Genomic DNA, 81,386 nt, shown 5'->3' on the forward strand with positions numbered 1-81,386 from the left:
GAGCGCCGAGCGCCGAGCGCCGAGCGCCGAGCGCCGAGCGCCGAGCGCCGAGCGCCGAGCGCCGAGCGCCGAGCGCCGAGCGCCGAGCGCCGAGCGCCGAGCAGCAGCCTGTCGGATCCCTCCGGGACAACCGACCCAAAGGCCTTCAGCCCAGCTGTGCGTGCAGGAATGCCACCGTGCTCTGCCAGGCCTGCGCGGCCGACTCGGGGTCGTACACCTCGGGGCGGCCGTCGTTGAAGAAGGCGTGATGGGCGGGGTAGAGGCGCAGGTCCGCGGTGATGCCGGACTGCTGCTGGATCGCCTGGCTCAGCTTCTCCAACTGCTCCACCGGAATGGTCGTGTCGAGTTCGCCGTAGTGGCCCTGGATCTGTGCCTTGAGGCCGGAGAAGTCGGGCAGCTCGCCCTGGATCACGCCGTAGAACGGCGCCGCGGCCGTCACGCGGGCGTCAGCGGCGGCCAGGTAGATCACGAAGCCGCCACCCATGCAGAAGCCGACGGAGCCCACCGTCTCGGAGGTGACCTCGGGCAGCCCGAGGAGGTGGTCGACCGCTCCGGAGAGGAGTTCGACGCCGCGTGCGACCGGCAGTTCCCCCATCATGCGCAGGGCCTCGGCACTGTCGTGGGCGACATTGCCGCCGTAGAGGTCCGGCGCCAACGCCACGAAGCCCTCCTGGGCCAGACGGTCGGCGACATCGGCGATGTGGTCGGTCAGGCCCCACCACTCCTGGATGACGATCACGCCGGGTCCCTGTCCGGAGGGCGGCAGCGCCAGATAGCCGTGCGCGGTGGCCCCGGCGCTGGGGAAGGTCACGTTCTGGTGCGCGGGGGCGCCCGTCGACTTCGGCTTCTCTGACATGGCACTCAACTCCTGTAGGGGAAGCGCGTGATGAGGTGTGCCGAAGCGGGGCCCCGGCATGATCCCCACGATGCCATGCGTGTGCGCGGCGCCTGCGGGCGGCTCGCAGGAGGCCGATGCGGGGCGCCCGCGGACCACGCACCCGGGGCGCCGTGCGGTCGAGTACGCCCTCGGATCATGACGTGGTCCGAAGATGCCGTACCCTACGTGTTACGTATAACCTTCCGAGAGGCCCTGATGAGTCGCATCGCCCTGGTCACCCTCGTCGTCGACGACTACGACGAGGCGATCCGCTTCTACACCGAGGCCCTCGGTTTCCGGCTCGCCGAGGACGAACCCAGGCCGGACGGCTCCCGCTGGGTGGTCGTCGAACCCGGCGCGGCGGGCCACGGCACCGGCCTCCTGCTGGCCCGGGCCAAGAACGAGGCCCAGCACGGCAGGGTCGGCGACCAGACCGGCGGCCGCGTGGGGTTCTTCCTGCACACCGACGACTTCGCCCGCGACCACGCCCGGATGCGCGACGCGGGCGTGACCTTCCTGGAGGAGCCGCGCCACGAGCCGTACGGCTCGGTCGCCGTCTTCCAGGACCTGTACGGAAACCGCTGGGACCTGCTCCAGCCCGCCCAGTAACCAGACCTCCCCAAGACGACCTGCCGAGGAAAGACACGCATGACCGCGCCCCGCATCGACATCGACACCCTTCGCCGCCTCCCCAAGGCCGTACTGCACGACCACCTCGACGGCGGTCTGCGCCCGGCCACCCTGGTGGAACTCGCCGAGACGGTGGGCCACACGCTGCCCACCACCGACCCCCAGGAACTGGCAGCCTGGTTCTACGACGCCGCCAACTCCGGTGACCTGGTGCGCTACATAGCCACCTTCGAGCACACCCTCGCCGTGATGCAGACCCGCGAGGGCCTGCTGCGCACCGCCGAGGAGTACGTGCTCGACCTCGCCGAGGACGGTGTCGTCTACGGCGAGGTCCGCTACGCGCCCGAGCTGAACACCAACGGCGGGCTGACCCTCGCCGAGGTCGTCGAAACGGTCCAGGAGGGCCTCGCCGCCGGTATGGCGAAGGCCGCGGCCGCGGGCACCCCCGTCCGCGTCGGCACCCTGCTGTGCGGAATGCGGATGTTCGACCGTGTGCGTGAGGCCGCCGACCTGGCGGTGGCGTTCCGGGACGCGGGCGTCGTCGGCTTCGACATCGCCGGCGCCGAGGACGGCTTCCCGCCCGCCGACCACCTGGGCGCCTTCGAGCACCTGCGCCGGGAGAACGTCCCCTTCACCATCCACGCCGGTGAGGCCCACGGCCTGCCCAGCATCCACCAGGCACTCCAGGTCTGCGGTGCCCAGCGCATCGGCCACGGCGTCCGTATCACCGAGGACATCGTGGACGGCAAGCTCGGCCGCGTCGCGGGCTGGGTGCGCGACCGCCGTGTCGCCCTGGAGATGTGCCCCACCTCAAACCTTCAGACCGGCGCCGCCACCTCGATCGCCGAGCACCCCATCACCGCCCTGAAGGACCTGGGCTTCCGGGTCACCCTCAACACCGACAACCGTCTGGTGTCGGGCACGACGATGACCCGCGAGATGTCCCTGCTGGTCGAGGAGGCCGGCTGGGGCGTCGAGGACCTCCGTACCGTCACGGTGAACGCCCTCAAGAGCGCGTTCATCCCGTTCGACGAGCGCAACGCCCTGATCGAGGACGTCGTCCTGCCGGGCTACGCGGCCGCGCTCTGAACCAGCCCCCGTAGGTAGGCGGCCTGTCCGACGTGCTGCAGATCGTCGGACAGGACGCTCACCAGCCGGACGCCGAGGGTGACCGGCGGGTCCCAGCGCTCGTCCACGACACGCTCGAAGTCCTTGGCGGCGAGCCCGCGCACGAACTCCAGGGTCTGTTCGTGGACGGCGTCGTAGTACCCGGTCAGCAGGTCGCCCGACTCGACCCGCACCTTGGTGACCTGGGTGGAGCTGTGGCCGTAGCCCGTGTCCCTGCGTGGCAGGTCGAGCCCGAAGCGTTTCTCCCAGCCCTGTGACAGCCACACCTGGTCGAGTCCGGCGGCGTCGGCGACATGGTCGTCCTGGACGCGGGTGAGGTGCCAGACGAGCCAGGCAAGGGAGTTGGCGTCGACGGCCGGACGGCTGTGCAGCTCGTCCGTCGAGAGACCGTCGACCGCGGCGTGGACTTCTTCCTGGATGCGGCCGTACGCGTCGATGAGGATGTCCTTTGCATGCATGCTTCCACCATCGCGCATCACGGCGCGTCATGCGTCGGGAATCCAGCTCCCGTGGAATCCCAGCGGCACCCGGCCCGGCAGATGGATCCGGGCGACCGGTTCGCCCGTGAAGTCCTGTGCCGCGAGAATCACCAGGTCGGCGGCACAGCGGTCGGGATTGTGCACATACGCGATCGCATAGCCGTCGTCCTCGGCAGCCTTCGGGTCGGTGGGGTCGCACGGCACGAACACGGCCTCGCCCGCCGCCGCGCCGCGTGGCAGCCGGTGCACCTGGGAAGTGCCGCGCAGCAGGTCGTGCTTGATCAGCGCGTTGCTGAAGGCGCGGTCGGGCGGATTGCCGTCGGGCGTCAGGTACGCCAGCGTCATCTCGGCGGATGCCGCCGAGTAGCCGTAGCGGTGGCGGCGGGAGACCAGCGCCTCGTTCACGCGCGGGAACTCCTGCGGGCGGTCGTCGATCGTCCTCTGCCGGACACGCCCGTGGCGCAGGTCGACCGTCCAGCGTTCGAGCTTCGCCGTGCCCACCGCGGTGGGCCCGTCCGAGCCGCGGCCGGCGGCGTAGAAGGGCGCCGGATAGGTCGTGAGGTCGATGACCACCGAGTCGCCGTCGTCGTACGCGTTGAGGGTGTGCGAGTAGAAGACCGGATCGACGGTGAACCAGCGGACGGTGCCGCCCGACCGGGGCATGACGCCGACACGGAAGGGGTGTTCGGTGTTCCAGATGTACGGCACCAGGTCGCCGCGTTCGGCCGCCGCGGGGTCGAAGGTGATCGGCATGTCGAAGACGACCACATGCTTCTCGGTGAGCGCGAAGTCGTGCATCATCGGCCCCTCGGTCACCGGGATCCGCGTCGTGCGCGAGATGCGGCCTGTGGGGCCCACGACCAGGTGCCGGATGTGGTCCCAGGTCGGGTAGTAGGTGATCGCGTGCAGTTCACCGGCTTGCGCGTCGAACTTGGTGTGCGCGGTGAACGCCCCTTCCAGAGTGCCGCGGAAGTCGTACGTGCCCACCGTGTTGAGCTCGTGGTCGAGTTCGTAGGGCAGCGGACCGCTCTCCTGGAGCGCGAGGATCCGTCCCCGGTAGGGGATGACATGGGTGTTGCAGGGGAAGTCGTCCGGCGGCACGGGACCGGGGTAGGGCTCGCCGAGCTTCTTCGTCACCTGCGACGAGCGCACCCAGCGGTTGCGGTACCACTCGGCGCGGCCGTCGCGCAGCCGGACGCCGTGCACCATGCCGTCGCCGAGCATCCAGTGGTGGGCGCGCGGGTCCTCAAGTCCGAGGACATTGGGGCCGTTTCGCAGATAGCGGCCGTTCAACTCGCGCGGGATGCGCCCGGTGACCGCCAGGTCGAACGCCGTCAGTTCCTCGGTGACCGGCTTGAACGCCCCTTCGAGGAAGGGGTAGTGGCGGCTCGCGGTCTCCTGGGGCACCGCGGACGCCGGCCGGGCGCTCGCGGCGACTCCCGTACCGGCCAGCCCGCCGGCCGCCGCGATCGCCGCCGCACCGCGCAGCACACCTCGTCGTGTGTGTTCCGTCATTTCCCTTGCTCCTGACCGATGTTGTCGTGAAGAACGCTCACGAGTCTGGGTCAGGAGAAGGGCCGGGTCAGGAGGGGTGGGCCCCGTCCGGGGGTGTTGCCAGGCCCCCTGTTTCGAGCAGATCCATCAGTGCCCGGGCGGCCGGACTGGTCGCCTCCGGCGGTGGCAGCAGCGCCACGGTCTCGTACACCGTCTCGCCGGTGCCTTTCAGGGGCAGCGAGGTCAGCGCCCGGCGCTTGTGCCGGAAATGCCGGGGTACGACGGCGATGCCGAGGTTCTCGTCGACCAGGTCGAGGAGGCTGTGCACATCGTTGACCTCCAGCGCGACCGTCCGCCGGACACCCGCGGCGGCGAAGGCCGTGTCGGTGGTGCGGCGCGGCCCCCAGTCCGGATGGAAGTCGACGAACGCCTCGCCGCCCAGCTCCTCCGGTGTGAGCGCCGCGTCGGCGGCAGCGAGGCGGTGCGTGGGATGGCACAGCACGGTCATGGGTTCGCTGGTCAGCGACACCGACCGCAGTTGCTCGGTGTCCGCCTGCGTCCGCACCGCGAACGCCAGGTCCAGGCGCCCCGCCGCGACCTCCTCCGCAAGCGCACCGGAGCCCGCCTGCCGCAGCCGGATCTCCACGTCCGGATGGCGCCGCCGGAACGCGGCGAGCAGCCCGGCCACATGCACCCCGGCGATGCACTGCTCGGTGCCCAGCGCGAGCGTGCCGCGCAGCACGCCCTGCACCGCGGCCACCGCCTCGTGCGCGGCCCGCACCTGTGCGAGGATCCGCTCGGCCTCACCCAGCAGCGCGCGCCCGGCCTCCGTGAGCGTCACCCGGCGGGTCGTCCGTACGAACAGCGCGCTGCCCAGCTCCCGTTCCAGCGCCCGGATCGACGCCGACAGGCCCGACTGGGACACCATCAGCCGCTCGGCGGCCCGGGTGAAGTGCTGGTCCTCGGCGACCGCGACGAAGTGCTGGAGATGGCGGAGTTCCATGATTGAGAAGCGTAGTCGCTGAATACCATCGGATTCTTCTGTTGGACCGCTGCCCGCACCTCGCGAAAGAGTGGATACCGGTTCTTCCGCACCGGTCCGTGCTTCCCCGTCGCCGGTGTTTCCGTGCCAACCCCTCTGGAGTCGCGTTGTACACCGCACACCCCGACCGCTACGCGGACATGCCCTACCGGCGCACCGGACGCAGCGGCCTGAAGCTCCCCGCGCTGTCGCTCGGGCTGTGGCACAACTTCGGCCCCGACCGGCCGGTCGAGACCCAGCGCCAGATCCTGCGCCGCGCCTTCGACCTCGGCGTCACCCACTTCGACCTGGCGAACAACTACGGCCCGCCGCCCGGCGCCGCCGAGTCCGCCCTCGGCGCCGCGCTGAAGGCCGACTTCGGGTCCTACCGCGATGAGCTGATCATCTCCACCAAGGCCGGCTACCTGATGTGGCCGGGCCCGTACGGCGAATGGGGATCGCGGAAGTACCTGCTGTCCTCGCTCGACCAGAGCCTGGGCCGCATGGGTCTCGACCACGTCGACATCTTCTACTCGCACCGTCCCGACCCGGAGACTCCGCTGGAGGAGACGATGGGCGCCCTGCACTCGGCGGTGCAGCAGGGCAAGGCGCTGTACGTCGGTGTCTCCAACTACTCGCCGGAGCAGACCCGCGAGGCCGCCCGCATCCTGGGTGAGCTGGGCACCCCGCTGCTCATCCACCAGCCGCGCTACTCGATGCTCGACCGCCGCCCTGAAGAGGGCCTCCTGGACGCCCTCGACGAGCTCCAGGTCGGCTCGATCGCCTACTCGCCGCTGGAGCAGGGGCTGCTGACCAGCCGCTACCTCGACGGCATCCCGGAGGGCTCGCGGGCGGCGAGCGACAGCCCCTTCCTGAACTCCGACGCGGTCACCGAGGACCTCGTCCAGCAGCTGCGCGCACTCGACGACATCGCGAAGTCCCGCGGCCAGTCGCTGGCCCAGCTGGCGCTGGCCTGGGTGCTGCGCGGCGGCCGGGTGACCTCCGCGCTCATCGGCGCGAGCAGCGTCCAGCAGCTGGAGGACAGCGTGGCGGCCACGCGCGCCCTGGACTTCGACTCGGACGAGCTGGCCCGGATCGACGCGATCGTGGGCGCCGCCGGATAGCGCTCGGCGGACACCTCGGAGCGGCCCTCGTGCGACCTGCGTCGCACGAGGGTCAGCCGCCGTTGTCGACGCGTTCCTCCAGCAGGACCGTCACCGTGTCCCCCTCCTCCTTCCCGATCGCCTTGCGCAGGTCGGACTTCACGGGCAGTTTGTGGGTGCCGTCGCCCAGCGCCATGAAGGAACTGCGGAAGGGGCGGCCGTCGATGGTCCCGCTGACCTTGACCAGTCCGCGGGTTCCGAAGAACGCGACGGACTCCGGCCATACGAGATAGGTCCAGCCGCCCTTGCCCGGGCTTTTCCGCAGTACTGCCGTGAACTGCTTGTCCAGCTTGCCTGTCGTGGTCATCGCTTCCTCCGCTTCCGGTGGTGCTCGTAGTCAGGAGACCCGCGGGAGAAGCAGAACTCATCGCGATCCGCGACGGCAGTTCCGTGTCGCTCGACCGGAGCCGTGATCGGTGCCCCCGGAGGGCTCTCAGGCGGCCGCAGTGGGCACTCGGTCCAGGAAGCCGAGCACGGTCCGGATACGGCCGTCCTCGTCCAGGGTGATCACGTCGAATCCGGCGACGGGCGCGGATCCGTCGGCGTCGCTGACCAGCTCCCAGCCGAAGCGAGCCGTGTCGTGGTGGCCGTCGACGGTGCCCGCGAGCTTGAAGGAGAAGCCCGGGAACTGCTCGTGCGCCGCCGTCATCACGGCAGCGATCTGCTCGTGCCCTCGGACGTCCACCAGCGGGTCGGTGTAGCTGCCGTCCGCGGTCCAGGCGGCAGCGACCGCCTTGGCGAGCGCCTCCGGCTCGCCCGCGTTCCAGGCCTCCAGGTAACGGGCGGCGGCGGTCTCGTAGCGGTCGTGGTTTCCGGACATGGTCGATCATCCTCCGTCTGGGTCATACCTGCTGGTCAGGGGCCGGACTCCGACTCTTGGTGCCCCGTCGGGATCCGGTAGGAACACCATGCCGGGCTGCGCGGAGGGCGTCGATTACCCCTCGGGTAATGCGCCGGCAGGAGATGCGAAGAGATCAGCGAACTGACGGGTTCCGCGGATCCGTGTACGCGCGCCGGACGGGCGGGGTGGGGTCACGCGTGCCGTTTCGGCCAACGGAGGCCATGAATATGCCAGGAGACTGGCTGGAATGGCGTGGTGACAGAGTGTCAGGAGTGGCGATACTCGAAGACAAGGGAAATCCAGCCACACCCACGCAACACCATCGCGCACAACAGAGTCGCAGGAACAGCACGGAGCCGCAGGGAAAGCGAGGCCGGGCCGGCAGCGAACGACGCAATGGGGGTGCGATCGTGCACGACGAATTCCTGTGCCATGTCACCGCGTACGGCATATGCGACGGCAGGCGTGTCGGCGTACCGCTGGGAACCTATCGCGCGCCCACGCTGGCGCTCGCCCTGTGGTGGATGCGGGATCGCGCCGCCTGGATGGCCGACCGGCTGGACCCCCAGCCCGACGACCCGCACATCCCGCCCAACGCGATCGCGCCGATGGCCGACAGCGCTCCGGACGTGCCGGGCGTCCTGCGGTCGTGGTGCGGCGACACTGCTCAACAGCAGCTGGTGGCCGAGGAGTTGGCGGCCGGGAAACTCGTCCGGATCGCCACCAGCGACGACACCACCGAGTACGAGCTGATGGCGGAATCCGTGGACGCGCTGCGCATGCAGCGGACCCTCCCCGCGCTCGCCACGCCCGCGGCCTGATGTGCTGCTCGGCCGGTGGTGCCCGGCTCGCGCACCATCGGCCAGGCGCAAATTGGGCTGAATGGCTAGAATTCTGGCATGGCAGAGCGGCTGGGTACGCCGACTGCGCCCGAACTCGTCATCGAGACGGAGACGGGCTCCACGGTGATGACTCCGAGCCACGACTATCACGTCGGGCGCGACCCGCTGAGCGACATCGTCCTGGACGACGTCCGGGTCTCGTGGCATCACGCGGTGCTGCGGCCCGAGGCCGACCACTGGACCCTTGAGGACGAGAACAGCACGAACGGCACCTACGCCGACGGCCGCCGCGTCCACGAGTGGGGCGTCGGAGCGGGCAGTGTCATCCGCTTCGGCAGCGCTGCCGACGGCCCGCGCGCCGTCCTCGTCGAACGCCCGCCACCGGCTCCCGAACGGCCCTCCGCCGTCTCCGTGCCCGCCGCCACGGGCACCTTCAGACAGCCGACCACCGTACGGCCGCTGCCCGCCCGCACGGTCCGCATCGGCCGCGGCGGCGACAACGACCTCGTCGTCGACGACCTGATCGTCTCCCGCCACCACGCCGAGCTGCGGGCGCTGCCGGACGCGACGTACGAGATCGTCGACCTCGGCAGCCACAACGGCACCTTCTTCAACGGCCGGCCCGTGGCCCGGGCCCCGATCACGCCCGGTGACATCGTCGGCATCGGCCACTCCGCGTTCTGCCTGGTCGGCGACCAGCTTCAGGAGTACGTCGACACGGGCGAGGTGTCGCTCGACGTCCAGGGCCTCACGGTCGCCGTCGACCACGGCCGCAAAACCCTCCTCGACCAGGTGTCCTTCCCGGTGGGGGAGAAGTGCCTGCTCGCCGTCGTGGGGCCGAGCGGCGCCGGAAAGTCGACCCTGCTGAACGCCCTGACCGGGCAGCGCCCCGCTGACCGCGGCACCGTCCTGTACGACGGCCGCGACCTCTACCGCGACTACGCCGAGCTGCGCCAGCGCATCGGCCTCGTACCGCAGGACGACATCCTGCACGCCCAGCTCACCGTGCACAGGGCCCTGTCCTACGCCGCAGAACTGCGCTTCCCCCAGGACACCGCGAAAACGGAGCGCCAGGCGCGCGTCGAGGAGGTGGTCCGCGAGCTGGGCCTGGAACAGCGCGCGGGGCAGCCCATCCACAGCCTCTCCGGCGGCCAGCGCAAACGCGTGAGCGTGGCCCTGGAACTGTTGACCAAACCGTCACTGCTGTTCCTCGACGAACCGACCTCCGGCCTCGACCCGGGCATGGACCGCTCCGTGATGCACATGCTGCGCGGCCTCGCCGACGACGGCCGCACGGTCATCGTCGTCACCCACAGCGTGCTCAGCCTCGACGTCTGCGACCGCCTCCTGGTACTCGCACCCGGCGGCAAAGTCGCCTACTACGGACCGCCCGACGAGACGCTCGCCTACTTCGGTTACGAGCAGTGGCCGGAAGCCTTCGAAGCCTTCGAACGCGACCACGAACGCGACTGGGCGGGCCAGTACCGCAGCTCACCGCTGCACAAGCAGTACGTCGACAACTCGACGGCGCAGCCCCATCTGCCGCAGCCCGCCCGCGCCGCCGCCGTGGGGCCGCCCCACAAGGCGCAGAGCTGGGGCTCCCAGCTCGGCACGCTGGTGCGCCGGTACGCGGCGGCGCTCAGCGCCGACAGAACCTTCCTCGCCATCATGATCGCGCTGCCGTTCGTGATGGGTGCGATGGCCCGGGCCCTGGCGGGAAGCAAGCTGACGCAGGAGACGGCGATGAACGCGCTGCTCATCCTGTGCGTCGGTGGCGTTCTGACGGGTGCCGCGAACGCTGTACGCGAACTCGTGAAGGAACGGGTGATCTACCAGCGTGAACGGGCGGTGGGGCTGTCCAGATCGGCGTACCTGATGTCCAAGGTCGTCGTCCTCGGGAGCGTCACCGTGCTCCAGGCCGTCGTCCTGAGCCTCGTCGCCCTGCTCGGCGTCGACCTCAACGCGCCCGGCGGCAAAGGGGTGCTCTTGCCGCCGCTCGTGGAGATCACCGCGGCCGTCGCCCTGCTCGCCTTCACCGCGATGATGCTGGGTCTCCTCGTCTCCGCCCTGGTGCGCAAGGAGGAGGTCACGATGCCGCTGCTGGTGCTGCTCGCCATCGTCCAAGTGGTCTTCTGCGGCGCCCTGTTGAAACTGGACGGAGTGCCCGGCATCGAGCAGCTGTCCTGGCTGGTGCCCTCGCGCTGGGCGCTGGGCGCGATGGCGGGCACCATCGGGCTGGCCCGGATCGTGCCGGGAGACCTGACCGGTGACCCGCTGTTCCGGCACTCCGCGGGAGTCTGGCTGCTCAACATGGGCATGCTGGTCGTGCTCTGCGTCGTCTTCGGCTACGCGGTGGCACGCCTGCTGCGGCGGCACGAGCCCGCGGTCATGCGGAAGTAGGCGCGATGACGACTCCCGGCTTCCGCCCCACGCACGTCGTGCCCCAGGACGGCATGGCCGCCTGGGAGAGTCCGGACCCCTCGCGGCCCACGGTGCCGCTCGACGCACTGCTGCCCGTGCGGCTGCTCGACCGGCTCGGCGACTGGGCCCGGATCGCCTGTGCCAACGGCTGGTCGGCCTGGGTCGACGGCCGCCTGCTGGTCGCCGTACCGCAGGCGCCGCCCGCCGCGGGCAGCCCGCTCGCCCGCACCGCGGACCCGCGCCCGCTGCTGGCCCGCGTGGAGCAGGCACTCACCGGCTACCGAGGCGCGGCCGAGGACCTCGCCGCCGGACGGCTCGACGGGGAGTCCTTCCGGGCCCGCACCCGCGGGCAGCGGGTCGGGGTGATCGTCGACGGGGAGTCGCTCTGGCTGTACGACGCCGACCACGAGCGCTGGGTGTACTGCGACGGCACCCGGCTGAGCACGTACGCCTCCACCGGGGACCCGGCGGCGGGTACGCCGGAACCGGGCGGCGACGAGCCCGAGCCCCCACCCGAACGTCACGAACCCCAGCACTTCGCGGAGGAGCCGGCGCCAGGCGGTCACGACCCGACACGTGTCGTGCAGGAGGCGGAGGTCGCCCCCGGTGGTCATGGCCCGGAGCGCCTCGTGCAGGAAGCGGCTCCCGGTGATCATGAGGCGACGCAGCTCGTCCAAGAGGCCGACCCGGACGGTCAGGATCCGACACGGCTCGTCCCGCGCGTGCCGGACGAGCCGGGGGACCGGTGATGGACGGCGGGGAGCGGCACGACACGAGCCTGTACTCGGGACGCCCCTCCGACCTTGTCGGCCGGCAGATCGCGAGCTACCGGATCGAGCGCGAGATCGGCCGCGGCGGGATGGCGGTCGTCTACCGGGCCAGGGACCTGCGCCTGGATCGGGCCGTCGCGCTCAAGCTGCTCGCCCCGGAACTCGCACGCAACGACACCTTCCGGCGCCGCTTCACCCATGAGTCACGGGTGGCCGCGGCGATCGACCACCCCCACATCGTGCCGGTCTTCGAGGCGGGCGAGACCGACGGCGTCCTGTACATCGCCATGCGGTACGTCGCCGGGCTCGACCTGCGGCACCTTCTGGACCGCGAGGGCCCGATGCCGGTCAAGGTCGCCGCCCGTATCGCCCTCCAGGTCGCCTCCGCACTCGACGCGGCGCACGACCACGGCCTGGTGCACCGGGACGTGAAACCCGGCAACATCCTGGTGGCGGAGGGAACCGACAGCGACCACCCCGAGCACGTCTACCTCACGGACTTCGGTCTGACGAAGAAGTCGCTGTCGCTGACCGGGTTCACCAGCGTCGGCCAGTTCGTCGGCACGCTCGACTACGTGGCTCCGGAACAGATCTCGGGCAAGCCGGTGGACGGCCGGTGCGACGTCTACAGCCTCGCGTGCGTCGTCTACGAGTCGATGGCCGGGAAGCCGCCCTTCCAGCGCGAGGACGACATGGCGCTGCTGTGGGCCCACCAGTACGACGACCCGCCGCCGCTGAGCGCCAAGCGCCGTGACATCGCCGCCCCCGTCGACGCCGTACTGGCGAAGGCGCTGTCCAAGAGCCCCGACGACCGCTACGACTCGTGTCTCGCGTTCGTGACCGCACTGCGGGCCGCCGCGAGCGGCGCGAAGGACGCCGGGCACGAGCGGACCCAGGTGGATCCGGGGGCCGCCGGAACACCGGAGTACCCGGGGCCCCCACCCCAACCGCCCGGTTGGGCCCACCCGGTCTTCCCGCGTTAGACGGCGGCGGCCACCTCGCCCCGGCGGTGGACCCTGCTCGCCAGTGCGCCGCCGAGGAATCCGGTGACCAGTCCCCACAGCGCGGCGAGGCCGATCGCGGTCCACATCTCGGGTCGCAGGAGCAGCGATCCGGACAGGCCGCCGCCGAGGTCGCCGATGCCGAGCACGGACAGGCCGTAGTGCGCCGAGATCCGGCCGACGAGACAGATCATGAGCACCGTGAGCGCCAGCGCGATCGCCATGTGCAGGGCGTGCTGCCAGACACGCATCCGGGCGGGTGAACGGACGGCCATGAGGAACGCGGCGGCCAGCAGCAGGACCGCGTTGACGACCACCAGCCACCACACCCTGCCGTCGAAGTCGGCGAGGGTGCGCAGATTGAGCGTGGAGATGTCCGGGGTGCGCAGCACCTGGTCGAGGAGGTGCGGCATGGGCAGTCCGAAGGGTCCGTCCACGCGGCCGTTCCAGGTGGCGCCGAGTCCGAGTGTGAAGGTGAGCCAGACGAGGTTCGGCAGGCCGAGCAGGATCACGGCGAACGTCTCCGGGACGTGTCCGCGCGTCGCGGCCACCGCCAGCCCGGCGGCCAGCCCCAGCCCGACGTAGGTGAGCAGCAGCGCCACCATCGCGAAGGCGGCCGGTCGCACCGACTCCTGGAAGCGCAGTAGCCGGGCCGGCAGGGGCGCCCCGCGCGCGACCAGCAGGGCCAGGACCAGCACGCCCGCCAGCCACAGGACGCCGAAGGCCAGCGTCGGCGGCATGTCGGTCTCGAAGCCCACCTTCGGCGTGGCGCCGAGCAGGCCGCCGATGTCGCCGAGGGTTCCGTCGCCGAGCGACACCGTGAAGGTCTGGCGTGCCAGGAGTGCGACGGCGACGAGCGCCGCCAGCCACAACAGGGCGATCCGGGCGGCCCAGCCCGCCAGTTCGGCGGCGCCCGCCACGGCCCGGTGCCGCAGCGGGCGCAGGAACGCGGCGGCGATCACCAGGGATCCGACGAGCGTGACCGACAGCGGAATCACCGTCAGGCCCGCCTTGGTGCCGGCGACCGCCCCGGCATCGCCGGAGAGCTTCACGGTGCCGCCGACCGCCGTCACCACGGTGGCTGCGACGACGTGCGGGAAGGCGTTGTCCGGTAGGTCCGCGGCTCCGGCGGCCCACAGCCCGAGCCCGGCGACCACCCCCATGGCGATCACCCCGGCCAGTACGGCCGCGAGGGCCTGGACCCAGCCGTGGCGGGCAACTCCCTGGTCGGACGGTGTCTGGAGGCTCACGCTGCCACGCTAAGCACCGGTGAGGCGGTCCGCGCGCCGGGAGGGCCGACCGCGTCGGCTTGCGGGCGGCATGGGGCCGGAGCACACAATGGGTGCGTTGTGGAAGAAAGCGGCACAAAGCATCTGAAGTGCCGTGGGACCCTACACCGGGAAGAAGAACTCGTGAGCGTCGAACCGCCGTCATCAGGCCGCCCCACAGGACCGCCGTCGGGCCCCTTGTCAGGTCCGACCCAGCCCAGTCCCACACCGCCCAGCCCCACCCAGCCGAGCGGCCGAGCCCCGCTGGGCCCCCCGGACGGCGCGTCCGGCGCGGGCGACGACGGTGGCGCGGGCGGATCGGGCGGATCAGGCTCCGGACCCAGCGGTCCCCTCGGGCCGGGCGAACCGGGACAGGGTGCCGGCAAGGGGCCGGACCGCCCCTGGTGGAAATCGGCGCCGCGCGTCGCCCTGATCACCGCGGGCCTGGTCGCCGCGGTGACCATCGGCGTAGTCCTGACCAGCTCCGACGACAGCGGCACGAGCGCCAAGGGCGGCGAGGTGTTCCTGCAGTCCGCGAGCAAGTCGGGGCCCGACCCGTTCACGGAGTCGACGGCACGCGACAGTTCCACCGCCCCCCAGACCCCCACGGCCACCCACACCTCGGAGTCCGCCAACGTGACACGCGGCGTGGACGGTTCCGCGCCCGGCCTCTACGGCGGCACCCGCAAGGTCGCCAGCTGCGACGTCGAGAAGCAGATCAACGCGCTCAAGGCGGACCCGGCGAAGAACAGGGCGTTCGCGTCGGTCGAGGGAATCCAGCCCTCCTCCGTGCCCGCCTATCTGCGCTCGCTGACCCCCGTCCAGCTGCGCATGGACACCCGCGTCACCAACCACGGTTACCGCAACGGCGCCCCCACCAGCTACCAGGCGGTCCTGCAGACAGGCACCGCCGTGCTCGTCGACGACCGCGGTGTGCCCCGGGTGCGCTGTGCCTGCGGCAACCCGCTGCTGCCGCCGGTCGCGCAGCAGAGCACCCCCAAGCGGACGGGTGACTCGTGGCCGTCGTACCGGCCGCAGAACGTCGTGGTCGTCTCGCCCGCGGTCACGGTCATCAACGTGTTCGTGATCTACGACCCCGACCACGACGACTGGTTCACCCGCCACCACGGCGACACCGGCAAACACGACCAGAAGACGGACCCCCCGGCGAAGCCGTCCCCGTCGGTGAGCGTCTCCTCCCCGACCCCGAGCTCTGCGACCCCCAGCTCTCCGTCGCCGAACTCCCCCTCGCCGTGCGTGTCCGCACCCACCGGTACGCCGTCGAAGGCACCGCCGAGCGGTTCCCCGAGCGGCGCCCCGAGCACGTGCCCGCCGGCCCCGTCCTCCTCGTCGCCGACCCCGTCGCCGTCCCAGTCGACGTCGCAGCCCCCGACGACAGGACCGGCATACCCGCCGTCACCACCCGACAACGTCTCCTCCGGTACGACGGCGCAGTCGGCGTCGACCGGCTCCGGGCCGGAGTCGTCCGATACGAACCCTGGACTGTGACGACTGTGACAGCGGGACCGTGACGCAGAGTTCCACAGGATGCGGTTCGCGACCGTCGGTGCTTGCGGTCGCGGCCACTCGGCGGAGGGCCCAAACGTGGACGAGAGCCGACTCACCGAACAGGAATGCCTCGACGTACTGGCCTGCGCTTCGGCCGCACGGCTGGCGGTCACCCGGCGCGGCTACCCGTACATCGAACTCGTCGGCCTCGTCGACCTGGACGGCGAACCGGTCGTGCTGCTCCCCGAGACCAGTGTGATCAAGCACCTGCTGTCCGCCGTGGTCTCCCCACGGCGCCTCGTGGTGCTCCAGACCGACGACCTTGCCGACTCCCGCCAGTCGGTCCGCAGCGTCACCGCCCTCGCCCGCCCCCGCTGGGTCGTCGACCCCGGGGGCGTGAGCGCATGCCACCGTGCGGCCGCCATCCGGGGGATCGCCGTCACCGCCGACACATGGTTCCTCGCCCTCACCCACCCCACACTGGTCGGTCGCCGGGTTCCCCTGCGCGAGGTCCGGCTCAGGGGCGCTCCCGTGGCCGTGCGCCCGGTGGCAGGCCAAGTCCTCGGCGAGGGAGAGCAGTAGACCGGAAGCGGTGCAAACCTACGGTTGCCCGAGGGGGAGTTGTCCCGCCGGAGCGGAGTACGGTCGAGGCCTGGAGCGGGACGGCCGCCTGGTCGTGGTTGTCGGAGAGGCAGGGCCGTCCCGGCGCGCGAGGAGTGGTGCTCCCCTCCTCACTTCTCGCGCGGTTGTCCTCCTCGGTGGCGAGGAGCGGGAGTTCTCGCCACGCTCCCGGAGGGCGAGGTTGGAGCCGCGCGGTCGGCGGTGCGGCTCCAACTGCCTTCCGTACTTCACCGAGAGCGGAACGCCGATGCCTTCCGCTGCGGCCCGGTGCTTCTAGGCTGAGGGGGTGAGCAACCAAGCGCCGAACGAAGCCCGCGTCATTCCACTGCGCCCGGCGTCCGCGCCGAGTCCGGCCACCGCTCCGGCACGCGCGCCGCAGCGTCCTCGGCCGCTGCTCGCACCGCGGCAGATGCCACCGGCCCCCGCGGAGAAGGAGCCCCTGTGGCGGGACCTCGTGGGTGACGTCCTTCGACGCGAGCGGCTGGCCCAGGAGCGCACGCTCAAGGACGTGGCCGAGGAGGCCCGGATCTCGATGCCCTACCTGTCGGAGCTGGAGCGCGGCCGCAAGGAGGCCTCCTCGGAAGTCCTCGCGGCCGCCGCGCGCGCTCTCGGCCTCGGGCTCCCCGACCTGCTGTCGCTGGCCCAGGACGAGCTCACGCGACTCGCCCGGCTGCGGCGTCCGGACCGTGGGCGCGCCGCGTCCACTCCGCGGTACGACGGGATGTGCCTGGCGGCCTGAGCGGCCCGCGGCCGGTCCCGCCCGGGCGCCGTCGGGCGCCTCGGGGGGATCAGGCCGTCACGAGCCGTCGGCTGACCACCTCGTCGGCCAGCCCGTAGGCCACGGCCTCCTGCGCGGTGAAGATCTTGTCGCGGTCCATGTCCGCGCGCAGGGTGCCCACGTCATGGTGCGTGTGCCGGGAGAGAACCTCCTCGACCTGCGTGCGGATCCGCAGCATCTCCTTGGCCTGGAGGGTGAGGTCCGAGACCGTGCCCTGCCGACCGCCGCTGGCCGGCTGGCCGAGCAGCACCCGCGCGTGCTCCAGCACGAACCGTCGCCCGGGATCGCCCCCGGCCAGCAGTACCGCCGCCGTGGAGGCCGCCTGTCCGACGCAGAACGTGGAGATCGGCGCTTGGACGTACGTCATCGTGTCGTAGATCGCCATGAGTGAAGTGAACGAGCCACCGGGCGAGTTGATGTAGATCGCGATCTCGCTCTCCGGACTCGACGACTCCAGATGGAGGAGTTGCGCGATGACGACATTGGCGACCCCGTCGTCGATCTCCGTGCCGAGGAAGATGATGCGCTCGGACAGCAGCCGGCTGAAGACGTCGTAGGACCGCTCGCCCTGGGGAGTCCGCTCGACGACGTTCGGAATCGTGTACGTACCCATGTCAGAGCCCCATCCGTCGTCGTGACGCGGCCGGGCGGACGTCGTCGAGCGACTCCACGACCCGGTCCACCATGCCGTACTCCATGGCCTGTTCGGCCGTGAACCAGCGGTCGCGGTCGCCGTCCTGGGAGATCGTCTCCTCGCTCTGGCCGGTGTGTTCCGCGGTGATCCGCTCGATGGCCCTCTTGGTGAACTCCAGGTTCTCCGCCTGGATCTCGATGTCGGCGGTCGTCCCGCCGATCCCCGCCGACGGCTGGTGCATCATGATCCGCGCGTTCGGCAGCGCGAAGCGCTTGCCATGCGTGCCCACACTCAGCAGGAACTGGCCCATGCTCGCCGCGAACCCCATGGCGAGCGTCGAGACGTCGTTGGGGATCAGTCGCATCGTGTCGTAGATCGCGAGACCCGCGGTCACCGATCCGCCCGGACTGTTGATGTACAGGCTGATGTCCGTCCGCGAGTCCTCCGCCGACAGCAGGAGCAGCTGGGCACAGACCCGGTTGGCGGAGACCTCGTCGACCTGGGTGCCGAGCAGGACGATCCGCTGTGCGAGCAGTTGTGCGGCCAGATGGTCGTCGAAGCGGGTCGCGGCGGTGTCGCCCTCTTCGGCCCGCGGGGCGCGGCCCGGATCCCAGCCTGTGATGAGTGGAGTCATCGGTCCTCCTCGTGGTGGTGCGGCCGGCTCGCCGCGTTCTCCACTCTCGACCCGAACGCGCCTGTGCCCGGGCTTTCTCGGCCCGCAGCAGATTCGCCACGGGCAGACGTTGTCCTGGCATGAAACCCCGGCTCCGACGGGCACAGGGCGAGGCGGCCCCGGCCGCCCGTTCTGCGCCGATCCGGGGTGATCGGTACTGTCGGAACTGATCGCCGCGAGCATCCCCCGGCCACGGAATCCGGGCGGCCGAGCGGAGGGAGGCAGGCTGCCATGACCGCGATCTCCCTGAAATCCGCGCCGGCGCGGGAAGGGCTCACCCTCCCGTACGCCGAAGCGGGCGACCCCGTGGGCACACCGGTCGTCTTCGTGCACGGACTCGCGGACTCCTGGTGGTCCTTCGAGCCCCTGCTGAGGCGGCTCCCCGCGTCCCTGCACGGCTATGCGCCCACCCAGCGGGGCCACGGCGACGCCGACCGCCCTGCCGACGGCTACACGCCCGACGACTTCGCCGCCGATCTCGTCGCCTTCCTCGACGCCGTCGGCATCCACCGCACGATCCTGGTGGGTTCCTCCAGCGGCGGCGTGAGCGCCCGGATCGTCGCGGGCAGCCACCCGGACCGGATCTCCGGGCTGGTGCTGGTCGGGGTCCCCGCCACCCTCGCGGACAAGCCGGCGGTGACCGCTGTGCGCGAGAGCGTCGAAGGCCTCTCGGACCCCGTGCCGCGCGAGTTCGTCGAGGAGTTCCTCGCGGGCATGGTCGACCGGCCGATCGCCCGCGGATTCGTCGAGACGCTGGTCGAGGAAGGCCTCAAGCTTCCCGCGTACGTCTGGCAGGAGACCGTCCGCGGACTGCTGGAAGCCGACCTCCGCGCCACACTCGCGGGCATCCTGGTGCCGACCCTCGTCATCTGGGGCGACCAGGACGGTTTCCTGCCCAGAGACGACCAGCAGACCATTCTGGACGCCGTCCACGGAGCGCGACTGCTCACCTACGAAGGCGTCGGGCACGTCGTCCACTGGGAACAGCCCGAACGCGTCCTCGCCGACATCGCCGCCTTCGCGGCCCGAGGCGCCGAGAACACATGACGCGCCACCGATGAGTTTCGGGTCGACGACCGGTCGACAGAGATGACGACGTACCCCACCCGAGGAGGAATCGATGCCCGCCGACGGATTTACCACATGCCTGTGGTTCGACGGACAGGCAGAGGAAGCCGCCCACTACTACGTGTCGATCTTCAAGAACTCCGAGCTCGGCCAGGTCGGCCGCTACACCGACGCCGGCCCCGGCCCGGCCGGCTCCGTGGTGGCCGTGGAGTTCGTGGCCAACGGGCAGAAGTTCGTGGCCCTGAACGGCGGCCCGCAGTTCACGTTCGACGAGGCCATCTCCTTCCAGATCTACTGCGCGGACCAGGAAGAAGTCGACTTCTACTGGAACAAGCTCACCGAGGACGGCGGCAACCCCGGCCCGTGCGGCTGGCTGAAGGACAAGTTCGGCCTCTCCTGGCAGGTCATCCCGGCCAGGCTCCTGGAGATGATCGCCGACCCGGACCCGGAGAAGGCGACCCGCGCCAGCCGGGCGATGCTCCAGATGTCCAAGCTGGACCTCGCCGCCCTGGAGAAGGCGTACGCGGGCGAGTGACGTGCCGGCACGGCGGGCCTGCCTGCCCCCACCCCAGCCGGGGTCAGGGCAGGCGGGCCGCTGCGCAGCGCCGCGTACGCGTGCTGTGCGTCACGTTGCGGACAGCGAAGACTGCCGCGCCGGCGGCGTTCGTCCGGTGCATAGGGTGTGCGCATGATCGAGGTACCAGACGCGTTCGCGCGGAGCACCGTCGAGCGCGAAGGGGAACCCGGGGCGCAGTGGCTTGCCGAACTGCCCGGGATCGTGGACGAGTTGCTGGAGCGTTGGGGGTGCGTGCCGGACGGCGCGGTCATGCACGGGGGAGTCGGGGTCATCGTCCCGGCGCGGCGGCAGGGCGATGGGCCCGCCGTGCTGAAGGTGTCGTTTCCGCATCCCGGCAACGTCCATGAGCCGGACGCGTTCGCAGCGTGGGGCGGGCGTGGGGCCGTGTTCCTGCACGAGCGGGACGACCGGCGCTTCGCGATACTCCTGGAGCGGGTCCGGACGTCGACCCTGGCGGAGGTCGACGACAGCGACGCGGTGGCACGGGTCGCCGGGCGGATCAACCGCCGACTGGCCGTCCCGGCGCCGGCCGACCTGCCCCGGTTGTGCGCACAGGCCGACGCCTGGGAGGAGCAACTGCACGAGAACGCGGAGGAACTGACGCACACGATGTCGCGTCGCGCGGTGGACGCCGCCGTCGCGACCGTCCGCGAACTGGGCCGCACCCAGCCGGACACTCTCGTCCACGGCGACCTGCACGCCCGCAACATCCTGCGCGCCGACCGGGAGCCGTGGCTGGCCGTCGACCCCAAGGGCTACGTGGGAGATCCCGCGTACGACGGCGGCACGCTGCTCAAGTCGCGCGCGCTGACGCTCCTTGAGGCGGACGACCTGAGCAAGGCGGTTCACCGCGTCATCGACGTCTTCGCCGAGGCGGCGGAGGTCGAGCGCGAACGCGTCCGGCGTTGGGCTCAGTTGCACGCCGTCGAGGCGGCGGTCTGGGGCCGCCGACACGGATTCCGGGTGGCTCGCGGCGGAGCACGCCTGGACTGGCTCATCACGTTCGTCGACCAACTGGCAGACCTGCTGACGGAGTGAACGCTCAGAGCCTCCGGCAGCCCGTGGCAAAAGAAAAAGGGCACAGAAGTAACTCCTCCGTTCCCTCTTCAACGTATAGCGCACCGGGGGGCTTGCGGCAAGACCCCCGTTGTGCCGCAGAATCATCGGCCGAGGCCAGAACCTGCGGGAATGAGGGGTTTGCGATATGCGTGTGGTGTTGTCGGTGTGGGGATCGCGCGGGGACGTCGAACCACTGGTGGGACTCGCGGTGCGATTGCGCGAACTCGGCGCGGAAGCGGTGGTGTGCGCTCCGCCGGACGAGGAGTTCGCGGCGCTGCTTGCCGGTGCCGGCGTGGAACTGGTGCCGCTCGGCCCGTCGGTGCACTCGATCGTCGCCGGCCCGAAGCCACCGACGGCTCAGGACGCGTTTCGCCTCGCGCCCGAGTTGGTCGCTGCGCGGTTCGAGACGCTCACCGCGGCGGCCGCGGGATGCGACATGCTGCTGGCGACCGGCCTGATGCCGGCCGGCGCGCGGGACGTGGCCGAGAAACTGGGCATCCCCTACGTGTTCGCGTGCTTCCACCCGATCGGACTGCCCTCGCGGAACTTCCCTCCCGGGGCGCGGCCGGGCACACCGTCCCCACAGGACGAGACGGACCTCAAGGTGCTGTGGGAGCAGGACGCCCAGCGCGTGAACGCCCTGTACGGGGAGGCGCTCAACCGTCACCGGGCGGCGATCGGGCTGCATGCGGTGGACAACGTCCGTGACCATGTCTTCACCGGCCGGGGGTTGCTGGCGGCGGACCCGGTCCTGGGCCCGTGGCAGGAGCTGACCGATCTCGAGCTCGTGCAGACCGGCGCGTGGATCCTGCCGGACGAGCGCCCGCTCCCGGCCGAGCTGGTGGAGTTCCTGGATGCCGGCGCCCCGCCGGTGTACGTGGGCTTCGGCAGCATGGCCTCGCACACCCCGAAGGACATCGCCCGGGTGGCCATTGAGGCGAGCCGTGCGCAGGGTCGCCGCGTCCTCCTCGCCCGTGGCTGGGCCGGCCTGGCCCCGATCGACGACCGCGAAGACTGCTTCGTCGTCGGCGAGGTCAACCAGCAGGCACTGTTCCGCCGGGTGGCCGCCGTCGTTCACCATGGCGGCGCGGGCACCACCACGACGGCTGCCCGCGCAGGCGCGCCCCAGGTGGTGGTGCCCCAGATCGCGGACCAGCCGCACTGGGCCGCGCGGGTGGCCGAGCTGGGCATCGGCGCGGCACACGACGGTCCGAGCCCGACCCTCGACTCCCTGTCGGCCGCGCTCACAACGGCGCTGGGCCCCGCGACCCGGGCACGGGCGAAGGCGGTGGCCGGCACGATCTGCACGGATGGTGCGACGGTGGCCGCGCAACTGCTGCTCGACATGGCCGGCAAGGGGCGGGCGCCAGGGGCCGCGTGAACCATCCGCGATCGTCGCGCCGTGGGCGGGCGCCCTGTCCTCGGACGGCCCGTCAGCGGATGTGGTCGGCGATGGTCTTGGTGATCGCCCGGGTGATGCGCAGGATTCCGGGGGAGCGGACCGGGCACGGCCTGGGCGTCGAAATGGTGGGCGCCAGACAGAAGTGCAGGTAGTCGTCGTCGCGGTGCAGGGTGGTGCGGTCACGGCTCGGCTGGGTGCAGTACGCGGGATGATCGTGCTCGTACGCGGTGCACGGCAGGTACTGCGCCCAGGTGTAGCGAGCCGAGGTGGGGCTGACCGCCTTGCCCGCGTCGGCCAGCAGGTCTCCGGAGGCGCCGGCCTGCAGCTCGTAGAGCGCGTTCACTTCGCGCACGCGTTCAGGGGTGATCGGGTCCGGCCCCTGCAGCACCCACACGATCCGTGGCCGTTTCGCACCGCCCGCCTGCCCGATCTGCTCGGTCAGCTTCTTCATGTCGGCGGTGTACCGGGTGAAGTAGTGGTGCCGGTCGGCGTTGTACGTGATTCCGTCCATGCAGGGCGTGTAGCCCCAGGAGTTGCCCCAGAACTGCAGCACCACGAAGTCCGGCCGCAGCGAGCGCACCAGGGCGGCCGCCTTGTCCGCGGGCGGGACCAGTGACTTCGTCGCCGTGCCCTCCAGGTAGTCGCACAGGGTGGTGCCCGAGTACGGCGCACTGGTGTACCGCGCGTGGACCTTGTCCCGCAGCGACTTCCCGAGGACCTTCTGGTTCTCCATGGCGAGAGAGTCCCCGAGGTAGAGCACGGTGGGCGCGTTGGCGGAGACGTCCGTGGCGCCCGCGGAGGCGGCCGGTCGCTGGTGCGTGGTCGTCGACGGGGACCCCGAAGCCCCGGGTACCGCCGGAGCGGGCGGCGAGGCCTCGGGCCCCGACGCCGGGTCACCGCACGCGCCGAGCAGCAGCCCGGCCAACAACAACCCCACGATCCACGGCTTCCGCATGCCGCAACTCCCGCCCCGCCCGCCGAAAGGGCTCCCCAGGCAAGCACAGCGCGGTACAAGGGGGAAGACCTGTGTCGGCCACACACCCCCTAGGCAGGAGCAGACCCTCGGCCGAGCTGGGCGCCGTCCCCCTCCAGCAACTCCAAGAGGTCCGCCAAGGGCAGCGGCTTCGCGAGATGGGCGTCGAAGCCGGCCGCGCGCGACTGGCCCTGGTCGCTGCCGCGGCTGAAGCCGGAGACCGCGATGAGGCGGAGCTCGGCGCCGTGCGGGCGGGACCGGATCTCGCGGGCGACCGCATAGCCGTCGAGGTCCGGCAGGCCGAGGTCGCACAGGACGACGTCGAAGAGGTGGGACTCGGTCGCGGTGAGGGCGTCGGCGCCGGTGTGGACGGCCGTGACGTGGTGGCCCTGTCGCTCCAGGAGGGTGCGGTAGGTGGTCGCCAGGTCCGTGTTGTCCTCGACGATGAGGATGGCGAGGCGGCGTGGGGCGCGGCGGGCGGCGCGCGGCAGCCTGGGAGGCGGTGAGTCGGCCGCGGCCAGGGGGAGCAGGACGGTGAACAAGGCGCCGGTTCCCGGACCGCGGCTGTGCGCGCTGATGCGCCCGCCGTGGAGTTCGACGACGGTCCGGACGACGGACAGGCCGAGACCCAGACCCTCGGGGGTGCTGGGACCCGCCGGAGCCGCCCGCATGAAGACGCCGAACAACTCGTCGGCCTGCCCCGGTTCGAAACCGATGCCGTCGTCCTCGACGGTGAGCCGGGCCTGTCCGCGGGCCGTCGAAAGACGGGCCGTCGCGTGGCCGCCCGGCAGCGTGTACTTGAGCGCGTTGGACAGCAGGTTCGTCAGCACCTGGGCCAGCCTGAGCCGGTCACCGTCCACGAGCACCGGCTCGGCGGGCAGTTCGACGACGAGCGTCCGGTCCTCCTGCCCGAACAGACGGCTCAGGTCGGTACAGGCACTGTCGACGACGGTCCGCAGGTCGGCCCGCTCCCGCACCAGCTCCAGGCGGCCGGTCAGGGCCCGGGTACCGTCCAGCAGGTCGTTGCTCATCCGCACCAGCGTGCCCAGCTGCCGTTCCAGGACGGACAGTGCCGGGTGCCCGTCCGGCAGGTCGAGGGCGAGCAGTTCGGTGGCCGCTGTGGCGGCGGCGAGCGGATTGCGCAGCTCGTGCGAGAGCGTGGCGATGAACCGGTCCTTGGCCTGCTGCTCCTCCCTCAACTGCCGCCCCGCCTCGTCGAGTTCCGTGTTGGCGCGACTGAGCTGCTCGTTGACCTCGCGGATCTCCCGGGCGCGCACGAAAAGATCGATCTCCATGCCGTCCGCGCGGGTCTGCGCCTCGGCGACCGCTCGCTCCTGCTCCCGCTCCGCCCGGTGCAGCCGTACGAAGTCGGTGACGTCCTCGACACGGTGGATGATGTGCGACACCCGACCGTCGCCGTCCAGCACCGGCGAGTTGACGGGACTCCAGTAGCGCTCGGCGAAGCCGCCCCCCTCGCCCGTGGGGATGTCGTAGCGCTGGAGCGCCATCGTGTCCGCGCGGCCGGTGGCGACCACGGTCTCCAGGGAGCGGCGCAGATTGCGCACTCCGTCGGCCGCGGGGTCGTCCGGGTTGTCGGGGAACACCTCGAAGATGCGGCGCCCGACGATGCCCCGCTGTGTGCGTGTGGCCGTGAGGTAGGCGCGGTTGACCTCCACGATGGTGAAGTCGGGTGCCAGGATCAGCAGCGGGGAGGCCGTCGAGTCGAACAGGCGCCGGAAGTCCGGGGTGGGGTGGTGAGTGTTCGCGGACATGGCGGCCCTCAGGGATCGAGTCGGTAGCCGTAGCCGCGCACCGTGGTGATGCGCGGTGCGGGTGTGGGCAGGCCGGTGAGTTTGCCGCGCAGCCGGTAGACGTGTTCGACGACGGTCGCCGGCTGCTGCCAGGACACGCCCCAGATCTGCTCCAGGAGCTGTTCGGAGGAGAAGACCCGGCCGGGGGCGCGGGCCAGCAGCTCCAGCAGCGCGTACTCCTTGGGGCGCAGGGTCAGCAGGGCGCCCGCGACATCGGCCCGGCGGGCCGCGGTGTCGACGCGCAGTGCGCCCACGGCGAGAATCTCCGTGCTCTCCGGCGGCTGGGAACGGCGCAGCACGGCACGGATCCGCGCTACGAGCTCCCGCTGCGAGAAGGGCTTGACGAGATAGTCGTCCGCTCCGATCTCCAGCCCCGCGACCCGGTCCGCCTCCTCGCCGCGCCCGGTGACGACGATCACCGGCAGTCGGCTGATCGAGCGCAGCGCCCGCAGCAGGTCCAGGCCGCTGCCGTCCGGCAGCCCCAGATCGAGTACGGCCAGATCGATGCCGCCCTCGTGCATCACGGCCTTCCCGGCGCGCGCGTCGATCGCCCAGGTGACGGCGAAGCCCGCACGCTCCAGATAGGAACGGCACATCAGTGCGAAGTCGGGGTCGTCCTCGATCAACGCGAGGTGAGTCCGCATCGCTCACCGCCCGGTCCCGGTGCCGCTCCCACGTTGTTGCGCTGGTGAGCGGGCGTTGATCTCCCGACCATGTGGCGAAGGTAGAACAGAAGCAGCCCACGGTTCAAGGGGGAGCCGCGCAGGGGGAGTTCCGGAGCGGGCTCGTGCGGTGCGGGGACACAGATCACCGCACGAGCCCGCTGCGGGACTGGCTGCCCGGCACTTCCGGGCCGACGGTGACCGCACCGCGTACGGCCGGCACGCCTGCGCGCCGCTCACGGACGGGACGGATCACCAGTTTGAGCGAGCACGCTTTGGCGCCGGTCACGGGGACGACCTGGCCTCCGCCCGGCGGCCGCGCTCGGCTGTACGCGGCGGACGCGGTGCTGGTCGTGGCGCTGCAGGGCGATGTCGACCTTGCGGCCACCCTCTCCGTACGCCCCTGGCTGGACTCGGTCGCCGCGCTGCGCGCGCCCGGCTACGTCGTAGACCTTCGGGCGGTCACCTTCATCGACAGCACCGGTCTGAGCATGGTGCTGGGCTTGCGCCGCCGCGTCACCGAGGCACGCGTGCCGTTCGGCCTGGTGTGCGCGACGCGCATGCGCCGACTGCTGGTCGCGCACGGCACCTTGGAACTGCTCCGCCCTTCAACCACACTGGACGAAGCCTTGGCGGACGTCACCCGCACGGGGGAGAACCGCCACGCATGAGAGCGGCACCCCGTCCTCGCCCGGCCGAGGCGCAGGTCCCGCCGGGAGGAGCGCAAGGTGGACCCGACAGAACGAGCGCTCGACGCGGCCATGACGATCGACGGTGCGCTCGGCGCGGCCGTAGTGGACTATCTCAGCCGCGTGACCCTGGGGGTACGCGGCGGAATGAGCGGCTTCGACCTGCACAAGGCGGGAGAGGTGGATACCGATGTCGTACGGGCCAAACTGCACGCCCTGACCGTCCTCGGCTATCCCGTCGACAGCCTGGAGGACATCCTGGTGACGCTGACCGACGAGTACCACATCATCCGCCCCGTCTCCCTGCGCAAGCTGCAGGGCATCTACCTTTATCTGATCCTGGACCGCCACCGAGCATCGCCGGCCGAGGCGCAGCGCCGGCTGCGCCGGATCGAGTCCTTCTGGGAGCTGTGAGCCCCCGGGCGCCTCACCCTTCGGGACGCGGGCGGATGCGGGCCGCGAGCACCGCGACGTCGTCCTCCGCACGGTGGGCGTCGAGCCGGACCAGGAGCCCGTCGAGCAGCTCGTCGACGCTCGCCTCCGGTGGCAGCCGCAGACCGGCCAGCCGCGCCAGCGAGACGTCGATGTCCTCGCCGCGCCGCTCCACGAGACCGTCGGTGAACATCACCAGCGTGTCGTCGGGTGCGAGCGTGAGGGCGGTCGAGGTGTAGCCGCCCACCCCGGTGCCCAGCGGGGGCCCGACCGGCATGTCCAGCAGTTCGCCGGTGCCGTCCCCGGCGAAGACGACCGGCGGCAGATGACCGGCGCCGGCGAGCAGGGCCGTGCCGCGCACCGGGTCGACCTGAACCAGCAGACAGGTGGCCGGGCGACGGGTGCCGTCGTCGGACACTGCGGCGTCCAGCCGCCGCAGTACCCGGTGCGGCGGCAGGTCCGTCGACGCCACGTAGCGCAGCATCGAGCGGTAGGCGTTCATGTCCACCGCCGCGTCCAGACCGTGCCCCATGACGTCCCCCACCACCAGCAGCGTCCGCCCGAAGTGCAGTCGCACGGTCTCGAACCAGTCCCCGCCGACGAGCGTTCCGCCGCCGGCGGGCAGATAGCGGGTCGCGAGCGTGAGGTTCGGATGGGGCCGGCCCGGCTCGGCCAGCAGGGCTCGCTGAAGGTCCAGCACGGTGCCGCGCAGGGCGTTGTGGCGGCGCGCGTGGCCCAGGTGGACGGCGGCGAGCCGGGCCGCGCGGTGCACGGTGGACGTCTCCCGGGCCGTGAAGGCAGGACCGTGCCGGACGGCCACCAGCACCCCGTACAGCCTGCCGTGTGCCGACAGCGGGACCGTGATGACCTGGCGGGCGACACGGCCGGACAGGTCGAGGGGGGCGGCAATGGGACGACCTTCGTACAGCGCCCGTACGGTCAGCGGTCGCGCGCCCTGTGCGCTCCACGACCTCAGCAGTTCACCGGGCCCGGCGGCGGCGATCCGCGACAGCGGCGGGCCGGGCGCGGGCGGTCCCGCCGGGATGTCCTCCGGCAGCAGATCCACCGCCGCGGCATCGCACCCGTGCCGGCACACGAACGCGGCCAGCTCCTCGCACGTGGTCCGCTCGTCCAGTCCGGTGCCGATCGACTCGATGGCATCCTCCACCGCGTCCAGCGGCGCCCGCGCACCCGGGGGCTCCTCACCGCCTCGGCCCGACATGCCACCTCCACCGCGTCACACGCCTGGATCCATCCACGCACGCGGGCGGCGGGCCCGCACCCGCGCGGCGGCTCGGTCAGTGCACCGGCGGCAGGTCGTTCACCAGCACGGCCGCACCGTCGAAGCGGCCGGCCTTGAGGTCCCGCAGCGCGTGCTGGGCTTGCGCCAGCGGGTAGACGTGCGTCGTGGCCCGTACGCCGTGCCGCGCGGCGAGTCGCAGGAACTCGCGCCCGTCCTCGCGGGTGTTGGAGGTGACGCTGCGCAGCTCCTTCTCGTAGAACAGCTCTCGCTCGTAGTGCAGCGGCGGAGTGTCGCTCAGGTGGATGCCCGCGACGGACAGGACGCCGCCCCGGTCGAGGGCCCGCAGCGCGAGGGGAACCAGGTCCCCGACCGGAGCGAACAGGATCGCGCTGTCCAACGGCTCAGGAGGCGCGTCGTAGGCTCCGCGGGCCGAGGCGGCGCCGAGTTCCAGCGCGAGCCGCCGCGCGGCCGGGTCCCGCGTCAGGACGTGCACGGTGGCTCCCTGCGCGAGTGCCAGTTGCGCGCACAGATGGGCGCTGCCGCCGAAGCCGTACAGCCCGAGCCGGCCGCCCGGCGGCAGCGCGGCCCGGCGCAGTGCGCGGTAGCCGATGATGCCCGCGCACAGCAGCGGGGCCAGGGCCACCTCGTCGACGTCGTCCGGCAGCGGGTGGGCGAAATCCGCGGGCACGGTCGTGTACTGCGCGTATCCCCCGTCGGCGTCCCAGCCGGTGTACTCCGACGCGGGGCAGAGGTTCTCGGCCCCGCGCACGCAGTACGCGCAGGTCCCGCAGGTACGGCGCAGCCAGGCGACGCCCACCCGGTCGCCGATCGCGAAGCCGCTGACGGCCCCGCCCCTGGCCACCACCACGCCCACGACCTCGTGCCCGGGTGTCACTCCGGGCCGGTGCACAGGCAGGTCGCCCTCGCTGATGTGCAGGTCCGTGCGGCACACCCCGCAGGCGAGGACGTGCACGAGAAGCTCGCCCCGCCGCGGCGTCGGCAGGGGCTTCTCGACGAACCGCAGCGGATTCCGCTCGACCGGTCCTGGCTCGGCCACGGCCCACGCGCGCATCATCCTGACACCGTCCTGTCGACGACCGTGAAGCTCCCGGAGTTCCAGTCTCGTGCAGGTTCACTGCTCGGCGCGCGGTACGGACGAAGGCTGGCTAGCGTGGCTCGCGCAACCAGTCCGTCGAAGCGGAGAGAGTCGAACGCCATGGCAGTACGACCTGAGGGAACGCCCTGTTGGGCCGACGCGATGTTCAGTGACGTCGAGGGCGCCAAGAGTTTCTACGGTGACGTGCTCGGCTGGACCTTCGGCGAGGCGTCGTCGGAGTACGGCAACTACACGCAGGCGTACGCGAACGGCAAGGCGGTCGCTGCCGTCGTCCCCCCGATGCCCGGGCAGGAGGGCCAGTCCGCCTGGTGCCTGTACCTCGCGTCGCCGGATGCCGGGGCCACCGCCGCGAAGATCCGGGACAACGGCGGCGAGGTGCTGATGGAACCGATGAAGGTCGGCGACTTCGGCTCCATGCTGCTGGCCCGTGACCCTGGCGGTGTCGTCTTCGGCGTATGGCAGGCCGGCGTCCACGAGGGCTTCGAGGCGCAGGCCGTGCCGGGCGCGTACTCCTGGGCCGAGGTGTACACCCGTGAGCCCGAGAAGGCGGACGCCTTCTTCCCCGCCGTCTTCGGATACGGCGAGAAGCAGATGGACGATGCCGCGATCGACTACCGTATGTACAACCTCGGCGAGGACACCGTCCTGGGGCGCATGAAACTCACCGACGACTTCCCGCCCGAGGTACCGCCGTACGTCAATGTGTATTTTGCCGTCGAGGACTGCGACGCGGCGGTGGCGAAGGCGACCGAACGCGGGGCCGTGGTGCGCTTCGGCCCCACGGACAGCCCGTTCGGCCGGTTCGCGGCGCTCAACGACCCGCAGGGCGCGGCGTTCTCCGTCATCGACATCACGACGACCCGGGGCGACATGCCAGGGTCCACCGACGTGTCCTGAACCCAGTCGGCGAAGTGCGGCGCACCCCAGGCGTGGGATGCGCCGCACTTCGTCGTGCGGGGCCACCCGGGCGACGCCCGCCGTGCAGGGCAACCGTGGGGCTGCGGCACTCGTCCCTCATGGTGGTCGCGGCAATTTTCCGGACAACTGAACCCCCCACGAGGATTGCGAGCGAAAGAGGTCGCATGCTCCGCATTCACTTCACCTCACACGACCTGCAGAACATTCGCATAGCCCGGCAGCCGGATCCCCTGTGGGAACTGATCTGCAGTGTCTGCCGGTTGGAAACAGGACAGGGACCGCTGGATTTCGGCCAATGGCGCCGGGCGGCCTTTGACCGGCTCTCCCGGGACTCCGTCGCGGGACGCGCCCTGCGCCCCCTGCGGGGACTGATCCCGGCGTCCGGCTACATCCCGGACTTCCTCACGCCACCGGTCACCGGCGGCGGACTGCAGGAGTGCCTGGACCAGGTGCGGCGCACTCCGCGGACGCAACTGGTCCACGAGATGAGCCGGCTGGCCGAGGCGCGCCCGGTCCCCAACTGGACCACCACCCTCGACAGGCCCGGCAGCGACACCCTCAAGTCCCTGGCGAACGCCCTCGGGATCTACTTCCGGGCCCTGCTGGAACCGTACTGGCCGCACATCCGCACCGCGGTCGGCAACGATGTCGGTCTGCGCTCGCGCACCCTCCTGGACGGCGGCACCCAGGCGCTGCTGGAGGGGCTGGGCCCGCTGGCCCGCTGGAACGCCCCGGTGCTCGAAGTGGACTACCCCACCGAGCGCGACCTCCATCTGGAAGGGCGCGGTCTGCTGCTCGTGCCCTCGTACTTCTGCTGGCGACGGCCCACCGCACTCGCGGACCCGGGCCTCGACCCGGTGCTCGTCTACCCGGTGGCGAAGACCCCCCTGACCGTCGTGTCCGGCTCCGACGGCGGGCTGGAGCGCCTGCTGGGCCGCACCCGGGCCGCCGTGCTGACCGCGGTGGCCGACCAGAGCGCCCGAACGACCTCCGAGGTGGCGCGCGCCGTGGGCATCGCGTTGCCCAGCGCCAGCTACCAGATCGGTGTCCTGCGCGACGGCGGACTGGTGGCGAGCCACCGCGACGGCAAGTACGTCCTGCACGCGGCCACCGCCCTGGGCATACGGCTGCTGGGCGCGGATGCCGGGCGCGGGGAGCTGCTGCCTCCACGCGCCGGCAGCCTCGGCCGGTAGCCGCCGGACCGCTCCGCCGGCGTCGACCGCACCCGGCCGCGCGACGTTTCGCAACGGTGCGCCCGGTCCGGCCGCGGCCCTCGCCCCGTGCGGGGGAGCGCGGCCGGACCGTGGCATGATCAGGGTCATGCCTGAACGTGTTGTGGCCGCCTGCGACGGGGCTTCGAAGGGAAACCCGGGACCTGCCGGATGGGCCTGGGTCGTCGCCGACGGCGAGGAGACCCCCACCCGCTGGGAAGCCGGTCCGCTGGGTACGGCGACGAACAACGTCGCCGAACTCACCGCGCTGGAGCGTCTGTTGACGGCGATCGCACCGGATGTGCCGCTTGAGATCCGGATGGACTCGCAGTACGCGATGAAGGCGGTCACCACCTGGCTGCCCGGCTGGAAGCGCAAGGGCTGGAAGACGGCGTCCGGAAAGCCCGTCGCCAACCAGGAACTCGTCGCCCGTATCGACGAACTCCTCGGCGGTCGCACCGTCGAGTTCCGCTACGTGCCCGCGCACCAGGTCGACGGCGACCGCCTCAACGACTTCGCCGACCGTGCCGCCAGCCAGGCGGCGATCGTCCAGCAGCCCGCGGGCAGCGACCTCGGCTCCCCGGAACCCCCCTCCGCCCCCGACACCTCCGCGTCCACCGCCGCCCGCCGCCGCGCCCCCGCGAAGGCACCCCGGCAGGGCACGTCGACGCGCACTCTCAAGGCGAAGTTCCCCGGCCGCTGTGTCTGCGGCCGCTCCTACGCGGCGGGCGAGACCATTGCCAAGAACCCGCAGGGCTGGGGCCACCCGGAGTGCCGTACGGCCGAGACGACCGGCGCGTAGCTACGAGGCCTACCCGGCGGTGCTGTCCCTGTCGCCCAGTGGCGCGGTCACGGCCAGGCACGCGTCGAGCTTTGCGAGGAGCCGGGCCGTGAGCGGGGCGGGAACCCAAGGGGTGGTCCACTGCTCGACCAGGTCCAGGAACGCGGTGAGGTCGGCGCGTACGGAGGCGAGCAGCGCGGGAAGGTCGGCCGACGGCAGCTCGATGGGGGGACCGGGCGCAACGCGCTGCGCGTCGGGCCACAGCCGCACGAGCGAGTCGGAGAACTCGAGGCCGGGCGAGGGGTCGTGGCCGAGCCAGGGGCCCGAGCCGTCGAGCAGATCGAGCCAGTCCCGCCAGTCCTCCAGACCGCAGCAGCAGCCCGGCGACACCGTGACCCCCGTCGAGGTGTCCCGCAGACGCAGGCCGCCCGGGGCGATGACGGACTCGGCCGACGTGAGCTGCTGGAGCAGTTCGACGCCGTTCTCGGGTCTGCCTGCGCCGCGTTCGCGGGGCCTGGTGTTGTAGCAGGCCAGGACCGCCATCGCGGTGCCGACCTGCAGCGGCGGGAGATCGCCGGACAGCGGCGGCAGGCCGCCTGTGTGTTTCTCGGCGACGGGCCACAGCGTGAAGTCGGTGACGGGATGCGTCTCCAGGACGGCTTCCATGATCAGCACGCCGTCAGTGTCGCCGCTCACGCCCGCGAACGCAGCCTCTTTTCCGGGGGTTCGGGATCCGGAGGCGCCGGAGGCCGGCCGGTGCGGACGGCCTCCGGTACGTTCCGCGCTCAGGCGGTGTCGAACGTGTAGTGGGCGGTGTGGTCCAGCATGTCCAACGGTCGTACGTCGTTCCACGGCTTCATGGTCTCGTCGAGGTCGACCACGTTCGGTGTGCCGGCCGTCGGCAGGTAGCCGGAGCCCGGGTGACGGCTCTGCCACTGGGCCCAGAGCTTGTCTATGTACGCGTGGTGGAGCCAGAAGACGGGGTCGTTGGGGGAGACGCCGGTGGCCATCTGGCCGCCCACCCAGACGTGGACCCGATTGTGCAGATTGACGCCCCGCCAGCCTTCGAGGTGGTTGCGGAACCCGTCCGAGCCGCTGTTCCACGGCGCCATGTCGTACGTGGACATGGCCAGGACGGAGTCCACCTCCGCGCGCGTGGGAAGTTCCCGGATGCCCCCGCCGAGCGAGCGGCGCAGGTAGGTCCGCCCGTCGACCCGTACGGCGATCGGCCAGTTGCCGGTGGAGGCGGCGAACGGCCCGTCCATCACCCGGCCGTCCAGACTGCGTCCGGTGCCGCCCAGGAAATCGGGTGCCCACAGCGAGGACCGCGGGGAACGGTCGGTGCTCCAGTCCCAGTACGGCAGCGCCACGGAGGCGTCCACGGACTGCAGGGCCTGTTCGAACTCGATGAGGAATCTGCGATGCCAGGGCAGGAAGGAAGGCGAACGGTGGCCTGTCCGTTCGCCGTTGTCGGTGTCACCGATGATGAAGGCGTTGTGGGTCGTGACGAACGTGTCGTAGCGGCCACTGCGCTTGAGCTCCACGAGCGCGGCGACGAAGCGGCGCTTCTCGTCGGTGGTCAGGCTCGACTGGTTCTTGCGTACGGTCATGTGCGGGGACTCCACGGTCTGTTGGTGCCGCCTGCGGCACCGGTGCGGGTGCGGATCAGGTCAGGGGGACGAGCGGGGAGCCCTGCAGCTCCAGGACCGCGGCCCGGGCGGCGGCGCGTGGGGTGAGCACGGGCTCGTAGTGGCTGACGACGCTGATCCAGCTGCCGTCGGCGTTCTGCATCACGTGCAGTTCCACCCCGTCGATGAACACGGCGTAGCCGCCGCCGTGATGATGACCACCCCCGTCGGAGGGGCGGCCCTGTATCCGGCGCCCGCGATAGACCTCGTCGAAGGCCGCGGGCCCGCCGTGGTGCGGCGCGGCGGACGCGGCGGGTGCGGCGACGGCCAGGGAACCGGCGGCCGCCGCGAGGGCGGCCGCGGTCCCGAGGGCGCGGCGACGGGTGAGTTCGGGCATGCGGAGACCTCCTGTGTTCGTTCCCGCGGCGGACGGGCCGTCATATGCCGCAGGAATCAGCTCACTTGACGACTCGGCATGCCTATCGGGCCGCCCGGTGGCGGGGGAAATCTCCGGAATGGGGTTGGCTGCGATCAGGACAAGTATGTAAATTTCGTACAGAATTGAACGAGAATGATCTTGCTGTGCAGAGTGCGCGCAGACCCGCGGAAGGGGGAATTCCTTCCCCTGGGGGCCGTCTCACGGGATGAAAATTCGTCGCGGATGGCCGGCGGGTGTCGCGGCTCACGCCTGCAACCTGACGCGATCCGGTGCGGTGCGGGCGAGTGGCCGCACCACCCTCCGCTGCTACCCTTCGTGGTCAATTGACAACTTTGCGCGACGAAGAGGAGTGCGCGTGGAGATCGCGTGCGTCGGCGGCGGGCCCGCAAACCTGTACTTCTCGATCCTGATGAAGCTCCAGGATCCCTCCCACGACATCACCGTCTACGAGCGGAACCCGGCCGGATCCACCTACGGCTGGGGAGTGACCTACTGGGGCGGCCTGCTCGACAAGCTCCACGCCCACGACCCCGATTCCGCGCGCGCCGTCCGCGACAACTCGGTCCGCTGGAGCGACGGGGTCGCGCACGTCGGCGGCCGTACGACCGTGCACCACGGTGACGAGGGGTTCGGCATCGGTCGCCGCCGACTGCTCGAAGTGCTCGCCGACCGCGCCCACTCGCTGGGCGTGAACGTCGAATTCGAGCACGACATCACGGCCGGGACCCCGTTTCCCGACGCCGACCTGGTCGTCGCCGGTGACGGAGTCAACAGCGTGCTGCGGCAAAGCCGCACCGAGCACTTCGGCAGCGACATCAAGCTGGGCCGCAACACCTACATCTGGCTCGGCACCACCAAGGTCTTCGACTCCTTCACCTTCGCCTTCGTGGAGACCGAACACGGCTGGATCTGGTGCTACGGCTACGCGTTCAGCGAGGAACACAGCACCTGCGTCGTCGAGTGCTCGCCGGGGACATGGACCGGACTCGGCCTCGACCGGGCGAGCGAGGCCGACGGACTCGCCCTGCTGGAGAAGCTCTTCGTCGACGTCCTGGACGGCCACGGACTGATCGGACGGGCCCAGACCGACGGCGCCGCGCAGTGGCTGAACTTCCGCACCCTCACCAACCGGACATGGCACCGCGGCAACCTCGTCCTGCTCGGCGACGCCGCCCACACCACGCACTACTCCATCGGCGCGGGCACCACCCTCGCCCTGGAGGACGCCATCTCGCTCGCCGGAGCCCTGAACGAGCACCCGGAACTTTCATCCGCACTCGCCGCGTACGAGCAGGAACGCCGAACCGCACTCCTGTCGATCCAGAGCGCGGCCCGCTACAGCGCCCAGTGGTACGAGAACCTCCCGCGCTACATCCACCTGCCGGCCCCGCAGATGTTCGCCCTGCTCGGCCAGCGCCACTCGCCCCTGCTGCCGTACATCCCGCCGCAGCTGTACTACCGGATCGACCGGGCGGCCGGACGACTGGAGACACTGCGTCGCTTCAAGCGCTGGCTGGGGCCGCGGCTGGCGCGCACGGTGCAGGCCCGCTCCGGTCGCTGAGCGGGAGTGATCGGGTTAGGTGAATGGCAATTCACCCGATAGAGTGAATTGCCATTCACCTGATTCTCTCCGAATCGCTTCCCTGGAGTGCCCATGGCGTCCCTGCGTGACCGGCTCGCCGTCCCGGTCCTGGCCTTCGGCGGGATCCTCATGGCGGTCATGCAGACGGTCGTGGTGCCCCTGCTCCCGGACCTGCCCCGGCTGACCGGCGCCTCCCCGGGCGCGGTCTCCTGGATGGTCACCGCCACGCTGCTGTCCGGCGCGGTCCTCACCCCGGTGCTCGGCCGCGCCGGCGACATGTACGGCAAGCGCCGGGTGCTCCTCGCCGCGCTCGGACTGATGACCCTGGGCTCGCTCGTGTGCGCCCTCACGTCCGACATCGGCATCCTCATCGCGGCACGCGCCCTGCAAGGCGCGGCCGCCGCCGTCGTCCCCCTGTCGATCAGCATCCTGCGCGACGAACTGCCGCCGGAGCGCACGGGATCCGCGGTGGCCATGATGAGCTCCACCGTGGGCATCGGCGCCGCACTCGGTCTGCCGCTCGCCGCGCTGATCGTCCAGTACGCCGACTGGCACGTCATGTTCTGGGCGACGACAGCGCTCGGCGCAGCGGGACTGGCCCTGGCCTGGTGGGCGATACGCGAGTCGCCCGTTCGTGAACCGGGCCGCTTCGACACCCTCGGCGCACTGGGACTGGCCGCCGGGCTGGTCTGCCTGCTCCTCGGCGTCTCGCAGGGAGGCCAGTGGGGGTGGACCAGCGGCCGGATCCTCGGACTGTTCGGCGCCAGCATCGCCGTACTGACCCTGTGGTGGGTCCAGCAACTGCGCACCGAACGGCCGCTGGTCGACCTGAAACTCGCTGCGCGACCGCGCGTCGCCCTCCCGCACCTGACCGCGCTGCTGACCGGTTTCGCGTTCTACGCCAACTCGCTGGTCACCGCCCAGCTGGTGCAGGCACCCAAGGCCACCGGCTACGGACTGGGGCTGTCCATCGTGGAGACCGGCCTGTGCCTGTTGCCGGGCGGCGTCACGATGCTGCTGTTCTCACCGGTCTCGGCGCGCATCTCGGCGGCTCGGGGCCCGCGCGTGACCCTGGCCCTCGGGGCCGCTGTCATCGCCGCCGGCTACGGGGTGCGCCTCGCGGACAGCCGCGACCTGTGGGTGATCATCCTCGGTGCCACGGTCATCTCGACCGGCACGACCCTGGCCTACTCGGCCCTGCCCACCCTGATCCTGCGCGCCGTGCCGGCCGGGCAGACCGCGTCCGCCAACGGCGTGAACGTCCTGATGCGCACCATCGGCCAGGCCGTGTGCAGCGCCGCCGTCGCCGCCGTCCTCGTCCACCACACCGGCCTCGTCGCCGGCCTCCCGGTGCCCACCCTCCACGGTTACCTGCTGGCCTTCGCCATGGCGGGTACGGTCGCCCTGGTGGCCTGCGCCGCCGCCCTGGCCATACCCGCCGACCCCGCCTCCCCTGGCACGGGAGGCGCCCGCGGCCGTACGGCATCGCCTCGCGACGAGGCGATGGAAGGAGCGTGAGTACCGTGACCACTCCGCCCACCGGTCTCGCGGGCCCTGCCCCGCCGCGCCGCGACGCCGAGGCGACCAAGGCGGCCATCCTTCGCGCGGCCCGCCGGCTGCTGGCCCGGCACGCCCACGCGGACATCACGCTCAAGGCGGTCGCCGACCAGGCGGGAGTGAGCGCGCCGCTGATCCTGAAGTACTTCGGGAACAAGGACGCGCTGTTCGCCCGCGTGATGTCGTTCGAGGCCGACACCGACGCCCTGCTGGACGCGCCGCTGGAGGAACTCGGCCGCCACATGGTGCGCCATTTGCTGGTCAGCCAGACCGAGCAGGGCGCCGACCCCATCCTGCGGATCGTCTTCGCCCCGCTCCAGGGCGAGCAGGGCGACATCCTGCGTGCCAACTTCCGCACCCAGGTCAGCGACCGCCTCTCCCGCCGGCTGACCGGACCCGACGCGGGACTGCGCGCCGAACTCGCCGTCGGCGCGCTGCTCGGCCTAGGCGTGATGTACGGCATCGCACGCGGCACCCACCTGCGGGCCACGGCGATCGAGGACATCACCGACCGCTACGCGCCGCTCGTGCAGGCCCACCTCACGCCGTGAACCGCGGCCCTGCGGCGACCGCGGCGTCCGGTCAGGCCTACATGAGCCACAGCGAACCCCGGATCCGCGCGGCCTCGGCCCGCAGTGCGGTGGCCTCGTCGTGCCCGCCTCGGTCGTGGGCGCAGTCCGCCAGGTGCTCGTAGACCGCCATCAGCACCGGGTGGTGAGGCCCCAGCGCCTCCTTGAAGATGCCCTCGGCCTCACGCAGTACGAGTTCCGCCTCGGTCCGTTCCTTGGCGGCCAGCAGCACGGGCCCCAGACGGGTCAGCGACTTGGCCCGATAGTGATGCCGTACGCCGTACTTGTCCGCGTAGATGGCCACGGCCTCCTCCAGGGTGCGGCGGGCTTCGTCGACGTGGCCCTGGGACAACCGCAGGGACCCGAGCTTGTTGAGGCAGGCCGCGTACTTGTGGGCCTCGGTCGCCCGGCGTTTGCGGTGCAGTTCGAGGACCGGCATCAGCAGGGTCTCGGCCTGGGTGAGGTGGAGGCGCTCCGTCCGGCGCAGCCTGCGGATGCGCAGCGGATGACGGGTCCCGCGTGCGGCCGCGTGCGCCTGCTCACCCAGCCGGCGGGTCACATCGGCCAGGAACTTCGCCACCTGGGCCGTCTCGAAGTCCTCGTTGCCGCGGTACTCCCGGAAGACGGACAGCGCGTGGGTCAGTTTCACGCGGGCGGTGTCGAGGTCGCCGCGGTCCTGGGCGACGATGCCGAGGTCGCGCTCGATCATGGCGCGGAAGACCACGAACTGGCTCGGCTCCTGGCTGCCCCGGTTGGGGACGAGGTCCAACGCGCGCCTGTAGCACTGCTCGGCACGAGGCAGCCGCCCGGCGTTGCGGTAGATCATGCCGATCTCCTGCTCCGCCACGGCCCGGTCGAGCGTGTCCCACTCGGGACCCTGCCGCTGGTAGATCGCCACCGCCGCGCGAACGGCCTTGCGTGCCTCGCGGAAGCGGTTGCGCTCGCGCATGATGCCGCCGAGCTGCCGTTGGCACTTCGCCTGCAGAAGCAGGAAGTCGGTGTCGCCGTCGTGTGCCTGGCACAGTCGCAGTGCCTCCTGGCACTCGGCTTCGCCGTCGCCGAGAGAGGCGAGCAGGTAGTGCTGGCGCGCCACCGCCAGTTTGGCCGTGGCGTGCCGGAGCGGGCTGCCGAGGCCGATCCTGCACAGGTCCGCCTCCTGGGTGAACAGCGGCAGGGCGCGGCCCCATTCGCAGCGGGTCTCCTGGTACACGCCCACGCGGTGCAGCAGCCGGGCCAGCGCCTCGGGGTCCTGCGACGCCCCCAGCGCGCCGTCCTTCCCGTCGAGCCACACGAGTTTGGCGATCGCCGCCTCGGCGTGGGGCATCAGCCGCTCGCACTCGGCACGCGACTCGAACTGGTCCGGCTCCGCCGGAAACCACGCCTCGACCAGCCGGGCCGCGGCCTGCGACCAGGCCAGGCGGCCGCGGATGTCGAGCTGCTCGCGGATCAGCTCCTGCACACGCGGATGCATTCCGTACGAGAAGTGGCCGATGCGGCCCTCGTCGGTGCGGGTGAGCAGCGAATGGGCCTCCAGCAGGCGGACCTCGCGGTTGAAGGCGGGCGGGTCGTCCATCACCTCGCGCAGTGGCGCGGGAACCACCGCGCCGTGCTCGACGAGCTGCACCCGGCGGATGTCCTGGGAGGCCAGGAACGCGAAGAGCCGCAGCAGGTCCACCGCCGCGGGCGAGGTCTGCGCGATCTCCGCTATGGCGAGCCGGAAGGTGTCCTCGTCGTTGGCCTTGCGGGGCAGGCCGCGGAGGTACTCCTGCACGGTCACGCCCGTCTTGACGATGTGGGCCGCCGCCTGCTCCAGAGCCAGCGGAAGCCAGCCGAGCTGTTCTCCCAGGGCGGTGAGTTCCGGAGCGTCCTTCCCGTCGGCGCTGCTGGTCCTCTTCTGCAGGAATTCCAGCCCTTCGTCGGGTGAGAAACCCCGGAGTTCGAAGGGCAGCGCGGAGAAATCCTCCCATCCGCCGGGACCCCGGGTGGTGATGAGCACTTCACCGCCCGCTCCGCGCAGGGATTCCAGCTGTTCGCGTACGACCGGGTCGTCCGGCCGCGCGTCGTCGAACACCAGCAGCCAGCCGGGATTCGCGCGCAGCCAGTTCCACAGTTTGGTGAGGACGACGTTCTTGTTCGCCTGGTCGGGAATGTTGATGTGTCCGGCGAGTTCCAGCAATTCGGTGCGCAGAGTGTCAGGGCGGGACGCGTTGAGCCACCAGGTGAGACTGTGCCGTTCCAGCTGCCTGCGGGCGTGAGAAACGGCCAGCTGGGACTTTCCGGCTCCGCTCGTCCCGTACATCACGCAGATATGAGGTAGGGGAGCCGGCTGTTTCCGGCGCAGCAGTCCGTGCCGGTTGCTCGGGGGCCGGAGCCTTTTGCTGATCTGGTCGTGCTGGGGCTCGCGTCCGGTGAAGTACTTTCCCAGCAGCGGAAGTTTGTGCGGGGGAGCACCGAGCGGTCTGGCCAGGCCCGCGCCGATCGGTTCCCGGGAGCGGTCGTGGTAGTCCTTGGCCGCGGCGGCGAGAGCGACCAGAGCAGCGGCCGCGCCCACGGCCCACCACAGGAGCGGCCCGCGTAAGTCGGTCGCTTTGACGACAATTCCCAGCGCGAGGGTGACGGCAGCGCTGAACCCGGACAGGACGGCGATGACCGACCATGTGCCTCTGGTGTTTCCCGGCACTCCCCGCCGCATGGCCATGGCCTCCCCCGAATCTCCGCTCTGCGGGCCGACCAGCCATTTCGCCCCCGCTCGACCCGCAGTAAAGTCGTCGAGCCTACAGTTTTCCCGTTGTGTGTTTGTCGTAACCGACTTCAGTGGAGCGGTAGTTGCCGGGCGTGGGTGCGCAAGGAACCCCTCGGTCTGCGATAACGTCTCCCGCTCGCGGATGAGGATGTTCCGCCGTTCTGCCCGGGGCTGCCCGAGCGCGGTGGTCAGGGCCGGTCGGAGGCGGGCGTGGAGCGTGACGTACAGCCGGAGGAGCCCGCATCGGGGTTGTCCATCGCCCTGGTGCACTGGGCCTTTCCGCCCACGGTGGGGGGCGTCGAATCCCATCTGTGGTGGTACTCGCGGCTGCTGGCACGCCAGGGTCACCGGGTCACGGTCTTCACCGGAACGGACGGCGCGCTGACGCCTCGTCAACCCGGTGTCGAGGTGGTGCGGCACCAAGGGCTGGACCTGTCACGGGCCTCCGCGGACCCCGGCGCGACGGAGACCCTCCGCCGTTGGTTCGCGGTGGAATTGAAGCGGCGCGGAATTCGACTTGTGCACGGCCACAATCTCCATCACTTCTCCACGGCTCCGGCGGAGGCGCTGCTCTCGCTGCGCAGCGAACACCGCCTCGTGCTCGTGCACACCTATCACAGCCTGTGGCGAGGGGCGGAGAATGTCCGCACCGCCAAATCCTGCGGACAATGGGATGTGCATTTCGCGGTCTCGGACTTCCTCCGCGACGCATGTGCACGGGAGTTGGGAATCGAGGACGTCCACCGCACCTATCTGGGTATCGACGTCGAGGCGTATCTCGGTGTGCCCGAACTCACCCATACGGAATGGACCCGGACCGTCACCGTGCTCCTGCCCGCCCGCCTGATTCCGGACAAGGGTGCGGAACTGGCGATCAGGGCCATCGGGCGCCTGGTGAGAAGAAGCCCGGAACTGGACCCGCATCTCCTGCTGATGGACACCCCCGATTCGGTCGATTTCCATGGCGAAAAGGTGGGGTTCCGAAAGCACTTGGAGAAGCTGATCGCCGAAGTCGGTCTGGTCGGCCGGGTCGCCTTCGAAGAAGCCGGAGTCGAGCGGATGCCGGATCTGTACCGTCGCGCCCATGTGGTGATCCATCCGTCCAGCTATGAGGAGCCGATGGGACTCGCCCCGTTGGAAGCCATGTGCGCCGCGCGTCCGGTGATCGCGACGCGGATGGGCGGACTGAGCGAAGGCGTCGGAGAGGACGGCGTGTACGGCTACCTCGTTCCGGACCAGGACGTGGACAAACTCGCGCAGCGCATGACCCAGCTGCTCCGTGACCCCGAGCTCGCCCGCCTGATGGGAAAGCGCGGACGGCAGCGCGTGGTCGGTGAATTCGACCTGGCCAGGTGCTATGTGCCGGAGATGCTGCGGGTCTACCGGAACAGGCTGGAACAGCCGGACAGTTAGCGAGAGCTCGTTCCCTCGCCCATTGCGCCCTTCCGTGCGCCGGTCCCCTCTCCTCAATTGTCGGTTCGCCAGTCCTCGGGGAGCCCGAGGATCTCGACCGCCCCCGAGCGGTCGACGTGCACGGACAAGCGGTGGCCCGCCACCTGCAGCCCCTCGACGTGCAGCGGAGGGAACAGCTCCGTCGGCAGTGGGCGCAGGTGCAGCCGTCGGTTGGGAGCGTCGGGGCGCAGCCCCAGGAATGCGCTCAGCAGGGCCACTCCCGCCGCGGCGGACCAGCCCTGAGGGCGGCAGGCGGCGGGGTAGGCCAGGGGGACCAGAGGTGAACCCTTGACGCGGGCGTCGCCGCCGTAGAGTTCGGGCATCCGGTAGGCGAAGTGGGCCGCCGCGTCGAGGAGTCCGTCGGCGAGGGCGGCGGCCTCGCGATGGCAGCCCGCGTCGCACAGGCCCTGGATGGCGATGGCGGTGTCATGGGTCCACACCGAACCGCCGTGATAACTCAGCGGGTTGAATCCCGGAATGGCCGCGGAGCGGCTGCGCAGCCCCCAGCCGGAGTTGAGATCGGGGTGGTCGAGCCACGCCGCCACGTCCCGGCACTCCTGCGGGCCGAGGATCCCGGTGCCCAGCAGCTGGCCCATGTTCGAGGCGGGGCCGCTCACCGGACGCAGCTCACGGCCGACCGCGATGGCGACATACCGGCCGGCCGGGCCTTCGTCGACCGTGATCCAGAAGGCGTCGGCGAACCGCTTGCGCAGGGTGTCCGCCCAGGTCCGCAGGGCGTTCGCCTCGTCGGGACGCTGTCGCGCTGCGAGCAGGTCGGCGAGGCCGACGGCGGCCTGGTAGGCGTACCCCTGGACCTCGCACAGGGCCAGCGGTGGCGCGATGTGCTGTCCGGACGCGTCCCGGACCGCGTCGGCGCTGTCCTTCCAGGACTGGTGGACGAGACCCCCGCGACGCGGGTAGTAGCGCAGCAGACCGTCCTCGTCCCGCCCGCTGGTGTCGATGACCCAGCCCATCGCCCGCTCGGCGAACGGCAGCAGTGCGTCGACCTCCCGGTCCTGCAGACCCCAGCGCCACGCCTCGACGAGGAGCGTGACGAACAGGGGCGTCGCGTCGACCGACCCGTAGTAGCGCGAGGGGAGGCTGAGGCCGTGGCCGTGCTGGGAGTCGGCCGGGCGCAGCTCGTGCAGGATGCGGCCGGGAGCCTCCTCCCGCCACACGTCGTTGACCTCGCCCTGGCGGCGGGCCAGCGTCCACAGCGTGCCCCGGGCCAGCTCGGTGCCGAGCGGCAGCATCATGCGCGCGGCCCAGATGCTGTCACGGCCGAACAAGGTCAGGTACCAGGGGCAGCCCGCCGCGATGAAGCTGTCCTCGGGCCCGTCACCGGCGGCCTCGGCCGACGGGTCGACCAGCCGCAGCGCCCGCAGGTCACCGAGGCCGCGCTGGACCAGCTCCTCCAGCCGCCGGTCACCGGTCAGCGACGGCTCCAGCCAGGGGACGGGCGTGGTGGGGGCCCGGGGATGACCTTCGGGGGCGGGGACCGGCCGGCCGGTGACCCGCAGGCGCGTCTCCCAGGAGCCGCCGGGCGGCAGTGACACCGCGGGCCAGGTGAAGGTGCCGCCCTCGGGACCGTCGGCGATCTGCGGGGCGGGGCCTTCGGCCTGTATTCGGGCGCGGCCCGTGCGGGAGCGCCAGCCGAGTCCCGTGCCGTCCGCGGTGGCGGAAGGCGCCAGCAGCCGCCGAGTGCGCCCGCTCTTCACGTCGGCGATGTCGGCGAGATCCGAGGCGACCGCGACCTCGATCCGCAGGACCCGGGGCAGGGTTCCGATGTTGCGTACGGTGATGGTCTCGCCGTCGCCCGCCCTGCGGATGCGCTCGATGATCACGGTCGGGTCGTCGGTGCGGTCCCGCGGATCGCGGTGGACCGAGGTGAAACGGACGACGTCAGGTCCCAGCGGCTGGACACCGATCGGTTCGGGTTCACGATCGTCGATCAGGAGGCACAGGGTGTGCAGCAGCCGCCGATCGCGGTCGTAGAAACCGTCCGCCCGCAGACCGCGGAGCTGTCCGTCGCGCGGGGAGGCCGCGAACGCGGGCGCCGAGACGCAGATGACGACATCGTGCAACAGCGGTTGCAGGGAACGTGTTCCGGGGGACTGCGCCGACTCGAACATGCAGCGGGGTCTTCCCCTTTCCGGGTTCGGCCACGCGCTCACGCGCCGGAGGACCCCCGCGCACCGAACGATTCGAGCCGGTGCCGTCGCGGTCCGGCCCCGGGCGCCGACTCCCGTGCCCCTTCGGTCAGTTCACGCCCTGGGGACGGAACTGGATGCTGATGCGCGGCCCGGTGGCACGGGTGGACTTGGGCACGGCGTGCTCCCAGGTGCGCTGGCAGGAGCCGCCCATCACGATCAGGTCGCCGTGCCCGAGGGGACGGCGGACGGTGGCGCCTCCGCGGCGCGGGCGCAGCAGCAGATCACGCGGGGCTCCCACCGAGAGGATCGCGACCATCGTGTTCTCCCGCGCGCCCCGGCCGATCCGGTCCCCGTGCCAGGCCACGCTGTCGCGGCCGTCGCGGTAGTAGCAGAGGCCGGCTGTGGTGAACGGTTCGCCGAGCTCGGCCGCGTAGTGCGCCCCGAGGGCGTCGCGCGCCTCGTCGAGGATCGGATGCGGCAGGGCCTCGCCCGCCCGGTAGTAGGCCAGCAGTCGTGGTACGTCCACCACCTGCTCGTACATCTGCCGCCGTTCCGCCCGCCAGGGCACCTCGTCGACGAGCCGCGAGAACAGGGCGTCGGCTCCGTGCAGCCACCCGGGCAGGAGGTCGATCCAGGCTCCGTCGTCGAGCGGGGTGCGGCGCATCCCGCCCAGCGGGCCGAGGCGGAGCTCGTCGGTCTGGTCGAAGAGCGAGGCCTGGAGGTGCGTGGACATGGGCCCAGCTTACCGCGTATTCGAATATACGTTCCATGAAGTGAGGTGGCGGCTCCCAGGCGCTGTCAGTGGGGTGTGCAACGCTCGGCGCATGGGATTCTTCGACGATCTTGTGCTTGCGGAGGAACCGGCTTCCGAGCGGGCCGTGTTGGCCCGGTTACGCCCCCCGGGCGAGGACGACGGGCAGTACGCGCCGCCTGTCGACCGGTATGCGCCGGCACGGTTGCCGCAGCTTGAAGTGGTCGGTGCCGGCCACGAATCCCGGGTACTGCTGACGGGATGGTCCGTGTGGCCGCGGTCGGCGACTTTGCATCTCGCGGTCTTCCGAAGGACCCGCCGACAGGGCCCGGACGCGCAAAGACAGTCCGGGCTCCGGGTGGGCCTGCTGTTCTCCGACGGTCGGCGGGTGACCTCGCTGGACGGCACCGTGGTGAGGGGCGTCCGGTTCACCGGGCCGAACGGACAGCCGGGCATGGCGGCGACGGAGCAGGCGGTCGGACTGATCCCGTTGGACCCGAGCCTGCAGCACTCCCGCAGGTCCCTGTTCAAGACGGACGTCGACCTGTATCTGGCGGAACTCCCGCCCGCCGGGGACGCGCAACTGGTGATCGAGTGGCCGGACGAGGGGATCGCGGAGGTCCGCACCCCGATCGATGTGGCAGCACTCCGCGCTGCGTCCGGTCGGGCACTGGAGGTCTGGCCCGGACTTGACCCGCCGGATCCGGAAGAGCTGCCGCGTGCCTTCATGACTGCGGAGATGAGCGGACCGCCGACGTTCCTGGCACCGCCGCTGACGCGCCGCCAGCGCGAGGCGCTGCGCCGCGAGGAGGAGGCCCGGCAGCGCTATGTGCCGCGGGCCGACTGGCAGGAGATGGGCTATCGGGACTGGGGGGACGCGGCCCTGATCCGGGCCCGGCTGGAGGGAGGCGCGCCGCCCGACGCCGCCGTCGGATGGGGTGGCACCGCCCCGCTGCACCTGGTGGCGGAGCAGGGCGCGGCAGAGGCGGTGACGGCGCTCCTGTCGCACCCTGTGGACGTCGACGCCCGCGATGACGACGGGCACACGCCGCTGTGGTACGCCGTCCACGGCATGGACGAGGCCACGGTTCGCACATTGATCGATGCCGGGGCAGACGTATGGACACCGCAGTCGGGTCCCTGGTCGCCGGGCCGGCTGTTGTTGACCACGCCGCTCGCGCCTCTCGTTCAAGGCCTGCCGGAGACGGTGGAGCTGCCGCCTGAGGAGGTCGCCGCGCAGCAGACGGCGGACGCGCTCATCGCGGCGTTCGGTGACCATCCGTTGTGGACCGAAGGGCTCGGTATCTGCTTCGTAAGGGGACTGAGCGAGGACGAGGTGATCCGGCGGATCGGCGCCGATCCCGCGCACTGCCCGAGGACGGATCTCGAAAACGCGCCTTACGACGCTGACGACTTTGACGAGTCGCTGCGCTACGTGGGCGTGAGAAGTCTGGACGGCGCCCCAGGCGGCTGTGTCATCACTCAGGACGGGTACATGCCCAGCGACAACGCCGTGCTGCGAGCGATATCGGCGGGCACCGCCGCCTACGGGGTGTACTTCAACGCCAAGGGCGGGACATTCGGCACCCTGGCCCGCGACGGTGAAGTCGTCGAGTCCGAAGAGATCGGCCTGTCGCCTCAGGAGTCGGATCCGGCCGCCTACTGGAACTTCCGGTTCTGGCAGCGCAAGCCCACGTTCCCCCATGGCGCCGAGATCTTTGCCTACGCCTGCGCCGCGGCCGGTCTGAGGATCAGCGACGGCCAGGACGGCGTCGACCGCCGCACCCCTCGCCGCTGGGTGGCACTGCCACCGCGGCTTCAGCGCTGAGGACCTTCGCGGCGCGGGCAGGCGGACGCCTGGAACAGTCGCTGTTGCGCCGGCCGGGGTGGCGGTTGGGGTGCTTGCGGATGCGTACGCACAGCCCTTCCGCCGCTACCCCCTAGTGGCGCCGCCACTCACGGCCGCCGTCGCGAGAGGTCCACAGCCCTTCGTCCTTCACCAGGTCGTACGTCGCCGTCGTTGCGTCCGCGATGCCGTAGAGCGTCGTGCCGTCGACCGAGACCGACGTGAATGCGGCCGGTGTCCTCAGCTCGTGGAAGGCGCTGTTGGTCCGGTCGTCGGCGAGCCAGTAGCGGCCGCCTTCCTCGCCGACGAGCAGCCGTCCGTCCGAGAACAGCTCCAGGACCAGCGACTCCGGGCCACGCTTCAGGTCCCGCCAGGCAATGCCGCCGTCGAGGACTGTCCGCCAGTGCCCGCCGCCGTCCGTCGTCACCAACAGGCCGCGCACACCCTCGCCCCGGGTGAGGGAGAGCGCCGCGATGCCACCCCGCGCGGCGAGGATGTCTCCCGTGTACGGCTTCGGGACGGCCCTGGAGCCGAGGGTGCGACCGTCGCGCTGCCATACGACACGGTTGGGGTCCTCGGTCAGGGGCTGATCCAGGCTCCAGACCGTGCCCCGCTCGTCGACGGCGACGCGGATGGCGTCCTTCGGCACTGCGGCCAGGGGTGCCACCGTGCGTGTGGCGGGGCGGTAGACGAGGGTCGGCTCCATTTCGGCGAGCAGGATGTCGCCGGGGCGCGCGCGCAACGGGGTCCCGGTGGTGATGAGCTTGTGCCGCTCGCCGCGTACATCGAGGGCGTACGTTCCCCCGGCCCCCTCCTCCGGCACCCGCACGAAGCCTCCGGGTACTCCCTTGAACGCGGCCCGCACCGCCTCCGCGTTCGAGTGTTCCGCGTGTTCGGCGACCGTACCGCCCTCGGGGCCGACGATGCGCCAGGCGGTGGCGGCGGGCCCCTCGTCGTCCTCGACGTTTCCGGCGTCGTACGTCAGGAGCAGCGAGCCGTCGTCCGCGCGGGCCACTCCGGTGGGTGCGCCGGCAGCTTCGATGACGTCTGCGGGGCGTGGATGAGGGTCCTCGATGACGCGTTTGTACTTCGCCTCGCGGCCCCCGGAGTTCGCGGACTCCCCGTGGTCGGAGCCGCCCGAGCCGCAGGCGGTCAGCGCCAGCACCGCGTTCGCCACGGCCACGAGCGCAACCGCCCGCCTTCCGCGTTTCCTCAGCCACACCATGGCCACATCCTGGCATGAGGCGGCGGCTGCTTTGGCGAGCAGCGAAGCGGGCTCTCACTCGGCCGCACTCGGCGGGTCGCCGGTGCCGGCAGTTCCGCGATGGCGGTGCGCGTACATCAGGACGTGGGCCATCGCTGTCCTTCTTCGCCGGGGAGAACCAGGCGGGGAGGGGGCCGGGGCGCGACACGCGGCGGACGGCGTCACATCGGACCCGTCCGGGTACGGCGCGTCACCCGGTCTCCTTCCGATTCGAGGCCAACTGGGCACATGGCCAGGGAAGTTCGACCTTCCTCGGCGAGGGAGGCAACCGTGCGGACGTGACTGTCGTCTTGATCGGCAACGGGCGGGTAGCGCGCAATCCATAGCAGGCCGGGAATTCCCAGGTGGAAATCCGTCGCACTATGCCCTCGATGTATACGCGCTGCGTATACATCGAGGTGATAGTCGAGCCGAGTGCCCCGTTCGCAAGCAGCCGCATCACGTGTCGGCGGGCGGAGGCCTGGCGGCGCGTGACAGACCGAAAGGCATTCATGTACGGCAAGGCCTTCGCCCCGGAGTACCAGGGCGCTTTGACCACCCTGTCCGTGAACTCCTCGCTGACCGACGTCCTCGCGGCGGGCACCGAGCAGCTTCGCGCCGCCGAGCGAGAGGGAGAGCGGGGCGAGGCGGCCCGTTCCGGCCTGGCCGTCGCGGAGGCGCATCGCCGACTGGGGCAGGTGGCGGAGGCGGAACAGGCCTGGAAGACGAGCTACCGCACCGCCCGCGAAGCGGGGGACACGGCGGCGATGGCGTGGGCGCTGTGGAGCGGTGGCACGCTCGCCCGGCAGCGCGGTGCCTTCCCGCTGGCCTGGCGGCTGCTGCGGCTGGCCGCCGAACTCGGGGAGCACGCCGGGGACGTCGTCGTGCGCGGCTACTCCTTGGCGGGGATGGCGGAGACCGGCCGCATCCAGGGCGACTACGCGGCCGTGACCGCGCTGCACGAGCAGCTTCTCGCCGAGGCCCGCAAGCGCGGCGAGGCCCGGCACACCGTGTGGGCGCTGGAGGGCATAGCGCAGATCCACCGCAACACCGGTGCCTACGACACGGCGTACGGCCTCTTCGAGGAGGCTGCCGAGATCGCCGCGCGTGCCGAGGACCGTCGCGGGCACGCCTGGGCCCTGCGCGGCCTCGCGGACATCGTCTCCGTACGCGATCGGGACACCGGGCGTGCGCTGGAGTTGCTGAGCGAGGCGGAGGCGTCCTGCCGGACGATGAAACTGTCCGGTGCGCTCGCCTACAACCACAAGATGCGCGGCAACGTCCTCTACCGGGCGGGACGCTACGAAGAGGCGCGCGAGGTCTACGCACAGGCCCTCGCGGAGTTCGAGGCCATGAGCGAGCCGCGCGGCCGAGCCCTCTCCCGCCTGGGCCTTGCCAAATCCCGGGCCCGCCTGGGCCGCGACCGCACCGAGACCGCCGCGGAACTGGCCGAGCTGGCCCGGGTGTTGGAAGGCATCGGCCTGAGGCATGCCCATCGGATGGTCGAAGAGGCGCGAGTCGAGCTGGGGCTCACGCAAGAGCGGACGGAGCCGGCCCTCGCTGACGCGCGACCGGAGCCGGCCCTCGCTGACGCGCGACCGGAGCCGGCCCTCGCTGACGCGCGGACGGAGCCCGGCCTCGCGCAAGCGCCGGAGACGCCGGGCCTCGCACGGCAGCAGGTGCAGCCCAGGCGCGCGGAACACCGGATCGGGCTCGGCCCCACAGAAGAGCGGCCGGAACCCGGCCTCGCGCAAGAGCGCACGGGTCGCGCCCCGTCCGCACCGCAACCCACCCCCACCTCGGCGAACGCCACGGCTCGCCCCGCGAACCCGCGCTCGGAGGCCACCCGATGACGCCCACCTCCGCCTCCACCGCCGTCCGTACGTCGCCCGAGGTCCTGGTCGTCGACGCCGCACACATACTGCGCCGCACCCGCGAGCTGGTCGCCCCGGCGCTGGCCCGGGCGATCGGCGGCCTGCACCCCTGGGTGGGGGAGATGGCCGGATACGCGCTGGGGCGTTGCGAAGTGGGCGGTGCCCCCGCCGCGCACAGTGCGGGCAAGGGGGTGCGGCAGGCGCTGGCGGTGCTGGGGGCCGAGGCCGCCGGAGCCCCCGCCGAGGCGGGCGTGCCGGCCGCTGTGGCCGTGGAGCTCGTGCACACCTTCTCGCTGCTGCACGACGACATCATGGACGGCGACGCGATGCGCCGCGGCCGTCCCGCCGTCTGGGCGGCGTACGGCACCGGTCCCGCCGTCCTCGCCGGTGACGCGCTCTTCGCCCTGGCCGTCGAGACCCTCGCCGCGACCCCGGCGACGCCGCGCCTGGCGGGAGCCGTACGACAGCTCACCGCGGCCCTCAGCGACCTGGTCCGAGGTCAGGCGGACGACCTGCTGTTCGCGCACCGCCCATGGACCGGCCCCGAGGCGGTGAGCGCGGCGGAGTACGCGACGATGGCCGAGCACAAGACGGGCGCCCTGCTCGGCTGCGCGCCCGCCCTTGGCGCGCAACTCGCAGGCGCGCCGCACCGGACGGTCGCTGCTCTCGATCGCGCCGGGCGCCATCTCGGCGTGGCCTTCCAGATCGCCGACGACGTTCTCGGCATCTGGGGCGATCCCGCTGTTACCGGCAAACCGGTGCACAGCGACCTGCGGCAGGGAAAGAAGACATTTCCTGTCCTGGCGGCCCTGGACGCCTCCGGCGGGTCGGCGCTTGCCGAACTCCTCGCATCCCGCGCCGCCTTGGACGACACGACCGTACGTCTGGCGGTTGCGCTCGTCGAGCAGGCGGGCGGCCGGGGCGCGGCTCTGCGCGAGGCGCGCCGTCATCTCGCGGCGGCGGACGGTCTGTTGGCCGGTGCCGGCCTGGCGCCGCGAGCGGTCGAGGACCTGCGCACCCTGCTGTCCTCCCTCGCCCATCGAGTGATCTGACCTTCTTCGCCCCGGCCTGGCTGCCTGCTGCGTGCCCGAGGCGATGCGAGGTCCGTCACATCCACGTGTCAGCGGACCCGGTCAGGCAACCGTTCCAGCCGTCTTCGCATCTGTTCGGACGGCGCACAGTCGACGCACAGTTGGTCACCTGTCGATCACCGAGACATGAAAATGCGTAAAGAAATCGCCTTGAAAGTTGCAAAAGGGATCTTCCTTCTTTACATGTACATGGTGAATCGGTGAAGGTGTCGCCTCGGGGCCCGACAGCCCCCACGGTGCTCAACAGCGCTGTGTGTCAGGACGGTTGGCGATCCCGGCCGCCCATGTTCAAAGGAACTCAGTGCGTAGACCCCACATACGCCGTCTGGCGATCGCCGTCGCGGTGACGACGGCTGCCACGATCCCGGCGGGCCAGGCTCTTGCGACCACGCCCGACTCGCCCGCACGTGTGGCGACTTCGGCGTCCTCTCCGGTGGACGCGGCCAAGGCGGCCGCCTTCGCCCACGCGTCGGCCACCGGTGTCATTCAGGGCGACACCCTGCAGGCCAAGGACGTCATGGTCGACCCGGACGGCAAGCAGCACGTCCGCTTCGTGCGCTCTCATGGCGGTATGCCGGTGCTGGGCGGCGACCTCGTCGTCCACCTCAGCAAGCAGTCCGCCTATCTCGGTGTGACGCGGGCCGCCGACCACGTGGTCAAGCCGGGCGCGACCAAGGCGAAGCTGACGGCCCAGCAGGCCGAGCAGAAGGCCGCCGCGGCCGCCAAGGGTGACGCGGGCAGTGCCCAGCTCGTCGTCGACGCCCGTGACGGCGCGGCCGCCCTCGCCTACCAGGTGCAGGTCAACGGCAGCGACACCACGGAGGCGGGCGGCTCCCGCACGGTCGTCGTGGACGCCCAGACCGGCCGCATCCGCAGCAACACCCCCGTCATCGACGAGTTCATCTCGCCCTCGCTCGACGAGACCCTGCGCAAGCGCGGCGAGAAGCTGAGCCCCGAGACGGGCCTCGGCACCGACGCCGCGCCGTCCGCGTTCGCGACGGGCCAGGGCACCGCCCACTACCCGTCCACCGCCACCGGCAGCGGCAAGTCGCTCTTCGTCGGCAAGGTGACGCTGACCACCACGCGGACCGCGAGCACCACCTACGTCCTCAAGGACCCGACCCGGTGGAACACCGAGACCCGGGACGCCAGGGGCCAGGAGCTGGAAGCCTTCTCGCGCGGCAAGAAGTTCACCGACGGCGACAACAAGTGGGGCACCGGCACCACCTCCAGCCGCACCACCGCCGCGGTCGACGCCCAGTACGGCATCACCAAGACGCTGGACTTCTACAAGAAGACCTTCGGTCGCAAGGGCATCAAGAACAACAGCACCGGCGCCCGCGCGATGGTCCACTTCGGCAACAAGGTCGGCAACGCCTTCTGGGACTCGACCTGCGGCTGCATGCTCTACGGCGACGGAGACGGCGAGCTGTTCACCAAGCCGCTCGTCGTCCTCGACGTCACCGGCCACGAGCTGACCCACGGCGTCGTCGACGCGACCGCCGGCCTGGAGCCCACCCGTGTGGACCAGGACGGCAACCAGTACGGCGAGCCCGGCGCGCTCAACGAGTCGCTCGCCGACATCTTCGGGTCGAACGTCGAGTTCTCCGCCAACAACCCGAACAACCCGCCGAACTACCTCCTCGGCGAGAAGCTCGGGCTGGAGCAGAAGTTCCTGCGCCGCCTCGACCACCCCTCGCTCGACAGGCTGGAGGGGACGATCGACTACTGGTCCTCCGCGGCCTACGACACCGAGGTCCACGCGGGCTCCGGCGTCTCGTCGCACGCCTACTACCTGCTCGCCGAGGGCAGCGGCCGCAAGACGATCGGCGGCGTGGCGTACAACTCGCCCACGTACGACGGCTCGCGGGTGACGGGCATCGGGCGCACCAAGGCCACGGCGATCTACTACCGGGCGCTGACGCGGTACATGGTCTCCACGACCGACTTCCACGACGCGCGGAAGGCCACCCTCAAGGCGGCCGCCGACCTGTACGGCGCGAGCAGCACCGAGTACAAGACGGTGAACAAGGCCTGGGCCGCGGTCAACGTCACCTCGGCCAACACCCCGTCCGCCAATCACTGACGGCTGACGAACGAGGTTCGGGTGCCCCGCCGTACGGCGGGGCACCCTTCGACGTTCACGGGGCTCAGTGCTGCTGCGTCTTCTGCGGCGTCACCTCGCTGGGCCGGACCACCACGTAGCCCTCGCCCTCCAGCTTCAGCTGCACGGCCTCGCCGGAGCCGCCGCGGATCATCGAACCGATCGACTGCGACCGGTGCAGCGAGGTGTGCAGGTGAGCGGTCCAGCCCACGATCGCATCCGTGTCGACGAACACCGGCTGCTGCGGCGAGACGGGGATGACCAGCGGGTTTCCCTCACAGATCAGCCCGAGTCGGCCATGCCCGGTGAAGACGCTGTTGAACAGGCCGCCGCCGGTGATGCCCGCGCCCTTCACGGTCTTGATCTCGTACGACAACGTGGAGTCGAAGCAGAGCACGTTCCGGCCGTTGACAGTGAAAACGTCGCCAGGCTCGATGTCGACGATGAAACAGTTCTGCGCCTCGTGCGCGAACCAGGCCTCGCCCTGCCCGCGCACCGCCATCAGCGGCAGACCCTCACCGGTGACCGCACGCTTGAGCATGCCGCCCACGCCCTGGCCCTTGCGCTCGAACTGCAGATTCCCCCGGAAGGCGATCATCGCCCCCTGCCGCGCGAACATGTCGCCGTTGACGGCGTACTTGATCGACTTGGCGTTCTGAATGGTCATGCCCGGCGCGACGGCGGGCTGCACCATGTGGTCACTGGAAAAGAGATCACCCTTCATGCGGGGCATCTTGGCCCGGAGGCTTCCATTCCGCCAAGATCGCGGAGTTGCCGTTCCCGAACGTCCGGGTACCTGCGGATTTTCGGGCGCCCGGACTGGCGCCGGCCCCGGCGGGCTGGCACCGTGGCGGGCATGGGACATCGGCTCGATGACGTGAGTTCCGCAGCTCGGCTGGCCGCTCCGGACGAGGGCATCAGCCAGGAGGAGCTGGCCCTGGCCGCCCGGAACCACGGACTGCCGCTGGAGGCGCTGCGGTACGACGTCACACCGCCCGGCCTGCACTATGTGCTCACGCACTACGACATCCCCGACGTCGACGGCGCCCCGTGGCAGCTGACCCTGGGTGGCCGGGTAAGGCGTCCCCTGCAGCTGGGCGTGGACGACCTGAGGTCGTATCCGGCGGCCACCGTGCGGGTGACCATGGAGTGCGCGGGCAACGGCCGGGCCCTGCTGACGCCGCGGCCGGTGAGCCAGCCGTGGCTGGTCGAGGCGGTCGGCACGGCCGAGTGGACGGGTGTGCCGCTGCGCCTGCTGCTCGCCGAGGCGGGCGTCGAACCGGACGGTGTGGACGTCGTCTTCACCGGCGCCGACCACGGAGTCGAACGCGGCGTCGAGCAGGACTACCAGCGCGCGCTCCCGCTGGACGCGGCCACCGGCGAGGAGTCCGAGATCCTCGTCGCGTACGAGATGAACGGTGCCCCGCTGCCGCCCCAGCACGGCCGCCCGCTGCGTCTGGTGGTGCCCGGTTGGTACGGCATGGCGCACGTGAAGTGGCTGCGTGACGTCACGGTCGTCGACACCCCGTTCACGGGCTTCCAGCAAGCCGTGGCCTACCGGCTCCGCCAGGACGCCGGCGACGAGGGCGAACCCGTCACCCGGATCGCGCCGCGCGCCCTGCTGATCCCGCCCGGCTTCCCGGACTTCATGTCCCGGACCAGGGTGGTCCGCCCCGGCGCCGTACCGCTGACCGGACGCGCCTGGTCGGGCCGCGCACCGGTGACCGGAGTAGAGGTGAGCACGGACGCGGGCCGCTCCTGGCACCCGGCGGAGCTGGAGCAGGTCACCGGTCACCGCTGGGCCTGGCGCCGGTGGACCTTCCCCTGGGACGCCACACCCGGCAGCCACGTCCTGAGCGCCCGGGCCACGGACGCCGAGGGCCACACCCAGCCCTTGGACCAGCCGTGGAACCGAGGCGGCTTCGCCATCAACCTGGTCCAGCGGGTGAGCGTCCTGTGCCTGGACGCCGGCGACTCCGGCACCCCGGGTGAGTCCCGCTGAACGACTGAGCGGGCGCACGGCGCCCCGGTCCACTCTCGCACTTCCCCAATAAGCGTGTCCTGTGCGGGGGTTGACCGTGAAGACCTCCACTGGTTCAGTGGCTGAGCCACTGGACCACTCAGCCACTCGCCCCAGGGGGAACTGTGGAGGCACTGCCGCGCGAGACGATCGTGGACGTCCTGGAGGACCGGCTGCGCGAGGACATCCTCAACGGCCGCCACCCGACGGGCAGTTACCTGCCACCGGAACGCCGGCTCGCCGACGGCTACGGTGTCACCCGCACCACGCTCAAGCACGCCTTCGGGCGGCTGGTCACGGCAGGCCTGCTGGAGACCCGGCACGGAGTCGGAACCCGGGTGCGCGACTACGTGCGCCTGGGCGGCGCCGACCTGCTGCCCATGCTCGTCCGCCACGACGCCCGATGGGTCCAAGAGGTCTTCGAAGTGCGGCGCAGCATCGGCGCGTTGATCGCCGAGCGGGCGGCGTCACGCGCCACCGCCGGCATGCACGACGAACTGCGCGCACTCCTGGAAGCCGTACGGGAGGCCGAGGACACCGACGCGGTGCAACTGGCCGACGTGGAAGTGCACCGCGCGCTCGCCCGGGCCACCGGCAACCGCGTGTACGTCCTGCTCACGAACACCCTCTTCAACGCCTACCTGCCGGTGCGCGCCGCACTCGAGGGGCCCTTCACCGACCCCGCGGCGGCCCACGCGCGGCTGGCCCCGGTCGTCGAAGCCGTGACCGCCGGCGACACCCGGCAGGCGCACACCGCGGCCGACGCCTACCTGGAGGCCACCGAACGCCTCATGCGGGAGAACCTCACGTGAGGGGCACCGCGTTCACCGAGACGATGCTCGGCACGGTCCGCCTCGACGGCGAGCAGCACGAGAAGCAGACGCGCCGCATCCGCCTCGACCTGCGAGCCGAGGCCGACCGTCTGCTGCGCCCTCACCGGACGACCGAGGCCCGTCTGAGCGGCCGGATCAGGATCGCGGGATGGGCCGACGACCCGTGCGCCGAGGGCGAGTTGGAGATCTCCCCGCTTTCCCGACGCCGTATCCGCTACCGGCTCACGTTCACCGCGAACGGCCGCGTCCTCACTCTCGACGGCTGGAAATCCGTGACGCCCCGCAGCCCCGTCACCTCGATGACCGTCCTGCCGTTCACGCTGTTCGAGGGGGATGCGCGGGTGGGCGAAGGGGTGCTGCGTTTCCCTCTCGCCACCGGTCTCGCGCCCTTCCTCCTCAGCTTCCGCTTCCCCCGGCGCGACACCGGCGCGGAGCACCTCGCGCCGCGCTGGAACGGTGCCCCGGGGCGCACCGAGGTCTGGTACACGACCCTGACCGATCCGGCGAGCGGCACCGGCGTCTGGCTGCACCACGAACTGACCGCGCCCGCCGACGGATCCGAGCCGACGGCGCACGGCTGGGTCGCGGCCTTCCCCCGCCGCGGCGAGGTACGGCACGCCCGGTTCGGACCCGTCCCCTGGAAGAGCCCCGCGAGCGGTTTCAGGGCAGACGGCGTCACCGCCATGCCCGGCCGACTGACCGGCACCGCGGGCGAGTTCGGCTGGGACCTCACCGAACGCGCCGAAGGGCCTGCGCTGTTCACCTTTCCGCGCTGGTCCTGGCGCCGCCCCCTGCTGCCCGCCGCCCAGATGCTCCCGGCCGCGCGGGCCACGTACGAGGGCGCCATTTCTTACGGGGACCGTACGGTGAACCTGGCCGGCGCACCCGGCGCCACGGCCCGCATCTACGGGCACGGCAACGCCCGGCGCTGGGCCTGGCTCCATGCCGAGCTGGGCGGCGGTGATGTGCTGGAGATCGTCGCGGCGGTCTCCACCCGCCCGGGCCTGCGCCGGCTGCCGCCGCTGGTGTTCCTGCGCCTGCGGCGCCACGGCCGCACCTGGCCGCGTCGTGCGGAGCGGTCGGCGATCGGACTGCTGGGCCTTGGACGTTTCCGGGCACGGATCGGCCTGCCCGGCTGGACCGTGACCGGCCGCACCGCCCTGCGCCGCATCCGCGTCGAGGTCACCCAGCCCGCCGAGCGCACCCTCACCCTGGAGTACCGCGATCCGGACGGCTCCCGCGCCGTATGTCGCAACAGCGAGACGGCCGACGCCCGCGTCGTACTGGAGTGCTGGTGGGGCCGCTGGCGCCCGGAAGCCGACTGGGCCCTCGACGCCACCGCGCACGCCGAGGTGGGCGAGCGGTGAGCGCCGAAGGACTCGTCGCCGCGCTGCTCGCCGACACGGGCGACGAGGCGTGGCCCGCCCGGGTGCCGGACCGCCTGGACGCCCTCCTCGACGCGATGCCCGGCCCCGCACGAGCCGGCGTACGGATGGGTCTCGCGGCGGTCGAGACGTACGCCGTCGCCCGCACCGGCAGACGCCTGGCGGCCCTCGACCTCGACGGACGCGAGGAAGTCCTCGGTGCGCTCGGCGGGCGCCCCGCGCTCGCCCCGCTGCTGGATGTCCTCAAGGTGCTCGTCCTGCTCGCGGCGGCCACCGAGCGGCTGCTCGCGGTATCCGGCGGACCCGCAGCCGGCCCGGCACCCGAGGACCCGCCCCTGGACTGCACACCGGCGCATGCCTGGCCCGCGCGTTCCACCGCCGACGCGGTGGTGGTCGGATCCGGAGCCGGCGGAGCGATGGCCGCCCGCACGCTCGCCCGGGCCGGACTGAGCGTCGTCGTGCTGGAGGAGGGGGAGCACCACTCGACGGCCTCCTTCGGCCGAAGGGCACCGCTCGACCGGTTCACCGAGCTGTACCGGGACGGCGGCGCCACCTTCGCCCTGGGCAACCCGCCCCTCCTGCTGCCCGTCGGACGCGCCGTAGGCGGCACCACCGTGGTCAACTCCGGTACCTGCTACCGCACTCCGGCCCCCGTGCTGGAGCGCTGGAGCCGCCACGGCTTCCGGCTCGCCGAACGCTTCGGACCCTGGCTCGACGAGGTCGAGCGCACCGTGCGCGTGGCCACCCAACCGCTCGACGTCCTGGGCAACAACGGACTGCTCGCCCTCGCCGGGGCCGAACGGCTCGGCTGGCGCGCCGGGCCCCTGCGCCGCAACGCCCCCGGATGCAGGGGCTCCTGCCAGTGCGTGGTGGGCTGCCCCACCGGCGCCAAGCAGAGCGTGCAGCTCTCTGTCCTGCCCGACGCCTGCACCGCGGGGGCCAAGGTCGTGACGGGCGCGCGGGTACGGCGGATCCTGCTGGACCGCGACCGCCCCGGCGAACCCCGGGCAGCCGGTGTCCAGGTACGGCGGCCGGACGGCAGCCGGCTGGAGATCCTCAGTCCGCTCGTCGTGACCGCCGCCGGAGCGCTGCAGACACCGGCGCTGCTGCGCCGCTCGGGACTGGGCGGCCATCCGCGCCTCGGCCGCAACCTCAGCGTGCACCCGGCCACCAGCGTCGCCGGACGCTTCGCCGAGCGTGTCACCTCCTGGCAGGGCGTACTGCAGAGCGCCGGCATCGAGGAGCTCCACGACCGGGGCATCCTCATCGAGGCCACCGCGAGCCCGCCGGGCATGAGCAGCTTCGTACTGCCGGGCCTCGGCCGGGCGCTCCGCCGCGAACTGGAGGGTGCGGAGCACCTCGCGACCCTCGGCGCCATGATCGCCGACCGTCCCTCGGGCCGAGTCCAGGGACGCGAGCGCACCCTCGTCCGCTACGACCTGGACCGCCGTGACGGAGACCGGCTGATGACCGCTGTCCGGGCCATGGGCCGGCTCCTCTTCGCGGCGGGCGCCGAAGAGGTCCTCACCGGCATCCCGTGCGCGCCCCGCGCCCGCTCGCTCGGCGAACTGGACGAGCTCCTCGCCGCAGTGGACGCGCGCCGGCTGCACCTCTCGGCGTTCCACCCCACCGGCACGGCCGCCGCCGGCGACGATCCCGAGCGCGCCCCGGTGGACCCCGAAGGCCGGGTGCGGGGTGTGCGCGGCGTCCTGGTCGCCGACGCGTCCGTGCTGCCGTCCTGTCCGGAGGTCAACCCTCAGCTGAGCGTCATGGCGGCGGCTCTGGGCATCACGGAATCGCTCGTCGAACGCGAGGGCGGCAGGCCACAGCGCTGATACAGGTGCGGGGCAGGCGAGCGCCCGGTCGCCGCCGAGCCCGGCACGGCGGAGCATGAGGGCATGGGCACCGCCACGGGACGCACACGGGTGGCGCGCCTGGCGGCGTGGGTGCTCGCCGTCCTGTCCCTCGCCGTCGTGATCGCCACCGCCACCGCGCGCAGCACCGTGCTGGACGCGGGGTTCTACCGGTCCGTACTGGACGACCAGCACGCATACTCGCGGCTGTACGACCAGGTCCTTGTCGATCCCCGGGTCAGCCCCGTGACCAGGGACCTGCTCGGCCGGCTGCCGGTCCCGGAGGCGGCGGTGACGTCCAACCTCAAGACGGTGCTGCCGCCCGAGACGCTTCGCGCCCTCACGAACGAGCAGATCGGACACCTCGTCGCCCATCTGCGGGGCGACGAGGACCCGCTGCGTCTGTCGGTCGACGTCCGGCCCCTGGCGGCGAACCTCGGGGACCTCTCGCAGATCTACTTCGGCGACCTCGTGGGATCCCTGCAGGAGACCCCCGAACCCGATTTCGCGGCCTTTCGCGCCGGGCTCGTCCAGGCCGTGACCCGGCTGACCGCGGGACAGGCACCGGTCCGGCTGCCCAGCCTCTCCCTGACCGCACAGCAGGTCTCGGCCGCGGCCGACACACTGCTGCGAGCCGTACCGGAGAGCGGGCGGCCGGCGCTGCGCGCCGACGTCGAGGCGGCCCTCGCCGACGGCGATGTCGCCGGTGCACTCGCCGCCGTCGGACCGGCCGTCTTCTCCGACCGTACGCGTGCGGCCGCCGCGGATCTGCGGAAGGCGGCCGACGGCGGAACCTGGAACATCACGGCCGACCTCGGAGCGGGCTCGGTCGGCGCCCTCGACCAGGCGCGCGCCGGGACGCGACTCGCGCTCGGCGTGGTCGAACCCCTGGCCCTGCTGGTGGCCCTCGCGTCCCTCGCCGTGCTGTGGTTCACCGCGCCGCCAAACGTGCCAGGGCGGCTGCGGCAGCTGGGCTGGGCGCTCGGCGCGGGCGGCCTCACGGCGGCCGTCGTCGCCCTCGTCCTGGGGCTGATGACCGGCCGCAAGGTACTGGACACGCCGTCGTCCTGGCCGGAGTCGGTCGCGCGGCTGGTCGACGACGTGCAGACCGCCGCCTTCGACCGCATGCTCACCGCCGCCCTGACGACCGCCCTCGTGCCGCTGCTCGCGGGCGCCCTCCTCGTCGCCCTCGCACGGCTCATGGAACGACGACCGGACCCTTTCGCCACCCGCCGTGCCCAAGCCGTGCCCGCCCTCGGCGCCACCGCGCTCGCCCTGGCCGGGGTGGCCCTGGTGCCGCTCGCGTTCACCGGCCAGGACGCCCGCGTCTGCCAGGGCAGCACCCGCCTGTGCGACCTGCCGTACGACGAACTCGCTCAACTCACCTCGCACAACGCGATGTCCACGACGGCGGACCGGTTCATCGGCCCGCTCCAGGACCCCGGCATCACCGGCCAGCTCGGCGACGGCGTACGCGCCCTGCAGATCGACACCTATCACTGGGAGCGGCCCGATCAGGTCGCCGAGCGGCTCAAGGAGTCCGACATCCCGCCCGAGGCGCAGAAGTTCGTCCTGGACGCCGTCAACCGGTTCAACCCCGCGCGCGAGGGGTGGTGGCTGTGCCACTCGGTGTGCCGCGCGGGCGCGCTCGAACTGGTGCCGACACTGCGGGAGTTGGGGGACTGGCTGCACGCGCACCCCACCGAGGTCGTCACCCTCATCGTGCAGGACGACATCAGCGGCACCGACACGGCACACGCCGTCGAACAGGCCGGGCTGACGGACCTGCTGTTCACCCCCGACGAGGACGCCCACCACCCCTGGCCCACCGTCGGCGACATGATCGACGACGGCCACCGCCTCGTCGTCTTCGCCGAGCGGGCCGACGGCCCCGCACCCTGGTACCGGAACTTCTACCGGTACGGCATGGAGACGCCGTTCGCCTTCCGGTCCGCACAGGAGATGACCTGCGCACCGCACCGCGGGGGCACGGACAAGCGGCTCTTCCTCCTCAACCACTTCATCACCATCGACGGCGGCAGCCGCCTCGACGCCGGACAGGTCAACCGGCGCCAGGACGTGCTGGACCGTGTCCACGCCTGCGAGCGCGAGCGCGGCCGCCCGGTCAACTTCGTCGCGGTGGACTACACGACGATCGGCGACGCCGGGGGAGCGGTGAACGCCCTCAACGCCGAGCGCGCACACGACCGTTGACGGCAGGCGCTCCGAGTTCCGGCACCGTGGCGCCGCTCCGGCCGTGAAGACCTGACGAGTTCCTCATATCCGTCCGCCAAGGTCGACACATGATCAGATCCATACGGATACCGGCCGCCGTCCTGGCCACCTCGCTCCTGCTCGCCGGCTGCGGAGGCGACAACGAGGCGGCGATGGACCACGCGACCGGCGCCGCCCCCGAACCGGGGAACGGCACAAGTCACGCAGCCAGGACCACGCCCGTTCCGCAAGTCTCCCCACGGACGGCACCCCAGCAGGTGCCGGGGCTGGGACCGAAGACCTGGGCCAAGGTCCCCTCCACTGCCCGTCAGGTCGTCGTCGTCACCGGACGGGGCCGCGACTCGTCCGTGTCCACCGTGGTGCTGTACGAATGCACCGCCTCGGGCTGGCAGGCCGGTGCGAGTTGGCCCGCGCACAACGCCGCCAGGGGCTGGAGCGACCATCACCGCGCCGGTGACCTCCGCTCGCCCGTCGGCGTCTACGCCCTCACGGACGCCGGAGGGCTGCTCCCCGACCCCGGCACCCGGCTGCCGTACGACCGCGGGCCCGCTTTCGCCGCCGTCGGCACGGGTTTCGAGGGCGAGCCGCTGACCGGCTCGTTCGACTACGTCATCGCCATCAACTACAACCGCAGGCCCGGAACCACGCCCTTGGACTGGACCCGCCCGCTGGGCGCGGCACGCGGCGGTGGAATCTGGTTCCACGTCGACCACGGCGGTCCCACCCACGGCTGCGTCAGCGTCGCCCGGGCGCACATGGAGACCCTGCTGCGCGCACTGGACCCGGACCGGAGCCCTGTCGTGGTCATGGGTGACGGCGACTCCCTGCGGAAGTGAACACCCCTCGGCAAGGCGCCACGGCGGGCGTGGGTGAAGGTGGCAGGCGGATATGAGGAAGTTGTCAGGGTGTGGGAAGTGCCTCGCGCCCGGCCACTGCCCTCTCCGGTGCGCTTAGCATCGGCCTCGTGTGTGCACATGTGCTGGTCGCTGAGGACGATGAGATGCAGGCGGAGCTGATACGCCGCTCGCTGTTGCAGGAGGGCCACAGCACGACCGTGGTCCACGACGGTGCGGCCGCGCTCGACGCCGTCCGGCGGCACAGGCCGGACCTTGTCGTGCTGGACCTGATGCTCCCGGTCATCGACGGCCTCGGCGTGTGCCGGGTGCTGCGGCGCGACGAGGACATCCCCGTCCTGATGCTCACCGCCCGCTCCGCCGAGGAGGACATCCTGCTCGGCCTGGAACTCGGCGCGGACGACTACATGACGAAGCCCTACAGTCCGCGCGAACTGATGGCCCGCATCCGCACCGTCCTGAGGCGCAGCGGGCGCAACGCTCTTGATCCCGAACGCTGCGAAGGGCGGACCGTCCGGGCCGCCGGGATCAGCGTGGACCCCGCACGCCATGAGGTGCTGTGCGACGGGAGGCCCGTGGAATGCACCCCGGGCGAGTACGAGATCCTGCTGGCCATGGCCGGCGAGCCCGAGCGGGTGTTCTCCCGGCGGCAGTTGCTCCAGTGCACCCGCGGCATCGACCGGGCCTCCACCGAGCGGGCCATCGACGTGCACATCATGAACCTGCGCAAGAAGATCGAGGCGGATCCGCGCAGCCCCGTGCGGCTGCTCACCGTGTTCGGCGTGGGGTACAAGCTCAGCGGCGACCGATGAGGTCCGGCATCCCGCTCCGCAAGAGTCTTCTGGTACGGCTGCTCATCACCTCGGTGCTGATCGCGATGTGCTCCGTGGCGGCCACTGCCTGGCTGGCGGTGGAGACGACGACCCGCGCCCTCCAGGAGGAACAGGGGCAGGTTCTCGCCGACGACACGGAAATCCTCCGGGAGCTCAGCGCCTACGCGGCGACCCATCGGGACTGGCGCGGCGCCGGGCACACGGTACGCACGCTGTCGGAAAGGACGGGACGCCGCATTGCTCTGACAACGCCGGAGCGGACGCCGATCGCCGACTCGGCGACCGTGCGGACGTCCCTGCCGCCCCGGGCCGCCGCCACCGTCGACCCGCTGCGCACCGACACCTACTCGGAACGGGGCGCGCAGCTCAGCGGGATCGACCCCCGCGCAGTGGGGCCGTACCGGCTGACGGACAAGGAGCGCGCACGCCTCGGCAAGTTGGCGCTGATCCGGCAGCAGTGCTTCCGGCGCAACGGGTTCGAGACGACGATCGTGCGGACCCCCAGCGGCCGCCCCGTCCTCACCGGAGAGGACGGTGGCAACACGGATGACTATGTGCCGACCGAGTGCGCCGACGGGAAACTCAACACGCCCACCCCCACGGAGACGAAGGCCCTGGCCGAACTGACAGGGCTCGTCCGGACCTGCCTGACGCACAGTCGGCTGCCCCTTACCGACCCTCTGGCCGTCACACTGGACTTCACGTATCCGGCCGTGCGGCCGCGGTACAGCGCAGGGAGGCATCCGGCCCCGACGACGGCCGCCACGGACCGGGCGGTGAAGGAGTGCATCGACAGCGCCCGCCGTCATCAGCTCGACGCGTACGTCGCCCCGACGGCCGAACTCTTCCTCGGCAGCGGGAGCAGCGCCCCGCCCCACTTCGACATGTCACCGGCCAACAAGGCGAAGGTCGTCGGAGTCGCCGCGCTCGTCCTCGCCCTCACGGTCGCTGTGACCGCACTGGTCGCCACCCGGCTCGTACGACCGCTGCGCGCCCTCACCCACGCGGCGCAGCAACCGCCCGAACAGCATGTACGTGTGCCCGTCACCACCCGGGACGAGACCGGCATCCTGGCCGAGGCGTTCAACGACCTGACCGAACGCCGCGAACGCCTGGAGGCGCAGCGCAAAGCGATGGTCAGCGACATCGCCCACGAACTGCGCACCCCACTCACCAACATCCGCGGCTGGCTGGAGGTGACCCGGGACGGTGTCGTCGCCCCGGACCCCGAACTGCTCGCCTCGCTGCACGAGGAGGCGCTCGTGCTCCAGCGCGTCATCGACGACCTCCAGGACCTCGCCGCCGCCGACGCGGGCACGCTGCGCCTGCACCGCGAACCGGTCCGCGCCGACGAACTCCTCGAACAGGTCGCCGCGGCCCACCGGGTGCGCGCGGACGGGGCCGGCATCCGCCTGCGCACGAAGGCCGGCGGCGCCCCGTGGCTCGACGCGGACCCGGTCCGGATGCGGCAGGCGCTGGGCAACCTCGTCTCCAACGCGATACGGCACACTCCGGCCGACGGCACGATCACGCTCTCCACCCGTACGGACGGCGACCACGTCGTCCTTGAGGTCGCCGACACCGGCAGCGGCATCGCCCCGGAGGACCTGGCCAGTGTCTTCGAGAGGTTCTGGCGGGCCGAGAAGTCCCGCAGCCGGCGTACCGGTGGCAGCGGGCTCGGCCTGTCCATCGTCCGCCAGCTCGCCGCCGCCCACGACGGTACGGTCACGGCCACCAGCGAGCCGGGCGTCGGCTCCGTCTTCACGCTGCGGCTCCCTGTCCTGCGGCCGGGTGGGGGTTCCCCGACCGGCGTCGCATCGCCCGCCGACGTACAGGGTGATCCGTCAGCCGTGTGAGACGTTCAGCCCGTAGAAGGCGACCCGCGCACCCTTCGTGGTGCTGTCGGATGACGACTGGTTGTAGGAACCGGCCTTGAAGTACTGCTTGTACGGGAAGAACGACGACGGAATCGGGTAGTGCGTGGTGCTGCCGTTGACGGTCAGGTCGATGGTTCGGCCGCCGGAGACCGCGATGGTGTAGTTCCATGTCTTGCCGACCGACACATGTCCCACGGTGTGCAGGGTCTGGCCGCCCGCCGGTGAGTTCTCGGTGCCGATGACGATGTCGCCGCTGGAGCGGTAGTACAGCTCGAGCAGCGGTTTGGTGGACGAGCCGCCGGAGCCCAGGTGGATCTGTCCGACGCAGACGTTGGAGGTGACCGACACCACGCGAAGCGTGGCGCTCATCCGGTGGCTGCCGCCCAGCGGCCAGTCGGCCGCGCTGCCGTTGCGGTTCATCTCGCGCAGCTCGGAGCGGGCGTAGTGGGAGTTGGGGGTGGTGACGCCCTTCTCGGGCGCCCAGAACGTCATCGCACCGTCTCGGGTGTCGGTGTAGAAGTACGCGTCCTGGTAGCCGTTGGCTCCTTGCAGGCGGGCGGAGGAGATGGTGGTCGGCGAGCCGGGGGAGCCCACGGGTTCCTGCAACTGCCAGACCGAGAGGTCGAAGTTGCCACCGGGCGCGACGTTCGGGTCGGCCGCGCCTGCGCTGGAGGTGCCCAGCAGGGTCACCGCGGAGACGATGCCCGCGACGGTGGCCGCTGCCAGTGCCCTGGAACGAGTCATGTCGACGTCCTTCGGGGTGTGGGGGAAAGGGGTTCATGCTGGATGTTCACATGGATGAACATTGGGCGCCTCTGTGAACCCGACGTCTGTGCGGTGACGGTAAAGGTCTGAACCAACGGCGTCAAGAGGGTGAGCGCGAGCGGGAGTTGAGGCTCGATGCCGCTCCATCCGGAGAAGCGATCGGAGAGGCGATCGGAGAGGCGATCGGAGAGGCGATCGAGGTGGTGACCGGGTTCATGTGGCCAAAGCCACTGATTTTCAGTGGTTTCGGCCATTTCTCCGCAGAGGGTCACGAGCTAGCGTTTCCGTTCCCGCCCCCACTTGTTCGGACGGCCCCGTGCTCGCAGATCTCTCCTCGCTCATAGCGGCGACCGCCCAGTGGCTGACGCGTTCCTATCCGTCGGACGGCAGCGCGATGGACTCGGCTCTCTCCGAGGTACAGGCCCGGCAGGCCGTGACCGTCGCGGCGTGGCTGCGCTATCCGACGCGGATGGACGCCGCGCTCGTCGGAGTGGCCGGACCCGGCGGCTCGGGCCGACTCGACTGGATCACCGGAGCGGACGGCGGCGTTCACGAAGCCGGGGACGGCGGTGTGGACGCGGCCGCGTGGCGCACCTGGGTGGACGAGGTCGTGGCCAGCTGGGCTGCCTGCTTGCTGACCGATCCGGAACTGGCCGGCACGGCGGTGGCCGCACTCGCGGACTGCGACCACACGGCCGGCGTGCCGATCGAGTTCCGGCGCCTGACCGCGCCCGACCACCGCGCCCGGCGGGCCGCGGCGCTACTGCGCCACCCGGACCTCCTCGCTCCCATAGCCGATCTGCACCACGCCGCACTCCTGGACAGGCTGACGCCGGGCGAGGCGCTCACGGCGTAGCGCAGACGCAACCGGGGCAGCCGCCCGGCCGCTCGCGACACTCAGCTGACCAGCACCTGGGGACTGGCCTCTTTGAGCTTGGCGTTGGCCCACCGCATCTGCCGCAGGGTGTCCGGGTGGCAGTCCTGGACCAGCTTGAGGAGCTCGGCGTCCTTGAGGGCCTGTGCCGCCTGGGCGAGCATCTCCCAGTCGATGGACACCCCTGACGCGTCCGTGTAGATCTTCCGCAGATCGCGCAGCATCAGCAGGTCGCCCGTGCCGTGGCGGCCGATCCGCTCGCCGGCCTTCTCCCGCACGCGTTGGGTGAGAGAGGACTCCTCGGCGGGCTTGGGGTCCAGCTTCACTCCGAAGCGCTCACCTGCCTCGGCCAGCGCGCGCACGTGGCGCTGGGACCAGGTGGCCAGGTCGCGTGCGAGATGGTGGGTCTCGTGGTCTGCCTTGTTGCGCTCGGAGACGTCCAGCAGATGTCGGGCCAGCTCATTCTCGCTTCGGTGCAGCTCCCGAAGAACCGAGTCGATCTTCATGACCTGTCTCCCGAACTCGAGTACGGGCGCGAGCGGTCCTCTTCGTGGACCTCGGCCGGTGTTCCGCCCACCGTCGGCGGCACTCCGGCGGAGCGGGGCGCCGACGCGGTCGTGGTCGGGGCCGGGGCGGGGGCGTCCTGCCGGGCCACCAGGCGGACGCCCGCGGCGGCCGTCTTGAAGAGCGGTTGTTTGGACGCCGGGTCCCAGTCGGTGAGCGTCAGCTCGTTGGCGGCGCGGGGGGCACCGCCGGGTTCGTGTCCGGCGTCCGTGTCCCAGTAGCCGTAGTGGAACGGCAGGAACACCACCCCGTCCCGGATGTCGGTGAGCCGTGCCGCGGCGCGTACCGACCCCCGGGGCGTGGTGACCTCCACCAGATCGCCCTCGGTGACTCCCTCGGCTTCCGCGTCCGCAGCGGACAGCTCCACCCACATCCGCGGTGCGGCGGACTGCAGTTGCGGTGCACGGGCCGTCTTGGTCCGGGTGTGGAAGTGGTACAGCGTGCGGCCGGTGATGAGCAGCAGCGGATAGTCGTCACTGGTCTGCTCGTGCGCGGGAAGATAGGCCGCGGCCCGGATGACGGCCTTCCCGTCGGGATTGAGTGCCCGGTACTCGTCCGGTTCCAGAGGTGCGCCGGTCACCAGGTCGCGGCCGTAGCTCTCGCAGTGGTCCGGGTCGCTCCAGAAGTGTCCGCCGCCGTAGAGCCGTTCCGTGCCGTCGGGATGCTCCTCGTCGCACGGCCACTGGATGCCGCCGCGCTCGCGCAGCCCGGCGTAGGTGATGCCGGTGTAGTCGCAGGGGCGGCCACGGCTGCATTCCTTCCACGCCTCGAAGGCCGACTCAGGGTCGTGCCACTTCACCAGCGGCTTGTCGCTCCTGTCCGAGAGCTGCATCCGCGTGGCGTAGTCGAGGAAGATGTCGAGGTCCGGCCTGGCCTCGCCCGGCGGGTCGACGGCCTTCTCCGACAGGTGGACGGTGCGATCGGCGTTGGTGAAGGAGCCGGTTTTCTCGCCCCAGGTGGCGGCGGGCAGGACCACATCCGCCAAGTGGGCGGTCTCGGTGAGGAACAGGTCCTGCACGACGAGGAAGAGCCTGTCCTGCGAGAGGAGTGAGCGCACGCGGGACAGCTCCGGCAAGGAGACGGCCGGGTTGGTGCCGGTGACCCAGAGCATGCGGATCGACCCGTTCTCCACATAGCGCATCATCTGCATGGCATGGGTGGGCGGGCCGTAGTGGGGGATCTGCAGGGGTTCGACGTTCCACAGCTCGGCCAGGTCGGCTACCTGGGAGTCGTCGGCCCAGTTGCGGAATCCCGGGAGGTCTCCGTCCGCGCCGCATTCGCGGGTGTTCTGGGCGCTCGGCTGACCGTTCATCTGGAGCACTCCGCGGCCGGGCTCGCCGAGCATGCCGCGGATCAGATGCAGGTTGTTGACCTGCACGGCCGCGGCGGTGGCCTGATGGGACTGGTAGAAGCCCTGCAGGACGGTGGAGAGCAGTCGCTCGGCCCCGCCCAGGATGCGGGCCGCCCGCCGGATCTCTTCGGCCGGTACGTCACAGATCTCGGACACCCGCTCCGGCGGGTACTCCTTCACGCGTTGTTCGAGCTCGTCGTAGCCGACCGTGTGGGCGTCGATGTACTCGCGGTCGATGTGGCCGCCTGCGACGACCTCGTGCAGCAGGCCGTTCATCAGGGCCAGGTTGGTGCCCGGCCTCGGAGCCAGGTGGACGGTGGCCTTGCGCGCGACCGGGCTGGGACGGGGGTCCACACAGACGACAGCGGGCGGGGTCGGCCCGGCCAGCCGGTCCAGGACACGGCTCCACAGCACCGGCTGCGTCTCGGCCATGTTGTGTCCGAACAGGGCGATGACGTCGGCATGGTCGATGTCGGTGTACGAGCCGGGTTGCCCGTCGCACGCGAAGGACTCCTTGAGGGCGGCGGCCGCCGTGGCCGTGCACAGCCTCGTGTTGCCGTCCAGATGAGGAGTGCCGAGCCCGCCGCGGGCGATCACGGCGAGCGTGTAGTACTCCTCCAGGAACAGCTGGCCGGTGGTGTAGAAACCGAGCGCCGAGGGCCCTTGCTCGTCCAGCAGCTCCCGGGTGCGGGAGACGATGCGGCGCATGGCCGTGTCCCAGTCCGTCTCCGTGAGCTCGCCGTCGATCCGGACCAACGGTCGGGTGAGGCGGTCGGGTGAGCCGTTGGCCTGCCAGCCGAAGAGGTCCTTCGGATCCAGGCGGCCGTGGTTGACCCGGTCGTCGGCCCGGCCGCGCACCCCGACGATACGGCCGTCCTTCACTGCGATGTCCATCGCGTCACCGTTGGAGTGCAGGATCGATGCCGTGGGCACCCATCGGTCCACCTGCTCGGCGGTGAGACCGTCCGCGAGGTAGGAATCCACCCGGGTGGGCCATGCTTCACCCGGCCCGTACGGCGTGCGGCTGCCCCAGGGGTCCGCGATCCGGTCCATCCGTCCCATCTCAGTGCTCCTCGCGCGCCACGCCGTACGAGTACCGGGCTTCCCCATGACCCTGCTGGGTCGCGACCGCTCTCCCGCTGCCGCGGACACGGACGGTGGCTGGGCGCAAGGGCCCGGCCACCGTGGCCTTCGTGCGGCGTGTCAGTCCTCCTTGCCGCGTCCGCTGAGGGCATCGCGGAGCCGGTCGACGAGTCCGGCTCCCGGAGCCAGCAGTTTGTTGGCCGGAGGCTTGTCCGGGGCGGACGGGTGGGGGCGGGTCGGTGCCGTCTTCTTCGCCTGCCGGACCTTGTCACCCAGGTCGTCGAGCGTTCCCGGGGGAGCGGCGTCACGCAGCATGGGGAAGAGGTTCTCCTCCTCGTCGGCGACGTGCGAGCGGATCTCGGGCATCAGCACACCGATGAGCCGGTCGAACTCGGGGTCGTCCGCCTCGCAGCCCTCCAGGTCCTTCATGATCTGCTCGGCCCTGGAATGATCGTCGATCTCCTTGTCCGCGATCATGTCCCCGTTGGCCAGGTACTGCCGCACAGCCGGGTACAGGTACGCCTCCTCGGCCACCGAGTGGCGAACGAGCTCCATCGTTGCCTGGTCCGCGTAGAGCTTGCGCTTCTTCTCGCCGGGCGGCAGCGCTTCGATCTTGCCGAAGAGCTCCTCGACCTCTCGATGATCGGTCATCAACTCGTTGATGACGTTTCCTCCATGCCCCATGTTCAGCACCTCCAGGCCAGTTGGTCGATTTCCTTGGCGGGTCCGTCGCGGCTTCCGGGTGCCCTCCTCACCGGCGGGTTAACGCGGATCGCGAACTGCTGCCGCCATCTCATGACTGTGCAGGTGGTACACGTTGAACGCCCGGCGGATGACAGGCTGCGCGACGTTGCGGACCGGTACACCCCCGCTGGTCATGCCGTGCTCCGTACCCGAGTGCGCGTGTCCGTGGACAGCCAGGTCCGCACCCGCGGTGTCGACCGCCTCCGCCAGCAGGTAGCTGCCGAGGAACGGATAGATCTCCAGGGGCTCGCCGGCCAGCGTGTCCGGTACGGGGGAGAAGTGTGTGAGGGCGATCCGCGTGCCGCAGCCCTGCGCGGCCAGCTCGTCGAGGGACGTGCGCAGTCCGTCGGCACAGCGGCGTGTGTACCGGATGAACTCCTTCATCAGGGGTTCGCCGAACTCGCTGCCGCTGCGTCCCACGAATCCGCCGCCGAAGCCCTTGGTGCCGGCGACGCCGACCCGTTCGCCGTCCACCTCGACGATCGTGCCCTGCCCTTCGAGGACGCGTACGCCTGCCTCGTCGAGGACGGCGGTGACCTCCTCGGGCTTCTCCTCGTGGTGGTCGTGGTTGCCGAGGACGGCGACGACCGGCACCGGCAGCCCGGCCAGCTCCTGAGCCACGACGCGTGCCTCCTCCGGTGTGCCGTGACGGGTGAGGTCGCCGGCGAGCAGCAGGAGATCGGCGCAGTCGGACAGGGTGTCGAAAGCCGGCCTGAGCAGGCCCTGGCTGTCCAGACCCATGTGAATGTCTCCGACGGCCGCGACGCGGATCATGCCAGCTCCTCCGGATGGTCGGGAGCCGCGGCCTCCGCCACGACGATGTCGAAGTGGACGGACTGCCCGGCCAGTTCCTCGTTCACCGTGCGCATCAGCTCGTCGCGGCAGTGCGCGGTCGGAACGGTGCCGACGACAGACACGGCCGAGCCGCGGGCCTCGACCCGCAGGCCCAGTTCACCGGCTTCCTCCGCGGCAAGCCGCTCTTGCAGATGGGCGATGCGGTATTCGATGTTCTGGGCCGTTCCCGTGCCCGCCGCGGTCGTGGCGGACTCCGGCCGGCCTCCGGCACGGTCGTTCATCGGTGTCCTCCCTGCGGTGTGATGACTTCCAGGCGCTCCAGCAGGTAGAGGAAGGCAGCCGGCATCGGCTCGTCCCCGAAGTCGAGGCGGATCTGTTCCCAGTCGACCTTCTCGCGCAGTTGCCGGGCGATCGGCAGAACGGCGCCGAAGTCACAGTGGTGCTCCGCGAAGGCGGCGAGCAGACTGCGCACCAGGTCGGTCGGTGCGAGCACCGGCATGTGCACCGAGTCCACCGACAGTTGGGTCGCTCTCGCGAGGAGCTCCGTGGTGACGGTCTGATGGGCCAGCTCGAAGAGGAGGTCGATGTCCTGGCCGAAGCACTTGGCCTTCATGAGCCAGTCCTCGGGCGGCGCGTACACCGTCAGACCGGCTTCCTCCAGCGTGGCGGCGACCGCGTCGGCGTCCTCGGGCCTGACACAGAAGTCGGCGTCGTGCTGGAAGTTGCCCGTTCCACCGTGCGCGTAGACGGCCACGCTCCCGGCCAGGGCGAACTCGTGACCGTGCTTCTTGAGAACCGACGCGACCTGTTTGGTCGCCTCCAGGATCGCCTGATTTCGGTCGGGGGGCAGCGCTTCCGCGTTCAGGTCGCTGCTGGGGCGGTCCACGTCCGGTCCGCCCGCCAGACGCAGGCCAGGAACCGCGCCCCGCTCCTCGCGAGCGGCGTCATCCGCGTTCTGCGTCACTGCTGCTCCGTTTCGGGACGGCGGCTGGTGCGCGACGGGCGCATGCCGACTGTCTGCGACTGAGCCTGCTCCAGGGGATATCGGCCCCAGCCCTCTCACCGCTGCCCCTGGGTGACCGGTCCCTGGGCGGTCGCGTCCGTCTCACGTGGCCGGTTCCGGAGGGGGCAGAGGCCCGGGGGCCGGTCCGGGCTTGGGATACGGATCGGGCCGGGGCGTCGGAGGCACGGGATCCGGCTCGGGCGGTGCGGGCCGCCCTGGCGGAACGGGATCGGGCCCCGGGGCGGGTACCGGTCCCGGCAGCGGGCCGGGCTGCGGGTCCGTCGGGCCCGGCGCCGGCGTGGGCTTGGGTGGCGTGGGGTCGTTCGGTGGTGTACTCATCGGCCCCCTTCCATGGTCGGTGCGCTGATGGCAGTACGGGTCTCCACTGCGGCCCGGATGAATCATGCTGCCCGCCCGGACACGCTCGGTAGGCGCCGAAAACGCGCATCGCCGAAGGACTGCTCAACTGAAGATCGTCCAGGAGGTCGTGCCGTTGGCCGCCATCAGCACGAAGAGAACGATCAGGTCCGCGATGCCAAGACCCAGCCCGAGCAGCGCCCTGAAGCGGCGTGGTGTGTCCCGTCGTAGGGCGAGGACGGCCAGCACGATGGCGATGGGGCCGAGCACGAGGTTGAGGACGAGGAGACCGACAAGGCCGAGCACAAAGGAGGCCACGGCCATGCCTTCGGTGTCCTGCCTGCCCGTGGCGCGCGCCGGGGGCGCTGTCATACGCATCGTCTAAGCCCTCCCCGTCCCGCCCCGTCGCCGTCGCTCGCGCACGGCGAAGGTGATGAGCCAGCAGCCGATGAGCACGGCGAGGACCACGGAGACCGGCCCGGGGAGGTACGCGGCCGACCCCAGGACAATGGCCAGCAGAACCAGGGCCACGACAAGGAAGAGCACCGCCTACCTCCTTTCGCCCGGGCGTACGGACATCGGTGAAGTTCGCCTCGGTCGGGTTCGCCTTTGCGTGTGCATGCCGCTACGGGTCTCCAGGCGTGACCACCTCACGCCTGTGCGACGCGTGTTGACGCAAACTGTCTCCACTGCGTGCCGACGATGAGAGAGCGAACGACGGGACCGGGACCGGGCTCGCGCTCGCGAGCGGTGCGGCTTCCCCTCGGGGGTGCCGTACGGCGTGCAGCACACGGTCGCACCCCGTGCCATGCACGCCGTTTCCGCGGCGGATCAGCGTTTCGCTGCGAGTGCCGGCGCTGCGGGCGCGGGCGCCGAGGTGGTCCGGCGGCCAGGGATGGCCAGCGCTGCTGCCGCCCCCGCGAGCGACAGCGCGCCGCTGACCCCGACGGCCGCGCTGAACCCGTCGGTGAAGGCGGCCGGTCCCGAGTAGCTTCCGGCCTTGCTGAACACCAGGGCCAGCACCGCGACCCCGAACACGCCGCCCAGCTGGCGGCCGGTGTTGAACACTCCGGAGGCCTTGCCGATCTGCTCGGGTGCCACGGCGTTGAGCACGGCGGTCTGGACGGCAGGCATCGCCATGCTCACGCCGGTGCCCGCGATGAGCATCGGAGCGATCATCTCCCCATACGGTGCCGACGGTGCGGCGATGAGCGCCAGCCACCCCATCCCCGCCGCCTGCAGACCCAGCCCGAGCGCGGCAAGCGGCCGCGCGCCGACCCGGTTCACCAGCCTCCCCGCCAACGGCGCCACGACCGTCACCGAGGCGGTCCAGGCGAGCAGATGCAGCCCGGCGGCCAGCGGCCCGTCACCGCGTCCCGTCTGAAAGTACTGCGCGGCGAAGAACAGGGACCCGTACAGCGAGGCGTAGAGGAACACGCCGGCGACGTTGCCTGCCGCGAAGCCGGAAAGCCGGAACAGCCCCAGCGGCACCATCGGCCGCTCGGCGACCCGCTGCCAGGCCACGAAAGCGACGGTACAGACCGCACCCGCGAGGAGTGCGGCGACCACCTCGATGCTGCCCCAACCGGCAGCGTGCGAGCGGACCAGCCCCCACACCAGTCCGAACGCCGCACCGGTCACCAGCACCAATCCGCCGCTGTCCACGCCGCCCACGCCGCCTCGGCTCTCCGGAACCCGGCGCAGCACCAGCGGGATCACGGCCAGGCCGATCGGCAGGTTGAGCCAGAAGATCCACTGCCAGGCGAGCCCCTGAGTGACGGCGCCGCCCACCACCGGTCCGGCGACCACCGCGAGCCCGGTCAGCCCGGCGAAGAGCCCCAGCGCCCTCGGTCGGTCCGGCGGCGGATAGGCGGCACTGAGCAGCGCCATGGCCGGCGGCATCACCAGCGCGGCCCCGGCACCCTGCACCGCCCGCGCCGCGATCAGCCAGCCCACGCCCGGCGCGAGTGCGCAGGCCGCCGAGGCCGCCGTGAACAGCGCCAGCCCGGTCGTGAAGACCAGCCGACGCCCGAACCGGTCACCCAGCACGGCCCCGGTCATCAGCAGAACGGCGAAGCTCAGGCTGTAGGCGTTCACCGTCCACTCGAGCTGTTCGATCGACGTATCGAGATCCAGCCGGATCCGGCTCAGAGCCGTCGTCACCACGGTGGCGTCGAGCGCCACCATCACCGAGGCCGCCGAAGCGAGCCCCAGAACCCATTTTCTGTCCATGTGAGTACCGACCGGCGGCCCCGCTCGATTCGTCGGGCCGGTGCCGATGATTTCCGGTGGCCTGGCGGGTCTGTACGAGAAAGGGAGGAACATCGGGTGACCGTGATCGAACAGCAGCAGGACGAGTTCGCCCGCCTGACCGGGCCGTTCCGGCGTGAACTGCTGACCCACTGCTATCGGATGCTGGGTTCGGTGCAGGACGCCGAGGATCTGGTGCAGGAGACCTATCTGCGGGCCTGGCGGTCGTACCAGGACTTCGAGGGCCGTGCCTCGCTGCGCACCTGGCTTTACCGGATCGCCACCAACGCCTGCCTGAACGCGCTGCGGCACGGCAGCCGCCGTGTGCTGCCCGCCGGACTGGGCGCCCCGTCGACCGATCCGGTCGCGCTCGCGCCGAGAGACCCGGAGATCCCCTGGCTGGAGCCGCTCCCCGACGAGCTGGCCGACCCGGCGGCCATCGTGGCCGGGCGCGCCGGTCTGCGGCTGGCTCTCATCGCCGCCTTGCAGCACCTGCCCCCGCAGCAGCGAACCGTGCTCGTTCTGCGGGATGTGCTGGCCTGGTCGGCGGAGGAGGCCGCCGACGTCCTCGGTGTCACACCGGCCGCGGTGCACAGCACGCTGCAGCGCGCCCGGGCCCGGCTGGATCGCCTGGAACCGGCCGTCGACGAGATAGCCGAGCCCAGCGAGCAGGAGCAGCGCGACCTGCTCGATCGTTATGCGGACGCCTTCGAGCGGGCCGACATCGCCACGCTGACCCGACTGCTGACCGAGGACGCGGTGTGGCAGATGCCGCCCAATCCGTCGTGGTTCGCAGGACGCGACAACGTCATCCGGCTGCTCGCGGCCCGACTCGGCAGCAAGCGGACCCGGCTGGTTCCCCTACGCGCCAACGGACAGCCCGGCTTCGCGATGTACGTGGACGGTGAGGCCTTCGCCGTTCAGGTCATCACCTTGCGCGGCCCGGCCGTCGCCGCGGTCACCGCCTTCCACGACGCGGCCCTGGTGCGGAGTTTCGGCCTGCCTTCCCGGATGTGAACGCTCACGGGGAGAGCCGACAGAGGCGGGAGCCGAACGAGTCCCACGCCTACCCTCCGCGGGGGCCACGCATCAGGGGCACCCCGCCCCGTGGCGTCGACGTCACTCCGCCGCGCCCGACATGCGCAGAGCGAGCTGCTGCAGAAGATCGGCTGTGGTGATGTCCGTGCGACCCGAGTCGTGTACCTCGGAGAGTTCGGAGAAGAGGAAGGCGAAAGCGCCCACGAGTGAGATGGTCGCGGGCAAGTAGGCGTCCGCGACCGCCTGTCCAGCTTCCGCTGGGCCGGCGTCGGCAGGCACTTCGACCCGTGGGAAGACCTCCGTGACGAGCGCGCCGAGCTGGTTCTCGCCCGGGTCGACGTCGGCACTCTCGTCCAGGGCGATCCGGCGCGCCATCGCATTGGTCTCGGTGAGAACGGCGATGGCGCGCAGGATGATCTCCGTCTGTTCCATGCCGAGAGCCTAGATGTGCCGCAACCCCTTGTGGGCGGCGGTGTCGTCATTCTTCGGTTCGGCGCCGAAGAGGCAGGGTCTGACACCGGAGCGGCCGGGATGGTAGAAGCGATCATGACCAACTTCCGCAGTTCCTGTTCCTCCTCCCACCGGGCGGGCCCGCGATGACCGCCGGCATCGACACTCCGGACAGCCGTGGCCGCACCGGACTCGACCGGACCGGCCGGGACCTCACCGCGAACCCCCGGGTGAAGGTGCGGGACGTGAAGCTGCTGTCCTGCTACTGGTACGTCGAACGCACCACCACCTTCGACTTCCAGCACGCCGACGGCACCTGGAGCACCCAGGAGCGCGAGACGCACGACCGCGGGAACGGCGCCACGCTCCTGCTGTACGACGCCGAGCACGAAACCGTCCTGCTCACCCGGCAGTTCCGCTATCCCGTGTATGTCAACGGACACCCGGACGGCATGCTGATCGAGACGCCGGGCGGTCTCCTCGACGAAGAGGACGAGCACCCGGAGGTCGCGGTACGACGCGAGGTCGTCGAGGAGACCGGGCACACCATCGGCGCGATCCAGCACGTCTTCGACGTCTATATGAGCCCCGGATCGGTCACCGAGCGGGTGAGCTTCTACGCCGCTTCGTACGGCCCCTCGACCCGCACGCACGAGGGCGGGGGACTGGACGAGGAGGGCGAGGACATCGAACTCGTCGAACTGCCCTTCCGCCGGGCCCTGGAGATGATCCGCACCGGGGAGATCGCCGACGCGAAGACCATCATGCTGCTGCAATGGGCGGCCCTGGAGGGGCCGTTCGCCAAGTAGGGACCATCGGCGTCCGCCCTCCGTCGGGGCTTGACTTGCAGTGCACTCCAAGCCGCAGACTCCGTTCCGGGCTCGCAGAGGACGGGCCCGAACCGGAGGGGACACCATGAAGTACCGCACCATCGGCAGTGATCCGAAGACCCGCCGCGAGGTGAGCGTGCTCGCCCTGGGGGCCATGCTGTTCGGCTCGCGGACGGACGAGGAGACCTCCTTCGCCGTACTGGACCGCTATGTCGAGGCAGGTGGGAACTTCATCGACACCTCCGACAACTACGCGTTCTGGGAGGACGGCGGCCAGGGCGGGCAGAGCGAGGAACTGCTCGGGAGGTGGCGGCGCAGTCGCGGTATCGGCAACGAGGTGGTCATCGCCACCAAGCTCGGCGCCCGCCCGCTCGCCCCCGGCACCAGCTACACCGACAACCCGGAGGGCCTGTCGGCGAAGGTGATCCGCGAGGCGGCCGAACGCAGCCGGGAGCGGCTCGGCGTGGAACGGCTGGATCTGCTGTACGCGCACATCGAGGACCGGACGGTACCGCTGCGGGAAACGGTCGAGGGGTTCGCCGAGTTGGTCGCGGAGGGCACCGTAGGGCTGCTCGGAGCGAGCAACCACGCCGTGTGGCGGGTGGAGCGGGCCCGCGCGCAGGCAGCCGCGGCCGGCCTGCCCGGCTACGAGGTCCTGCAGTACCAGCACAGCCACCTGCGGCCTCGCACCGACATTCCCGACGCTCTCTTCCCGGAGGGCAGCCTCGGCGGAGCGACGGGGGAGCTGCTCAGTTACCTGCGTGCCGAGCCCGCTCTGACCCTGGTCGCCTACTCACCGTTGCTCGGCGGCGCCTACGCCCGCCGGGACAAGCCGCTCCCGCCCGACTACGACCACCCGGGCACCCCGGCCCGGCTCGCCGTGCTGCGGGAGGTGGCCAAGGAGACGGGCGCGAGCGTCAACCAGGTCGTCCTCGCCTGGCAGATCGGCGGCGAGCTGCCGGTGATCCCGCTGGCCGGCGCGTCCTCGGTGGCCCAGCTGGAGGAGAACCTGGCGGCGGTCGAGCTGGAACTGACTCCGGAGCAGCGGGCGCGCCTGGATGCGGCTCACTGAGCCACGCTCCGCTGCACTGAGGCTCGGAAGCGGCCGCTGACACGCGGCGTGACCCGTGCTCAGCGCTGAGCACGGGATTCGATGCGGAGGGTGGTCAGCAGGAGCGCGATGTCGTCGGGGCGTTCGGTGGCCTGACGGGCTTCTTGGGTGAGCAGATTGGCGGCGGTGCTCAGCGAGCGACTGCCCGCCCGCGTGTCGGGGGTACCTGCACGGGCCAGGGTGGCGCGCAGGGCCTCGATACCGTCGTCGATGTCGCTGCCCGGCTGCTCGACGAGCCCGTCCGTGTAGAGGGCCAGGACCGCCTCGGGTTCCAGTCGCAGCTCCGTCACCGGGTACCTGGCCTGCGGATCCACACCGAGCACCACCCCGCCGGGGAGGTCGAGGACTTCCGTACGGCCGTCGGGACGGCGCAGCAGCGGCTGCGGATGACCGGCCCGGGCGACGTGGGCGATCCCGGTGAGCGGGTCCAGGCGGACGTAGCAGCAACTGGCGAACTGGCCCGGATCGAGATCGATGAGCAGCCGGTTGGTGCCGCTCATCACCTCGTCCGGCGTGTGGTCGCCGAGCGCGAACGCCCTTACCGCACTGCGCAGTTGCCCCATGGTCGCCGCCGCCTGGACACCGTGCCCCTGTACGTCGCCGATGACCAGGGCCAGTCCCTTGCCGGCCTCGACGACGTCGTACCAGTCGCCTCCCACGTCGAGGCCCAGCGTGCCGGGCAGGTAACGGCCGGCCGTCTCGACCCGCGGGTGCGCCGACAGCCGGTGGGGGAGCAGGGCCTCCTGGAGGCCGCGGGCGAGTGCGGCTTCGGTGTCGTAGCGCCGGGCTCTCTCCAGGGCCTGGGCGATCAGTCCGGCCAGGGCGGTGAGCACCGTGCGCTCCTCGGTGCTGAAGTCGCGGGCGCGGTCGAAGCCGAGGATGCAGGAGCCGACCGGACGGCCGGAGGCGATCAACGGCAGGAAGGCCCGTGCTCCCTCGGTGGCGTCCAGCGGGATGCCGGGATAGGCGGCCGCGAGCTGGTTCATGGACTCGAAGAAGAGGGGGCGGCCGCTGGTGAGCGTCTCGGCACCGGGCAGCCCGACGTCCAGCCCCACTCCGTCGAACGGCGCGAGGAAGCCCTGCGGGAATCCGGTCTCCCACGCCAGGTACAGGTGCCGGTCCTGGAGCAGGTAGATGGCCAGCCGGCGTCCGCCGAACGCGGGCAGCAGCTCCCGCATCACGACTTCCGACACCTGCCGGGCCGTCATGGCCTCGCTGAGCGCGATCGCGAGGACGATCGGCCGGTACAGCGAGGCGGACGCGGTGACACCGGCCGCCGGATCCTCCTCGCCGGCCGGGCCGGGCCAGGGCGTTCGCGCGTCCAGCGGCGAGGCCTCCGTGGTGTCCGCGACCCGGCCCATCGGGACCACCTTGCAGGTCAGGGTCTCCGGGCCGGGATAGACGGACAGGGTGAGCAGGTCGCCACCGTGCCCCGCCGAGTGCGGGTCGCCGTCCTGGTCCGGGCGTCTGACCTGGAAGTGCACCGGCTCGGGAGAGAACATCGCGCCGCGCAGATGGTCCTCGTACGTGGGCCGGTCCAACCACGGCAGCGCCCCCAGCAGGGGCCGGCCCAGCAGGTCGGCCGCGGGGCGGCCGAGAAGCTCGGCGGCGCGCGGGTTCACGTAGGTGACGAGCCCGCGCCGGTCGAATGCGAACACTCCCTCCGGCAGCAGATCCGCCGCCCGGTCCGCCGCCGGGCCGGGGCCCGGATCGACGACGACACCGCTCACCCGGCGCCTCGCGGACGGCGGTGCGACGGGTGGTGCGTCGGGCGACGCGTCGGCGGTCCACAGCTCCAAGAGCCGCAGGCCCCCGTCGGAGACGCGCACCGGCAGCGGGTGGGGCGGCGGGTGCCCGGCGGCCGCGTCGTGCAACGCGGCCAGCAGCGCAGCGGCGTCGTCGGGGCACACCGCGCCGGCGAGTGCCTCGGGCGTCCCGTCGAAGTCCTCGGGAGCGATGCCCAGCAGGGCCCAGAGTGCCTCGTCGGCGGTCACGGTGGCGGCGACCGGATCCCAGGCGAACCGTCCGATGCGCTCAGGAGGCGAGCCGACTGCCGGTGGCCGTACGCACAGCGGTTCCGCGTCCCACACGACCGGAGGGCCGTTGTCCTCAAGCTTGTCCAGGGCCGCGCCCAGGCCGGCCGCGACCGCCGTCATCCGATCACGGTCGGGCAGGACCTCGGTGGCGTCCGCGACCGGCGGGCACAGCACCGTCAGGACGCCGTACGACCTCGACGCCCCCACGACAGGGACGTACACCGAACCGAACTGGAAGGGCAGTCCGGCCGCGAGCTGCGGGTAGCGGCGCATGGTTTCGGTGGCGTCGGCGAGCAGGACCTCCGTGCCCAGCCGATGGGCGTCGGCGACGGGGAACGGCCGGTCCCGGTGCATGCGCCACCAGGGGCGGAACAGCGGCCCGGGCAGCCCGGCCAGCACCGCCAGCTTCAGCAGGCTGGGGTTGCTCGAGCGCAGGTACACGCCGCCGGCGAAGCCGCGCGCCGCGCGAATGGCGTCCGTCGAGGCGTCGGTGAGCAGCGTGGCCAGGCCTTCCGGCGCCTGCCCCGCACGCTCGGTGCTCCCAGTCATCGGTCTGCCCTCGTCCGCCCGCCGTCAGGGGGGTACCACAGCAAGAATGCGCCCCACAGGCCCCGCCCCGCACCTCGACATCTCGGGGCCGGGACCGCGAAGGGGTTCGGAACGGGTACCGGGACCGCGGCCCCGTACCTGCCCGCCTCACCCACCAGGTGCATGATCGTGACACCCCCGCACGGTTCTCCTGGCGCGGTGGCCGGCCCGGGCTCGATCCGGCCGGCTCCGCACTCAGCGCGAAAGATACCGGTCCCTGGCCTCCGTCAGGAGGGTCGGAAGTCGGGGATCCCGCCACCCGAGCAGCCGGGGCGCGGGCGAGCGCCGGTTGTAGGACGCGTCGAACACGACATGCTGCCAGGTGGCGCGGGCGCTGTTTTTGATGTGCGGCCTGTCATCGATCAGTGCGATGCCGTCGTGACCGCTCTTGTCGTCGACGACGACGGCCTCGTGGGCCACCCGGGCGCCGAAGTGCCGGGTCAGCCACGCGCGTTTCGCCCGATCGGACCAGGGATTGGCGCTCAGCGGCGAGCTGCACACGCGCGGCCGGAACCCGGCCGCGCCGATCCGC

The 81,386-nt window shown here is 71.3% G+C and carries 73 protein-coding genes and 1 pseudogene; 39 read left to right on the forward strand and 35 right to left on the reverse strand.

Going from position 1 to position 81,386, the window contains the following annotated elements; translation table 11 throughout:
* Positions 1–145 precede the first annotated feature (145 nt).
* On the reverse strand, positions 146–856 hold the full coding sequence (locus ABZS97_RS08640) for a dienelactone hydrolase family protein (protein ID WP_356135121.1): 711 nt from the start codon (positions 854–856) through the stop codon (positions 146–148).
* A 237-nt stretch (positions 857–1,093) separates the two neighbouring features.
* On the opposite strand from ABZS97_RS08640, the gene ABZS97_RS08645 reads away from it, so the two are divergent.
* Entirely contained in the window at positions 1,094–1,486 is a 393-nt protein-coding gene (locus ABZS97_RS08645; RefSeq protein WP_356135123.1) for a VOC family protein, read from the forward strand.
* Positions 1,487–1,525: 39 nt separating this feature from the next.
* A complete protein-coding gene (locus ABZS97_RS08650) occupies positions 1,526–2,596 on the forward strand; it encodes an adenosine deaminase (protein WP_356135125.1) in 1,071 nt (356 codons plus the stop codon).
* Here the strand turns inward: ABZS97_RS08650 and ABZS97_RS08655 are convergent.
* The 3 genes from ABZS97_RS08655 to ABZS97_RS08665 all read right to left on the reverse strand — a co-directional run bounded on the left by ABZS97_RS08655 (position 2,578) and on the right by ABZS97_RS08665 (position 5,611).
* Positions 2,578–3,093: a DUF664 domain-containing protein gene (locus tag ABZS97_RS08655; RefSeq protein WP_356135127.1), complete on the reverse strand. Its 516-nt coding sequence runs from the start codon at positions 3,091–3,093 to the stop codon at positions 2,578–2,580. The genes ABZS97_RS08650 and ABZS97_RS08655 overlap by 19 nt on opposite strands.
* A gap of 27 nt (positions 3,094–3,120) precedes the next feature.
* Positions 3,121–4,629, reverse strand: a complete 1,509-nt coding sequence (locus ABZS97_RS08660; RefSeq protein WP_356135129.1) for a carotenoid oxygenase family protein — start codon at positions 4,627–4,629, stop codon at positions 3,121–3,123.
* Positions 4,630–4,696: 67 nt separating this feature from the next.
* On the reverse strand, positions 4,697–5,611 hold the full coding sequence (locus ABZS97_RS08665) for a LysR substrate-binding domain-containing protein (RefSeq protein WP_356135131.1): 915 nt from the start codon (positions 5,609–5,611) through the stop codon (positions 4,697–4,699).
* 146 nt (positions 5,612–5,757) lie between these two features.
* On the opposite strand from ABZS97_RS08665, the gene mgrA reads away from it, so the two are divergent.
* The gene (gene mgrA / locus ABZS97_RS08670; protein ID WP_356135133.1) at positions 5,758–6,753 is read left to right on the forward strand and encodes an L-glyceraldehyde 3-phosphate reductase; all 996 of its coding nucleotides are present in this window, start codon (positions 5,758–5,760) and stop codon (positions 6,751–6,753) included.
* Between the two features lie 52 nt (positions 6,754–6,805).
* Here mgrA and ABZS97_RS08675 read toward each other — a convergent pair whose 3' ends face one another.
* Complete coding sequence (locus ABZS97_RS08675) at positions 6,806–7,099, reverse strand: DUF1905 domain-containing protein (protein ID WP_356135135.1); 294 nt, start codon at positions 7,097–7,099, stop codon at positions 6,806–6,808.
* A 126-nt stretch (positions 7,100–7,225) separates the two neighbouring features.
* A complete protein-coding gene (locus ABZS97_RS08680) occupies positions 7,226–7,612 on the reverse strand; it encodes a nuclear transport factor 2 family protein (RefSeq protein ID WP_356135136.1) in 387 nt (128 codons plus the stop codon).
* 431 nt (positions 7,613–8,043) lie between these two features.
* Between ABZS97_RS08680 and ABZS97_RS08685 the strand changes: the two genes are divergently transcribed.
* The 4 genes from ABZS97_RS08685 to ABZS97_RS08700 all read left to right on the forward strand — a co-directional run bounded on the left by ABZS97_RS08685 (position 8,044) and on the right by ABZS97_RS08700 (position 12,649).
* On the forward strand, positions 8,044–8,454 hold the full coding sequence (locus ABZS97_RS08685) for a hypothetical protein (RefSeq protein ID WP_356135137.1): 411 nt from the start codon (positions 8,044–8,046) through the stop codon (positions 8,452–8,454).
* Between the two features lie 78 nt (positions 8,455–8,532).
* The gene (locus ABZS97_RS08690) at positions 8,533–10,875 is read left to right on the forward strand and encodes an FHA domain-containing protein (protein ID WP_356135139.1); all 2,343 of its coding nucleotides are present in this window, start codon (positions 8,533–8,535) and stop codon (positions 10,873–10,875) included.
* Between the two features lie 5 nt (positions 10,876–10,880).
* The gene (locus tag ABZS97_RS08695) at positions 10,881–11,645 is read left to right on the forward strand and encodes a hypothetical protein (protein WP_356135141.1); all 765 of its coding nucleotides are present in this window, start codon (positions 10,881–10,883) and stop codon (positions 11,643–11,645) included.
* Positions 11,645–12,649, forward strand: coding sequence for a serine/threonine-protein kinase (locus tag ABZS97_RS08700; protein WP_356135143.1), 1,005 nt, complete (start codon positions 11,645–11,647; stop codon positions 12,647–12,649). The genes ABZS97_RS08695 and ABZS97_RS08700 overlap by 1 nt, the downstream gene beginning before the upstream one ends.
* Here the strand turns inward: ABZS97_RS08700 and ABZS97_RS08705 are convergent.
* Positions 12,646–13,917, reverse strand: coding sequence for a streptophobe family protein (locus ABZS97_RS08705; protein ID WP_356135145.1), 1,272 nt, complete (start codon positions 13,915–13,917; stop codon positions 12,646–12,648). The two genes, ABZS97_RS08700 and ABZS97_RS08705, sit on opposite strands and share 4 nt — an antisense overlap.
* A 162-nt stretch (positions 13,918–14,079) precedes the next feature.
* On the opposite strand from ABZS97_RS08705, the gene ABZS97_RS08710 reads away from it, so the two are divergent.
* From ABZS97_RS08710 to ABZS97_RS08720, 3 genes are all read left to right on the forward strand, one after another.
* Positions 14,080–15,444, forward strand: a complete 1,365-nt coding sequence (locus tag ABZS97_RS08710; protein ID WP_356135147.1) for a DUF6777 domain-containing protein — start codon at positions 14,080–14,082, stop codon at positions 15,442–15,444.
* A gap of 96 nt (positions 15,445–15,540) precedes the next feature.
* Positions 15,541–16,026, forward strand: a complete 486-nt coding sequence (locus tag ABZS97_RS08715; protein WP_356135149.1) for a hypothetical protein — start codon at positions 15,541–15,543, stop codon at positions 16,024–16,026.
* Positions 16,027–16,351: 325 nt separating this feature from the next.
* Positions 16,352–16,804, forward strand: a complete 453-nt coding sequence (locus ABZS97_RS08720) for a helix-turn-helix transcriptional regulator (protein ID WP_356135151.1) — start codon at positions 16,352–16,354, stop codon at positions 16,802–16,804.
* A gap of 49 nt (positions 16,805–16,853) precedes the next feature.
* On the opposite strand, the gene ABZS97_RS08725 is transcribed toward ABZS97_RS08720, so the two are convergent.
* Entirely contained in the window at positions 16,854–17,456 is a 603-nt protein-coding gene (locus tag ABZS97_RS08725; RefSeq protein ID WP_356135153.1) for an ATP-dependent Clp protease proteolytic subunit, read from the reverse strand.
* 1 nt (position 17,457) lies between these two features.
* On the reverse strand, positions 17,458–18,111 hold the full coding sequence (locus ABZS97_RS08730; protein ID WP_356135155.1) for an ATP-dependent Clp protease proteolytic subunit: 654 nt from the start codon (positions 18,109–18,111) through the stop codon (positions 17,458–17,460).
* A 270-nt stretch (positions 18,112–18,381) separates the two neighbouring features.
* Between ABZS97_RS08730 and ABZS97_RS08735 the strand changes: the two genes are divergently transcribed.
* The 4 genes from ABZS97_RS08735 to ABZS97_RS08750 all read left to right on the forward strand — a co-directional run bounded on the left by ABZS97_RS08735 (position 18,382) and on the right by ABZS97_RS08750 (position 22,235).
* The gene (locus tag ABZS97_RS08735) at positions 18,382–19,197 is read left to right on the forward strand and encodes an alpha/beta hydrolase (protein WP_356135157.1); all 816 of its coding nucleotides are present in this window, start codon (positions 18,382–18,384) and stop codon (positions 19,195–19,197) included.
* 73 nt (positions 19,198–19,270) lie between these two features.
* Positions 19,271–19,753 carry a VOC family protein gene (locus tag ABZS97_RS08740; protein WP_356135159.1) on the forward strand — a complete coding sequence of 161 codons (483 nt, stop codon included), beginning with the start codon at positions 19,271–19,273 and terminating at the stop codon, positions 19,751–19,753.
* Between the two features lie 153 nt (positions 19,754–19,906).
* The gene (locus ABZS97_RS08745; RefSeq protein ID WP_356135161.1) at positions 19,907–20,833 is read left to right on the forward strand and encodes an aminoglycoside phosphotransferase family protein; all 927 of its coding nucleotides are present in this window, start codon (positions 19,907–19,909) and stop codon (positions 20,831–20,833) included.
* Between the two features lie 166 nt (positions 20,834–20,999).
* Positions 21,000–22,235, forward strand: a complete 1,236-nt coding sequence (locus tag ABZS97_RS08750) for a glycosyltransferase (RefSeq protein WP_356135163.1) — start codon at positions 21,000–21,002, stop codon at positions 22,233–22,235.
* 52 nt (positions 22,236–22,287) lie between these two features.
* Here the strand turns inward: ABZS97_RS08750 and ABZS97_RS08755 are convergent, their stop codons facing one another.
* From ABZS97_RS08755 to ABZS97_RS08765, 3 genes are all read right to left on the reverse strand, one after another.
* Positions 22,288–23,211, reverse strand: coding sequence for an SGNH/GDSL hydrolase family protein (locus ABZS97_RS08755; protein ID WP_356135165.1), 924 nt, complete (start codon positions 23,209–23,211; stop codon positions 22,288–22,290).
* Between the two features lie 89 nt (positions 23,212–23,300).
* Positions 23,301–25,001: an ATP-binding protein gene (locus ABZS97_RS08760; protein WP_356135167.1), complete on the reverse strand. Its 1,701-nt coding sequence runs from the start codon at positions 24,999–25,001 to the stop codon at positions 23,301–23,303.
* An 8-nt stretch (positions 25,002–25,009) separates the two neighbouring features.
* A complete protein-coding gene (locus tag ABZS97_RS08765) occupies positions 25,010–25,684 on the reverse strand; it encodes a response regulator transcription factor (RefSeq protein WP_356135169.1) in 675 nt (224 codons plus the stop codon).
* A 278-nt stretch (positions 25,685–25,962) separates the two neighbouring features.
* On the opposite strand from ABZS97_RS08765, the gene ABZS97_RS08770 reads away from it, so the two are divergent.
* Both ABZS97_RS08770 and ABZS97_RS08775 read left to right on the forward strand, forming a co-directional pair.
* Positions 25,963–26,373, forward strand: a complete 411-nt coding sequence (locus ABZS97_RS08770) for an STAS domain-containing protein (protein ID WP_356135171.1) — start codon at positions 25,963–25,965, stop codon at positions 26,371–26,373.
* A 57-nt stretch (positions 26,374–26,430) separates the two neighbouring features.
* Entirely contained in the window at positions 26,431–26,805 is a 375-nt protein-coding gene (locus ABZS97_RS08775) for a hypothetical protein (RefSeq protein WP_356135173.1), read from the forward strand.
* Between the two features lie 13 nt (positions 26,806–26,818).
* Here ABZS97_RS08775 and ABZS97_RS08780 read toward each other — a convergent pair whose 3' ends face one another.
* Complete coding sequence (locus tag ABZS97_RS08780) at positions 26,819–28,045, reverse strand: GAF domain-containing SpoIIE family protein phosphatase (protein WP_356135175.1); 1,227 nt, start codon at positions 28,043–28,045, stop codon at positions 26,819–26,821.
* A 76-nt stretch (positions 28,046–28,121) separates the two neighbouring features.
* On the reverse strand, positions 28,122–29,138 hold the full coding sequence (locus ABZS97_RS08785) for a zinc-binding alcohol dehydrogenase family protein (protein WP_356135265.1): 1,017 nt from the start codon (positions 29,136–29,138) through the stop codon (positions 28,122–28,124).
* A 144-nt stretch (positions 29,139–29,282) separates the two neighbouring features.
* On the opposite strand from ABZS97_RS08785, the gene ABZS97_RS08790 reads away from it, so the two are divergent.
* The 3 genes from ABZS97_RS08790 to ABZS97_RS08800 all read left to right on the forward strand — a co-directional run bounded on the left by ABZS97_RS08790 (position 29,283) and on the right by ABZS97_RS08800 (position 32,114).
* Entirely contained in the window at positions 29,283–30,080 is a 798-nt protein-coding gene (locus tag ABZS97_RS08790) for a VOC family protein (RefSeq protein ID WP_356135177.1), read from the forward strand.
* Between the two features lie 185 nt (positions 30,081–30,265).
* Positions 30,266–31,294 carry a helix-turn-helix domain-containing protein gene (locus tag ABZS97_RS08795; RefSeq protein WP_356135179.1) on the forward strand — a complete coding sequence of 343 codons (1,029 nt, stop codon included), beginning with the start codon at positions 30,266–30,268 and terminating at the stop codon, positions 31,292–31,294.
* Positions 31,295–31,409: 115 nt separating this feature from the next.
* Positions 31,410–32,114: a ribonuclease H gene (locus ABZS97_RS08800; protein ID WP_356135182.1), complete on the forward strand. Its 705-nt coding sequence runs from the start codon at positions 31,410–31,412 to the stop codon at positions 32,112–32,114.
* A 9-nt stretch (positions 32,115–32,123) separates the two neighbouring features.
* Here the strand turns inward: ABZS97_RS08800 and ABZS97_RS08805 are convergent, their stop codons facing one another.
* The 3 genes from ABZS97_RS08805 to ABZS97_RS08815 form a co-directional block, all read right to left on the reverse strand.
* Positions 32,124–32,789, reverse strand: coding sequence for a hypothetical protein (locus tag ABZS97_RS08805; RefSeq protein ID WP_356135184.1), 666 nt, complete (start codon positions 32,787–32,789; stop codon positions 32,124–32,126).
* 89 nt (positions 32,790–32,878) lie between these two features.
* The gene (locus ABZS97_RS08810; protein WP_356135186.1) at positions 32,879–33,703 is read right to left on the reverse strand and encodes a tyrosinase family protein; all 825 of its coding nucleotides are present in this window, start codon (positions 33,701–33,703) and stop codon (positions 32,879–32,881) included.
* Positions 33,704–33,758: 55 nt separating this feature from the next.
* Positions 33,759–34,118 (reverse strand): tyrosinase cofactor, encoded by a 360-nt coding sequence (locus tag ABZS97_RS08815; protein WP_356135188.1) that lies wholly within the window; start codon positions 34,116–34,118, stop codon positions 33,759–33,761.
* A 397-nt stretch (positions 34,119–34,515) separates the two neighbouring features.
* On the opposite strand from ABZS97_RS08815, the gene ABZS97_RS08820 reads away from it, so the two are divergent.
* The 3 genes from ABZS97_RS08820 to ABZS97_RS08830 all read left to right on the forward strand — a co-directional run bounded on the left by ABZS97_RS08820 (position 34,516) and on the right by ABZS97_RS08830 (position 37,850).
* Positions 34,516–35,721 (forward strand): FAD-dependent monooxygenase, encoded by a 1,206-nt coding sequence (locus tag ABZS97_RS08820; RefSeq protein WP_356135190.1) that lies wholly within the window; start codon positions 34,516–34,518, stop codon positions 35,719–35,721.
* 93 nt (positions 35,722–35,814) lie between these two features.
* Positions 35,815–37,260: an MFS transporter gene (locus tag ABZS97_RS08825; RefSeq protein WP_356135192.1), complete on the forward strand. Its 1,446-nt coding sequence runs from the start codon at positions 35,815–35,817 to the stop codon at positions 37,258–37,260.
* A complete protein-coding gene (locus ABZS97_RS08830) occupies positions 37,257–37,850 on the forward strand; it encodes a TetR family transcriptional regulator (protein WP_356135194.1) in 594 nt (197 codons plus the stop codon). The genes ABZS97_RS08825 and ABZS97_RS08830 overlap by 4 nt, the downstream gene beginning before the upstream one ends.
* Before the next feature lie 37 nt (positions 37,851–37,887).
* On the opposite strand, the gene ABZS97_RS08835 is transcribed toward ABZS97_RS08830, so the two are convergent.
* The gene (locus tag ABZS97_RS08835; RefSeq protein ID WP_356135196.1) at positions 37,888–40,566 is read right to left on the reverse strand and encodes a tetratricopeptide repeat protein; all 2,679 of its coding nucleotides are present in this window, start codon (positions 40,564–40,566) and stop codon (positions 37,888–37,890) included.
* A 255-nt stretch (positions 40,567–40,821) separates the two neighbouring features.
* Between ABZS97_RS08835 and ABZS97_RS08840 the strand changes: the two genes are divergently transcribed.
* The gene (locus tag ABZS97_RS08840) at positions 40,822–42,024 is read left to right on the forward strand and encodes a glycosyltransferase family 4 protein (RefSeq protein WP_356135198.1); all 1,203 of its coding nucleotides are present in this window, start codon (positions 40,822–40,824) and stop codon (positions 42,022–42,024) included.
* A gap of 53 nt (positions 42,025–42,077) precedes the next feature.
* Here the strand turns inward: ABZS97_RS08840 and ABZS97_RS08845 are convergent, their stop codons facing one another.
* The gene (locus ABZS97_RS08845) at positions 42,078–44,195 is read right to left on the reverse strand and encodes a glycogen debranching N-terminal domain-containing protein (protein ID WP_356135200.1); all 2,118 of its coding nucleotides are present in this window, start codon (positions 44,193–44,195) and stop codon (positions 42,078–42,080) included.
* A gap of 127 nt (positions 44,196–44,322) precedes the next feature.
* Positions 44,323–44,949: an alpha-ketoglutarate-dependent dioxygenase AlkB gene (locus ABZS97_RS08850; protein ID WP_356135202.1), complete on the reverse strand. Its 627-nt coding sequence runs from the start codon at positions 44,947–44,949 to the stop codon at positions 44,323–44,325.
* A gap of 406 nt (positions 44,950–45,355) precedes the next feature.
* Between ABZS97_RS08850 and ABZS97_RS08855 the strand changes: the two genes are divergently transcribed.
* Positions 45,356–46,795, forward strand: coding sequence for an ankyrin repeat domain-containing protein (locus tag ABZS97_RS08855; RefSeq protein ID WP_356135204.1), 1,440 nt, complete (start codon positions 45,356–45,358; stop codon positions 46,793–46,795).
* A 112-nt stretch (positions 46,796–46,907) separates the two neighbouring features.
* Here the strand turns inward: ABZS97_RS08855 and ABZS97_RS08860 are convergent, their stop codons facing one another.
* Positions 46,908–47,990: a hypothetical protein gene (locus ABZS97_RS08860; protein WP_356135206.1), complete on the reverse strand. Its 1,083-nt coding sequence runs from the start codon at positions 47,988–47,990 to the stop codon at positions 46,908–46,910.
* A 578-nt stretch (positions 47,991–48,568) separates the two neighbouring features.
* Here ABZS97_RS08860 and ABZS97_RS08865 point away from each other — a divergent pair.
* From ABZS97_RS08865 to ABZS97_RS08875, 3 genes and pseudogenes are all read left to right on the forward strand, one after another.
* A pseudogene (locus tag ABZS97_RS08865) lies at positions 48,569–49,588 on the forward strand (tetratricopeptide repeat protein); the annotation flags it as partial.
* Between the two features lie 317 nt (positions 49,589–49,905).
* Entirely contained in the window at positions 49,906–50,982 is a 1,077-nt protein-coding gene (locus tag ABZS97_RS08870; protein WP_356135208.1) for a polyprenyl synthetase family protein, read from the forward strand.
* Positions 50,983–51,322: 340 nt separating this feature from the next.
* Positions 51,323–53,107: a M4 family metallopeptidase gene (locus ABZS97_RS08875; protein WP_356135210.1), complete on the forward strand. Its 1,785-nt coding sequence runs from the start codon at positions 51,323–51,325 to the stop codon at positions 53,105–53,107.
* Between the two features lie 64 nt (positions 53,108–53,171).
* Here the strand turns inward: ABZS97_RS08875 and ABZS97_RS08880 are convergent, their stop codons facing one another.
* On the reverse strand, positions 53,172–53,849 hold the full coding sequence (locus ABZS97_RS08880) for an AIM24 family protein (RefSeq protein WP_356135212.1): 678 nt from the start codon (positions 53,847–53,849) through the stop codon (positions 53,172–53,174).
* Positions 53,850–53,981: 132 nt separating this feature from the next.
* On the opposite strand from ABZS97_RS08880, the gene ABZS97_RS08885 reads away from it, so the two are divergent.
* The 8 genes from ABZS97_RS08885 (at position 53,982) to ABZS97_RS08920 (ending at position 64,994) form a co-directional block, all read left to right on the forward strand.
* Positions 53,982–55,127 (forward strand): sulfite oxidase, encoded by a 1,146-nt coding sequence (locus ABZS97_RS08885; protein WP_356135214.1) that lies wholly within the window; start codon positions 53,982–53,984, stop codon positions 55,125–55,127.
* A gap of 143 nt (positions 55,128–55,270) precedes the next feature.
* The gene (locus tag ABZS97_RS08890) at positions 55,271–55,957 is read left to right on the forward strand and encodes a GntR family transcriptional regulator (RefSeq protein ID WP_356135216.1); all 687 of its coding nucleotides are present in this window, start codon (positions 55,271–55,273) and stop codon (positions 55,955–55,957) included.
* On the forward strand, positions 55,954–57,345 hold the full coding sequence (locus ABZS97_RS08895) for a hypothetical protein (protein ID WP_356135218.1): 1,392 nt from the start codon (positions 55,954–55,956) through the stop codon (positions 57,343–57,345). The genes ABZS97_RS08890 and ABZS97_RS08895 overlap by 4 nt, the downstream gene beginning before the upstream one ends.
* Positions 57,342–59,198 carry a GMC family oxidoreductase N-terminal domain-containing protein gene (locus ABZS97_RS08900; RefSeq protein ID WP_356135220.1) on the forward strand — a complete coding sequence of 619 codons (1,857 nt, stop codon included), beginning with the start codon at positions 57,342–57,344 and terminating at the stop codon, positions 59,196–59,198. Before ABZS97_RS08895 ends, ABZS97_RS08900 begins: the two co-directional genes overlap by 4 nt.
* Positions 59,199–59,261: 63 nt before the next feature.
* Positions 59,262–61,430 carry a hypothetical protein gene (locus tag ABZS97_RS08905; RefSeq protein ID WP_356135222.1) on the forward strand — a complete coding sequence of 723 codons (2,169 nt, stop codon included), beginning with the start codon at positions 59,262–59,264 and terminating at the stop codon, positions 61,428–61,430.
* An 89-nt stretch (positions 61,431–61,519) separates the two neighbouring features.
* Complete coding sequence (locus tag ABZS97_RS08910; RefSeq protein ID WP_356135224.1) at positions 61,520–62,287, forward strand: L,D-transpeptidase family protein; 768 nt, start codon at positions 61,520–61,522, stop codon at positions 62,285–62,287.
* Positions 62,288–62,415: 128 nt separating this feature from the next.
* Positions 62,416–63,117: a response regulator transcription factor gene (locus tag ABZS97_RS08915; protein ID WP_356135226.1), complete on the forward strand. Its 702-nt coding sequence runs from the start codon at positions 62,416–62,418 to the stop codon at positions 63,115–63,117.
* The gene (locus tag ABZS97_RS08920; RefSeq protein ID WP_356135229.1) at positions 63,114–64,994 is read left to right on the forward strand and encodes a HAMP domain-containing sensor histidine kinase; all 1,881 of its coding nucleotides are present in this window, start codon (positions 63,114–63,116) and stop codon (positions 64,992–64,994) included. Before ABZS97_RS08915 ends, ABZS97_RS08920 begins: the two co-directional genes overlap by 4 nt.
* On the opposite strand, the gene ABZS97_RS08925 is transcribed toward ABZS97_RS08920, so the two are convergent.
* Positions 64,983–65,759 (reverse strand): polysaccharide lyase family 7 protein, encoded by a 777-nt coding sequence (locus ABZS97_RS08925; protein ID WP_356135231.1) that lies wholly within the window; start codon positions 65,757–65,759, stop codon positions 64,983–64,985. The genes ABZS97_RS08920 and ABZS97_RS08925 overlap by 12 nt on opposite strands.
* Positions 65,760–66,096: 337 nt before the next feature.
* Here ABZS97_RS08925 and ABZS97_RS08930 point away from each other — a divergent pair, with 337 nt between their 5' ends.
* Positions 66,097–66,636: a hypothetical protein gene (locus ABZS97_RS08930; protein ID WP_356135233.1), complete on the forward strand. Its 540-nt coding sequence runs from the start codon at positions 66,097–66,099 to the stop codon at positions 66,634–66,636.
* 41 nt (positions 66,637–66,677) lie between these two features.
* On the opposite strand, the gene ABZS97_RS08935 is transcribed toward ABZS97_RS08930, so the two are convergent.
* From ABZS97_RS08935 to ABZS97_RS08975, 9 genes are all read right to left on the reverse strand, one after another.
* Positions 66,678–67,160: a hypothetical protein gene (locus tag ABZS97_RS08935; RefSeq protein ID WP_356135235.1), complete on the reverse strand. Its 483-nt coding sequence runs from the start codon at positions 67,158–67,160 to the stop codon at positions 66,678–66,680.
* Positions 67,157–69,631, reverse strand: a complete 2,475-nt coding sequence (locus ABZS97_RS08940) for a nitrate reductase (RefSeq protein ID WP_356135237.1) — start codon at positions 69,629–69,631, stop codon at positions 67,157–67,159. The genes ABZS97_RS08935 and ABZS97_RS08940 overlap by 4 nt, the downstream gene beginning before the upstream one ends.
* Positions 69,632–69,772: 141 nt before the next feature.
* The gene (locus ABZS97_RS08945) at positions 69,773–70,336 is read right to left on the reverse strand and encodes a hemerythrin domain-containing protein (RefSeq protein WP_356135239.1); all 564 of its coding nucleotides are present in this window, start codon (positions 70,334–70,336) and stop codon (positions 69,773–69,775) included.
* A gap of 78 nt (positions 70,337–70,414) precedes the next feature.
* Complete coding sequence (locus tag ABZS97_RS08950; protein WP_356135241.1) at positions 70,415–71,170, reverse strand: metallophosphoesterase; 756 nt, start codon at positions 71,168–71,170, stop codon at positions 70,415–70,417.
* The gene (locus tag ABZS97_RS08955; protein ID WP_356135243.1) at positions 71,167–71,472 is read right to left on the reverse strand and encodes a hypothetical protein; all 306 of its coding nucleotides are present in this window, start codon (positions 71,470–71,472) and stop codon (positions 71,167–71,169) included. The genes ABZS97_RS08950 and ABZS97_RS08955 overlap by 4 nt, the downstream gene beginning before the upstream one ends.
* On the reverse strand, positions 71,469–72,155 hold the full coding sequence (locus tag ABZS97_RS08960) for a nucleotidyltransferase family protein (protein ID WP_356135245.1): 687 nt from the start codon (positions 72,153–72,155) through the stop codon (positions 71,469–71,471). The genes ABZS97_RS08955 and ABZS97_RS08960 overlap by 4 nt, the downstream gene beginning before the upstream one ends.
* Before the next feature lie 501 nt (positions 72,156–72,656).
* Positions 72,657–72,929 carry a DUF4190 domain-containing protein gene (locus tag ABZS97_RS08965; RefSeq protein ID WP_356135247.1) on the reverse strand — a complete coding sequence of 91 codons (273 nt, stop codon included), beginning with the start codon at positions 72,927–72,929 and terminating at the stop codon, positions 72,657–72,659.
* Positions 72,930–72,932: 3 nt separating this feature from the next.
* On the reverse strand, positions 72,933–73,097 hold the full coding sequence (locus ABZS97_RS08970) for a hypothetical protein (protein ID WP_356135249.1): 165 nt from the start codon (positions 73,095–73,097) through the stop codon (positions 72,933–72,935).
* A 285-nt stretch (positions 73,098–73,382) separates the two neighbouring features.
* On the reverse strand, positions 73,383–74,954 hold the full coding sequence (locus tag ABZS97_RS08975; protein WP_356135251.1) for an MFS transporter: 1,572 nt from the start codon (positions 74,952–74,954) through the stop codon (positions 73,383–73,385).
* Between ABZS97_RS08975 and ABZS97_RS08980 the strand changes: the two genes are divergently transcribed.
* Positions 74,880–75,818, forward strand: a complete 939-nt coding sequence (locus ABZS97_RS08980) for a sigma-70 family RNA polymerase sigma factor (RefSeq protein ID WP_356135253.1) — start codon at positions 74,880–74,882, stop codon at positions 75,816–75,818. The two genes, ABZS97_RS08975 and ABZS97_RS08980, sit on opposite strands and share 75 nt — an antisense overlap.
* Positions 75,819–75,920: 102 nt before the next feature.
* Here ABZS97_RS08980 and ABZS97_RS08985 read toward each other — a convergent pair whose 3' ends face one another.
* Positions 75,921–76,271 (reverse strand): hypothetical protein, encoded by a 351-nt coding sequence (locus ABZS97_RS08985; RefSeq protein ID WP_356135255.1) that lies wholly within the window; start codon positions 76,269–76,271, stop codon positions 75,921–75,923.
* A gap of 164 nt (positions 76,272–76,435) precedes the next feature.
* Between ABZS97_RS08985 and ABZS97_RS08990 the strand changes: the two genes are divergently transcribed.
* On the forward strand, positions 76,436–77,098 hold the full coding sequence (locus ABZS97_RS08990) for an NUDIX domain-containing protein (RefSeq protein ID WP_356135257.1): 663 nt from the start codon (positions 76,436–76,438) through the stop codon (positions 77,096–77,098).
* Between the two features lie 106 nt (positions 77,099–77,204).
* Entirely contained in the window at positions 77,205–78,191 is a 987-nt protein-coding gene (locus ABZS97_RS08995) for an aldo/keto reductase (protein ID WP_356135259.1), read from the forward strand.
* A gap of 59 nt (positions 78,192–78,250) precedes the next feature.
* Here the strand turns inward: ABZS97_RS08995 and ABZS97_RS09000 are convergent, their stop codons facing one another.
* Positions 78,251–80,815, reverse strand: a complete 2,565-nt coding sequence (locus ABZS97_RS09000) for a SpoIIE family protein phosphatase (protein ID WP_356135261.1) — start codon at positions 80,813–80,815, stop codon at positions 78,251–78,253.
* 234 nt (positions 80,816–81,049) lie between these two features.
* Positions 81,050–81,386 (reverse strand): hypothetical protein (locus tag ABZS97_RS09005; RefSeq protein WP_356135263.1); only part of this gene is annotated, 337 nt, incomplete at its 5' end.

It is taken from the genome of Streptomyces sp. NPDC005485 (assembly GCF_040606085.1).
GTDB lineage: Bacteria > Actinomycetota > Actinomycetes > Streptomycetales > Streptomycetaceae > Streptomyces.

Bases quoted from the DNA above. Each gene is read 5' to 3' on its own strand.
- ABZS97_RS08990 (WP_356135257.1), top strand. From the start codon at position 76,436: ATGACCGCCGGCATCGACACTCCGGACAGCCGTGGCCGCACCGGACTC.
- ABZS97_RS08700 (WP_356135143.1), top strand. From the start codon at position 11,645: ATGGACGGCGGGGAGCGGCACGACACGAGCCTGTACTCGGGACGCCCC.
- ABZS97_RS08660 (WP_356135129.1), bottom strand. From the start codon at position 4,629: ATGACGGAACACACACGACGAGGTGTGCTGCGCGGTGCGGCGGCGATC.
- ABZS97_RS08665 (WP_356135131.1), bottom strand. From the start codon at position 5,611: ATGGAACTCCGCCATCTCCAGCACTTCGTCGCGGTCGCCGAGGACCAG.
- ABZS97_RS08725 (WP_356135153.1), bottom strand. From the start codon at position 17,456: ATGGGTACGTACACGATTCCGAACGTCGTCGAGCGGACTCCCCAGGGC.
- ABZS97_RS08675 (WP_356135135.1), bottom strand. From the start codon at position 7,099: ATGACCACGACAGGCAAGCTGGACAAGCAGTTCACGGCAGTACTGCGG.
- ABZS97_RS08935 (WP_356135235.1), bottom strand. From the start codon at position 67,160: ATGAAGATCGACTCGGTTCTTCGGGAGCTGCACCGAAGCGAGAATGAG.
- ABZS97_RS08850 (WP_356135202.1), bottom strand. From the start codon at position 44,949: ATGTCCACGCACCTCCAGGCCTCGCTCTTCGACCAGACCGACGAGCTC.
- ABZS97_RS08925 (WP_356135231.1), bottom strand. From the start codon at position 65,759: ATGACTCGTTCCAGGGCACTGGCAGCGGCCACCGTCGCGGGCATCGTC.
- ABZS97_RS08730 (WP_356135155.1), bottom strand. From the start codon at position 18,111: ATGACTCCACTCATCACAGGCTGGGATCCGGGCCGCGCCCCGCGGGCC.
- ABZS97_RS09000 (WP_356135261.1), bottom strand. From the start codon at position 80,815: ATGACTGGGAGCACCGAGCGTGCGGGGCAGGCGCCGGAAGGCCTGGCC.
- ABZS97_RS08655 (WP_356135127.1), bottom strand. From the start codon at position 3,093: ATGCATGCAAAGGACATCCTCATCGACGCGTACGGCCGCATCCAGGAA.
- ABZS97_RS08640 (WP_356135121.1), bottom strand. From the start codon at position 856: ATGTCAGAGAAGCCGAAGTCGACGGGCGCCCCCGCGCACCAGAACGTG.
- ABZS97_RS08780 (WP_356135175.1), bottom strand. From the start codon at position 28,045: ATGTCGGGCCGAGGCGGTGAGGAGCCCCCGGGTGCGCGGGCGCCGCTG.
- ABZS97_RS08920 (WP_356135229.1), top strand. From the start codon at position 63,114: ATGAGGTCCGGCATCCCGCTCCGCAAGAGTCTTCTGGTACGGCTGCTC.
- ABZS97_RS08690 (WP_356135139.1), top strand. From the start codon at position 8,533: ATGGCAGAGCGGCTGGGTACGCCGACTGCGCCCGAACTCGTCATCGAG.
- ABZS97_RS08795 (WP_356135179.1), top strand. From the start codon at position 30,266: ATGCTCCGCATTCACTTCACCTCACACGACCTGCAGAACATTCGCATA.
- ABZS97_RS08940 (WP_356135237.1), bottom strand. From the start codon at position 69,631: ATGGGACGGATGGACCGGATCGCGGACCCCTGGGGCAGCCGCACGCCG.
- ABZS97_RS08845 (WP_356135200.1), bottom strand. From the start codon at position 44,195: ATGTTCGAGTCGGCGCAGTCCCCCGGAACACGTTCCCTGCAACCGCTG.
- ABZS97_RS08910 (WP_356135224.1), top strand. From the start codon at position 61,520: ATGATCAGATCCATACGGATACCGGCCGCCGTCCTGGCCACCTCGCTC.
- ABZS97_RS08880 (WP_356135212.1), bottom strand. From the start codon at position 53,849: ATGAAGGGTGATCTCTTTTCCAGTGACCACATGGTGCAGCCCGCCGTC.
- ABZS97_RS08800 (WP_356135182.1), top strand. From the start codon at position 31,410: ATGATCAGGGTCATGCCTGAACGTGTTGTGGCCGCCTGCGACGGGGCT.
- ABZS97_RS08945 (WP_356135239.1), bottom strand. From the start codon at position 70,336: ATGGGGCATGGAGGAAACGTCATCAACGAGTTGATGACCGATCATCGA.
- ABZS97_RS08825 (WP_356135192.1), top strand. From the start codon at position 35,815: ATGGCGTCCCTGCGTGACCGGCTCGCCGTCCCGGTCCTGGCCTTCGGC.
- ABZS97_RS08955 (WP_356135243.1), bottom strand. From the start codon at position 71,472: ATGAACGACCGTGCCGGAGGCCGGCCGGAGTCCGCCACGACCGCGGCG.
- ABZS97_RS08965 (WP_356135247.1), bottom strand. From the start codon at position 72,929: ATGCGTATGACAGCGCCCCCGGCGCGCGCCACGGGCAGGCAGGACACC.
- ABZS97_RS08680 (WP_356135136.1), bottom strand. From the start codon at position 7,612: ATGTCCGGAAACCACGACCGCTACGAGACCGCCGCCGCCCGTTACCTG.
- ABZS97_RS08765 (WP_356135169.1), bottom strand. From the start codon at position 25,684: ATGCGGACTCACCTCGCGTTGATCGAGGACGACCCCGACTTCGCACTG.
- ABZS97_RS08740 (WP_356135159.1), top strand. From the start codon at position 19,271: ATGCCCGCCGACGGATTTACCACATGCCTGTGGTTCGACGGACAGGCA.
- ABZS97_RS08950 (WP_356135241.1), bottom strand. From the start codon at position 71,170: ATGATCCGCGTCGCGGCCGTCGGAGACATTCACATGGGTCTGGACAGC.
- ABZS97_RS08645 (WP_356135123.1), top strand. From the start codon at position 1,094: ATGAGTCGCATCGCCCTGGTCACCCTCGTCGTCGACGACTACGACGAG.
- ABZS97_RS08835 (WP_356135196.1), bottom strand. From the start codon at position 40,566: ATGGCCATGCGGCGGGGAGTGCCGGGAAACACCAGAGGCACATGGTCG.
- ABZS97_RS08785 (WP_356135265.1), bottom strand. From the start codon at position 29,138: ATGCGCGCGTGGGCCGTGGCCGAGCCAGGACCGGTCGAGCGGAATCCG.
- ABZS97_RS08870 (WP_356135208.1), top strand. From the start codon at position 49,906: ATGACGCCCACCTCCGCCTCCACCGCCGTCCGTACGTCGCCCGAGGTC.
- ABZS97_RS08695 (WP_356135141.1), top strand. From the start codon at position 10,881: ATGACGACTCCCGGCTTCCGCCCCACGCACGTCGTGCCCCAGGACGGC.
- ABZS97_RS08905 (WP_356135222.1), top strand. From the start codon at position 59,262: ATGGGCACCGCCACGGGACGCACACGGGTGGCGCGCCTGGCGGCGTGG.
- ABZS97_RS08750 (WP_356135163.1), top strand. From the start codon at position 21,000: ATGCGTGTGGTGTTGTCGGTGTGGGGATCGCGCGGGGACGTCGAACCA.
- ABZS97_RS08885 (WP_356135214.1), top strand. From the start codon at position 53,982: ATGGGACATCGGCTCGATGACGTGAGTTCCGCAGCTCGGCTGGCCGCT.
- ABZS97_RS08755 (WP_356135165.1), bottom strand. From the start codon at position 23,211: ATGCGGAAGCCGTGGATCGTGGGGTTGTTGTTGGCCGGGCTGCTGCTC.
- ABZS97_RS08735 (WP_356135157.1), top strand. From the start codon at position 18,382: ATGACCGCGATCTCCCTGAAATCCGCGCCGGCGCGGGAAGGGCTCACC.
- ABZS97_RS08810 (WP_356135186.1), bottom strand. From the start codon at position 33,703: ATGACCGTACGCAAGAACCAGTCGAGCCTGACCACCGACGAGAAGCGC.
- ABZS97_RS08985 (WP_356135255.1), bottom strand. From the start codon at position 76,271: ATGGAACAGACGGAGATCATCCTGCGCGCCATCGCCGTTCTCACCGAG.
- ABZS97_RS08650 (WP_356135125.1), top strand. From the start codon at position 1,526: ATGACCGCGCCCCGCATCGACATCGACACCCTTCGCCGCCTCCCCAAG.
- ABZS97_RS08995 (WP_356135259.1), top strand. From the start codon at position 77,205: ATGAAGTACCGCACCATCGGCAGTGATCCGAAGACCCGCCGCGAGGTG.
- ABZS97_RS08790 (WP_356135177.1), top strand. From the start codon at position 29,283: ATGGCAGTACGACCTGAGGGAACGCCCTGTTGGGCCGACGCGATGTTC.
- ABZS97_RS08815 (WP_356135188.1), bottom strand. From the start codon at position 34,118: ATGCCCGAACTCACCCGTCGCCGCGCCCTCGGGACCGCGGCCGCCCTC.
- ABZS97_RS08745 (WP_356135161.1), top strand. From the start codon at position 19,907: ATGATCGAGGTACCAGACGCGTTCGCGCGGAGCACCGTCGAGCGCGAA.
- ABZS97_RS08760 (WP_356135167.1), bottom strand. From the start codon at position 25,001: ATGTCCGCGAACACTCACCACCCCACCCCGGACTTCCGGCGCCTGTTC.